The 108,085-nt window shown below is 30.6% G+C and carries 101 protein-coding genes and 1 tRNA gene (1 of these 102 only partly in view); 48 read left to right on the top strand and 54 right to left on the bottom strand.

Translation table 11 applies throughout. The features are described 5' to 3' along the window. Window positions 1-671 precede the first annotated feature (671 nt). The gene (locus BMY86_RS10300; protein WP_091468690.1) at window positions 672-1,964 is read left to right on the top strand and encodes a T9SS type A sorting domain-containing protein; all 1,293 of its coding nucleotides are present in this window, start codon (window positions 672-674) and stop codon (window positions 1,962-1,964) included. 43 nt (window positions 1,965-2,007) lie between these two features. Here BMY86_RS10300 and BMY86_RS10295 read toward each other — a convergent pair whose 3' ends face one another. Next, complete coding sequence (locus BMY86_RS10295) at window positions 2,008-2,523, bottom strand: hypothetical protein (protein ID WP_091468687.1); 516 nt, start codon at window positions 2,521-2,523, stop codon at window positions 2,008-2,010. 151 nt (window positions 2,524-2,674) lie between these two features. Here BMY86_RS10295 and rpmH point away from each other — a divergent pair, with 151 nt between their 5' ends. Together rpmH and carB are read left to right on the top strand one after the other, a co-directional pair. Continuing rightward, window positions 2,675-2,836, top strand: a complete 162-nt coding sequence (gene rpmH / locus BMY86_RS10290) for a 50S ribosomal protein L34 (RefSeq protein ID WP_007136275.1) — start codon at window positions 2,675-2,677, stop codon at window positions 2,834-2,836. A gap of 127 nt (window positions 2,837-2,963) precedes the next feature. Then, entirely contained in the window at window positions 2,964-5,819 is a 2,856-nt protein-coding gene (gene carB / locus BMY86_RS10285) for a carbamoyl-phosphate synthase large subunit (protein ID WP_091468684.1), read from the top strand. A 78-nt stretch (window positions 5,820-5,897) separates the two neighbouring features. On the opposite strand, the gene BMY86_RS10280 is transcribed toward carB, so the two are convergent. From BMY86_RS10280 to BMY86_RS10265, 4 genes are read right to left on the bottom strand one after another with little or no spacing between them, the layout of a single operon-like run. Next, window positions 5,898-6,215, bottom strand: coding sequence for a YbaB/EbfC family nucleoid-associated protein (locus BMY86_RS10280; RefSeq protein ID WP_091468680.1), 318 nt, complete (start codon window positions 6,213-6,215; stop codon window positions 5,898-5,900). A gap of 17 nt (window positions 6,216-6,232) precedes the next feature. Further along, window positions 6,233-6,679, bottom strand: a complete 447-nt coding sequence (locus BMY86_RS10275; RefSeq protein WP_143065641.1) for a hypothetical protein — start codon at window positions 6,677-6,679, stop codon at window positions 6,233-6,235. 35 nt (window positions 6,680-6,714) lie between these two features. Continuing rightward, a complete protein-coding gene (locus tag BMY86_RS10270) occupies window positions 6,715-7,833 on the bottom strand; it encodes a GTP cyclohydrolase (protein WP_091468675.1) in 1,119 nt (372 codons plus the stop codon). Continuing rightward, the gene (locus BMY86_RS10265) at window positions 7,830-8,798 is read right to left on the bottom strand and encodes a transporter (RefSeq protein WP_091468672.1); all 969 of its coding nucleotides are present in this window, start codon (window positions 8,796-8,798) and stop codon (window positions 7,830-7,832) included. The genes BMY86_RS10270 and BMY86_RS10265 overlap by 4 nt, the downstream gene beginning before the upstream one ends. A gap of 158 nt (window positions 8,799-8,956) precedes the next feature. Between BMY86_RS10265 and BMY86_RS10260 the strand changes: the two genes are divergently transcribed. The 4 genes from BMY86_RS10260 (at window position 8,957) to BMY86_RS10245 (ending at window position 14,619) form a co-directional block, all read left to right on the top strand. Then, the gene (locus BMY86_RS10260; RefSeq protein WP_091468735.1) at window positions 8,957-9,220 is read left to right on the top strand and encodes a hypothetical protein; all 264 of its coding nucleotides are present in this window, start codon (window positions 8,957-8,959) and stop codon (window positions 9,218-9,220) included. A 60-nt stretch (window positions 9,221-9,280) separates the two neighbouring features. Beyond that, window positions 9,281-11,716, top strand: coding sequence for a YfhO family protein (locus BMY86_RS10255; protein ID WP_091468669.1), 2,436 nt, complete (start codon window positions 9,281-9,283; stop codon window positions 11,714-11,716). 55 nt (window positions 11,717-11,771) lie between these two features. Next, complete coding sequence (locus BMY86_RS10250) at window positions 11,772-13,064, top strand: glycosyltransferase family 4 protein (protein WP_091468667.1); 1,293 nt, start codon at window positions 11,772-11,774, stop codon at window positions 13,062-13,064. A gap of 79 nt (window positions 13,065-13,143) precedes the next feature. Beyond that, the gene (locus tag BMY86_RS10245; protein ID WP_091468663.1) at window positions 13,144-14,619 is read left to right on the top strand and encodes a lipopolysaccharide biosynthesis protein; all 1,476 of its coding nucleotides are present in this window, start codon (window positions 13,144-13,146) and stop codon (window positions 14,617-14,619) included. Between the two features lie 56 nt (window positions 14,620-14,675). Here the strand turns inward: BMY86_RS10245 and BMY86_RS10240 are convergent, their stop codons facing one another. After that, window positions 14,676-15,410, bottom strand: coding sequence for a hypothetical protein (locus tag BMY86_RS10240; protein ID WP_091468660.1), 735 nt, complete (start codon window positions 15,408-15,410; stop codon window positions 14,676-14,678). A 275-nt stretch (window positions 15,411-15,685) separates the two neighbouring features. Between BMY86_RS10240 and BMY86_RS10235 the strand changes: the two genes are divergently transcribed. The 4 genes from BMY86_RS10235 to BMY86_RS10220 all read left to right on the top strand — a co-directional run bounded on the left by BMY86_RS10235 (window position 15,686) and on the right by BMY86_RS10220 (window position 21,051). Next, window positions 15,686-17,365: a M23 family metallopeptidase gene (locus BMY86_RS10235; RefSeq protein ID WP_091468657.1), complete on the top strand. Its 1,680-nt coding sequence runs from the start codon at window positions 15,686-15,688 to the stop codon at window positions 17,363-17,365. 5 nt (window positions 17,366-17,370) lie between these two features. Next, window positions 17,371-19,839: a TonB-dependent receptor gene (locus BMY86_RS10230; RefSeq protein WP_091468654.1), complete on the top strand. Its 2,469-nt coding sequence runs from the start codon at window positions 17,371-17,373 to the stop codon at window positions 19,837-19,839. 37 nt (window positions 19,840-19,876) lie between these two features. Continuing rightward, complete coding sequence (locus tag BMY86_RS10225) at window positions 19,877-20,572, top strand: hypothetical protein (RefSeq protein ID WP_091468650.1); 696 nt, start codon at window positions 19,877-19,879, stop codon at window positions 20,570-20,572. 131 nt (window positions 20,573-20,703) lie between these two features. After that, window positions 20,704-21,051, top strand: coding sequence for a hypothetical protein (locus BMY86_RS10220; RefSeq protein WP_143065640.1), 348 nt, complete (start codon window positions 20,704-20,706; stop codon window positions 21,049-21,051). Window positions 21,052-21,054: 3 nt separating this feature from the next. On the opposite strand, the gene BMY86_RS10215 is transcribed toward BMY86_RS10220, so the two are convergent. From BMY86_RS10215 to BMY86_RS10190, 6 genes are read right to left on the bottom strand one after another with little or no spacing between them, the layout of a single operon-like run. Continuing rightward, complete coding sequence (locus BMY86_RS10215) at window positions 21,055-21,756, bottom strand: hypothetical protein (protein ID WP_091468643.1); 702 nt, start codon at window positions 21,754-21,756, stop codon at window positions 21,055-21,057. Then, the gene (locus BMY86_RS10210; RefSeq protein WP_091468641.1) at window positions 21,756-23,579 is read right to left on the bottom strand and encodes an ABC transporter ATP-binding protein; all 1,824 of its coding nucleotides are present in this window, start codon (window positions 23,577-23,579) and stop codon (window positions 21,756-21,758) included. The genes BMY86_RS10215 and BMY86_RS10210 overlap by 1 nt, the downstream gene beginning before the upstream one ends. A gap of 5 nt (window positions 23,580-23,584) precedes the next feature. After that, entirely contained in the window at window positions 23,585-25,312 is a 1,728-nt protein-coding gene (locus tag BMY86_RS10205) for a phospho-sugar mutase (protein ID WP_091468638.1), read from the bottom strand. A gap of 19 nt (window positions 25,313-25,331) precedes the next feature. After that, window positions 25,332-26,273 carry a glycosyltransferase family 2 protein gene (locus BMY86_RS10200; RefSeq protein ID WP_091468635.1) on the bottom strand — a complete coding sequence of 314 codons (942 nt, stop codon included), beginning with the start codon at window positions 26,271-26,273 and terminating at the stop codon, window positions 25,332-25,334. Further along, a complete protein-coding gene (locus BMY86_RS10195) occupies window positions 26,274-26,804 on the bottom strand; it encodes a DUF4199 domain-containing protein (protein WP_091468633.1) in 531 nt (176 codons plus the stop codon). 55 nt (window positions 26,805-26,859) lie between these two features. Further along, a complete protein-coding gene (locus tag BMY86_RS10190; protein WP_091468630.1) occupies window positions 26,860-27,543 on the bottom strand; it encodes a cell division ATP-binding protein FtsE in 684 nt (227 codons plus the stop codon). Window positions 27,544-27,784: 241 nt separating this feature from the next. On the opposite strand from BMY86_RS10190, the gene BMY86_RS10185 reads away from it, so the two are divergent. The 8 genes from BMY86_RS10185 to BMY86_RS10150 all read left to right on the top strand — a co-directional run bounded on the left by BMY86_RS10185 (window position 27,785) and on the right by BMY86_RS10150 (window position 39,198). Then, window positions 27,785-30,796, top strand: coding sequence for a tetratricopeptide repeat protein (locus tag BMY86_RS10185; RefSeq protein ID WP_091468628.1), 3,012 nt, complete (start codon window positions 27,785-27,787; stop codon window positions 30,794-30,796). 139 nt (window positions 30,797-30,935) lie between these two features. Beyond that, window positions 30,936-32,681: a TonB-dependent receptor gene (locus tag BMY86_RS10180; protein WP_091468625.1), complete on the top strand. Its 1,746-nt coding sequence runs from the start codon at window positions 30,936-30,938 to the stop codon at window positions 32,679-32,681. Window positions 32,682-32,799: 118 nt separating this feature from the next. Further along, a complete protein-coding gene (locus BMY86_RS10175; RefSeq protein ID WP_143065639.1) occupies window positions 32,800-33,132 on the top strand; it encodes a carboxypeptidase-like regulatory domain-containing protein in 333 nt (110 codons plus the stop codon). 5 nt (window positions 33,133-33,137) lie between these two features. Further along, window positions 33,138-33,599 carry a hypothetical protein gene (locus tag BMY86_RS10170; RefSeq protein ID WP_091468620.1) on the top strand — a complete coding sequence of 154 codons (462 nt, stop codon included), beginning with the start codon at window positions 33,138-33,140 and terminating at the stop codon, window positions 33,597-33,599. Window positions 33,600-33,645: 46 nt separating this feature from the next. Beyond that, a complete protein-coding gene (locus BMY86_RS10165; protein ID WP_091468616.1) occupies window positions 33,646-34,098 on the top strand; it encodes a hypothetical protein in 453 nt (150 codons plus the stop codon). Window positions 34,099-34,253: 155 nt separating this feature from the next. Then, entirely contained in the window at window positions 34,254-35,870 is a 1,617-nt protein-coding gene (gene asnB, locus BMY86_RS10160; RefSeq protein WP_091468613.1) for an asparagine synthase B, read from the top strand. 352 nt (window positions 35,871-36,222) lie between these two features. After that, on the top strand, window positions 36,223-38,163 hold the full coding sequence (gyrB, locus tag BMY86_RS10155) for a DNA topoisomerase (ATP-hydrolyzing) subunit B (RefSeq protein ID WP_091468609.1): 1,941 nt from the start codon (window positions 36,223-36,225) through the stop codon (window positions 38,161-38,163). Window positions 38,164-38,190: 27 nt separating this feature from the next. Further along, complete coding sequence (locus tag BMY86_RS10150; protein WP_091468606.1) at window positions 38,191-39,198, top strand: DUF6588 family protein; 1,008 nt, start codon at window positions 38,191-38,193, stop codon at window positions 39,196-39,198. Window positions 39,199-39,269: 71 nt separating this feature from the next. Here BMY86_RS10150 and BMY86_RS10145 read toward each other — a convergent pair whose 3' ends face one another. The 8 genes from BMY86_RS10145 to BMY86_RS10110 form a co-directional block, all read right to left on the bottom strand. Further along, window positions 39,270-39,995 (bottom strand): LOG family protein, encoded by a 726-nt coding sequence (locus tag BMY86_RS10145; RefSeq protein ID WP_091468602.1) that lies wholly within the window; start codon window positions 39,993-39,995, stop codon window positions 39,270-39,272. A gap of 63 nt (window positions 39,996-40,058) precedes the next feature. After that, window positions 40,059-42,890: an excinuclease ABC subunit UvrA gene (gene uvrA, locus BMY86_RS10140; RefSeq protein WP_091468599.1), complete on the bottom strand. Its 2,832-nt coding sequence runs from the start codon at window positions 42,888-42,890 to the stop codon at window positions 40,059-40,061. 82 nt (window positions 42,891-42,972) lie between these two features. Next, entirely contained in the window at window positions 42,973-43,287 is a 315-nt protein-coding gene (locus BMY86_RS10135; RefSeq protein WP_091468596.1) for a DUF6787 family protein, read from the bottom strand. 1 nt (window position 43,288) lies between these two features. Then, window positions 43,289-43,705, bottom strand: coding sequence for a DUF6146 family protein (locus BMY86_RS10130; protein WP_317040099.1), 417 nt, complete (start codon window positions 43,703-43,705; stop codon window positions 43,289-43,291). Between the two features lie 83 nt (window positions 43,706-43,788). Next, a complete protein-coding gene (locus tag BMY86_RS10125; protein WP_091468593.1) occupies window positions 43,789-44,346 on the bottom strand; it encodes a hypothetical protein in 558 nt (185 codons plus the stop codon). Window positions 44,347-44,389: 43 nt separating this feature from the next. Next, window positions 44,390-45,343, bottom strand: coding sequence for a D-2-hydroxyacid dehydrogenase (locus tag BMY86_RS10120; RefSeq protein WP_091468589.1), 954 nt, complete (start codon window positions 45,341-45,343; stop codon window positions 44,390-44,392). Window positions 45,344-45,434: 91 nt separating this feature from the next. Next, window positions 45,435-46,508 (bottom strand): 3-phosphoserine/phosphohydroxythreonine transaminase, encoded by a 1,074-nt coding sequence (serC, locus tag BMY86_RS10115; RefSeq protein ID WP_091468728.1) that lies wholly within the window; start codon window positions 46,506-46,508, stop codon window positions 45,435-45,437. 120 nt (window positions 46,509-46,628) lie between these two features. Then, window positions 46,629-47,687, bottom strand: a complete 1,059-nt coding sequence (locus BMY86_RS10110; RefSeq protein WP_091468586.1) for an acyl-CoA reductase — start codon at window positions 47,685-47,687, stop codon at window positions 46,629-46,631. Window positions 47,688-47,811: 124 nt separating this feature from the next. Here BMY86_RS10110 and BMY86_RS10105 point away from each other — a divergent pair, with 124 nt between their 5' ends. The 6 genes from BMY86_RS10105 to BMY86_RS10080 all read left to right on the top strand — a co-directional run bounded on the left by BMY86_RS10105 (window position 47,812) and on the right by BMY86_RS10080 (window position 55,524). Next, window positions 47,812-48,162: a 4Fe-4S binding protein gene (locus tag BMY86_RS10105; RefSeq protein WP_091468583.1), complete on the top strand. Its 351-nt coding sequence runs from the start codon at window positions 47,812-47,814 to the stop codon at window positions 48,160-48,162. A 102-nt stretch (window positions 48,163-48,264) separates the two neighbouring features. Beyond that, window positions 48,265-49,359 carry a redox-regulated ATPase YchF gene (ychF, locus tag BMY86_RS10100; protein WP_091468579.1) on the top strand — a complete coding sequence of 365 codons (1,095 nt, stop codon included), beginning with the start codon at window positions 48,265-48,267 and terminating at the stop codon, window positions 49,357-49,359. Window positions 49,360-49,469: 110 nt separating this feature from the next. After that, window positions 49,470-50,120 (top strand): hypothetical protein, encoded by a 651-nt coding sequence (locus BMY86_RS10095; RefSeq protein WP_143065638.1) that lies wholly within the window; start codon window positions 49,470-49,472, stop codon window positions 50,118-50,120. Further along, window positions 50,117-50,794, top strand: a complete 678-nt coding sequence (locus BMY86_RS10090) for a TIGR02117 family protein (protein ID WP_091468572.1) — start codon at window positions 50,117-50,119, stop codon at window positions 50,792-50,794. The genes BMY86_RS10095 and BMY86_RS10090 overlap by 4 nt, the downstream gene beginning before the upstream one ends. A gap of 161 nt (window positions 50,795-50,955) precedes the next feature. Then, window positions 50,956-52,833: a DNA topoisomerase IV subunit B gene (locus tag BMY86_RS10085; protein ID WP_091468569.1), complete on the top strand. Its 1,878-nt coding sequence runs from the start codon at window positions 50,956-50,958 to the stop codon at window positions 52,831-52,833. A gap of 39 nt (window positions 52,834-52,872) precedes the next feature. Beyond that, window positions 52,873-55,524, top strand: a complete 2,652-nt coding sequence (locus BMY86_RS10080) for a DNA gyrase/topoisomerase IV subunit A (RefSeq protein WP_091468566.1) — start codon at window positions 52,873-52,875, stop codon at window positions 55,522-55,524. Window positions 55,525-55,569: 45 nt separating this feature from the next. On the opposite strand, the gene BMY86_RS10075 is transcribed toward BMY86_RS10080, so the two are convergent. Both BMY86_RS10075 and BMY86_RS10070 read right to left on the bottom strand, forming a co-directional pair. Then, window positions 55,570-58,062, bottom strand: a complete 2,493-nt coding sequence (locus BMY86_RS10075) for an Hsp70 family protein (protein ID WP_091468563.1) — start codon at window positions 58,060-58,062, stop codon at window positions 55,570-55,572. Window positions 58,063-58,068: 6 nt separating this feature from the next. Continuing rightward, window positions 58,069-58,356: a hypothetical protein gene (locus BMY86_RS10070; RefSeq protein WP_091468559.1), complete on the bottom strand. Its 288-nt coding sequence runs from the start codon at window positions 58,354-58,356 to the stop codon at window positions 58,069-58,071. 40 nt (window positions 58,357-58,396) lie between these two features. Between BMY86_RS10070 and BMY86_RS10065 the strand changes: the two genes are divergently transcribed. Further along, window positions 58,397-59,218, top strand: a complete 822-nt coding sequence (locus BMY86_RS10065; RefSeq protein WP_091468555.1) for a hypothetical protein — start codon at window positions 58,397-58,399, stop codon at window positions 59,216-59,218. 59 nt (window positions 59,219-59,277) lie between these two features. On the opposite strand, the gene BMY86_RS10060 is transcribed toward BMY86_RS10065, so the two are convergent. From BMY86_RS10060 to murQ, 5 genes are all read right to left on the bottom strand, one after another. Continuing rightward, the gene (locus BMY86_RS10060) at window positions 59,278-60,135 is read right to left on the bottom strand and encodes a TerC family protein (RefSeq protein ID WP_091468552.1); all 858 of its coding nucleotides are present in this window, start codon (window positions 60,133-60,135) and stop codon (window positions 59,278-59,280) included. Window positions 60,136-60,180: 45 nt separating this feature from the next. Next, complete coding sequence (locus BMY86_RS10055) at window positions 60,181-60,552, bottom strand: DNA topoisomerase IV (RefSeq protein ID WP_091468550.1); 372 nt, start codon at window positions 60,550-60,552, stop codon at window positions 60,181-60,183. A gap of 72 nt (window positions 60,553-60,624) precedes the next feature. Next, the gene (locus tag BMY86_RS10050) at window positions 60,625-60,846 is read right to left on the bottom strand and encodes a DUF6095 family protein (RefSeq protein WP_091468548.1); all 222 of its coding nucleotides are present in this window, start codon (window positions 60,844-60,846) and stop codon (window positions 60,625-60,627) included. Between the two features lie 2 nt (window positions 60,847-60,848). Then, window positions 60,849-61,346 carry a hypothetical protein gene (locus tag BMY86_RS10045; RefSeq protein ID WP_091468544.1) on the bottom strand — a complete coding sequence of 166 codons (498 nt, stop codon included), beginning with the start codon at window positions 61,344-61,346 and terminating at the stop codon, window positions 60,849-60,851. A gap of 44 nt (window positions 61,347-61,390) precedes the next feature. Further along, the gene (gene murQ, locus BMY86_RS10040; protein ID WP_091468541.1) at window positions 61,391-62,212 is read right to left on the bottom strand and encodes an N-acetylmuramic acid 6-phosphate etherase; all 822 of its coding nucleotides are present in this window, start codon (window positions 62,210-62,212) and stop codon (window positions 61,391-61,393) included. 106 nt (window positions 62,213-62,318) lie between these two features. On the opposite strand from murQ, the gene BMY86_RS10035 reads away from it, so the two are divergent. Both BMY86_RS10035 and BMY86_RS10030 read left to right on the top strand, forming a co-directional pair. Beyond that, entirely contained in the window at window positions 62,319-63,416 is a 1,098-nt protein-coding gene (locus BMY86_RS10035) for a glycosyltransferase (protein WP_091468538.1), read from the top strand. A gap of 48 nt (window positions 63,417-63,464) precedes the next feature. Beyond that, window positions 63,465-63,857: a sugar 3,4-ketoisomerase gene (locus BMY86_RS10030; RefSeq protein WP_091468534.1), complete on the top strand. Its 393-nt coding sequence runs from the start codon at window positions 63,465-63,467 to the stop codon at window positions 63,855-63,857. Here BMY86_RS10030 and BMY86_RS10025 read toward each other — a convergent pair whose 3' ends face one another. Then, the gene (locus tag BMY86_RS10025; RefSeq protein ID WP_091468531.1) at window positions 63,858-64,790 is read right to left on the bottom strand and encodes a glycosyltransferase family 2 protein; all 933 of its coding nucleotides are present in this window, start codon (window positions 64,788-64,790) and stop codon (window positions 63,858-63,860) included. It abuts the gene before it with no gap. An 88-nt stretch (window positions 64,791-64,878) separates the two neighbouring features. Beyond that, window positions 64,879-65,976 (bottom strand): glycosyltransferase, encoded by a 1,098-nt coding sequence (locus BMY86_RS10020; RefSeq protein ID WP_091468529.1) that lies wholly within the window; start codon window positions 65,974-65,976, stop codon window positions 64,879-64,881. A gap of 184 nt (window positions 65,977-66,160) precedes the next feature. Here BMY86_RS10020 and BMY86_RS10015 point away from each other — a divergent pair, with 184 nt between their 5' ends. Continuing rightward, window positions 66,161-66,853, top strand: a complete 693-nt coding sequence (locus BMY86_RS10015; protein ID WP_091468525.1) for a peroxiredoxin family protein — start codon at window positions 66,161-66,163, stop codon at window positions 66,851-66,853. Between the two features lie 56 nt (window positions 66,854-66,909). On the opposite strand, the gene BMY86_RS10010 is transcribed toward BMY86_RS10015, so the two are convergent. From BMY86_RS10010 to BMY86_RS10000, 3 genes are all read right to left on the bottom strand, one after another. Then, entirely contained in the window at window positions 66,910-67,278 is a 369-nt protein-coding gene (locus BMY86_RS10010) for a sulfite exporter TauE/SafE family protein (RefSeq protein ID WP_091468724.1), read from the bottom strand. A gap of 25 nt (window positions 67,279-67,303) precedes the next feature. Continuing rightward, window positions 67,304-68,191, bottom strand: a complete 888-nt coding sequence (locus BMY86_RS10005) for a lytic transglycosylase domain-containing protein (RefSeq protein WP_091468520.1) — start codon at window positions 68,189-68,191, stop codon at window positions 67,304-67,306. Between the two features lie 83 nt (window positions 68,192-68,274). After that, complete coding sequence (locus BMY86_RS10000; protein ID WP_091468517.1) at window positions 68,275-68,934, bottom strand: alpha/beta hydrolase family protein; 660 nt, start codon at window positions 68,932-68,934, stop codon at window positions 68,275-68,277. Window positions 68,935-69,138: 204 nt separating this feature from the next. Between BMY86_RS10000 and BMY86_RS09995 the strand changes: the two genes are divergently transcribed. Then, complete coding sequence (locus BMY86_RS09995) at window positions 69,139-69,429, top strand: N-acetyltransferase (protein WP_091468513.1); 291 nt, start codon at window positions 69,139-69,141, stop codon at window positions 69,427-69,429. 59 nt (window positions 69,430-69,488) lie between these two features. Here BMY86_RS09995 and BMY86_RS09990 read toward each other — a convergent pair whose 3' ends face one another. From BMY86_RS09990 to mtaB, 3 genes are all read right to left on the bottom strand, one after another. Next, on the bottom strand, window positions 69,489-71,024 hold the full coding sequence (locus BMY86_RS09990; protein WP_091468511.1) for a hypothetical protein: 1,536 nt from the start codon (window positions 71,022-71,024) through the stop codon (window positions 69,489-69,491). A gap of 49 nt (window positions 71,025-71,073) precedes the next feature. After that, window positions 71,074-71,823 carry a hypothetical protein gene (locus BMY86_RS09985; protein WP_245745650.1) on the bottom strand — a complete coding sequence of 250 codons (750 nt, stop codon included), beginning with the start codon at window positions 71,821-71,823 and terminating at the stop codon, window positions 71,074-71,076. A 174-nt stretch (window positions 71,824-71,997) separates the two neighbouring features. Further along, window positions 71,998-73,326 carry a tRNA (N(6)-L-threonylcarbamoyladenosine(37)-C(2))-methylthiotransferase MtaB gene (gene mtaB, locus BMY86_RS09980; protein WP_091468715.1) on the bottom strand — a complete coding sequence of 443 codons (1,329 nt, stop codon included), beginning with the start codon at window positions 73,324-73,326 and terminating at the stop codon, window positions 71,998-72,000. Between the two features lie 271 nt (window positions 73,327-73,597). Between mtaB and BMY86_RS09975 the strand changes: the two genes are divergently transcribed. The 4 genes from BMY86_RS09975 (at window position 73,598) to BMY86_RS09960 (ending at window position 75,788) form a co-directional block, all read left to right on the top strand. Next, entirely contained in the window at window positions 73,598-73,849 is a 252-nt protein-coding gene (locus BMY86_RS09975) for a type B 50S ribosomal protein L31 (protein WP_091468508.1), read from the top strand. Between the two features lie 105 nt (window positions 73,850-73,954). Continuing rightward, on the top strand, window positions 73,955-75,127 hold the full coding sequence (locus tag BMY86_RS09970; RefSeq protein ID WP_091468504.1) for a GlmU family protein: 1,173 nt from the start codon (window positions 73,955-73,957) through the stop codon (window positions 75,125-75,127). After that, complete coding sequence (locus BMY86_RS09965) at window positions 75,127-75,456, top strand: hypothetical protein (protein WP_091468502.1); 330 nt, start codon at window positions 75,127-75,129, stop codon at window positions 75,454-75,456. The genes BMY86_RS09970 and BMY86_RS09965 overlap by 1 nt, the downstream gene beginning before the upstream one ends. A gap of 2 nt (window positions 75,457-75,458) precedes the next feature. Then, on the top strand, window positions 75,459-75,788 hold the full coding sequence (locus BMY86_RS09960; protein ID WP_091468499.1) for a hypothetical protein: 330 nt from the start codon (window positions 75,459-75,461) through the stop codon (window positions 75,786-75,788). Between the two features lie 43 nt (window positions 75,789-75,831). Here BMY86_RS09960 and BMY86_RS09955 read toward each other — a convergent pair whose 3' ends face one another. The 3 genes from BMY86_RS09955 to BMY86_RS09945 all read right to left on the bottom strand — a co-directional run bounded on the left by BMY86_RS09955 (window position 75,832) and on the right by BMY86_RS09945 (window position 78,136). Further along, window positions 75,832-76,044 carry a hypothetical protein gene (locus BMY86_RS09955; protein ID WP_091468496.1) on the bottom strand — a complete coding sequence of 71 codons (213 nt, stop codon included), beginning with the start codon at window positions 76,042-76,044 and terminating at the stop codon, window positions 75,832-75,834. A gap of 1 nt (window position 76,045) precedes the next feature. Then, window positions 76,046-76,483 (bottom strand): SRPBCC family protein, encoded by a 438-nt coding sequence (locus BMY86_RS09950; RefSeq protein ID WP_091468492.1) that lies wholly within the window; start codon window positions 76,481-76,483, stop codon window positions 76,046-76,048. An 87-nt stretch (window positions 76,484-76,570) separates the two neighbouring features. Continuing rightward, window positions 76,571-78,136 carry a protein adenylyltransferase SelO gene (locus tag BMY86_RS09945; RefSeq protein ID WP_091468490.1) on the bottom strand — a complete coding sequence of 522 codons (1,566 nt, stop codon included), beginning with the start codon at window positions 78,134-78,136 and terminating at the stop codon, window positions 76,571-76,573. A gap of 111 nt (window positions 78,137-78,247) precedes the next feature. Here BMY86_RS09945 and BMY86_RS09940 point away from each other — a divergent pair, with 111 nt between their 5' ends. Further along, window positions 78,248-79,732, top strand: a complete 1,485-nt coding sequence (locus BMY86_RS09940) for an aminotransferase class V-fold PLP-dependent enzyme (RefSeq protein WP_091468487.1) — start codon at window positions 78,248-78,250, stop codon at window positions 79,730-79,732. 115 nt (window positions 79,733-79,847) lie between these two features. Here the strand turns inward: BMY86_RS09940 and BMY86_RS09935 are convergent, their stop codons facing one another. Beyond that, window positions 79,848-80,720 carry a lysophospholipid acyltransferase family protein gene (locus BMY86_RS09935; RefSeq protein WP_091468482.1) on the bottom strand — a complete coding sequence of 291 codons (873 nt, stop codon included), beginning with the start codon at window positions 80,718-80,720 and terminating at the stop codon, window positions 79,848-79,850. 72 nt (window positions 80,721-80,792) lie between these two features. Here BMY86_RS09935 and BMY86_RS09930 point away from each other — a divergent pair, with 72 nt between their 5' ends. Genes BMY86_RS09930 through BMY86_RS09920 form a run of 3 tightly spaced genes read left to right on the top strand, consistent with a single transcriptional unit; the run spans window position 80,793 to window position 83,176 of the window. Next, on the top strand, window positions 80,793-81,431 hold the full coding sequence (locus BMY86_RS09930) for a rhomboid family intramembrane serine protease (RefSeq protein WP_091468479.1): 639 nt from the start codon (window positions 80,793-80,795) through the stop codon (window positions 81,429-81,431). Between the two features lie 45 nt (window positions 81,432-81,476). Further along, the gene (locus BMY86_RS09925; protein WP_091468476.1) at window positions 81,477-82,172 is read left to right on the top strand and encodes an SIMPL domain-containing protein; all 696 of its coding nucleotides are present in this window, start codon (window positions 81,477-81,479) and stop codon (window positions 82,170-82,172) included. Next, the gene (locus tag BMY86_RS09920; RefSeq protein WP_091468473.1) at window positions 82,172-83,176 is read left to right on the top strand and encodes a tetratricopeptide repeat protein; all 1,005 of its coding nucleotides are present in this window, start codon (window positions 82,172-82,174) and stop codon (window positions 83,174-83,176) included. Before BMY86_RS09925 ends, BMY86_RS09920 begins: the two co-directional genes overlap by 1 nt. 240 nt (window positions 83,177-83,416) lie before the next feature. Here BMY86_RS09920 and BMY86_RS09915 read toward each other — a convergent pair. From BMY86_RS09915 to BMY86_RS09895, 5 genes are all read right to left on the bottom strand, one after another. Then, a tRNA-Tyr gene (locus BMY86_RS09915) sits at window positions 83,417-83,497 on the bottom strand. A 161-nt stretch (window positions 83,498-83,658) separates the two neighbouring features. Beyond that, a complete protein-coding gene (locus tag BMY86_RS09910; RefSeq protein WP_091468469.1) occupies window positions 83,659-84,765 on the bottom strand; it encodes a TlpA disulfide reductase family protein in 1,107 nt (368 codons plus the stop codon). A 66-nt stretch (window positions 84,766-84,831) separates the two neighbouring features. Next, the gene (locus tag BMY86_RS09905) at window positions 84,832-86,238 is read right to left on the bottom strand and encodes an MBL fold metallo-hydrolase (protein WP_091468466.1); all 1,407 of its coding nucleotides are present in this window, start codon (window positions 86,236-86,238) and stop codon (window positions 84,832-84,834) included. Between the two features lie 71 nt (window positions 86,239-86,309). Beyond that, window positions 86,310-86,942 carry a Crp/Fnr family transcriptional regulator gene (locus BMY86_RS09900; protein ID WP_091468463.1) on the bottom strand — a complete coding sequence of 211 codons (633 nt, stop codon included), beginning with the start codon at window positions 86,940-86,942 and terminating at the stop codon, window positions 86,310-86,312. 99 nt (window positions 86,943-87,041) lie between these two features. Then, window positions 87,042-88,058 (bottom strand): SIMPL domain-containing protein, encoded by a 1,017-nt coding sequence (locus tag BMY86_RS09895; RefSeq protein ID WP_091468459.1) that lies wholly within the window; start codon window positions 88,056-88,058, stop codon window positions 87,042-87,044. A gap of 160 nt (window positions 88,059-88,218) precedes the next feature. Here BMY86_RS09895 and BMY86_RS09890 point away from each other — a divergent pair, with 160 nt between their 5' ends. The 8 genes from BMY86_RS09890 (at window position 88,219) to hemN (ending at window position 94,568) form a co-directional block, all read left to right on the top strand. After that, a complete protein-coding gene (locus tag BMY86_RS09890) occupies window positions 88,219-89,148 on the top strand; it encodes a hypothetical protein (RefSeq protein ID WP_091468456.1) in 930 nt (309 codons plus the stop codon). Continuing rightward, complete coding sequence (locus BMY86_RS09885; protein WP_091468454.1) at window positions 89,149-89,727, top strand: hypothetical protein; 579 nt, start codon at window positions 89,149-89,151, stop codon at window positions 89,725-89,727. Then, window positions 89,727-90,257 carry a hypothetical protein gene (locus BMY86_RS09880; protein ID WP_091468451.1) on the top strand — a complete coding sequence of 177 codons (531 nt, stop codon included), beginning with the start codon at window positions 89,727-89,729 and terminating at the stop codon, window positions 90,255-90,257. Before BMY86_RS09885 ends, BMY86_RS09880 begins: the two co-directional genes overlap by 1 nt. Before the next feature lie 6 nt (window positions 90,258-90,263). Continuing rightward, the gene (locus BMY86_RS13080) at window positions 90,264-90,413 is read left to right on the top strand and encodes a hypothetical protein (RefSeq protein WP_177177164.1); all 150 of its coding nucleotides are present in this window, start codon (window positions 90,264-90,266) and stop codon (window positions 90,411-90,413) included. Between the two features lie 227 nt (window positions 90,414-90,640). Beyond that, window positions 90,641-92,245 carry a class I SAM-dependent methyltransferase gene (locus BMY86_RS09875; protein WP_091468449.1) on the top strand — a complete coding sequence of 535 codons (1,605 nt, stop codon included), beginning with the start codon at window positions 90,641-90,643 and terminating at the stop codon, window positions 92,243-92,245. A 291-nt stretch (window positions 92,246-92,536) separates the two neighbouring features. Further along, a complete protein-coding gene (locus BMY86_RS09870; protein WP_091468446.1) occupies window positions 92,537-92,761 on the top strand; it encodes a hypothetical protein in 225 nt (74 codons plus the stop codon). Beyond that, the gene (locus BMY86_RS09865) at window positions 92,748-93,128 is read left to right on the top strand and encodes a YchJ family protein (RefSeq protein WP_177177163.1); all 381 of its coding nucleotides are present in this window, start codon (window positions 92,748-92,750) and stop codon (window positions 93,126-93,128) included. Before BMY86_RS09870 ends, BMY86_RS09865 begins: the two co-directional genes overlap by 14 nt. A gap of 78 nt (window positions 93,129-93,206) precedes the next feature. Beyond that, a complete protein-coding gene (gene hemN, locus BMY86_RS09860; protein WP_091468440.1) occupies window positions 93,207-94,568 on the top strand; it encodes an oxygen-independent coproporphyrinogen III oxidase in 1,362 nt (453 codons plus the stop codon). Window positions 94,569-94,972: 404 nt separating this feature from the next. On the opposite strand, the gene BMY86_RS09855 is transcribed toward hemN, so the two are convergent. The 8 genes from BMY86_RS09855 to BMY86_RS09820 form a co-directional block, all read right to left on the bottom strand. Beyond that, window positions 94,973-95,674, bottom strand: coding sequence for a sulfite exporter TauE/SafE family protein (locus BMY86_RS09855; protein WP_091468438.1), 702 nt, complete (start codon window positions 95,672-95,674; stop codon window positions 94,973-94,975). A 186-nt stretch (window positions 95,675-95,860) separates the two neighbouring features. Next, a complete protein-coding gene (locus BMY86_RS09850) occupies window positions 95,861-96,307 on the bottom strand; it encodes a FixH family protein (protein ID WP_091468435.1) in 447 nt (148 codons plus the stop codon). Between the two features lie 12 nt (window positions 96,308-96,319). Further along, window positions 96,320-97,741 (bottom strand): cytochrome c oxidase accessory protein CcoG, encoded by a 1,422-nt coding sequence (gene ccoG / locus BMY86_RS09845; RefSeq protein ID WP_091468432.1) that lies wholly within the window; start codon window positions 97,739-97,741, stop codon window positions 96,320-96,322. A 60-nt stretch (window positions 97,742-97,801) separates the two neighbouring features. After that, window positions 97,802-98,728 carry a cbb3-type cytochrome c oxidase N-terminal domain-containing protein gene (locus BMY86_RS09840; RefSeq protein WP_091468429.1) on the bottom strand — a complete coding sequence of 309 codons (927 nt, stop codon included), beginning with the start codon at window positions 98,726-98,728 and terminating at the stop codon, window positions 97,802-97,804. Between the two features lie 12 nt (window positions 98,729-98,740). Next, on the bottom strand, window positions 98,741-98,911 hold the full coding sequence (locus BMY86_RS09835) for a CcoQ/FixQ family Cbb3-type cytochrome c oxidase assembly chaperone (protein WP_091468427.1): 171 nt from the start codon (window positions 98,909-98,911) through the stop codon (window positions 98,741-98,743). Between the two features lie 4 nt (window positions 98,912-98,915). Further along, window positions 98,916-101,093 carry a cytochrome-c oxidase, cbb3-type subunit I gene (ccoN, locus tag BMY86_RS09830; protein WP_091468424.1) on the bottom strand — a complete coding sequence of 726 codons (2,178 nt, stop codon included), beginning with the start codon at window positions 101,091-101,093 and terminating at the stop codon, window positions 98,916-98,918. A 9-nt stretch (window positions 101,094-101,102) separates the two neighbouring features. After that, entirely contained in the window at window positions 101,103-101,273 is a 171-nt protein-coding gene (gene ccoS / locus BMY86_RS09825; protein WP_091468421.1) for a cbb3-type cytochrome oxidase assembly protein CcoS, read from the bottom strand. 409 nt (window positions 101,274-101,682) lie between these two features. Then, the gene (locus BMY86_RS09820) at window positions 101,683-104,070 is read right to left on the bottom strand and encodes a heavy metal translocating P-type ATPase (protein ID WP_091468417.1); all 2,388 of its coding nucleotides are present in this window, start codon (window positions 104,068-104,070) and stop codon (window positions 101,683-101,685) included. 112 nt (window positions 104,071-104,182) lie between these two features. On the opposite strand from BMY86_RS09820, the gene BMY86_RS09815 reads away from it, so the two are divergent. Next, window positions 104,183-104,860, top strand: coding sequence for a Crp/Fnr family transcriptional regulator (locus BMY86_RS09815; protein ID WP_091468414.1), 678 nt, complete (start codon window positions 104,183-104,185; stop codon window positions 104,858-104,860). Between the two features lie 774 nt (window positions 104,861-105,634). After that, window positions 105,635-106,093, top strand: coding sequence for an RNA methyltransferase (locus BMY86_RS09810; protein ID WP_091468411.1), 459 nt, complete (start codon window positions 105,635-105,637; stop codon window positions 106,091-106,093). 264 nt (window positions 106,094-106,357) lie between these two features. Here the strand turns inward: BMY86_RS09810 and BMY86_RS09805 are convergent, their stop codons facing one another. Then, window positions 106,358-107,878, bottom strand: coding sequence for an ADP-ribosylglycohydrolase family protein (locus BMY86_RS09805; protein WP_091468408.1), 1,521 nt, complete (start codon window positions 107,876-107,878; stop codon window positions 106,358-106,360). Continuing rightward, window positions 107,878-108,085, bottom strand: the end of a protein-coding gene (locus BMY86_RS09800; RefSeq protein WP_091468405.1) for a DarT ssDNA thymidine ADP-ribosyltransferase family protein. It continues 473 nt past the right edge of the window; 208 of the gene's 681 nt are visible here — the last part of the coding sequence; the start codon falls outside the window, past its right edge — the gene reads right to left on this strand; its stop codon occupies window positions 107,878-107,880. The genes BMY86_RS09805 and BMY86_RS09800 overlap by 1 nt, the downstream gene beginning before the upstream one ends.

Here is a 108,085-nt window from a genome sequence, read left to right as displayed (position 1 = left end):
GCCTTCTTTTATTAAGTCCTTCAAGTTTTACTTGAAGGACTTTTTTTTGTTATTGGTACGGCGTGTTCACTTGTTTTTTAACAAGTTCGGTTCGCCGCCTTCTTTTATTATGTCCTTCAAGTAAAACTTGAAGGACTTTTTTTTACATTAAATCGTCTTATATAAACGATTTTTGTTTTTATAATTAAAAGTTCTTCTGGAAACCAACGCGTTAGTAGGTGAAGCGGCATCCTTTTTTATCTACAAGGAAGAAGGAAGGAATAAAAAAGATAGAGCAAACACACGACCTCGTTTAAAGCTAAACCTGTTTTGAAAATTATACCTCTGAAACGAGGGAACGCCCAAAAAAGAAAATTTAAAATCTCACTCAAAATGCTCTATAAATCAGTTATAAATCTTAAAAAAATGTTAAAAATGTTAAAATATAAAGTTTTAATTAACATAATTTTTTTTATACATTAACAAGTGATAACTTTAAGTATGGTTCAGCAATTTAACCCAATTGTTTCACTTAAAAATTACTCTTCAAAGTAATTGGATTTCAAAATACTTTTCTTTTAAAATTGCTGCATAAATTTTAGTCGTTTTCATTTTATACACCCAAAATTATGAAAAAGGGAGTTTTATTTTTGTGCAAAAATAGAATGGATTTTCTGTCGGCACTATTTTGTATGTTTTTTCAATTAACTCATAGCCAAGAATTAAAAGAAAATCAAGTTAATATTTCTAATTCCATTAGTACAGCTTTATTGGAAGTTACTTGTCCAGGTGATATAGTAGTTTCTTGTGATCAAGATGTACAGTCTGTTTTTAATAATTGGTTAAATGGTTTTGGTTATATAGGTGGTGGTAATGTTATCACTACAGATTTATCAAATTATGTTCCGCCTCAACCTGGAGAATTACTTGAAGTAATATATATGGCTTCGGATATTAATAATTTTGATTATTGCAAAGGTAGATTTCGTGTATTAAATTGTAATACTGCTTTTTGTACATATACACAGGGATTTTACGGCAATTGTAATGGAAAAGCTTGTACTGTTTATTTAGGTGAAGTAAATGCTCAGGAAATTATGAAATATGCAATTTTGAAACATGGTGGTGAATATAATTTTGGTAGTGTTGTAACTGGAAATTATTTTAAATTAACATCAAACGATATTTTTGGACATCCAAATAAATGCAGCAATGCTATTTTTAAATTATTACCAGGCGGGGGAGCTGCAAATTCATTATCTGGATTTTCTACTTTTAATAATTATTCCACTTGGTCTGATAGTAATCCTGTACAAGCTAATGGATTTAATGCAGGGAAAATTAATAATGTATTATTAAGTCAAACTATTACTTTGTTTTTTAATCTTTCAATGAGTCCTGAATTAAATGATTTTGAATTACAAACCCATTTTTCAACTGCTGCTACTACTTTTTGTGGATCAAATGTTCCGATTTTATCTTCTGTTCAAGAATTTGAAATACATTCTTCAATTATTAATTATTTAAATACTAATTGTGGTGGAGCTACAGTAAAAAACCTTTTTATTTTAGCTAATAAAGCATTAGGAAATGAAGCTATAGGTAATTTGTCGATTGCTAAAATCAATGAAGCAGTAGATGCTATAAATCGTGGTTTTGATAAATGCAGAATTAAAGTTAATGCACAAGGTCAAGAATCACTAAAAACAAGTTTAATAGAAGTTAAAACAACTGATTATATTGTTTCACCTATTCCTTTCAATGATTTTATTACTGTAAAGTATTTGTTAGAGGATAATTCAGATGTTACTTTCCAAATATATGATTATAAAGGAAATTCACTTTTTGAAATAGAAGATCATGAAGTTTTTCAAAATAAAGAATTTAAAATCGATCTTCCTTCAATATTTAAAAATAAAGATGTTTTGTATTTGCGAATTTCTTCAAAGAATGGCTCAGTAGTAAAACCAATTATCTCTAAATAAAAAGAATAAAAAAAGCGTCCTGATTTCGGGACGCTTTTTAAATTTAAATTCTTTTTAATTGTTGTTTTAACATCACAATTTGATCTTTCAGCATATTGTGTTTGTCAAGCTTTTTTGCTTCACCTAATAATTTTTCTGCTTCAATTTTTCTTCTTTTAGAAGCAGCAATCCCGGCTAATTGTAATTTAGCAAGAGCTAAATCTTGATCCATGCTTAAGCCTAATTCGATTGCCTTTTTAAAATATTTTTCAGCTTGAATTAAATTTGTTTGAGAAACCATTAATCCATTTAAGTAATTATAATACCCTTGTTGTTTTCTAACAAGAGCGCCTTCTGGATTAGTAATTTTGTCTAAATATTTTTTAGCACCTTCAAAATTTTGCTTTCTTAATTGTAAAAATGCTAAAATAATTAATTCATTTTTAAAGTAAAATAATACAAAAATGGCTGCTAAAAGTATAAGAAAAATCCCATTTCCTATGTTTCCTTCTGTAAATTGATAAACAGCGAAAGCTAAAATTCCTGCTGCTACTATTAATTTTATGTTTTTATTGAACATGTTTTTATAATTTAGGTTGCAAAGGTAATAAAATCTATTAAAAATATTTTTAAAAAAGTATTTGTAAATGAAAAAAGTCTTTGTATATTTGCACTCGGTTTTAGGAAAAACCAATTTGAAAAGAATAATATAGAATTTAAAAATACAAGCAATGAGTAAGAGAACATTTCAACCATCAAAGAGAAAAAGAAGAAATAAGCACGGTTTCATGGATAGAATGGCTTCTGCGAACGGAAGAAAAGTGCTTGCTCGTAGAAGAGCTAAAGGAAGACATAAATTAACTGTTTCTTGTGAACCAAGACACAAAAAATAATGTTTGTATTCTAGCAAAAATATCAGGTGTTACTATTTTTTTAGTAACACCTTTTTTTTAAATTTTTTTACACAACTAACACAAACTGAATGCTTAACATTCAGGAAATCATAAACAACACAACAACATGCCAAAAGACAATTCAATTAAATCGGTTTTAATTATTGGTTCAGGACCAATTGTAATCGGACAAGCGTGTGAATTTGACTATGCTGGTTCACAATCTGCTCGTTCTTTAAAAGAAGAAGGAATTGAAGTAATTCTTATCAATTCTAATCCTGCAACAATCATGACAGATCCTTCAATGGCTGATCATGTTTACTTAAAGCCTCTTACTACAAAATCTATCATTGAAATTCTTAAAGCTCATCCACAAATTGATGCGGTTTTGCCAACAATGGGTGGACAAACAGCGCTTAATTTAGCTATTGAAGCGGATGAAAAAGGAATTTGGAAAGATTTTGGTGTTCGTTTAATTGGTGTTGATATCAATGCGATCAATATCACAGAAGATAGAGAGCAATTTAAAAATTTATTAAACCAAATCGGTGTACCTCAAGCACCAGCAAAAACAGCAAATTCTTTCTTAAAAGGTAAAGAAATTGAACAAGAATTTGGTTTTCCATTAGTAATTCGTCCTTCGTTTACGTTAGGTGGAACAGGTGCTGCTATCATCTACAAGAAAGAAGATTTTGATGCGGCTTTAACATATGGTTTAGAAGCTTCTCCAATTCACGAAGTTTTAATTGATAAAGCTTTAATGGGATGGAAAGAATACGAATTAGAGTTATTACGTGATAGTAACGATAACGTAGTAATCATCTGTACAATCGAAAATATGGATCCAATGGGTATTCATACTGGAGATTCTATTACAGTAGCTCCTGCGATGACTTTATCGGATACAACATTCCAAAAAATGAGAGATATGGCCATCTTGATGATGCGTTCTATCGGTAACTTTGCAGGTGGTTGTAACGTTCAGTTCGCGGTTTCTCCTGATGATAAGGAAGATATTGTAGCAATCGAAATCAATCCTCGTGTTTCTCGTTCTTCGGCTTTAGCATCAAAAGCAACTGGTTATCCGATTGCAAAAATTGCTACAAAATTAGCCTTAGGATATAACTTAGATGAATTACAAAATCAAATTACAAAATCGACTTCAGCTTTATTCGAGCCAACATTAGATTATGTAATTGTAAAAATACCACGTTGGAATTTCGATAAATTTGAAGGATCAGACAGAACTTTAGGATTACAAATGAAATCGGTTGGTGAAGTAATGGGAATTGGACGTTCGTTCCAAGAAGCACTTCACAAAGCAACTCAATCTTTAGAAATTAAGAGAAATGGGTTAGGAGCTGATGGAAAAGGCTATACCAACTACGAGCAAATTATTGATAAATTAACACATGCAAGTTGGGATAGAGTATTTGTAATTTATGATGCTATTGCGATGGGAATTCCATTAAGCAGAATTCATGAAATTACAAAAATCGACATGTGGTTCTTAAAACAATACGAAGAATTATTCCACTTAGAGAAAGAAATTTCAAAATATAAAGTTGATTCACTTCCAAAAGAATTATTATTAGAAGCGAAACAAAAAGGATATGGTGATCGCCAAATTGCTCACATGATGGGTTGTTTAGAAAGTCAAGTTCACAAATTACGCGATGATATGAATATTCAACGTGTATACAAATTAGTTGATACTTGTGCGGCTGAATTTAAAGCGCAAACACCATATTATTACTCAACTTTCGAAGCGGAAATTGAAAAAGCAGACGGAACACGATATGTTCACAATGAAAGTACTGTAACTGATAGAAAGAAAGTTGTCGTTTTAGGTTCTGGACCAAATAGAATTGGACAAGGAATTGAGTTCGATTACTCATGTGTTCACGGAGTTTTAGCAGCTAAAGAATGTGGTTACGAAACAATCATGATTAACTGTAACCCAGAAACGGTTTCGACTGATTTTGATACGGCAGATAAATTATATTTCGAGCCTGTATTTTGGGAACACATTTACGACATCATCCAACATGAAAAACCTGAAGGTGTAATTGTTCAGTTAGGTGGTCAAACGGCTTTAAAATTAGCAGAAAAATTATCGAAATACGGAATTAAAATTTTAGGAACTTCTTTCGACGCTTTAGATTTAGCGGAAGATAGAGGAAGATTCTCTGATTTATTAACAGAATTACACATTCCATTCCCGAAATTTGGAATTGCTGAAAGCGCAGAAGAAGCTACTCAATTAGCAGATTCATTAGATTTCCCATTATTAGTTCGTCCTTCTTATGTATTAGGTGGACAAGGAATGAAAATCGTAATCAACAAACAAGAATTAGAAGAACATGTAATTGATTTATTAAAATCGATTCCTGGAAATAAATTATTATTAGACCATTATTTAGATGGTGCTATTGAAGCGGAAGCTGATGCAATTTGTGATGCAGATGGTAATGTGTACATCATCGGAATTATGGAGCATATTGAGCCTTGTGGAGTACACTCAGGTGATAGTAATGCTACATTACCACCATTTAATTTAGGTGAGTTTGTAATGCAACAAATTAAAGACCATACTCAAAAAATTGCGGTAGCTTTAAAAACAGTAGGTTTAATTAATATCCAGTTTGCTATTAAAGACGATACAGTTTACATTATTGAAGCGAATCCTAGGGCTTCTCGTACCGTACCATTTATCGCGAAAGCATACGGTGAGCCTTATGTAAACTATGCGACTAAAGTTATGTTAGGTCATAATAAAGTTACTGATTTCAACTTCCAACCGAAATTAAATGGATATGCGATTAAACAACCTGTTTTCTCTTTTAGTAAGTTCCCGAATGTAAATAAAGCATTAGGACCAGAGATGAAATCGACAGGTGAAAGTATTTTATTCATTGATGATTTAAAAGACGATCAATTCTACGATTTATATTCTAGAAGAAAAATGTATTTGACGAAGTAATTTCTAGAAATACTAAAATAAAAAATCCCAAATTCCAATGTAGGAGTTTGGGATTTTTGTTTTAGGAACAATATTAGTTTATCTAAACATATCCATTCCAGGAATATTTGGCATTCCCGATTTAGCCACTGCAGCCATTTCAGCTTCGTTTACATTTGTAGCTTTTTCAATGGCTTTGTTAATTGTATTCACTAAGTAATCTTCCAGCATTTCTTTATCTTGAAGTAAATCATCACTAATTGAAATGTTTTTAATTACTCTATTGGCAGTAATTGTAATATGTAATAAACCATCATTACTTTTTTCGTCAACTAAAACGCTGTTTAATCTGTTTTTAGTTTCTTCCATTTTTTGTTGGGTTTCTTTTAATTTACCCATCATTCCCATTAAGTCCATTTTTTTGTTTTATTTAATTATAACCATTTTTTTTCTGATTCTGTAGCATCTAAAATATCAATATCTAATGCTAATTTTAAATGATCAGCAATTTCAAAAGCTTCCTTTTTATTGGTAGTTTTCGATATAGTAAAATTTTTATTCCCTGAATAAAATAAATTTAACAATATAATATCACTTTTAAAAGATGCAATTTGAGCGCCTTTTGAACTCACATTTGTAGTTTCAGTAGTTTTAAAAACTGATACATAATCAAATTTCGGACAAGGTTCCCAAGTACCAAAATTTTTTCCAAAGATAGATTTCACTTTTCGATACGTTTTACTTTCTAAATCAATTTCTGTTCCTTCTGTTACTATAAAATTCAGACCTAATAAAAGAAGAAAAAGTCCAGCATAAATATTTTCAAAAATAAAAATTCCCATTCCAGCTAATATTAATGAAATGGCTAATATTTTTTTCATTAAAATTATTTCATTTAAGTAGATAATTGTCTTCATTATAGTTCTTTAATAAAAGTACAACGCTTTTTATGATACACAGGATTAAAATGTTTCCATAAATTATGTACGGCATGATTGTCTTCTAATTCAGGTGTTCGCATACAAGTTTGAATTCCTAATTTGGTAAATGTTTTGTGGTTTTCATTAAAAATAATTGCAGTAATTCCTTTACTTTGATATTCAGGTAATACACCAATTAGGTAAAAAACAGCTGTTTTACTTTTCTTTCTAGCTTGTAATAAATGATAAAATCCGAAAGGAAACAATTTACCTTTTGCCTTTTGTAAAGCATCTGCAAAGTCGGGCATAACGATACTAAAAGCTACCATTTTATCATTTTTATCCATGATGAATTTTATGTATTCCGGATTGATAAATGATATGTATTTTTTCTTAAAATATTCTATTTGAATATCATTAATCGGAACAAATGATTCTAAAGAAGCATAACTTGAGTTAAACAATTCAAACATTTTGTCTACATAAGGCATAATGTCTTTTGTTTTGGTAAAGTTCAAATGTGATAATTCGTATCTTTTTTCAATCATGTCACCAATTCGTTGAAAATTGGTAGCATCAATGTTTGAAAAAGGAAACTTACTTTCTAAATAAACCTTTTCTTTAGTATAGCCTAATTGTTCAAAATGTGTAGCATAATAAGGAAAATTATACCAAGTAATCATTAAACTTTTTTCTTCAAAACCATCAATTAAACAACCTACTTTGTCTAAGTTTGAAAATCCCATCGGACCTTCAATGTTTTCTAATTGATGTTCTTTTCCGAAAGCAATTACTTTGTCTAATAATGCTTTAGTAACTTCAATGTCGTCAATAACATCGAACCATCCAAAGCGAACTTTCTTTTTGCCTAAAATGTTTACTTCATCCCAATTGATGATAGCAACAACTCTTCCAACAATTTTATTGTTTTTATAAGCTAAATAAAAATGAGTATCTGCAGTTTTAAATACAGGATTTTTAGTTTTATCAAAAGATTCAAGTTCTTCCTGAATTAAAGGCGGAACCCAATATTTGTTATTTTTATATAATTCAAAAGGAAATGTTACAAATTCCTTCATTTCTTTTTTAGAGAATATCTCTTTAATTTCTATCATTCTTCAACTGCGTCTTTTCGTTTCTTTTTATCGGCTTTTTTATCCATTTTTTTATCCATTTTACTTCTAGTTCCTGGCTTGTCTAATTTTACTTCTTTGTAGTTTTTAGTAAAACGCCATGTGAAACCAAGTCCTCCATACATTAAATTTGGAGTTGATTTGATATTTGTTCCAAAAGAAACATCAAATTGCATGTCCTTTTTGTATAAATAAGCTGCTCCTAAACGAAAAATACCATCACTATAATATTTTCCATTATACCCTTGATTTTCAAGGAATACAGATAAATTTTGATTTACACCTCGAGTTAAAGTTATGATATAGTCGATACTTGCAAATTCAGTTCCAATTTTATTATACGCAATGTTTGTAACTAAAACGGTTCTACTACCAAAATGATTTTGTGCAATAATCATTGCTTTCGGACTAAAAGAAGGTTCAATAACATCAATTGGTGCATAATTAAATAAATTACCATCAACTAAATTGAAGTTGGCACCAGCATAACCCGCTAATGCAGGAATAAATTGTCTCCATTTAAAACGGTGGTTGGCTTTCCAACTATATAGATTTGGTTTTTCTTCGTAATTTTTAAATGGATCATAAAAAAGGTATTTTGCTCCTAAAATAGCTTGTCTTAAGCCACTTCTGTCAGTTTGAAATCCAAATTGATTATATGAATCTTTTTGATATTGTAATTCACCAATAATCTCTAGTTCTTCTTTGAAAAATCCCCAACGAATTGCCAAATCAGCATTAAAACCTTTTGCTTCATATTCTAATTTGTCGTGTTCTTCTTTTAGGTAGTTGATACCAGTTTCAGTCTGAATAACATTTTTTCCAACTGAAAATGCCATCATCGATTTTCCAGGTCTATTAGAGTTTACTTCATCTGTAAATTGAGCATAACCTAATGATGATGAAGCAAGTATTGACAATAGCAATAATTTCTTATTTAAATTCATATATGTAAAATTTAATTTTTAGTAGTCATATATGTTATCGCTATTTTATGAATAACGATTTCATAGGATTTGGATTAAAACCCAAATGTAAATATTTTATAATAATTTTAAGTATTCCATTTGGAATATTCCTTATTTTTGACAAAAAAAATAATATTATGGATACAGCAAGTGTGCCTGGATTAATTAAAACTTTATTCTATATTATATTGTTTTATTACCTATTCAAGTTTGCAATGCGTTTGTTAGCCCCGTATTTGATGCAACAAGTTGCTAAAAAAGCAGAAGAACAAATAAAAAAACAATTTGAATATCAACAACAACAATATCAATCACAACATCAATCGCAACCAACTACTGAAAAGGTTAAAAAAGAAGAGAAAAAAATTGGTGATTATATAGATTACGAAGAAATTGAATAAAATCTTTCCCCTTTCGGGGAATTTTTTATTTTTGTGTATTATTAAAAACAAACCATTAAAATGAAGAAATTAGAAAAGTTTGCACCTCATTTATACGCCATATTTGGATTTATTGTAATTGCTTTAATTTATTTTTATCCTGTACTTTCAGGAAAACAATTAGCTCAATCGGATATTGCTCAATATACGGGAATGGCTAAAGAGCAAATCGATTTTAGAAATGAATATCATGAAGAACCTTATTGGACGAATAGTGGTTTTGGTGGTATGCCAACGTATCAATTAGGAGCAAAATATCCTCATAATTATATTAAAAGTTTAGATAGTGTATTGCGTTTTTTACCGCGTCCTGCAGATTATCTTTTTTTATACTTCATTGGATTTTATTTGTTAATGCTGAGTTTGAGAGTAAAACCTCTTAAAGCTTTTTTTGGAGCTTTAGCGTTCGGTTTTTCAACTTATTTAATCATAATTTTAGGTGTTGGTCATAATGCAAAAGCTCATGCAATTGCTTATATACCAGTACTTTTAGCTGGTATTATTTATGTTTTTAGTAAACGCTATTTGATTGGAGGAATAATTACAGTTTTAGCAGCTGGATTAGAATTGCAAGCAAACCACTTCCAAATGACGTATTACTTTTTATTCTTAATTGCTTTTATTGCATTGTATTATGTGATTGAAATAATTAAAGAAAAAGATTTCCAACATTTATATAAATCTTTAGGAATTTTAGCTTTTGCCGCTATTTTAGGTGTTGGTATGAATGCTACTAACTTAATGGCTACTTCAGAATATGCTAAAAATTCTACACGAAGTACTACCGATTTAACATTTACTCCAGAAGGTAAAAAGAAGACGGATAATAATGCCATGAGTTATGATTATATTACAGAATATAGTTATGGTGTTGCTGAAAGTTTAAATTTAATTGCACCAAAATTATTTGGAGGTTCAAATACAGAAGATTTAGGGGAGAAATCTTCTATGTATCAGTTTATTATTTCTCAAAATGTTCCTGAACAAGACGCAAGAGATTTAGTAAAACACATGCCAACGTATTGGGGAGATCAACCAATTGTTGCTGCACCAGCCTATATCGGAATTGTAGTATTCTTTTTGGCTATTTTAGCTTTGTTTTTAGAAAAGAGAAAAATAAAATATGCATTAGTTATTGGTGTTGTTTTTTCATTATTGTTGTCTTTTGGAAAAAACTTTTCTCCTTTAACAGACTTTTTTATCAATTATGTGCCTTTATATAACAAGTTTAGAGCAGTTTCTTCTATTCAAGTTATTTTAGAATTATGTATGCCTGTTTTAGCGATTTTAGGATTATCTGCTTTTATTAATGCTGATGAAGAATCTCGTAAAAAACCTCTTTTAATTTCCGCTGGAATTGTAGCTGGAATTCTAATTTTACTGATTTTAGGTAATGGAGCCTTCGATTTTACAAGTGGAAACGATAAAATTTACGCTCAACAATATGGACCTGAGTTCATGAAAGTTTTACGAGAAGATAGAGAATCACTTTACTTTTCAACTTTATATCGTTCATTCGGATTTTTAGCGGTCGCTTTTGGTTTAATGTTTTTATTTACTAAAAAAGTATTTTCACAATTTACAACGGTTATTTTAATCGGATTAGTAATGGTGTTAGACTTGTTTGTTGTAGCTAAAAACTATGTAAAAGCAGAAGATTTTGTTTCTAAAAGTCAAATTGAAAGACCTTTTGGTGAACCAACTGAAGCGGATGCCAGAATTTTAGAAGATACTACTCATTTTAGAGTTTTTGAAATTGATGGTAACATGAATAGTGCTCGTGCATCGTATTTTCATCAATCTATTGGTGGTTATAATGCTGTTAAACCTAGAAAATATCAAGAATTATTTGACTATCAAATCGCCAATAATAATATTGAGATATTAAATATGTTGAATACAAAATACATCATTAAATCCGATCAAGAAGGTAGACCTCAAGCATTAGAAAACCCTGAGGCAAATGGAAACGCTTGGTTTGTTTCAAAAGTTAAAGTTGTAAATTCTGCTGACGAAGAAATGAAAGCGTTGAATACTCTTAAAACGAAAGAAGAAGCAACGTTTTTAAAACCTGAATTATCTAAAGGATTGTTCAACTTTGAAACAGGTAAAGATTCAACTTCTACAATTGAGTTAATTTCATACAAACCAAATCATTTGAAATATGTTTCAAACAATTCTAAAAATGGATTTGGAGTGTTTTCTGAAATGTATTATAAAGATGGTTGGAAAGCTACTATCGATGGTAAAGATGCTGAAATTTACAATGTTGACTATGTTTTACGCGGTTTAAATATTCCAGCGGGTAAACATACCATCGAATTTAAATTTGAACCAGAAGTTATTAAAACGGGTAGCATGATTGCTTTAACTTCAACGGTTTTAGTGTTTTTAATCATTGTGTTTAGTATTTACTACTGGAGAAAACAGAATAAGAAATTAGCAGAATTAAAATAATTTATCAAATCTGGCAGATTTAATTAACTGTCAGATTTATTTTTACCATACAATTTTGAATCAGAAAAAAGTTTTAATCATAACGTATTATTGGCCTCCAGCTGGTGGTCCAGGTGTACAACGTTGGTTGAAGTTTGTTAAATATTTACCCGATTTTGGAATTGAACCGATTGTTTATATTCCAGAAAACCCGAGTTACCCGTTATTAGATGAAAAATTACTTGCTGATGTTTCGGATACAACGATAATTTTGAAAAATAAAATATTTGAACCGTATGCCTTAGCTTCTTTTTTATCGAAAAACAAAACGAAGAAATTAGGTGCTGGAATCATTACTCAAAAGAAAAAACAATCGTTTGTTGAAAAAGCCATGCTTTGGGTTCGAGGGAATTTATTCATTCCGGATGCTCGCGTATTTTGGGTAAAACCTTCGGTAAAATATTTGAAAAAATATATTCAAGAACACAATATTGAAACGATAATTACTACCGGTCCACCACATAGTTTACATTTGATTGGTTTGGATTTGAAGAAACAATTAAATATCAATTGGATTGCCGATTTTCGTGATCCGTGGACAACCATTGGTTATCATAAAGAATTGAAATTATCGAAGTGGGCGAGTGCGAAACACAAATCTTTGGAAAAAGAAGTAATGAATACTTGTGATACGATTTTAGTAACATCTCCAACTACGAAAACAGAATTTGAAAGTATTACGAATAAGCCAATTGAAGTTATTACGAACGGTTATGATGTAGAGAAAATTGAACGCAAACCTTTAGATGAAAACTTTACATTAGCACATATTGGATCGTTTTTATCAGAAAGAAATCCGCAAATTTTATGGGAATCGTTATCGGAATTGATTTTAGAAAATGAAAATTTCGCCAAACATTTCAAATTGAAATTAATTGGAGCCGTTAGTAAAGAAGTGTTACTATCGATTTCTGAATATAAACTGAATGATTTTGTACAAAATTTAGGCTATGTTTCTCATGATGAAGCATTAGTTCATCAAAGAAGTTCGCAAGTTTTATTGCTAATAGAAATTGATTCGGAAGATACCAAATGCATCATTCCAGGAAAACTATTCGAGTACATGGTTTCTGAACGTCCAATTTTAGCAATCGGACCAAAAGATTCTGATTTTGAAAACATCATTCGACAAACAAATACTGGTGTTTTTTATCAATATCACGAGAAAAACGAGCTAAAAAATCAAATTTTGACCTATTTTAATCACTATTTGGATAAAAATCTGAAAGTTCATGCTGTAGGATTACAACAATTTAGTAGAAAAAGTTTGACTGAAAAGTTGGCGGGAGTTTTGATACAAAAGGGATAAGTCAAAAGGTAAAAAGCATCAAGTAAAAAGCAAAAAGTAAAATACTGAACACTAACAACTGAAAACTGAACACTAAAACATGGGCATCGTAATTAAACAATCTATTAAAAACACCATTATTACCTTTTTAGGTTTCGGAATTGGTGCTGCCAATACGTTGTTTATGTATCCGTATTTTTTGGGTAAAGATTTCTTTGGTTTAACGGGTTACGTTCTATCTGCAGCGAATATTCTGTATCCGATTATGTCTTTCGGAATTCAAAATACTTTAATAAAATTCTTCAATGAAAATAATAAAACTGAAAAAGAATTAAACAGTTATATAACCTATATGCTTTTAGTTCCGCTGTTTTTTATCATTCCATTAATGCTTTTGTTTTACGTTTTTTACGATCCAATTGCACAATATGAATCAGAAAAAAATAGTATTGTTTACGATTACGTATGGACGATTCCAATCATCGGAATTTTCATGGGATATTTTGAAATTTTTTATGCCTGGCTTCGCGCACATATGAAATCTGTTTTCGGAAGTTTTGTAAAAGAAGTTTTTGTTCGAATATTAATTACGATTTTACTTTTCGGAGTTTATTTTAATTATATCACACCATCAGATTTTATTTATTCGTTGGTTTTAGTGTATGGAATAGGTTTGATTATGATTGTTTTCTACGCAAATAAAGTCAAGAAAATTCGTTTGCATTTCAAAACGCCAAAAAATAGCAAAGGCATTTTAACGTTTACTGTATTTATTATTTTATCTGCAAGTATCGCAAATATGTTGTTAGATATTGATAAATATATGATTAAGCATTATATGAAGATTGATAATATTGCTTTTTATTCTGTAGCGATTTTCATTGCAATGGTAATTTCTGTTCCGAGTAGAGCGATGCATCAAATTACTTATCCGATAACAGCTAAGTTGATGAGTGAAAACAAATGGGAAGAATTGAACGAATTGTATAAAAAATCTTCTATTAGTTTACAAGTCATCGGTGGTTTAATTATGTTAGGTATTTTTGTAAATATCAATCAGTTATACTTAATGCTTCCTAAAGAATATGCGCAAGGATTATTGGTTGTATTTACTATCGGATTTTCTAAATATTTCGATTTAATTTTAGGTAATAATAACGCCATCATTTTCAATTCAAAATATTACCGTGCCGTATTGTTTTTAGGTGTCATGTTGGTAATTTTAATCGTTTTACTAAACATGTATTTTATACCTAATTTCGGATTAAACGGAGCAGCTTTTGCGACTTTAATCTCAATAGGAATGTACAGTTTAGCTAAATTATTATTTGTAGTAATTAAAATGAAATTATTTCCGTTTACCAAGAATAATATCATCTCATTTGTAATTACATTAGCTTTATTTTTTGGGTTTTACTTTTGGGAATTCTCTTTTCATCCTATAATCAATATTGGATTGAAATCGGTTTTAATTTCGATTCTGTATTTATCGTTGCATTATTATTTCAAAGTTTCGAGCGATATTAATTACGTGATTAGGAATACAATTAATAAGTTGTTGAAAATAAAACCATAAAAAAAACTCGCTTCGTTTGCACTCCGCGAGATTTTCAATCAATCAACCAACTTTAACTATTTTTTTCTCTCTGCTTTATCGCGTTTGATAGCTTCGATGTCTTCTGTTTTCATTTTTTCTTTAGTACCATCTTTTTTGTAGTAGTAAAAATCATCTTCGTCATCGTATCCGTAATCGTCATCGTATCCATGTCCACCACCTGTATATCCAGAAGGGCAAGGGTTGTATGTATAACCATAGTTGTATCCGTTTACATATCCGCTAACTCCAACAATTTCTCCATGATAGTTGTAGAAAATTCTCATTCCACCAATTCTAGTTAAGGCAAAACCGTTGTATGTCATGTACACGCTACCAATTCTTTTTACTCTTCCGTAGTAATCGTAGTTGATAAACACATTACCAATTCTTCTTACTCTTCCATAAGCATCGTGTTCAATTCTTATACCTCTCGGACCTCTGTCTTCAATTCTGTTTGGCGCTCCATAAGTAGTGTTTATGCCACCACGTCTAGGAATATAGCTGTTTGCTGCTGTGTTGAAATCGAATTCACCATTAGGGAATACAAAAAATTCAACATTTCTTTCTTTAAAAACTATAGGTTCTGCATCTCTATAATCAATCGCATATGAGTTATAATATCCATTGTTATGACCATATCCATGTCCGTTTCCATAATATCCGTGTCCGTTTCCGTTTCCACGTCTGTCTGTTTCTGTTCTAGCATCTTGTGCATAGGTTGCGTTTAACATAACTAAAAAGCTTGCAACTAAAAAAGTAATTTTTCTCATGATTTCTAAAAATTAATTGTTAAACATTTTTTCGAAATTTCTTTCTTGATTAGCTATTTCCAATTGCTGTGCCAAAGCCAAACTTTTGAGTGATAACGAGTTGATAACGATTTGTTAATGATTTCTAACATGCAGAAAATCAAATATGTATGGAGATGTTTGACTTTATTGCATTCAAAAACCTTAATTAATTGGTTTAATTTTTTTTACACTTTATACTTTTTACTTGGCTCTTCTTTATGAATTTATTATTTTAGCAAAAATCAAAAACCAAAATGAAAAAATTTATCGCCATTTTATTAGTATCAGCCAGCCAATTTATTGTTGCTCAGTATCCAAAAGATTATTTTCGTTCCCCTTTGGATATTCCTATTAATTTATCCGGAACTTTCGGAGAATTACGACCTAATCACTTTCACTCCGGATTAGATATTCGAACCAATAATCAAGAAGGATTACCCGTTTATGCTGCTGCAGATGGGATCATCGTTCGAATTAAAGTTTCCACATTCGGTTACGGAAAAGCCCTATACATTGCGCATCCGAATGGTTATACAACGGTATACGGACACCTTCAAAAGTTTAGTGATAAAATTGAAGCGTATGTAAAAGCTGAACAATACCGTCAAAAAAGTTTTGAAGTAGAATTGTATCCAAGTACTTTGAAAGTTACGCAATCTGAAATCATTGCTTTATCAGGTAATTCAGGAGGAAGTGGAGGTCCGCATTTGCATTTTGAATTTAGAGATACCGCTTCTGAAAAAATTATCAATCCGATGGCATTCGGAATGAATAAATTAATAAAAGATACGTATGCGCCAATAGTTTCAAGTATTATGGTGTATCCAGTAAACGATTCTACGTATGTAAATAAAGGTAATGTACCGGTTAGTTTATCTTTACAAAAACAAGTTGATGGAACGTTTTTAGCTTCCAAAGTTTTTGCAAATGGTAAAATTGGATTTGCTATTAATAGTGTCGATTTATCAACGAATAGTTATAATAAAAACGGAATTTATAAAGTTGCGACATATGTTAATGGTTCGCCAAATTTCGGTTACGAGTTTGATACTTTTGCTTTTGACGAATCGAAGCACATCAATTATTTCATAGATTTTAATAGATATAAAAAATTGAAACAACGATTTCAAAAATTGTTTAAAAAAGAATATTATCCTTTATCTATAGTAAATCACAATACAAAAGATGGAATTTTAGATATTAAATCAGGTTCAAATTATACGTATAAAATTGAGGTTTTCGATTTCCATGGAAATAAAACGGTAGTTAACATTCCTATTTCTTTTGAAAATGCACCTGCAAATAAACTTATTACAACTTCTAACGCAAATTATTACATCAAAGCTAAATCGGATTATAATTTTGAGTTTGAAAAAACGGCTGTTTATTTACCCGTGAATGCTTTGTATGAAAATGCATATTTGAACATAAGTGAAAAAGATGGTGTTTTGGATATTGATAATAATTACGAAGCCATTCAGAATGGATTAACGGTAAGTTTAGATATTTCACATCTTTCAGAAGAAGATCAGAAAAAAGCATTTGTTGCTAATGTTTATGGACTGAAATTAGACTATAACAGTTCATTTCGAAAAGGAACAAAGGTTTCTGCCAAAATAAAATCATTCGGAAAATTTAAAGTAGGAATAGACAATGTTCCACCACGAATTTACAATCCAAACTTTATTGAAGGAAGCAATATTTCTAAATTATCTACGTTAAGTGTTTCTATTAGTGATGCATTATCAGGAATTGATTCGTATAATGCTTATTTAAATGGAGAATGGATTTTGATGGAATACGATTATAAAACCAAGAAATTAGTCCATAATTTAAAAGATGGAAAAGTTATTCCGGGTAAAAATGAGATTAAAATTGTGGTTACAGATGAATTGGATAATGTAACTACATTTACTTCAAACTTTATATATTAATTTTTATGAATTTTAGCGTTAAGCAAATTAAATATACTTTCTTATTTGTATTGTTCACTTGTTTTTCTTTTGCTCAAAAAGCCAGAGTGAAAGGTGTAATTTTAAACGAAAATAAAGAGCCTATTGAAAATGTAGTTGTTGTTTCTCCAACTTCAAATACTACTACAAATGCTACTGGTTTTTACGAGTTAGAAATTGATGCTAACGTTGAAGTAACCCTAGTTTATTCACATTCAACTTATAAGAAGTCGACTTATAAAGTCAAACTAAAACCAAACGAAGATTTCGAATGGAATCCAATTTTGGGTACTAAAAATGAAGTAATTGAAGAAGTCGTTATTACGGGAAAGAAAAGAAAAATTGATGGAGCTACAGCACTTTCTCCTGCAGTAATTAGAAGAATTCCTGGTGCCAATGCTGGAGTAGAGAACTTAATTAAATCATTGCCTGGAGTTTATTCCAATAATGAGTTAAGTACTTCTTACGCAGTTCGTGGTGGAAATTACGATGAAAACTTAGTTTATGTGAATGAAATTGAGGTGTATCGTCCGTTTTTAATTCGTTCAGGTCAACAAGAAGGTTTGAGTTTTACCAATACCGATTTAGTTCAAAATATCGATTTCTATGCCGGTGGTTTCCAAGCAAAATATGGTGATAAACTTTCTTCAGTTTTAGATATTGCGTATAGAAATCCGAAAACCTTTCATGCAGGATTAGAAGCAAGTTTATTAGGTGGAAGTATTTTTGCTGAAGGTGTTTCTAAAAACCAAAAATGGAGCAATATTACAGGTGTTCGCTACAGAAACAACTCGTTATTAGTTAAAAGTCAAGAAACAGAAACGAATTATCGACCATCATTTTTAGATGTGCAAACGATGTTGAATTATGCTCACAATACGAAATGGAGTTTTAGCTTTTTAGGAAATATTTCTCAAAATAATTATAAATACCAACCAACTACGCGTCAAACTAATTTTGGAACAGTTAGTGAGCCAATAGCTTTATTAATTCAATACGAAGGACAAGAAAAAGATAAATATACTACGGTTTTTGGAGCAATTAAGTCGGTTTATGAACCTAATAAAAGCAATACGTATAAGTTTATTACGTCAGCCTATCATACAGTAGAAGAAGAATATTACGATATTTTAGCGCAATATCGTTTAGGAGAAGTTGATGCCAATATTGGTTCGGAAACTTTTGGTGATGTGGTATTTTCTCGTGGAATAGGTTCGCAATTAAATCATGCTAGAAACAATTTAGATGCCTTAATTATTACTAATGAAATTAAAGGAAATCATAAAATAAATCCAAGAAATACAATCGAATGGAGTTTTAAACATAATTTAGAAGACATTCGTGATAGAGTAGTAGAGTGGGAAGTGATTGACTCTGCTGGGTTTTCATTACCTAATCCTTTATTAGGTTATGTAAATGATCAGCCTTATAATCCATATTACGGACCATTAGCACCGTATCAAAATGTTAGAGCTAAAAACAATACAACTATCAATCGTTTTTCTTCATATTTAAATTGGAATCACGAAGGAAAAATAGGTTCGCACACTTATTACATCAATGCAGGTGTTCGCGGACAAAGTTGGTCGGTTCAAAATTTTAATGTTTCAGGAGATAATCAAATTACTTTTTCACCAAGAGCGCAGTTTATTTTAAAACCAGACTGGGAAAAAGAAATGATTTTCAGATTTTCTGTCGGAATGTATAATCAACCACCATTTTATAGAGAATTACGTGCCAATGATGGAAGTTTGAATTTAAATGTAAAAGATCAAAAATCGATACATTTTGTATTAGGTCACGATTATAGTTTTAGAATGTGGGATAGACCTTTTAAATTAGTGAGTGAAGCATATTATAAAACGATGACGGATGTAAATACGTATACAATTGATAACGTAAGAATTCGCTATAGAGCTAATAATGATGCTACTGCTTATGTTTACGGAATCGATGGGCGTTTAAATGGAGAATTCGTTCCAGGAGTTGAATCTTGGTTTACTTTTGGGTATTTAAAAACAGAAGAAAATCAAAGCGGAAGAGGAAATATCGCTCGTCCAACTGATCAACGTTTAAAATTTGCAATCTTGTTTCAAGATTATATGCCAAACATTCCAAGTTTAAAAATGTACTTGAATTTAGTGTATAATACGGGGTTACCTGGTGGTTCGCCAGCGTATGCTGATCCTTATCAATATCAAATGCGGTTAAATGATTATCGTAGAGCAGACGCAGGGTTTTCATATGTGTTTAAAGATGCCAAATTAGGTCACCACAGAAAATGGTTGAATAATTTTTCTGAAATGACTTTAGGATTTGAAATTTTTAATTTGTTCAATAATCAAAATGCCATCACAAATACTTGGGTTAGAGATGTGTATACAAAAACACAATACGGTGTGCCGAACTATTTAACAACTAGAACGTTTAATTTGAAGTTGAGCATGAGAATTTAATTTCTAATTGCTATATTTGATATACAAACTGCAGCATATGAAAAATTATATTTATATCCTTTTCGTTTCTAGTGTGATGATTTTTTCTTGTCAGCAAGAAAAGCCAAAACCTAAAGTGAAATATAACAATACGAAAGAAACTAAATCACCTCAAAGAGACACTAGTAAGTTGGAAGTTGCTGATTTACCTATTCAATTTGAAGGTTCAAATGTGTTGATTTATACTATTGGTAATTTAACTTTAGGAGATATCAATAAAAAAGGAACTTATGAAAGTACTTCTTACGAAGGTGTGGCTGGATTTAATGTTTCTAATTCGATGGATAATGAAATTACGGGATATTTACAGAACATGAAATTTCAAGCCATTGGTTCCGATTCATTGCATGTTTTAACAGATAAAGTAATGCTTATAGAGCGAGTTTCTTTTGTGAAAAACAATAAAATGTTAATTTATATTTTAGCAGATTCAGATACCAATCAAGATGGCGTTATAGATTCTAATGATATTAAATCCTTATATATAAGTTCAGAATTAGGTGAAAACTTCACTAAAATTTCAACTGATTTACAAGAATTATTAGATTGGAAACATATTGAAGCTGCTAATAAAATCTTCTTTAGAACCGTTGAAGACGCTAATAAAAACGGTGAATTTGACAAAAATGACAAAATTCATTATCATTTCTTAAACTTAAAAGATAATAAGGTTTCTGAATATTTTCCGTTGTAATTTTGAAAAATAAAATGAATATGTTTATTAAACACAAGCAAAAATTGGTTGGGTTTATATTCATATTAGTAACTTTCTATTTAATAAAATCATATTGTTTTTCTAAAACTGAGTTTGTAGTTCTTAAACAAATGACCAGAATTGATACTCTGGAAAATCGTATTAATGAAGTAGTTTTAGTCAAAAATCCACCCAAAACAGCAAAAGAATTGGAAAAACTTATCGTTTTATATAATTCTGAGCGAATATTTAAATATCCAAACATCAAGCAATTATTCATAAAAGAACGTAATTATATTCTTTTTCCTGCTTTAGGTTTACAAGAAAATTACAAATATGAAGATTTCGAAACTAAAACGGATAAACTAGATAATGCCGATTTTCTGGGAGTAAGAAACAGATCGTTTAGTATAGAAAGAAGCAAGGTTTTTGATACAACAGAATGTTTTGTAGGTGAATATGATTATTATAAAGAGTAAAACTTAAATCAAAATATCACTTTCCAAATCTGATTTTTCAATTTCGATATCAAAACCTAATTTTGAAACCAATTCGATAACCAATTTTTTATACCAGTTTTCCGATTTCGGATGAATATAAATCTTTTCAATTAATTGGTTAATATCAACATCTATTTTCAAACCGTCGTTTATTTTTAAATCGGTATCAGAAACGTCTGAAATTATTCTAACTTCTCTTTCATATTGGAAACTCTTACGTTTAAACATAAAAGGGAAGAACATATTGTCAAATGGGATGTATTCCTTTTTGTAGTCTATATAATTAACTTCACCAATATATTGCTTAAAGTTTTGTTCAGGCACTAAAGCTTCTTGCAGTCTGCCAATAGTGCTTTGAATCGCTAAACCTTCACTATTTTGAGTAAATATTTGCCACATAGCATACGATTCATATTCATTGATATGCCAACTGCTTACTAATACTTTTTCGCGATGTGATTTATAATATGCTAAGAATTCTGGATTGTTTTCAGATAGCTTTTTAATTTCTTCGTAAGTGGGTTCTGAAAAAGTGCCTTCATATTGATCCTCAAACTTATCAGATCGCGACATGAATAACTGTTTCGATAATAATAAGTCTAAAAATTTCGACAAGTCTAAGTATTTCCAAACAATCGTATCTGGATTTTCGGGTAACTTAATATTGTCGTTTATAATGTACATTACTCAAACGATTGAAGGGCTACTAATTTCGCATACGTTCCGTTTTTAGCTAATAAATCATTGTGATTTCCTTGCTCTACAATTTTTCCTTTTTGCATTACGATGATATTATCTGCTTTTTGAATCGTAGATAAACGATGCGCTATTACGATAGAAGTTCGGTTTTGCATCATTTTTTCAATGGCATCTTGAACTAATTTTTCACTTTCCGTATCTAAGGCTGAAGTTGCTTCATCTAAAATCATAATTGGGGGATTTTTCAATACTGCACGAGCAATTGAAATACGTTGTTTTTGTCCGCCTGATAATTTTCCACCGCCATCACCAATATTGGTTTCTATTCCGTTTGGTAAATCTTTTACGAAATCGTATGCATTAGCAATTTTCAACGCTTCAATAATTTCTTCGTCTGTTGCGTCTTGTTTTCCAATTAAAAGGTTGTTTTTAATCGAATCATTAAACAAAATCGAATCTTGTGTTACCAATCCGATTAAAGCTCTTAAAGAATGCATATCCCAATCTCTAATTTCAACATCATCAATTTTTATACTTCCTTCTTGAATATCATAAAAACGTGTCAATAAATTGGCAATGGTACTTTTTCCTGAACCCGATTGTCCAACCAAAGCAATGGTTTTCCCTTTTGGGACTTCGATAGAAAAATCTTTTAAAACTTTTTCTTTTTCGTAAGCGAAATTGATATTGTTGATAGAAATACCTTTGTCGAAAGTATCTTTTACAAATGCATTTTCTTTATTGGTAATCGTATTTTCTTGATCTAAAACTTCCAATACTCTTTCTGCAGCCGCTAAAGCTGATTTTAATGTATAAGACGCTTTAGAAATAGCTTTTGCCGGTTGTAATATTCCATATGCTAATAACATAAATCCAATGAATTTTTCACCATTCAACGTGTTTTCTACTAAAACCATATTTCCACCAAACCATAAAAGAATGGCAATAACTACAATTCCTAAAAATTCACTGACTGGATTTGCAAGGTTATTTCTATTTAATAAACTATTAGAAAAAGTATATAATCTATCGGCTGAAGCATTAAATTTACCAAAAAAGTTACCTTCAGAATTATAACTTTTAATGACTTTTAACCCAGAAAGAGTTTCTTCCAAAATAGAAACAAATACTCCTGATTCTTGTTGAACACGACCCGATTTTCTTTTTAAGCCCTTTCCAATCCTTGATATCATTAATCCTGATAATGGAATGAAAATCAGTACAAATAACGTTAGTTTTGCGTTGATAAAAAGCATCGTAAAAAGCATACCAATAATAGTTAATGGTTCTTTAAATATTACTTCTAAAATAGATAAGAATGCAAACTGAACTTCACCCACATCATTTGTTAATCGAACCATAACATCACCTTTTCGCTTTTCTGAATAGAATGATAAAGGCAAATGAATCACTTTGTTGTATAAAGCAATTCGTAAATCACGTAACGTGCCATTACGTAAAAAAGTTACGTTGTACATTGCAAAGTAATTACTAACATTCTTTAATAAAAACATTGAAATTACTAAAGAAATCATAATTAGTAAGGCATGTTGTGGACCATGCTCATCTTTTGCTGTTGTTAATATATAGTTTAAATAAGCTTCTCCATATTTGTTTAACTCACCATCATATTTTGGAATTTCTGTAACACGTTCAGTTTTTCCAAACATAACTCCAAGCATTGGAATAAGCATTAACATTGACAACGCATTAAAAATGGCGTATAAAATGTTGAAAAAGATGTTGTAAAAGGCAAACCTTTTATAAGGTAATGCGTATTTTACTATTTTATAAAATGAACTATTCATTTAAATTAGTTTAATTTCATTTCTGAAATGATATTCTGAATTTTGGTATCTAAATAAGCATTGGCTGCTTCTAAATCGTCTTTACTTTCTAAAATAGCGTTCACACTAAAATAGAATTTAATTTTTGGCTCCGTACCACTTGGTCTGGCGCAGATTTTACTTCCGTCTTCTAAATAATAAATCAATACATTCGATTTTGGAATATCTAAATGGAAAGTTTCATTATTAATTAAATCGCGAGCCGTTGTGTTTTGATAATCTTCAATACAAACTACACGTTGACCGTTGATTGATTCCATTGGGTTTTCACGTAAATCAATCATCATTTGATTGATTTCTGCCAAACCTTCTTTACCTTTTTTAGTTAAAGATATTAAATGTTCTTTGTAAAATGAGAAATCTAAATACAAGTTAATCAGTTCGTTATATAAACTACTTCCTGAAGCTTTCGCTTGAGCGGCAATTTCACAAACTAACAAACAAGCTGCAACGGCATCTTTATCTCTAACAGCATCACCAACCATAAATCCGAAACTTTCTTCACCACCGCCAATAAATTTTTGATCTGGAAAATCTTTAATGAATTTTGCAATCCATTTGAAACCAGTTAATCCCACTTTGCATTCAATTCCGTAGGCTTCCGCTAAATCTAACATCATCGGAGTAGAAACAATTGTAGAACCAATAAATTCTGTTCCAGTGATTTTATCTGCACGTTTCCATTGTTCTAATAAAAAGGCAGTCATGATAACCATAGTTTGATTACCATTTAATAAAATCATTTTTCCATTAGTATCTCTAACCGCAACCCCTAATCGGTCCGAATCAGGATCCGTTCCAATAACGATATCAGCATTTACTTTATCTGCTAATGCTAAAGCCATTGTTAATGCTTCTGGTTCTTCAGGATTTGGAGATTTTACAGTTGGGAATGTTCCGTCTGGAATTTCTTGTTCTTTTACAATATTTACATTCGTGTAACCAGCTTTACTTAATACTGCTGGAATCGATTTAATAGAAGTTCCATGTAAAGAAGTAAAGACAATATTTAAGTTTTCTTTTGCTTCTTTTGGTGTATTGAAACTAGCATTTTCAATGGTTGATTTGATAAACGCTTCGTCAATTTCAGTATCGATATATTCGATTAAATTTTCATTTGCAGTAAAATTGATATCGTTGTATTTTAAAGCTTCAATTTCAGCAATAATTTCTCCATCTTGAGGAGGAACTATTTGTCCGCCATCTTGCCAATATACTTTGTACCCATTGTATTCTGGTGGATTGTGAGAAGCTGTTAATACAATTCCTGCGTGACAGTTTAAATATTTTAAAGCAAAAGATAATTCTGGAGTAGGGCGTAATTCTGAAAATAAATACACTTTTATTCCATTTGCTGAAAAGATATCAGCCACTACTTTTGCTAACGTATCACTGTTTTTTCTACAATCGTATGCAATTGCTACTTTTAAGTCTTCGTTTGGAAAACATTTTTTTAAATAATTAGACAATCCTTGTGTGTTTTTACCCAACGTATATTTGTTGATACGATTGGTTCCAACTCCCATAACACCACGCATTCCGCCTGTACCAAATTCCAAGTTTTTATAAAAAGCATCTTCTAAACCTTTTGGGTCAGATGTCATTAATGCAGTTATTTCATCTTGTGTGTTTTGGTCGAAAGTAGGCGTTAGCCATTCGTTAACTTGATCTAATATATTTTGTTCGATGTGCATATTCTATTGTAAAAATGTATTATAATGTTTCTGCTATTTTATAGCGTTCTTCGTTGCTTTTGGTACGTAAAATGATTTCACCTAAAAATCCTGCTAAGAATAATTGAGTACCTATAATCATTGTAGTTAAAGCAATGTAAAATTCAGGTCTATTGGTTATTAGTCTTGCAGTGGTATGGAAAAATAATTTGTCAATTCCCATGTATAAAGCTAATGTGAATCCGATGAAAAACATTAAGCTTCCTAATAATCCGAAAAAGTGCATAGGGCGTTTTCCGAATTTTGAAATGAACCAAATTGTAATTAAATCTAAAAATCCGTTTACAAATCTGTCCATTCCGAATTTAGAACTTCCGTATTTTCTTGCTTGATGAATAACCACTTTTTCTCCAATTTTAGAAAAACCTGCATTTTTAGCTAAAACTGGAATGTAACGGTGCATTTCACCTGAAACTTCAATGTTTTTTATGACAACATTTTTATAAGCTTTTAAACCACAATTGAAATCATTTAGTTTTACACCAGAAATTTTTCTTGCAGCCCAGTTGAATAATTTTGATGGTAAATTTTTAGCTACCACAGAATCGTAGCGTTTTTTCTTCCATCCTGAAATTAAATCATATCCTTGATTATATACTAAATCGTATAATTCTGGGATTTCATCTGGACTATCTTGTAAGTCGGCATCCATAGTAATTACTACGTCTCCCTGAGCTTTTGCAAAACCGGCATGCAGTCCTTGACTCTTGCCATAATTGCGTAAAAATCTAATCCCTTTAATGTTAGGATTAGATTTTGAAAGGTTTTGTATTGTTTCCCAAGACTCGTCATTACTACCATCATCTACAAATAGTACTTCATAAGAAAAGTTATGACTAGTCATAACTTTCTCAATCCATTTTGATAATTCTGGTAACGATTCTTGTTCGTTTAATAAGGGAATTACAAGTGAAATATTCATTTATTCGTTATATGTTGTTTTGGTTTTCATTACTGCAGCTACAATCAATCCTACAATTGAAGAAAAAATGATTGAAAATGCACTTCCTTTTATAATATTGCCAATAGAATATTGGTCGTTTTCTTTTAATTCAATAACAGCTTTTTTAATGGCTTCTTTTGGAGTATCAAATTTTTCCATAAACTCTACTGTTTTATTGATTGTAATTTCTAAAATTTGATCTTTAGCAGCCGGATCAATGAAGTTGAACAAAATGTAATTAAAAACATTTGCAATTACAATTCCGATAGAGCAATAAATTAAAAAGGCAGTAAAAGCATCTTTAAAATTAATAGTTCCACCCATTTCTTTTTTGCAAATAGATACTACATAAATTCCTAATCCGATGTAAAATACAATCATTCCAATCCCAATTAATGAATTGGCAAATAAATTGATGTCTACAGCATACATAGTAGAAGTTACTACAATACCAACAATTCCTGAGATAATTCCAAATTTAATTCCGTTTTTCTTGATAATTTCGTTCATAATAGTAATAGTTTTTAGTTAGTTTAAAGAATTAGTATACTTAATGTATAATTCGTTACACTGATTTTTGAACAACTTCAAAAACTTTACCATCTTCGAACTTCAAGGTTTTTGATGGATATTTTAATAACAACGCATAATCATGAGTCGCCATGATTATTGTTTTTCCATTTGCATTAATTTTTTTCAAAACTTCCATAATTTCAATACTCGTTTGAGGATCTAAATTTCCAGATGGTTCGTCAGCTAAAATTAATTCTGGGTCATTCAATAACGCTCTAGCAATAGCTACACGTTGTTGTTCTCCACCCGAAATTTGATGCGGCATTTTATGAGCAAAATTTGCCATTCCTACTTTTTCTAGCACTTCCTGGATTTTATTATCCATTTCAATAGGATCAACCCATCCAGTTGCTTTTAAAACAAAAATTAAATTGTCTTTAATGCTTCTGTCCGATAAAAGTTTGAAATCTTGAAACACAATTCCGATTTTTCTTCTCAAATACGGAATGTCTTTTTCTTTTAAAGTATTTAAATTATAATCTACAATAGTTCCTTCGCCTTCTTTTAAAGGTAAATCGGCATAAAGAACTTTCATAATGCTACTTTTTCCTGATCCTGTTTTTCCAATAAAATATAAAAATTCTCCTTTTTGAACTTCTAAATTAATATCGGATAATATTAGATTGTTTTCTTGATATATAGAAACGTTTTTTAAGGATAAAATCGTTTGGCTCATAGTTCGAATTGAATTAATGTGTAAAAATAGAAACATTTCACCGCTAAACAAAATTATTCATCTAAATAATTTCATTTGCAATATTTAAGATAACTTTTGCGTTTATAATCATATCGATTTAATATATTTGAATTCGAAATAATCAAATTGTTTGCCTAGCAAACACCAATAAAACAAAACGATTCATATGTTTCAATTACAATAAATTGTTAAACATATAAATTCTAAAAACATCAACAATATGAAGAAATTTTCAAGAATATTCTTTCTTATTTTAAGTATTTCACAATTCAGTTTTGCACAGCAATCTGCTATTTATGTAGATGATAATCAGGATTATAATAAAGCAGTTTTATTGTATAAAGAAAAGCAATTTCAAGCCGCTCAAATTTTATTCGATAAAGTAAAAAATACATCAACTTCAGAAGAAATTATTTCTGATTGTGATTATTATATTGCTAATTGTGCGATCAAAACAAATCAATCTGGTGCAGATGCTTTAATGGAGTCATTTATTGAAAATCATCCAACTAGTACAAAAAGAAATTCAGCATATACTGAAGTTGCGCAATATTATTTTGCAGAAGGAAATTATTCTCAATCATTAAAATGGTATGAAAATATTCATGAACCGGATTTATCTGCATCTGATATGGAAAAAGCGAATTTTCAACGTGGATATGCCAATTTCGCAACCAAAAACAACAAAGAAGCTTCTAAATATTTAAATAAAGTTGCCAATTCTAAAGAATACGGAAATCAAGCGAAATATTATTTAGGTTATTTGGCTTATGAAGGTGATAACTATCAAGAAGCGAATGAGTTATTCGGACAAGTTTCTGACCAAGATAAGTACAAAGAAAAAATGGGCTACTTTCAGGCAGATATGAATTTCAAATTAGGAAATTTTCAAAAAGCCATCGATTTAGGAGAGCCTCAATTGAAAAAATCAAACGCTTTAGAGAAAAGCGAACTTTCTAAAATTATAGGTGAAAGTTATTTTAACTTAAAAAAATACGATAAAGCTTTACCTTATTTACAAGCATATAGAGGTAAAAACGGAAAATGGACCAATACAGATTATTACCAATTAGGTTATGTTTTTTACCAACAAAAAGATTATGAAAATGCAATAACACAATTCAATAAAATTATTGAAGGAAACGATTTCGTAGCTCAAAATGCCTATTATCATTTAGCGGAAAGTTATTTGAATACGGATAGAAAACAACAAGCTTTAAATGCTTTTAAAACGGCTTCTGAAATGACTTTTGATGCTAAAATTCAAGAAGATGCAGCGTTGAATTATACCAAATTGAGTTATGAAATTGGTAATCCATATGTTTCAACTCCAGAAATTCTAAAATCATTTATGGATAAATATCCATCGAATCCAAATAATCAAGAATTGAAAAGTTTATTGATTAATTCATATATCACCTCTAAAAATTATACTGAAGCTTTGGTTTTATTAGAAAAAAATAAAACCCCTGAAAACAAAGCAGCCTATCAAAAAGTGTCTTTTTATAGAGGTTTAGAAGTGTATACCGATGGAAAATACCAAGAAGCTTATGCGCTTTTCAAAAAATCGTTATCAGAAAATAAAGATCCAAAAATTACAGCTCGTGCAACTTTTTGGAAAGGAGAATGTGAGTACAGTTTAGATCAGTTTTCAGAAGCAGTTTTAACGTATAAACAGTTTTTAAATAATGGTTCTGCAAATGAAACTCCAGAAATGAAAACGGTTAACTATAACTTAGGATATGCGTATTTTAAAGTTAAAGAATACGAAAACGCTATTCCATTTTTCCAAGCTCAAATTAACGCTAATAAAGAAGATAAAACTCGTTTGTCTGATGCTTATTTAAGAATGGCTGATTGTAATTATATCTCTTCAAAATATTGGCCTGCTATGGATGCGTATAATAAAGCTATCGAATTAAAATGTGTGGATGCCGATTATGCTGCGTTTCAAAAAGGGATGAGTTACGGATTTGTGAATAAAAACGACAAGAAAATTGAAGATTTAAACAAGTTTGTTTCAACATATAAAACATCTCAATATTTAGATGATGCTTTGTATGAATTAGCGAATACTTATACTGCTGAAGAGCAAAATGATAAAGCAATTGCTACGTTTGATGTTATTGTAAATAATCACAAAACTAGTTCTTATGTTGCAAAATCAATCTTAAAACAAGGTCTGATTTATTATAACACAGACAAAGACGATCCAGCAATTGTAAAATTTAAAAAAGTTGTAGCTGAGTTTCCTAATTCTCCAGAATCGTTAGAAGCGGTTTCTACTGCTAAAAACATTTACAAAGCAAATGGTAAAATGGTGGAATATGCGGCTTGGGTAAAAACACTTTCATTTGTTGAGGTAACAGATGCCGAGTTAGATGATGATACCTATGAATATGCTGAAAAACAATATTTAGCTAATAATCCGAAAAAAGCTATTGAAGGATTTACAGGTTATTTAGCACAATTTCCAAATGGTTTACATGCTTTGAAAGTTCACTTTTATTTAGCTCAATTATATTTTGCAGATAAATTAGAGAAGAATGCAGTGCCTCATTACGAATATGTTATTTCAAAACCAAGAAGTGAATTTACAGAACAAGCTTTGGTTCGTTTATCTGAAATTCATTTAAAAGATAAAAATTGTGATGCAGCTATACCTGTATTAAAACGATTAGAAACAGAAGCTGAATATCCACAAAATACTACATTCGCTCAAGCTAATTTGATGAAATGTTATTATGAAAAATTGGATTATGCTAATTCTGAAATCTATTCTGATAAAGTATTGAAAAATCCGAAAATGGATGATAAAATCAAAAGTGATGCACAAATCATCATAGCTCGTTCGGCAATTAAAACGAATAATGATGCCAAAGCAAAAGAAGCTTATGCGAAATTATTGAAAATAGCTAAAGGTGAATTAGCTGCTGAAGCCTTGTATTACGATGCGTATTTCAAAAATAAAGAAGGGAAATTTGAAGCATCTAATAAAGCTGTTGAAAAATATTCAAGTACGTATTCTGGTTATAAATATTTCGGAGCGAAATCGTTAGTCTTAATGGCGAAAAACTATTACGGATTAAAAGATAGTTTCCAAGCCACTGAAATTTTACAAAGTATCATCGACAATTTTGATGAATTCCCGGATGTTGTTACAGAATGTCAAACGGAATTAGATAAAATTAAAGCAGAAGAAGCTAAAACGAATTCGTCTGTAACGAAATAAGTTTAAGAGTTTATTGAGGTTTAAAAGTTTAAAAGTTTTTGCGGAAATCTGTTACGTGAAATTTTAATTAAAATATAAAAATAATTTTTGTGAAGCTTTGTGATTTCTCTGTGAAGCTCTGCGGAATAATTCAAAATATATGAAGAAAGTAATTTTTAGTATCATCGCCATTGCAGCTACTCAATTTGGTTTTTCTCAAAAGGAAGACGAAAACATTGGTAGTGAAATTGTCAATATTGTTAAACCATATACACCAACTATTTCTGATGCTTTTAAAGTAAAGCAAATGCCAGCTGTGGAAGAGGAAGTGGTAGAACCTAAAATTCCAATTAAATATCAAATCTTTTCTTTTCCGGTAGCCTCAACTTTCGTACCGTCAAAAGGGAGAGCGGCTGATGTAGATAAAGAAGAATTGGAAAAAGGATTTGCAAACTATGTTTCGCTTGGTGCTGGAAATTACGGTACTGTAAACGGAGAAGTTTTCTTAGCGCATCAATTGAGTAAAACCGATTATGTTGGCGGATTGCTACGTCATTTGTCTTCTCAAGGCGGAATTAAAGACGTGGCTTTAGATGATAAATACTATAATACTGGTTTAGATTTCACTTACGGAAGTCGCACAAAAGACATGAATTGGAATGTCGATTTGGGTGTGAAAAACCAAATTGTAAATTGGTATGGTTTGCCTACTGAAAACATTGTTTTTGATGAAACAACCATTAATTTGATTGAAGAAATGCAGAGTTATAACACGATTTCTTTAGGTGGAAGAATGGAGTTTAACGATGGATTATTTAATGATGCTTCTATGCAATTCAAACGTTTTTCGGATAAATTTGGTTCTGGTGAAAACAGATTTTTCGTAAAACCTTCATTCGATTTTGAAGTGATGGATAGCAAAATTAAAGCTTCTTTTATTGTTGATTATGTGGGTGGAAATTTCGAAAAAGATTATAATAATGTAGGCGAAATGAAATACAGTAATGTAATTTTCGGAACAAAACCTAGCTTTTTATACCAACAAGATGATTTTTCAGTGCATTTAGGTGCGGGTTTATTTTATACTACTAATAAGTTTAATGAAACTTCTGATGGGAAATTCTTTGTGTATCCAAATATTAAAGCATCATATCGTTTAGTGGGCGATTTAATGATTGCTTACGCAGGTGCAGAAGGGAATTTAAATCAAAATTCTTATGCTGATTTCGTAGATGGAAATCCTTTTGTTTCGCCAACTTTATTCGTAGCTCCAACTGATAATTCGTATGATTTATATGTGGGATTGAAAGGAAAATTAGCCAATGCGGTTTCGTTTAACGTTCGTGGTGGATTAAACAATGAGAAAAACAAACCATTTTTTGTATCAAATACTTATGATGAAACCATCCTAGATAAAAAAGGATATCATTACGGAAATTCGTTTAATGTGGTGTACGACGATTTAACAACTGTGACTGTTTTCGGAGAAATTAAAGCCGATTTTTCAAAAAGTACTACTTTCGGAATTAGCGGAACATACAATTTATTTAAAGTTTCAAACATGCAAGAAGCATGGAATATGCCACAATTGAAAGTAGAATCTTCTTTAGATATCGATTTTACTCAAAAATGGTACGGTGGTGTGCAATTATTCTTTGTTGGAGAGCGTTTAGATTTAGTTACAAAACAAGAATTGATTTTCCCATTAGCATCTTATATACAAGAAAAAGTAACATTAGACAGCTATTTCGATTTAAATGCACATGTGGGTTACAAATTCAATAAGCGTTTAACATTCTTTTTAAAAGGAAACAACTTAGCGAATCAACAATACAACCGTTGGGCAAATTTCCCAGTGCAAGGTGTTCAGGTATTAGGTGGTGCGAGTTACAAGTTTGATTTTTAATAAAGAGGTACACAGATTGAACAGATTGAACGGATTTACACAAAGTTTAAAAGTAGTGTTTGTCATGCTGAAATCGAAGATACAACGTAGTTAATGCATCTCAAAAAATCACTAATCGATGAAAAACCATTTTAAAATAATCGTTTTAGTATTATCTATATCGATGTTTATTTCCTGCGATGGTTTTCAAGCTGTTGATGGAATGATTATAGGTTCTGAAACGCATTTGCCAATTTCTAATGTTGTGATTAAAGAATTAAAAAAAGGAGATACTTTAGCAACTACTGATGAACAAGGTTATTTTGAAATCAATCAAATTAAAGGTTTTCCAATTGGAGAAAAAGAACTAACTATTATTGTTTCTAAAAAGGAATATATTCAAGATACAATTACATTTATAAATAATGAATCGAAATTGATAAAATTGACTTTATCAAAGAATAAACCTTAAAAAATATGAGACTTAAATTTCTAGTTATAATTGTTTCAGTTTTAGTATTGATAAGTTGTGGTGTTTCTGAGAATTATTCATTTCAAGAAAAAAATGTATCATTTAAATTGAAATTTAAAGATAATCATTGGGTAGATAAAATGGTTTATGATGATAAACGATATCATTATGATATTATTTTTTTAGGAAATAGAAAAGACGAATTGATTAGTGTATATATAGAAGATAAGTCAATTAAAGAAATGTATTCAAATAGAGATTGTAAAGTTGTTTTTGAAAAAGAAAGAAATCTTTATTTTGTTGAGTGTGGTGAAAGCGGTACTGGTAATTATTTTGAAAGTTTTTATATTGAGAAGAAGATTAAAAATAAATATATAGTTTTTAGGCCTTATAAGGATAATATAAATTCAGAAAACATAGAATTTTTATTAAAGAAAATAGACCAAATCGTAATCATCGAAAAATAAAATCTAAGTAAATCAGCAAAATCCATTTAATCTGTGTACCTATAAAATGCCAAACTTCAAACAAAAAATACTTTCTCAATACCAAACCTTACTTCAAGATAAAATCGATATTTATCAAGATTTAATCGATTCGTTAACAGAAGATGCGCAAAACGATGCGAAATCTTCTGCTGGCGATAAACACGAAACAACACTTTCTAAATTACACATCGAACAAGAAAAAATTGCCAACAAACTTAAAGAAGCACTAGAACAACAAGTTATTTTATCTAAATTAGATAGCGAACAGGTTTCAGATAATGTTGTGCTAGGAAGTTTGGTTAAAACCAATCATTTAACCGTTTTGGTGGCTACTGCTTTACCTAAAATTACTGTTGATAATCAAACTATTTTTGCCATTTCTCCACAATCGCCATTAGGTGTGCAAATGATGCATAAAACTATAAATTCTGAATTTATGGTTAACAATGTGGCGTACAAAATCCTCGAAATTTTATAATTGTAAGTAAAACGTAATTATAAGTCGCTTTTAGTTTTTTATTTATATAAAAATTCATTTTTTGGTTAAAAATTTTAACCATATTTATGTTTTTAGTTTTATTGCGAAACTTTATAACCCATTTTTGTTTCAGAATAAAATTAATATATAAAACTATGTGCGGAATATTAGCCATTATCGGGAAAGGAAAAGATGAAGAGTTAGTAAAAGAAATGTCTAAACGAATGAGTCATCGTGGACCAGATGAAAGTGATATGTTTATTACAGAAAACGGTCACATTTTGACGCATGAACGTTTGTCAATTATCGATTTACATACAGGAAAACAACCTATTCAAGGAACTTCAACAGCTTGGATGGTACATAATGGTGAAATTTATAATCACGAAAAATTACGTAAAACTATTTTAAAAGACCATACATTTCGTACAAATTCAGATTCTGAAGTCATTGTTCATTTATATGAAGCATTCGGATACGATTTTTGTAATATGTTAGACGGAATGTTTGCTTTTGTAGTTATTGATGGTGACGATTTTATCGCGGCTCGTGATCCACTAGGAATTAAACCGCTTTATTACGGAATTGACGAACGCGGTAGAATGTATTTTGCTTCTGAAATGAAAGTAATTGCCGATCAGTGTATTACTTTCTCAACATTTCCTCCAGGACATATTTATACAGAAAAAACAGGTTTTGTAAAATATTATCAACCTGAATGGGAAGATGCATCTAAAGCTGTTCACGATGTTGATTACAAAGCCATTAGAAAAACATTGAAAAAAGCCGTAAAAAAAAGGTTAATGTCTGATGTTCCTTTTGGTGTGTTGCTTTCAGGAGGTTTAGATTCTTCGTTAACTTCATCAATTGCATGCAGATTAATGAAAAAATCGGGTCAAAAAATACATTCCTTTTCAATTGGTTTAGATGCAGATTCTCCAGATACAATTGCTGCAAGAAAAGTAGCTGAATTTATTGGTACAGAACATCATGAAGTGCATTTTACTATTGAACAAGGTATCGATATTTTAGAACAATTAATTTGGCATTTAGAAACGTATGATGTAACCTCAATTCGTGCGAGTACACCAATGTATTTCTTGTCTAAAGCCATTAGAGAAAAAGGTATTAAAATGGTGCTTTCTGGAGAAGGAGCAGATGAGGTTTTTGGAGGATATTTATATTTTAGAAATGCGCCAACTGCGGAAGATTTTCAAAAAGAAACCATTGAAAGAGTTCAGAAATTATCGACTGCCGATTTATTACGCGCCGATAAATCGACAATGGCTCATGGTTTAGAAGCTAGAGTTCCTTTTTTAGATAAAGAATTTTTAGAGTTAGCTATTAAGATTAAACCTGAAGAAAAACAACCCAAAACGTATGATGGTATTGAGAAATATATCTTACGAAAAGCGTTTGACAGACCTAAGAAACCGTATTTACCAAATGAAGTTTTATGGCGTCAAAAAGAGCAATTTTCAGATGGTGTAGGGTACAACTGGATTGATACTTTAATTGAGTATTGTACTTCTCAAGTATGCGATTCAGAATTTGAAAAAGCGGCTGAGTTGTTTCCTTACAATACGCCAACAACTAAGGAAGCTTTCTTTTACAGAAGTGTGTTCCATAAATTTTATCCACAAGTTAGTGCAGCTCAAACTGTACGAAAATGGATACCAAAATGGCAAGAAAACCAAGATCCAAGCGGAAGAGCAAATTCAGCACATGTGCAAGCTGATGTTATGATTGCTTCCGAACTAATCAAAGTATAATTTTTTATTGTGTGTTGTTAACTAAAAGGAGCGTTTAGAATTTTTTCTATTCGCTCTTTTTTAATTCTAAAATGAAGGTTTTGAGAAGAAAAATCATCAAATTCAAAATTTTATTAATTTTTACAACTCATTTATTTTCGATTTAAGAGACTTTTTTAAAATTCACATTTTTATTCAATTGAAAAACAATTCAAAATTCATTTTAAGGTCGTTTTTATGACTTTTAAGCAACGATTGTAGAAATTAACAAATGTTGATAACTTAAGAGGTTCAGTAGTAGTTTTTCTTCCTTTTTTTTAACCATTTAATTATATTTGTTTATAGTAATAAAAGATTATTTAGCACAAATATTATGAGCGAAGAAAATAAAAAGAGTAATTATTCGGCAGATAGTATTCAGGCATTAGAAGGAATGGAGCACGTAAGAATGCGTCCTTCGATGTATATTGGAGATACTGGAGTAAGAGGATTACATCATTTAGTTTATGAGGTTGTAGATAACTCTATTGATGAGGCTTTAGCAGGTCATTGTGATACCATTCATGTTATCATTAATGAAGATAATTCTATTTCTGTTGAAGATAATGGTCGTGGTATTCCTGTAGACATTCACAAAAAAGAAGGTGTTTCTGCATTAGAGGTTGTAATGACTAAAATTGGAGCAGGAGGTAAGTTCGATAAAGATTCATATAAAGTATCTGGAGGTCTTCACGGAGTTGGGGTATCGTGTGTTAACGCACTTTCTGACCATTTACGAGCAACAGTTCATAGAGAAGGAAAAATTTACGAGCAAGAATACGAAAGAGGTAAAAGTTTATATCCTGTAAAACAAATTGGTACTACAGATAAAAGAGGTACAATCGTAACTTTTAAACCTGATGGAACAATATTTACACAAACATTAGAATATTCGTATGATACTTTAGCGGCTCGTTTACGTGAATTATCGTTCTTAAATAAAGGAATTACAATTACTTTAGTTGATAAAAGAGATATTGACGATAAAGGTGAAGCAAGAAAAGAAACATTCCATTCTCAGGAAGGTTTAAAGGAATTTGTTAAGTTTTTAGATGGAAACCGTGTGCCAATTATTACGCACGTAATTTCTATGGAGAACGACAAAGGAGAAATTCCAGTTGAGGTTGCTTTAATTTATAATGAAAGTTATACCGAGAATATTTTCTCTTATGTAAATAATATTAATACTCACGAAGGAGGAACGCATTTACAAGGTTTCCGTATGGGATTAACACGTACGTTGAAAAAATATGCGGATGCTTCTGGTTTATTAGATAAATTAAAATTTGAAATTTCGGGAGACGATTTCCGTGAAGGTTTAACAGCTATTATTTCTGTTAAAGTTGCAGAACCTCAATTCGAAGGTCAAACGAAAACAAAATTAGGAAATAGAGAAGTAGTTTCACCCGTTTCTCAAGCGGTAGCTGAAATGTTAGAAAACTACTTAGAAGAAAATCCTGCAGATGCTAAAACAATTGTACAAAAGGTAATTTTGGCTGCTCAAGCACGTCATGCTGCTAAAAAAGCACGTGAAATGGTACAACGTAAAACCGTTATGGGCGGTGGTGGTTTACCAGGTAAATTATCAGATTGTTCTGAGCAAGATCCAGCAAAATGTGAAATTTTCCTTGTAGAGGGAGATTCGGCGGGTGGTACTGCAAAACAAGGTCGTGATAGATTTTTCCAAGCGATTTTACCTTTAAGAGGTAAGATTTTAAATGTGGAAAAAGCGATGCAACATAAAGTTTTTGAAAACGAAGAGATTAGAAATATTTTTACAGCTTTAGGGGTAACTGTTGGAACAGAAGAAGATAGTAAAGCCTTAAACTTATCTAAATTAAGATATCATAAAGTTGTAATTATGTGTGATGCCGATGTCGATGGTTCTCACATTTCAACTCTTATTTTAACGTTCTTCTTCCGTTATATGAAAGAATTAATTGAAGGAGGTCACGTTTACATTGCTCAACCACCATTATATCAAGTTAAAAAAGGTAATAAAAAAGCCTATGCTTGGAATGATGACCAACGTGATAGATTATCAATGGAAATGGGTGGAGGAACAAGTATCCAACGTTATAAAGGTCTTGGAGAGATGAATGCAGAACAACTTTGGGAAACTACATTAAATCCAGAGTACAGAACATTCCGTCAAGTAACTATTGAAAATTTAGGTGAAGCAGATAGAGTATTCTCAATGTTAATGGGGGATGAGGTTCCACCACGTAGAGAATTCATTGAGAAAAACGCAGCTTACGCTAAAATCGACGTATAATCACGCATTTAAAATATATTCACATATATGAAATGTAAACTAATAGTAGGTCTTTTGTTCTTAGGATTTTCGAATTCAATTAAAGCGCAAACAGCCACACAGTTAGAACAATTAGGGTATCTTTTAGAAGATGCCCTTTTGTATTCGAAGCAATATTTAATTCCAGCAACAGATGGTGCCGTTTATCAAGCATCTTCTGCATGGATAACTTCTGCAAAAAAGAAAAAAGCTTGGGAAATTTCTCTTGGAATTCATGCTAATATGTTTAAGGTTCCGAATGCCGATAGAAGCTTTATGATTCATAACTCTGATTTTAAGTTTTTCACTATCGAAAACGGAGCATCAGAATTAGAAGTGCCAACAGCATTAGGAAATGGAGATACGTATTATTTAGTGGGCGATTTAGATGGTGAACAAATTCGTTTGAAAACACCAAAAGGAGTAAACCAAGAATACATTACGTATCCTTATTTAGATGCTTCTGTTGCCTTACCTTATGGAACTGAAGTAATTGGTCGTTTTTCAAATAAAACGAATCTAAAAAGAGGATATTATCAAGTGTATGGTTTTGGTGTCAAACATAATTTGAGTCAGTATTTCCCAAAATTAGAGGCTAAAAAAATCAATATTGCTGCCATGACGTTTTATTCTAACGAAGATATTAGTTTTGATTTCTTAGATGTGAATACTTCATATGGGAATTTAGGAATTAACAATTTAAATGGATTGGTAGATTCTTATCATTATCAATTATCCGTTTCAAAAGAAATTAAAAACTTTGAAATATTGGGTAGCTTTATAGTGAATTCTAGTAATTTCAATTATGTAGTAAGCGGACAAAAAGGTGAAATTGAAAATCTTTTACCCGCTCAAGAAATTGTTAATCAGCTTTTGAATACCATTGAAAAAAGAAAAACAAATTATATAGGTGAAGTGGGTGTAAACTATAGTTTGAAAGATTTTAATTTCATGACTGCTTTTGCATTCGGGAAATTTATCAATTTAAATTTTGGAACGTCTTATAAGTTTAATTAAAAACAAAAAAAAATATACTAAAAAAGCAAAAAGTCCCAATTTTGGGACTTTTTTTATATCTAAATTTAAGATTAGAAGTTTGGAGATAATTCGTATTTTTTATAGAAATTGTCTAACACTTCAACAACTTCATCTTCGTTATCAACTATTTTAAATAAATTTAAATCTTCAGGAGAAGCATTTTTGAATTTATCAATAATTACTTCTTTAACCCAATCAATTAAACCTGTCCAAAATTCAGTACCTACTAAAATAATAGGGAATTTTGCAATCTTTTTAGTTTGTATTAATGTAATCGCTTCAAACATTTCGTCTAACGTTCCAAAACCACCAGGCATTACTACAAATCCTTGAGAATATTTTACAAACATTACTTTTCTTACGAAGAAATAATCGAAGTTTAAGTTTTTATCTCTATCGATATAAGGGTTAAAGTGTTGCTCGAAAGGTAGTTCAATATTTAAACCTACTGAAGTTCCACCACCTAAGTGTGCGCCTTTGTTACCAGCTTCCATGATACCTGGCCCACCACCTGTAATAACACCATATCCTGCTTTAGAGATTTTATAAGCAATTTTCTCTGCTAAAAGATAATATTTGTCTTCTGGTTTTGTTCTTGCTGATCCAAAAATAGATACACACGGTCCGATACGTCCCATAGTTTCATATCCATTTACGAATTCAGACATAATTTTAAAAATTGCCCAAGAATCGTTCGCTCTAATTTCGTTCCAAGTTTTTTGTTTTAATTTTTCTTGGATTCTTTCATCATCATTTTGATATTGATCTGCTGCCATACTATTATTAATAATAAGTTTAAAATTAATTTTAAGCAGTGTTGTTGTGGAAGTAGTTGGGTGCTAAGATAATTCTTTTTTCAAAAACTGAGCCGTATAACTTTTTTTATTTTTCACAATTTCTTCTGGAGTTCCAGTACATAATACTTCTCCGCCGCCTTTTCCGCCTTCTAAACCAATATCAATAATATAATCGGCCAATTTAATAACGTCTAAATTATGTTCAATAATTAAAACGGTATTGCCTTTATCTACTAATTTATTGATAACATCCATCAAAATACGAATGTCTTCAAAATGCAGTCCAGTTGTGGGTTCATCTAAAATATAAAAGGTGTTTCCTGTATCTTTTTTAGATAATTCACCCGCTAATTTAATACGTTGTGCTTCACCACCAGAAAGAGTCGTACTTTGTTGTCCTAATGTAATATAACCTAAACCAACATCTTGAATGGTTTTTACTTTTCTGTAAATTTTAGGAATATTTTCAAAGAATTCAACTGCTTCATCTACAGTCATATTCAATACATCAGAAATTGATTTTCCTTTGTAACGAATTTCCAACGTTTCTCTATTGAAGCGTTTTCCTTGACACGTTTCACATTCTACATAAACATCCGGTAAGAAACTCATTTCAATTGTTCTTACTCCAGAACCTTCACAGGTTTCGCATCTTCCGCCTTTTACATTAAAACTGAATCGACCTGGCTTATATCCACGAATCATAGATTCTGGTGTCATTGTAAATAAAGTTCTAATTTCAGAAAACACATCAGTATATGTCGCTGGATTACTTCTAGGAGTTCTTCCAATTGGACTTTGGTCGATATCAATAACCTTGTCAATATGCTCTAAACCTTCAATTTTCTTATAAGGCTGAGGTTTTTTTACTGCATTATAAAAATGCGCATTTAATATAGGATACAACGTTTCGTTAATTAAAGTCGATTTTCCACTTCCAGAAACTCCAGAAACGCAAATCATTTTTCCTAACGGAATGTCAATCGAAACATTTTTTAAGTTATTTCCTGTCGCTCCTTTCAATTTTAGGAATTTTCCGTTTCCTTCTCTTCTTGTTTTAGGAACTTCAATTTGCATTTTTCCATTTAGGAATTGTGCCGTAATTGTTTTTTCTTTTAATAATTCAGCTGGTGTACCTTGACTGATAATTTGCCCGCCATGTTTTCCGGCTTTCGGACCAATATCAATAACATGATCGGCACGAACAATCATGTCTTTATCGTGTTCTACAACTAAAACGGAGTTGCCAATATCACGTAAACTTTCTAACGATTTGATTAATCTTTCGTTGTCACGTTGATGTAAACCAATACTAGGTTCATCTAAAATATATAAAACGCCAACTAATTGCGATCCAATTTGAGTAGCTAAACGAATTCGTTGCGCTTCTCCACCAGAAAGTGTTTTCGAACTTCTATTCAAACATAAATAATCTAAACCAACATCTAATAAAAAGTTGATTCTTGCATTTATTTCTTTTAGAATTTCTGCAGCAATAGTTTGTTGTTTATCAGATAAGTGCTGTGGTAATTCTGAAAACCATTTGCTTAATTCCACAATATCCATGTGTACTAAATCGCCAATACTTTTATCGTTGATTTTAAAGTACAATACTTCTTTTCTTAAACGTGTTCCTTCACATTCTGAACAATTATTTTCGTCCATGAATTCTTTAGCCCAACGTCTGATACTTTGAGTTTCCGATTGTTCGAATTGATTTTTGATAAAGTTTGAAATTCCTTCAAAGTCAATTTTATAATCTTTGGTAATTCCCATGACTTTAGAAACCACAGAAAATTTCTCGTTTCCACCATATAAAATCATTTCCATTGCTTCTGCAGGAATTGCTTCTATTGGATCGGTTAATTTGAATCCGAATTTTTCGCCAATAAATTCCAATTGTTTAAAAATCCATGAACTTTTATATTCACCTAACGGTGCAAAACCTCCAGATTTTATTGAAACTTTTGGGTTTGGAATGATTTTCTGTAGATTGATTTCATTTACAACACCTAAACCATTACAAGTTGGACAAGCGCCTTTTGGTGAATTAAATGAAAAGTTATTGGGTTCGGGATTTGGATATGAAATACCTGAAGTCGGGCACATTAAACTTCTACTGTAAAAGCGTGGTTCTTCCGTGTCTTGTTCGATTACCATCATGATATCATCACCATGATGCATGGCAACTTTAATACTTTCGGTTAATCTTTTATCGGTGTCTTCGTCATTTTTAACCGCAATTCTATCGATTACTATTTCGATATCGTGTGTTTTATAACGATCGACTTTCATGCCGTATTCTAAATCTTTAATCACGCCATCAATTCGAACTTTTAAAAAGCCTTGTTTGGCAATTTGTTCGAATAATTCGCGATAATGACCTTTACGAGAACGAATAACTGGCGCTAAAATATTAATACGTTTACCATCGAATTCTTCTAAAATTAATTCTTTAATTTGATCATCAGAATACGAAACCATTTTTTCACCCGTGTTATAACTATACGCATCTGAAGCTCTAGCATATAAAAGACGAAGGAAATCGTAAATTTCAGTGATGGTTCCAACAGTAGAACGTGGACTTTTATTGGTCGTTTTTTGTTCAATGGCAATAACTGGTGAAAGTCCGTCTATTTTATCAACATCTGGTCTTTCTAAACCACCTAAAAACTGACGTGCATAAGCAGAAAATGTTTCAATATAACGACGTTGTCCTTCAGCATAAATGGTATCAAATGCCAAAGAAGATTTTCCTGAACCTGATAAGCCAGTAATAACAACTAGTTTTTCACGAGGAATCGTAACGTCAATATTTTTTAAATTATGAGCGCGAGCACCAATAATTTCGATAGTTTCTTCTGAGTGTTGCATAGTTTTTTGAGCAAAATGCAAAATTACAATAAAGTTGGGAGTTAGGAGTTAGGAGTTAGAAGTATTTTTGAAAATTTATGATTTACTTCTCAAAAATTTTATGAATGAATCCTAATTTCATACGGTCTAGCATTTTTTTGATGAAATTCCAAAAGAACACCCTTTGTCCGAATAATGTTCCGAACATAAAAAGTAAAATTTTATAAAAAGGTAAAATAACAATAATGTAAAGTGGATAATACAACCACAAACTCACGCTTTCTTTGGTAATTCCAATAGAGCTTAAAATAGGTTTCGCAATATATGCTGAAGTGGAACCAGTAATGGCAAATACTAAAATAATTATAAAAAACTGAAAATTACTTGTAATATTCCAGCGTTCTTTAAGCTTGTTCATGTTATATTCTGGCTGTAAAACCGCCTAATTGTTGTTTGTTGGTTAATTGAAAATATACTAAATAGTAATAAAGCATGTAATTTACTTCGTATCCGTAATTAATATCAAATTGATAATCAATTGGTAGTTGATATAAGTCAGAATATTGTGGATTTCTACTTCTTGCATTCCATTCTGTAACCCAAATTCTATTTCTTGATTCTAAATACGATTGAGAATAATATCCTCTTGGTTTTGCATAAGCATTATACCAAGATGTAAAACCTGCATCTATAATTACTACTTCATATTCTAATTCTTCATTAGCAATTCTAATAGTATCACTAGTCATCTTTTCTGGATTTTCTGTAGCCATTTTTTTATTTGACTGACAAGAAACCAAAAAGCACATCAAAATTACTATGTAAAATTGTTTCATCATAACTTGAATGTTAGAAAGCATAAAGATAAAAAAAAGTCCCGAATATTCGGGACTAATTTATATTGATTTTAAATAAATAATTATTTACCAAATAGTTTTCCTAATAAACCGCCTAAACCGCCAGATTTTTTTGTAACTGCAGCTACAGCATCACTCATGCCAACTTGCCCGTCACCATCTTGGTCTAATCCGAACTGACCACCATATTTAGTAACCATATCCATTAAGCCACCACCTTGACCACCACCAATTGAATTAACAATATCTTGAACATTGAAACCTGGTTGGTTTGGATCTTGCGCTTTACTAACTAATCCGCCTAATACTTGTGGAATTAATCCACCAGCAACACCACCAGCAGCTTCAGGAGATAATCCGAATTTCTCTCCTAAATTACCTGTTACTTTACCAGCTAATTCTTTAACAACAGGATTATTCATGTCTATAGCTTCTTTACCTGATAGCATTCCTGCTAAATCACCAATATTTCCACCAGCAACCATATCTTTTAAGCCCGATAGGATAGAACCACTAGCTTCTTCCATTACGGCTTCGTTATGTTCATTCGGTACGGCTGGATTGTTTACAACCGCATCACCACCAAATTGTTTTACTAATTCTGTTAATTGATCAAACATAGTTTTATAATTTATTAGTTTTTATAAAGATATAAAAAAAATGTTAGTTTTTTAACAAACTAATGATTTGCTCTGCAAGCTCAGTTCCAATACGATCTTGAGCTTCTAAAGTAGCTGCACCAATATGAGGCGTTAATGAAATTTTTGGATGCATTAAGATTTGAATTTCCGGTGTTGGTTCATTTTCAAAAACATCTAATCCAGCAAATAATACTTTTTCAGCATCTAACGCTTCCACTAATGCTACTTCATTGATTACACCACCACGAGAACAATTTACAATTCCAACTTCATCTTTCATTAAATCGAATTCAGCTTTATCAATTACATAACCTTCCTGTGCAGGAACGTGAAGTGTAATAAAATCTGAATGTTTAAATAAATCTTCCATAGATTCCGTGACGATTTCAACATTGATAAATTGTCCGTTATAGAAATCTACACGTACTACAGCTTCATTTACGTATTTATCAACAGCAATTACTTTCATTCCTAATCCTAAAGCCATTTTAGCTACAGCTTGACCAATTCGTCCGAAACCAATAATTCCTAATGTTTTACCACGAAGTTCTAATCCGTTAGCGTATGCTTTTTTCAAACCATTGAAATTTGTGTCACCTTCTAAAGGCATGTTTCTATTGGCATCATGTAAAAATCGAACACCTGAAAATAAATGTGCGAATACTAATTCCGCCACACTTTCTGAAGATGCTGCTGGTGTATTAATTACATGAATTCCTTTTGAGCGTGCATAATCTACATCGATATTGTCCATTCCAACACCACCACGACCGATGATTTTTAATCCCGGACAAGCATCTATAATATCTTGTTTAATTTTTGTTGCACTTCTTACTAGAACCACTTGAACATTATTGGTATTGATGTAATTGGCAACTTGCTCTTGGGCAACTTTTGTTGTTATTACTTCAAATCCAGCTTTTTCTAAGGCTTTTATACCACTTTTTGATATTCCGTCGTTGGCTAATATTTTCATTCTTATGTTTATTTGTTTAACCGGTTATTTGTTTATTTGAAAAACATGTAACCCAATATTTTAATTTTATTTACTGAATACTTGAAACTAATTACTGAACACTTGTCTCTAATTCTTGCATCACATCTACTAAAACCTGAACACTTTCAATTGGAAGTGCATTGTACATAGAAGCTCTATAGCCTCCAACTGATCGATGTCCGGTTAATCCAGAGATGCCTGCTGCTTTCCACATAGCATCAAATTTTTCTGTTAACGATTCGTCAGTTAAAACGAATGTAGCATTCATATTACTTCGATCTTCTACAACAGCAGTTCCTTTAAACAATGGATTTCTGTCGATTTCTGTGTAAAGTAATTGTGCTTTTTGTTCGTTGATTTTTTCGATAGCTGAAATTCCACCATTTGCTTTTAACCATTGTAACGTCAATAATGAAGTGTAAATAGCAAAAACCGGTGGTGTGTTATACATACTTTCTTTAGCAATATGTTGTTGGAAATTTAGCATGTTTGGAATTTCTCTTCCAGTTTTACCTAAAATTTCTTCCTTCACTACAACTAATGTTACACCAGCTGGACCCATATTTTTTTGAGCTCCGGCATATATTAAATCAAATTGAGAAAAATCGATGCTTCTTGAAAAAATATCTGAACTCATATCGCAAACCATTGGAATATTGGTTTTTGGGAATGATTTCATTTGTGTTCCGAAGATGGTATTGTTACTTGTACAATGTAAATAATCTGCATCAGCAGGTACAATATAATCTTTTGGAATAAAATTATAATTTTCTGATTTTGAAGAGGCTAATACTAAAGTTTCTCCAAAATGTTTAGCTTCTTTAATAGCGCCACTTGCCCAAGTACCAGTGTCTAAATAGGCAGCTTTACCATCAACTTTCATTAAATTGTAAGGAACCATTAAAAATTCTAAACTAGCACCACCATGTAAAAATAATGCTTGATAGCCTTTGTTTTCCAATCCTAAAAGCTCTAATGCTAAAGCGCGAGCTTCTTCCATAACCGCTACAAAATCTTTGCTACGGTGTGAAATTTCTAGAATAGATAAACCAGAATAATTAAAGTTAAGAACGGCTTGTGCTGCCTTTTCAAATACCTCTTTAGGTAAAATGCAAGGTCCAGCACTAAAATTGTGTTTTGTCATGTTGTTTTTTGTTGTGTTGTTGCGACCAGAATTTACTCTGGCTTCTAGGTTAAAGTTAGGTTTATGTATATGTATTTCTTTCTTTTTTTGATTTTGAATTAATTTGGAGATATCCATAACTTATAAATTATTTAAAAACAAAATAGTATCAACATTGTCTGCATAATCCCAAAGTTTTGGTTTTTGAGTTTCACCAAATTTTACAGAATCTTCAATTATTCCGTTGGAAACAATGCATTGAATTTGCTCAGAATCGTTTTTGAAACGCGTTTTTAAATCTTCAACATCCTCATAATATTCATAAAATAAAGATGAAATAGGTGAGGAGTAGCTCGTATCTTCTTTAATGGTTAAAAATTCGTTGTCTAATAATTCGAAATTACTCATTAAAAATACCGCTTTATTATAATCGTAATTATTAGCATATTTTTCGTAGAAAATTACGTCTTTTTGTGCATACATTCCTTTGAAAAATAGCTCGAAATCGTAATTTTTTGGAACAAATATTTTAGAAACATTTCGGCAACCTAAACCAAAATATCTGAAAACATCTTCACTTAGTAATTCCATATCTTCCAATGTTTCATTACCTGATAAAACAGCCACAGAATTTCTACTTTTGCGAATAATATTTGGAACAGAAGCAAAATAATATTCAAAATAACGAGAAGTATTATTACTTCCAGTAGCAATAACCGCATCAAAGTTTTCTAATTTACCTTCAACAAATGTTATTTTATTTTTTAATTGATCGTCTAACGAAATTAAATAATTGGCTAAAAATTTTATTAAATGATCGTCTTTACTAGATGTTTTGATAATTACATTGTTTCCAGAAATTAAAACCGAAAGAAAATCATGAAAACCTACTAGAGGAATATTACCAGCTAAAATTAAACCTACATTTTTAGGATCTTTTTCTTTGAAAGTATAATGTGATAGCCACTGATTTAAATTGTCTTCCGTTAAAGCTTCGGCCCAATTTGTAATACTATAATGTACATTTTCAGGTGTAAACCAATTGTTGTGAGATTGTGATAATTCAATCAAATCTATGAACGAATGGAAAAATAAATCATTGTTTTTAACCTCACTTTTTTGCTGATTATTGTCTAAAGAAAACTGACTTAAAAATTTTCCTAATTCAACAAAACAATTTTTTATTTCAGATTGTAACATTCGATATTTGTTTATAATGGGTTTACGTTGTATTTTTGCACAAAATTAAGCAAATAAGTTGTAAATGTTTAGAGGAAATTAAAATTCTTCTAACTTCCAACTTCTAACTTCTAACTTAAAAAAAATGGCAATTATAATAACAGACGAATGTATTAATTGTGGGGCTTGCGAACCAGAATGTCCAAATACAGCAATATATGAAGGAGCAGATGATTGGAGATGGAAAGATGGAACTAAACTTTCAGGAAAAATCATTTTACCAGACGGAACAGAAGTTGATTCTGATGCGGCTCAAACACCTTTATCAGACGATTTATATTATATTGTTCCAGGTAAATGTACAGAATGTAAAGGTTTCCATGAAGAACCTCAATGTGCTGCTGTTTGTCCGGTTGATTGTTGTGTACCAGACGATAATCATGTTGAAAGTGAAGAAACACTTTTAAACAGACAATCATTTTTACATAATGAATAAATTTTAAGTAAAAAGTTTTTTTGAAAAACTACTTTTAAAAAATATAAAATAATTTAAACAACCCGTGGAAAAGTCCCCTTCGGGGATTTAGGGCTCAAAAATATGAAAGCAGGAATTGTAGGCTTACCAAACGTAGGAAAATCGACATTATTTAATTGTTTATCAAACGCAAAAGCGCAAAGTGCAAACTTCCCGTTTTGTACTATCGAACCAAATATTGGAGTAGTAAACGTACCAGATCCAAGAATCGCTAGATTAGAGGAATTGGTTAAACCAGAGCGTGTTCAAATGGCAACAGTTGATATTGTTGATATTGCAGGTTTAGTAAAAGGTGCGAGTAAAGGTGAAGGTTTAGGAAATCAATTCTTAGGAAATATTAGAGAATGTAACGCTATTATTCACGTTTTACGTTGTTTTGATAACGATAATATCGTACACGTTGATGGAAATGTAAACCCAATTCGTGATAAAGAAACTATCGATATCGAATTACAATTAAAAGACTTAGAAACAGTTGAAAAACGTTTAGAAAAAGCGAATAAAGGTGCTAAAACAGGTAATGCTGAAGCAAAAATTGAAAAAGCTATCTTAGATAGAATTAAAGAAGCTTTATTACAAGGAAAATCAGCTAGAACGGTAGTTCCTAATGGTAATGAAGAAGAAGCTTTATACGATGCTTTTCAATTAATTACTGCAAAACCAGTTTTATATGTTTGTAATGTTGACGAAGCTTCTGCTGTAAACGGAAATAAATATGTAGATCAAGTTCGCGAATTAGTAAAAGACGAGCATGCTGAGGTTATTGTACTTTCAGTTGGTGCTGAAGCGGATATTAATGAATTAGAAAGTTACGAAGAACGTCAAGTTTTCTTAGAAGATATGGGATTAACAGAACCAGGTTCAGCAGTTTTAATTCGTGCAGCTTATAAATTATTAAACTTACAAACGTATTTCACAGCTGGAGTTAAAGAAGTAAGAGCTTGGACTATCGGAATTGGTGATACAGCACCTCAAGCAGCTGGAGTTATTCACTCAGATTTCGAAAAAGGATTTATCCGTGCAGAAGTTATTGCTTTTGAAGATTATTCAAACTTTGGATCAGAAGCAAAAGTAAAAGAAGCTGGAAAATTACGTGTTGAAGGTAAAGAGTATATCGTAAAAGATGGTGATGTAATGCATTTCCGTTTTAACGTATAGTCATTGCGAGGTACGAAGCAATCTATTAAATATAAAATCTGCTAATTTGTTTTAGCAGATTTTTTTTTGTGGCATAGCATTTGTTAAGTTCTTCTTAAAATCGTTTAGCCATGAAAAAATCTGTTTTAATCTTTGGTTTAATACTACTCTTTATGTCATGTCGTAGAAGAGTGGAGAATTATGTTGAGTTTAGTGAAAATCAACCTGTAGATGTTGAAGAAATTCAAAATGTACCAGAAAATTGGTTTGGAAATTATAGGTCAATCGATTCGTCCTTAATTTCTATAGAAAAAGATAAAATCATTGAGAAATGGTTTAGCGATTGGAAAATCTCAATCAAAGAAAAAGATTCCTTTCCAAATTTGACTTTTCAGAAAAATTTCGTGATTGACAATACAACCAATGAAAAAACAAAGTTAATTTCTAAAAATGATTCGTTATTTTGGAAAGAACAATATTCAGATACTATCTTTATAAAAGATAAAATTTTAAAATTATATAAAGATGCTTTGATTTTGAATACAAATGATGAAGGAAGAATTTATATTGATGTTTTAAAGAAAGAAAATAATCAAATTAGAAAATTCTCCATCGATAGTAAAGAAGATTTTGAAAAATTGAAAAGAGAAATTAAAGTCGATTTTGAATATAAATATTCTAATAATGATACTACTGTTATTGTAAAACCTACAAAATCAGATTTTAGAAAAATTTTACGTAAAAAAGGATATACAAACGAAATGATTTATACAAAAATATGAGAATAGTAATTAAAACTTTAAAATACATTGGCTTTTTCTTAATAGCCTTATTGTCATATGGTTTACTAGTAACGTTGTTGTCCTATATTCCAGTAAATACCAATCAATTTGCTACAGATGAACCTAAAGTAGATATTTTTATTCTTTCCAACGGAGTACATACAGATATCGTTGTTCCGGTTAAAAATGAATTTTGCGATTGGACCAAAGATGTAAAATTCGAACATACAATTGCTAAAGATTCAACAGTGAAATATTTAGCAATGGGTTGGGGTGATAGAGGTTTTTATTTAGAAACTCCAACTTGGGCCGATTTGAAAGTCAGTACGGCGCTAAAAGCAGCTTCTGGATTAAGTACAAGTGCTTTACATACTACTTTTTATAAATCAATGAAAGAAGACAACTATTGTAAGAAGATTAGAATATCTACTTTAGAATACGAAAACTTAGTTGCTTTTATTAAAGAATCTTTTGAAGTTAATTCTGGCGAAATCATCAAAATAGATACCGATGCCGTTTACGGAAAAAACGATATTTTTTATGAAGCAAAAGGAAGTTATTCGATGTTTTATACTTGTAATTCTTGGGCTAATCAAGCCTTAAAAGCTGCAGGGCAAAAAGCGGCTTTACATACTTTAACTGATACTGGAATTTTTAGGCATTATGCTAATTAGTAAAAAACGAATAGTAATTGGTAAATAGCATTTTTTGTTGGTAAAAACTAATTACTTTTCACTAATCACTATTCACCAAAAAATGTTCAAAACTTCTTTGCATTCCGCTTTTAAAATTAGGTCAATTCAACTATATTAGCACATTATCCATTTTTGTGTCTATGTTAGAAGAATTAAATCAAACCCAATATACCGAAGATAATATTCGTTCGCTTGATTGGCAAGAACATATCCGAATTCGTCCGGGAATGTACATTGGAAAATTAGGTGATGGTTCTACGCCAGATGATGGTATTTACATTCTAGTAAAAGAGGTTATCGATAACTGTATCGATGAATTTGCTATGGGTGCTGGTAAAACAATTGAAGTAACCATCAAAGACCGATTAGTAACGGTTCGCGATTACGGTCGTGGTATTCCGTTAGGAAAAGTGGTTGATGTTGTTTCAAAAATGAATACCGGTGGTAAGTACGATTCGAAAGCATTTAAAAAATCTATCGGATTAAATGGAGTCGGAACGAAAGCGGTAAACGCCTTATCAAATTATTTCCGTGTTGAATCGGTTCGAGATAACCAACAAAAAGCCGCAGAATTTTCAGCAGGATTGTTAACATCTGAAGAAGAAATTGTAGAAACTACTAAACGTCGTGGTACAAAAGTTTCTTTTATTGCAGATGAAAGCATCTTTAAAAACTACAAATATCGTAATGAGTATGTAGAGAAAATGTTGCGTAATTACACGTATTTGAATAGAGGCTTAACCTTGTATTACAATGGCGATAAGTTTTATTCAGAATACGGATTAAAAGATTTATTGGAAGACAATATTTTGGAAGAAGATATGGTGTATCCAGTAATTCATTTGGAGGGTGAAGATATTGAAATCGCGTTAACACATAGTAAATCACAATACTCTGAAGAATACTATTCTTTCGTAAACGGACAAAACACCACGCAAGGTGGAACGCATTTAGGTGCTTTCCGAGAAGGTGTGGTGCGTACGTTAAAAGAATTTTACAATAAAAACTTTGAAGCTTCAGATATTCGTAAATCGATTGTAGCTTCTATTGCGGTTCGTGTAGAAGAACCCGTTTTTGAATCGCAAACTAAAACCAAGTTAGGTTCAACAGATATGGGACCAAAAGGACCATCTGTTCGTACGTTCGTAAACGATTTTATCAAAACGAAATTAGATAACTTCTTACATAAAAATCCAGAAATTGCTGATCTATTGCTTCGTAAAATTTTACAAGCAGAACGCGAGCGTAAAGAATTGTCTGGTATTCGTAAATTAGCGAAAGAACGTGCTAAAAAAGCAAGTTTGCATAATAAAAAATTACGCGATTGTCGTGTGCATTTAACAGATGTAAAAAACCCAAGATATTTAGAAAGTACGCTTTTTATTACGGAGGGAGATTCGGCTTCGGGTTCGATTACCAAATCTCGAGATGTAAATACACAAGCGGTTTTCTCTTTACGTGGTAAACCTTTGAATTCTTACGGAATGACGAAGAAAATCGTATATGAAAACGAAGAATTCAACTTATTGCAAGCGGCTTTAGATATTGAAGAAGATTACGAAAACTTAAGATATAACAATATCGTTATTGCTACCGATGCCGATGTCGATGGTATGCACATTCGATTACTGTTAATTACGTTTTTCTTGCAGTTTTTCCCAGAATTAATCAAGGAAGGTCATTTATACATTTTACAAACACCGTTATTCCGTGTGCGTAATAAGAAAGAAACGATTTATTGTTATTCTGATGAAGAACGAATTAATGCAATTGAAAAACTAAAACCAAAGCCAGAAATCACACGATTCAAAGGATTGGGAGAGATTTCTCCAGATGAGTTCAAACATTTTATTGGTCAAGATATTCGTTTAGATCCTGTTATGTTAGACAAACTAATGTCCATTGAAAAACTATTAGAATTCTATATGGGTAAAAACACACCAGACCGACAAGAGTTTATCATCAATAACTTGAAAGTGGAGTTGGATACGGCTGAGGAACTTTTGGGATCGAATTAAAAACTGAAAACTGTCAACCTAAAAACTGACAATTAAAATATGAACGAAGAAAATCAAAATTTAAACCCAGACGAAAGTCAAGATTTTATACCTGAAAACCAAGAGCAATTGGAACATTCCGATTCTATTACTAAGGTTACAGGAATGTATAAAGATTGGTTTTTAGATTACGCCTCTTATGTAATTCTAGAGCGTGCAGTTCCGGCTATTGAAGATGGTTTTAAACCAGTTCAGCGTCGTATCATGCACTCGATGAAAGAATTAGACGATGGTCGTTATAATAAAGTGGCGAATATTATCGGACACACTATGCAGTATCATCCTCACGGAGATGCAAGTATTGGTGATGCGATGGTAAATATCGGTCAGAAAGATTTATTAATCGATTGTCAAGGAAACTGGGGAAATATTTTTACAGGAGATGGTGCTGCGGCGCCTCGTTATATTGAAGCACGTTTGAGTAAGTTTGCTGGTGATGTAGTTTTCTCACCAAAAGTTACCGAATGGCAGCTGAGTTATGATGGTCGTAAAAACGAACCTATTCATTTACCCGTAAAATTCCCATTATTGTTAGCACAAGGTGGTGAAGGTATTGCCGTAGGTTTATCTACCAAATTATTGCCTCATAATTTCAATGAGTTAATTGACGCTTCGGTTAAAATTTTAAAAGGAAAACCATTTACTTTATTCCCAGATTTTCCAACAGCTGGTATTGCGGATGTATCCAATTATAATGATGGAATGCGTGGCGGACGTGTGCGTGTACGTGCGAAAATAGCTCCATTAGATAAGAATACCTTGGTTGTGACACAAATTCCTTTTTCTACAGATACAACCAAATTGATTGACAGTATCTTAAAAGCTAATGAAAAAGGGAAAATCAAGATTAAAAAGATTGAAGATAATACAGCGGCTGAGGTTGAAATTCTAATCCATTTACAACCAGGAACTTCTCCTGATAAAATGATTGATGCTTTATATGCGTTCACCGATTGTGAAGTGTCTATTGCTCCGTTAGGATGTGTTATCGAAAATTGTAATAAGCCATTGTTTATTGGTGTTTCAGATATGTTGAAAATTTCAACAAATCGAACGGTAAACATCTTAAAACGTGAGTTGGAAATTCAATTAGAAGAATTAGAAACAAAATGGCATTTTGCAAACTTAGAAAAGATCTTTATTCGTGAAGAAATGTATATCGACTTCAAATTGTATGGCGATAGAGAATCACTTTACGAGTATTTATATAAGAGTTTCGAGCCGTTTAAGAAGATTTTAATTCGTGATATAATTGACGAAGATTTACAGAAATTAACACAAATTCCGATGATTCGTATTACACGTTTCGATTCGGATAAAGCGGATGAAAATATTGCAAAATTAGAAGCTGAAATGGAAGAAGTGAAACACCATTTGGCTAATATTATAGATTTTGCAATCGATTACTTTGTAAAATTAAAAGAGAAATACGGAAAAGGTCGTGAACGTTTAACAGAGTTAAGAAATTTCGACAATATTCAGGCAACGAAAGTAGTTTTACGTAACCAAAAATTCTATGTAAATAGAGAAGAAGGTTTCGTAGGAATGGGCTTAAGAAAGGACGAATATGTAGGCGAATGTTCAGATATTGATGATGTTATTGTTTTCATGCGAGATGGAAAAATGATGATTTCTAAAATTGACGATAAAAAGTTCTTTGGAAAAGACATTATTCATGCTGCCGTTTTCGATAAAAATGATAAACGTACCATTTACAATATGATTTATCGTGATGGTAAAAATGGTTCGACATTTATCAAACGTTTCAATGTTTCTGGAGTAACTAGAGATAAGGTGTACGATTTAACACAGGAAAAACCAGGTTCGCAAGTCTTGTATTTTTCTGCCAATCCGAATGGAGAAGCTGAGGTAGTAACGGTTTTATTACGTCAAGTAGGAAGTATTAAGAAACTGAAATGGGATCAAGATTTTTCGGAAATTGCAATTAAAGGTCGTGCAAGTAAAGGAAATACCGTTACGAAATATTCCATCAAGAAAATTGAACTAAAAGAAAAAGGTATTTCTACACTTCGACCAAGAAAAATTTGGTTTGATGAGGTGGTGAACCGTTTAAATGTAGATGGAAGAGGAGAGTTACTTGGTGAATTTAAACCAAACGATAGATTACTTATCGCAAATCAATCAGGGAAAATTAAAACCATTATTCCAGAATTATCAACTCATTTTGATGAAGACATGATTGTGATGGAAAAATGGCATCCTAAAAAACCAATTTCTGCTATTTATTACGATGGTGAAAAAGAACGTTACTTTGTAAAACGATTCTTGATTGAAAACGAAAATAAGGAAGAAATTTTCATTACTGAACACGAGAAATCCCAATTAGAAATTGTTTCAACCGATTGGCGACCAATGGCAGAAGTTGTTTTTGCTAAAGTGAAAGGTGTTCAGAAAGAAAATCAGTTGGTTAATTTTGAAGAATTCATCGCAGTTAAAGGAATAAAAGCATTAGGAAATCAACTTACGGCAGAAAAGCTTAAACAAGTTAATTTATTAGATCCTTTGCCATATGAAGAAGTTTTAGATGAGCCTGAAGCAGAAGTTTCTGAAGACAATGAAATCTCTAACGATATTCAAGATTTCAATATTGAATTGGATGATGATGGACAAATCACATTAAGTTTAGATTAGATTATAATTAGCATAAAAAAAGCCTCATTTTCATGAGGCTTTTTTTTATTTCAATCCTAAATTTCCATCAAAGTTTTCTTCTTCGCTTCTCGTTTTAGGTTTTACAATTAATAAATTATACAATTGATTAATAAGTGCTCTAAGTTCTTGAATGTTGTTCTTTTCAGCAGCTTTATCACCAAGTTTTATCAACTGTTTGAATTTGTTTTTGTCTTTATACTCATTTTCTTCTTTAAATTTGAAAAAGTAATATGAACTATAAACAGCATCATCTTGTTTATAATAAATATCATCTAAAATATTTTCTAACTCTTTCGCTTTAGTTTTAATGATGTATTTGTTATTAGAATTTAAAAAGTGTTTTTCTTCATTAAATATCTTATTGATACTACTTTTTTGCAATTCGTTAGCCTTATCTTCATAATTGCTAAATAAACTTTTTATGTTTTTATAATTTGTTATTTCATCAAAAACATAACGGTGTTTTAATAGTAAATCTAAATCTTGAAGGATAATTCTTTTTAATTCATCTAATCGGTATTTATTATCAGTAGAAACGTCGTTAACTAGTTTTTCACTTTCTTCTTGAATATTAATTAAATCAGTTTTCAAATTATTCAATTGAGCTAAAAACGCATAATTTTCTTCATATTGTTCTCTTTCAATGATTTCGTTGATTTCGGCAATTGATTCTGAAATATCATTTGAGAATTTATGAAATGAAAAGTTTCTTTGATGCGGATTAAATACTTGTTTCAATTCGAAATTAATCGAATCAATATATAGTTCAATTATTAAATCTCTTGATTCAGAAATCTTAAAATTTAATTCGATATCAGTTCCTTTAATGATGTCATTTTCAATTTGTTCGCCACCAATTTCAATATTTCCAATAATTAGATTACTTCCTGGAGAATTTCCAGCATCACCTTCTAAAACATTTATAATCAGTTTGTCATCAGAATTTTTTAAAATACTCTTTGAAACTGTTTTGTAAAGTGTTTTCTTAATGGGTAATAAATCATTCTTTTTAAAGATGCGTTCTAATTGTGTTTTTCCACTAATATCATCAATTTCTAAGGCAATATCATTCGGTAAAGGTTGTCCGTTGATATTGTATAAACCATTCGTAATTTGAATGCTTTCGTTAGTATAAATGCTATTTTTTACACTATCAAATAATTGAATTTTGAAACTATTTTTATGATTTTCAATTAACGGAACAAATTCTTGAATTTTAGCATTAAACGGATTTATTCCGGTATCAAAACCACCATCAAGACGAGTAATTCTATAAAAACCATCTGAAAGTGAAGAGCAAGAAATTTGAATTAATTCCTCTTTGTCTTTAGTGGAATTTTCATAATAAATATCGGCTTCAATTGAAGATTTTGCTTCATTTTCAGTTACAATTTCTTCCGATTCCGTTTTAGTTATGGTACTAATTTTATTTCCAGCATAAAAAGCGGCACCTGCAATTATAGCGGTTGTAGGATCAATATTATTGTCAATTAATACATTCGTTCTACGGTTTAATTCTTCTTTGATGTAAGGAATGTAAGTTGTACCACCAACTAAAATAATTCTTTCAATATCAGAAAATTCTAGATTGTTTTTAACTAATAACTTTTCTAATAAATGAAACGATTCATTAAATTTTAATTCTACAATTTTTTCAAACTCCGATTTAGTAAAATCGAATTCTAAATATAAATCAAGTGGATCAAAATCAATTTCAATTGAAATGTCGTTTTTTAATGATAATGTTTTTTTCGCTTCTTCGGCTTTAAACAATAATTCATTGAATAACTTTTTATAATCACTATTCTCATTTGAAATTAAGGAGTGCCAAACATTATTAATATTTAATGCTTCTTCAATTTTCGGACAAAATATTTTCTCAATAACTAAATAATCTAAATCAACACCACCTAAAAAGTTATTTCCTTGATGATCTATAATATTTAATTCTGAATCGTTTATGTCAATTAAAGCCACATCAAACGTTCCACCACCAAAATCGTAAACAATCCATTTTTTCTTTTCATTTAAATCTAAATTCTGAAAATTAGAATAGGCTAAACAAGCAGCAATAGGTTCTTGTAACAATACAACTTCTTTTAAACCTGCTAAATAACCTGCTTTTTTTGTAGCATTTGATTGAATCGTATCAAAAGAAGCAGGAATTGTAATTACAGAAGTTTGAATCGTTTTATTCGTTTCAAAACTTAATATTTCTTTTAATACGTAAGAAGATAAATCGATTGGAGTTAATGGTTCTTCTATGCTTTCAATATTAAAAACTTCATCGGTTCCCATTTTTCTTTTAAAAGAAGTAAATATTTCACCACTTCCTGTCGCTAATAAATCCCTAGCTTTTTCACCAATAAGTAATCTTCCTTTTTTGAAAGAAACAACAGATGGAGTAGTGTCTTTAAATCCGATTGGGTTTTTAAAAATGGTTACTTTGCCATTTTCAAATTTTGCAATACCAGAATTTGTTGTTCCTAAATCAATACCGTAATTTATTGTATTCATATATGTTTATTCTACTATAACTATACCTTTTTGAACAATTTTTAATTGCCCGTCATTATTGGTATAAATAATTGGCTTTAATACTTTAGTAATCAGAGTTGAATTTTCATTCATTATTTTAGCTTCAATAGAAGTATCTCGTTCATCAAATTTTTTATGAATCGGATTTTCAATGATATATCCTAATTGTTCAAATTCATATTTGATTCTTGTTAGGTTTCTTTCAAGTATATGAATTTCGTTTTCTATTGATTTTCTTTCTATTTCAAAAAGTTGATTAATTATATCTATCATTTTTCTGTATTAATTACATTTGTACAAATTTATAAAAGCCATGAATATAGTAAGCTTATTTTTTCAATTAAATGGAGACCTTAAAAGTATTAATGATTTAAGTGAAAACGAAATTTTTCAGATTGAAAAAAAGATAAAGTTAGAAAAAAAAATTAATCCAGATGCAATTGACAATACAACAGCTGTAAACTTAATTCATGTGTTGAAAAATTATAAATCTAGTTTCTATGTTATTTGTAATACTAGATTACTATTTAATTTTTTAACAGGCGATTATCATTTACGTTCTTTATTTGCGGATACGATTGAAAATCAAAATTTTGATGAAATTCATTTTGTAATTGAAGAATATTTATTAGAAGATTTAAAAAACAATTTGAGAAAAAAATTAGCAGATTATGAATTTGAAGATATTGAGCAATTAATAGAGCATAAAGAGTTATTTCCTTTTTCTTTTATGGCTTTTGTGAAAGTGAAATTGTTTGAAAAGACAAGCTTAATGATTAATCGTTATTCGAACAATACTTATTCAACTAAAGATTTACAAGCGTTATACAATCCAAATTTATATCAATCTTTAAATCATTTTAGCTCTCCTGAATCTGATGATGTTATGAATGATTTAATTAATGTTACTTCGAATTTTTATAACGCAAATAATTTTCAAAAGAATAATAAATTAATTATGAAGTGCATGGTGAATTATCATTCTTTTTCACCACAAGTTAGCGAGATCATTAACCAGAATGCTAAAATTGCTTCTAAAGAAGTAAAAAAAGAAAGTTCAAGTAGTTTTCATTGGGGTTATATTTGGTTTGCAATTATGCTAATAAGAGCAATTATTAAATGTAGCAATACTTAATAATAAGCATAAAAAAAAGCCTCATTTTAATGAGGCTTTTTTTAAGTTATGTGAATGAATTAATTCATTAAATCGTCATCCGTTAATTTTTCATCAATAATTTTATTGTTGTGTAATTTAACTGGTTTCTTGCTGTTTTTCTTCATTCTCAAGTTTAAGAATTCAACAAATAAGGAGAAGAATATTGCAAAGTATAAATAACCTTTAGGAATACTATGAACTTCAGTTCCACCAAAGAATTTAATACTTGCTAAATGTGAACCTTCAGCTAATAGCATTACTCCAATTAATATTAAGAACGATAATCCTAAAATTTGAATAGTAGGATGTTGGTTTACGAATTTAGAAACTGGTCCGGCGAAAATTAACATGATAATAATCGATATAACAATTGCTCCAATCATAATTTCTAAAGCGCCTGCAGGTCCGAAACCAACTGGTGGTTCTGCAGCACTTACTAATCCAACTGCAGTTAAGATACTATCAAAAGAGAAAACAATGTTTAATAATGCAATTTGAATAATTGCTGAAGCTAATGAATTGCTCGCTTTTCCTGCTGTTGCTTCTTCTTCACCTTCTAATTTATGATGTATTTCAGAAACAGATTTGTATAATAAAAACAAACCACCTCCAAAAACGATGATACTTTGACCAGAAATTCCACCAGTAACAAATCCTAAATCGAAATCACAGAACGAATCTTTTAAACTCATTACCCAAGTAATACCAAATAAAAGGATAATACGAAACGCCATAGCCAATAAAAGTCCAATTCTTCTGGCTTTTGGTTGATCTTCTTCTTTTAATTTTCCAGATACGATTGATAAGAATACGATGTTATCAATTCCTAAAATGATTTCTAAAAAAGTTAGGGTTAATAATGCTACCCAAGCATTTGGATTAGATAAAACTTCCATTTTATTTATTTAGTTTTTAATTTAATTACAAAGGTTTTACGCAGATTAGTCCACTTTTGTTACAGAACCAAACTGTTTTTTTGCATCGCCTACAAAAGAATATTCGAAATTGTATTTTAAGTCTTTGGTATTTAGTATTTTAACATGAATAGCTTTTTCTTCTTCTCTATTCTTAGGTTTTACATTTTCTAATATGTATTCGCAATCATTAATCCAACGAACGGTAAACGTATCAATCACATTATTATAGTTTTCTATCTGAATAGAATCATTTCTTTCAAAAGTACTTGTGAATTTTTTTCCTTCTACGGTAGTTTCTGATGTAAATTTTCCAGTTTTGAAATCTTTACAGTTTCGCTCTTGATTATAACAAGAAAATAATAAAAAGACTGATAAGATGTAAATGTATTTTTTCAATTGATTGTATTTTATTGCTTTTGATTAGTAATTCAAACTTCGAAAATCTAAATTCATAAATCAAAAATAGAATTATTTTTCAAACATACTTTTCATTATGGTATTGATACCTTTAAACATCAGAAATACGGCATAACCACATATTAATACTGATACAATCAATACATAAATAAACAAAGGATGTTTTTGATTTTTAAAACTGCTATTCAATATAAAAACTCCGATAAAAAGCGTTGGTAAGGAACCAGCTAAATATCGAAGTCCTTTATTTAAAATTTCTTTGTTTACAGACATGATTAGAATGTTAATCGTAACCCAACTCCATTGTTATTAGCTACAAAATCAATAGTTGTTTCAGTTTGACTAGTAGTTTTTAAACCGTTATTGTACGTATCAATTGCATCACGCATTTTTTGTTTTTTTCCTTTTAAAACAAAAATAGAAGTTCCAACTAGTCCACCACCAATGTAAGACATAGCAGTAGGATAATCAACATCAGAAACGGCAGCTTTTACTGCGTCTCCAATAATTAAAGCAGAACCCAATCCTAAAAAGAAACCTCCTAAAACGCTTTTGTTTTTCGACTTATTAAATAAAGAATACGCTTTAAAATCATTCGCTTTTAAGTAATTTTTAATTTCGTATGATGGAATTTGTTCGTTATTGATGTAAAATTTATTGTCTTTTAATTCAATTTCTTGACCAGCAGGAATAACTCTTGGTTCAACACCTCTTCTTTGTGCAAAGGATGCAACAGAAATTAAAAATAAACCGATTACGAATAACTTTTTCATATTTTACTTTTTAAGTTTTTACTAATTTTTAATTGATATAAGTACTATTGTCTATTTCCATTAAAATAGTCAACCGCTTTTCTAACACTTCCGTGTTTTTTTAATAATTCTTCACCTAATTCGTATGTAACATTAATTTCATCCATAATCATTCTCACACCTCTATCAATTAATTTTACATTACTTAATTGCATGTCAACCATTTTGTTTCCTTTTACACGACCTAATTGAATCATCGTAGCAGTTGAAATCATATTTAAAACTAATTTCTGTGCTGTTCCGGCTTTCATTCGGCTACTTCCAGTTACGAATTCTGGTCCAACTATAACTTCAATTGGAAATTTTGCTGTTTTCGAAAGCGGACTTCCAGCATTACAACTAATACTTCCAGTAATGATATTATTTTCATTGCATTTTTCTAATCCACCAATAACATAAGGTGTAGTTCCTGATGCTGCAATTCCAATAACCACATCATTTTCATTAATATTCCATTCTTGTAAATCAATCCAAGCTTGGTTTTTATCATCTTCAGCAAATTCAACAGCTTTTCGAATGGCTGTATCTCCACCAGCTATAATTCCAATAACCATATCAAAAGGAACTCCAAAAGTTGGCGGACATTCACTGGCATCTACAATCCCTAATCTACCAGAAGTTCCTGCACCAATATAAAACAAACGACCACCATTTTTCATTTTAGCTACAATTTGAGAAATTAAAGCTTCAATTTGTGGTAAAGCCTTTTCAACAGCTAATGGTACCAGTTTGTCTTCATTATTAATGTTTGAAAGCAATTCTTGAACAGACATTTTTTCTAAATGCTCATATTTCGAAGATTGCTCTGTTGTTCTTGTAAACGACATTTGATTTTTAAATTATTGTTGACCAAATATACAAAGTATTTATAAATTTATCGAATCGCTAATATAGTTTATTGAATATTTTTATATTTGTTTAAAACTCTAACTTTTGGATAAGAAAACTTCAGTATTAAAAATATGTTTGGTTACTGTTACACTTTCAGATGGTGGTGCTGAACGTTGTGCTGCTTTGTTATCTCAATATTTCGATCAACAAGATTTTGAAGTTTATCATGTGGTTTTTGCTGGAAAAGTGGAATACGATTTTGCCGGTAAAATTTTTCATCTAGAACATTTAAAAGATAAAAGAAATAGCTGGTGGAGTAGGAGTAAGCGCTTTTTTGCTTTAAAAGATTTTTTTGCCAATAATCAATTTGATTATGTAATAGATTTTAGAACCAAGCAATACTTTTGGCAAGAAGTAATCATTCATAATTTCGTTTATCCCAAATTTATTCAAACGATACATAGCTTTAAGTTAAAATCGTATATTCCTAAAAATACATTTCTTGCTAAAATACTCTATAGAAATTGCCAACAATTTATAACTGTTTCTCAAGGAATTAAAGAGAAAGTAAGTTCGAAATATGATTTTATTCCAACACAATTAATTTATAATCCTTTAGATTTTGAATCGATTGCAGTTAAGTCTGAAGAATTAATTTCAGATGAATATCAATATGTTTTATCTGCAGGAAGTATGAATAAGAACGTAAAGCAATTTGATAAATTAATTGAATGTTATGCAAAATCGGTCTTGCCATCTCAAAATATTAAATTGATGATTCTTGGTGAAGGAAAACTTAAAAGTAAATGGATAAAATTAGCTGAAAGCCTGAATTTACAAGATTTGGTTGTTTTTAAAGGCAATGTAAAAAATCCATTTCGCTTTTATAAAAAGGCGCTATTTACCATCTCAACTAGTAAATATGAAGGAATGCCAATGGTTTTATTGGAATCTTTAGCCTGTGAAACACCAATAATTTCTTGGAATTATGAATCTGGACCGAATGAAATTATAGTTGATAATAACAACGGATTATTAGTTGAAAATCAAAATTCGGAAAAATTAATTGAAGCAATTAATTTATTTGTTTCTGATAAAGTTTTATATTTACAATGTAAACACAACGCTTTAAGCAGTGTGAAACGTTTTAGTTTGGAAACTATTGGTGCAGAATGGTTAGCGTTTTTTGAAAGAAATTAAACATAAAGTTAAAAATAAAGAGATTGCCTCGTGCCTCGTAATGACAAAATGAATTATAAAATTATCGAAATTCCTAAAATAAATAATACTCGTGGAAACATTGGTGTAATTGAAAATTCTACCATTCCTTTTGATGTAAAACGAGTGTATTATTTATTTGATATTCCAAGTGGTGCCAAGCGTGGCGGACATGCACATAAAAAACTAAAACAAGTTTTAATTGCCATTTCTGGAAGTTTTGATGTTGTTTTAAAAGACGGTAAATCTAAAGAAGTCATCACTTTAAATCGTCCGGATAGAGGATTACTTATTGAAAATAATATGTGGCGCGAATTAGAGAATTTTTCTTCGGGTTCCGTATGTTTGGTTTTAGCTTCTGAAGAGTTTTCAGAAGACGATTACATCAGAAATTATAAAGAATATTTGAGTACAATCAAATAACTAATACGTACTCGGTTTTACTCCAACTTTTAAAAGTAATAACTTTATTTTATCGACTAAATTCAAAGCTGAACTTGGCAGTTTTAATAATACATTTTGTTTCCAATTTAAATTCTTAGCTTCAATTGGCGCAATCATATCTTTCCAACGTGAATCGTTATTTTTCTTTAATCGCTTTCCTAATACATAGCGTTCAAAATCGATGTATTTCTTTAAATCTGGATTCGATTTTGCCCATTCTTCATAAGCATCATAATTAGGAATGGTTTTGTTTACAATAGAACTTCTCGTTAGTTGATTGTCTGTTTGCATAAAATAGCTCATTTGCACAGAAGCATCATATGCTAATTTAAAATGATAATTGGCACGAATATTAAAATCTAAATCTTGTGATAATTGAATATTTTCATTGTAATAACCTGCTTTTTCAAACACTTCTTTGTGGATGCAAACCGATCCATGATTGTATATTCCTTGTTTAATATTAATTTTGAAAAAATTTAAATAGCCAACAAAGTCTTTAGGCAAACTATCAGAATTGTTATGCGGCATTTTAACTGTTTCATCCCAAATTTCTTCATAATTTGTACCGAAAATTCGAGCTTCTGAAAAGTTTTGAATCAAATTGAAAATCTTTTCCAAGAAATGAGGTTTCCACAAATCATCCGCATCTAAAAAAGCAACATAATTGGCTTTGGCATTTTTAATTCCCGTATTTCTAGTGGCTGCTAATCCTTTGTTTTTTTCGTGATGAATAATTCGAATTTTTTCAGATTCGAATTCAGTTGCAATTTTGATACTATTATCCGTTGAACAATCATTTACAATCAATACTTCAAAATCAGTAAAAGTTTGATTCAGAATACTTTTTATGGCATTTGAAATGTATTTTTCTTTGTTGTATAATGGTATGATAACGGTAAAAAACGGCATGAATTAATGTTTGTAGTTTATGTTTTTTTTTTTTATGGTTTATGGTTTATTGTTGAAATGATTGTTGTTAAGTTAATCTTTAAATCATTTAATCTCCAATCATATAATCAAACAATTCTTTCCAGCTGTGTAATTCTTCTTTATAATTTATTTCAATCTTATTTCCATGAAAAACATGTTTTTGTTCCACAATTTCAATAATCATTTGAGCTAAATCACCAGGATTTTCAATATCAAAAAAGGAAACCTTTTCATAATTACCACAAGTTTCTTTAGCATATGGCAAGTTAGCTAAAAGCATGTTGTTATGATGTGCTTTTGTTTCTGAAATGGGTAAACCCCAAGTTTCTATTTTTGAAGGAAATATTAAATAATCAATTGAATTATAGTATTTTAACATTGTATTTTTGTCTAATAATTCCAAACGATTAACGTTACTGTTTAGGTATTTAGTATTTAAATAGGAAACATATTTACTATTGTTGTTTTTCAAACCTGTAATGTGAAATTCACACTGACTTTTTATAGATTCTGGTAACAATTGAATCGCTTCAAAAATGTATTCTATATTTTTGAAACTTTTGGGAAAACTCGGGTAGAAAAAATGAATTTTATTTGAATCTAAATCTATTTTTTCAGTTGAAAAATCTTCTACAAATTCAGGTATTGCAACTTTTACATTATCAATTTTAAATCGTTTTTGAAAAATATCTTTAATCCAATGTTGTTGAACAAAAACCGTATGATTACTTCTAATATTAAATTTAAAAATATAGTCGTAAACTAAAGAAAACACGCCGATTTTATAATCAAATTTCCAATCGTTCCATGTTGGTTTGAAAAAAGTAGTTGGATGATGACAATAGGTAAATTGTTTTTTTGCGACTACAATTGGGGAAGTATCATGAAGAGAAAACCAAATGTCTGGTTGTATTTTTTCGGATAATTTTTTAAAGAAATAATATTCATAATACAAACGTAAAAACCAAGATGATTTCGCTTTTGGAAATTCAATAAATTGAATAGTAGGAAAATTAAATTTTGAAGCGTCGTGTACTAAAGCAATAACTTCAATATTTTTATTTTGAATATATTCCGACAATTCTTGTAGCACATTGTGAAGAATAGTAAAGATACCACCTTCAACCATATTTATTCCTGAAACTACAATTTTTTGCTTATTCAAAGTATTTGTTTTTTGTAAAAATACAAGTTATTCTTTTAAATAAAATAATTTCTTTGCAGTTTACCGATGTATTTTACATATCTGTTTGATAATGTGTAATTTATCGTTTTTTTAATGTTAGTATCGAATAATTTTCTAGGTGCGCATATTATGAGGTAATTTTAACAAATCAAAATTTCCTACTATGAAGAAATTTTACTTATTGTTCTTAATGTTCTCTATTACAGCTAGTGCAAATGTAGATACCATTGCTGTGTTTTCAGAGTCGGTTAAGGCAAACTTTAAGAAATATGTAAGTTTGTCTAACAAAGCATACAATAAAAAGAATTATCAAAAAGCGGAACGATTATTTGATTCACTAGTTAATAATTCTTTAAAAGGGACTCATTTTGATGATTTTTCTTTTAAAAGATTAGGTAAAAGTAGAATTCAATTATCGAAAATCGAAAAACCAATTTTGTTAATTACTTATTCGTCTTGGTGTATTATGGGAAAAGGGGAAATTCCTGCATTAAACCAATTGGCCAATGAGTATCGCGAAAAGATGAAGATTGTGGTTGTTTTTTGGAATAAAAAACGCGACATGAAAAAGTTAGCTAAGAAATTTGACAAAGACATTATCGTTTGTTATGCTCATGATTCTGAGTATAAAGACTTGAAAACAATTTCTTATCTAAAGAAAACATTTGGTTTTCCTACTTCTTATTTAATTGATGAAAATATGGAGTTGGTTGATATTCAAAAAAACTTTGTAAAACCTGAAAACAAAATGAACATGAAGAATTCTTTAGATTTTTATTATCACAAGTTCAATTCCGGGCTGACTTCTCTTATAGTAAACGACGGATTTGACAACACAAGAATGGTAGGCAATTAAGGATGATAAAAATCTAAATATTAAACTCGAAACAGGATTTTTTTGTTTCGAGTTTTTTATTTATCCAAAAGCATTTTCCCTGCAATAATAATTAAAACGACAGCAAATATCTTTTTTAATACTTTTTGGTCAATACCAATGGCTAATTTACTTCCAAAGAAACTTCCAACAATAAAAAATACGGCTATAATTAGTGCAAATTTGATGTTGAGTTGGCCTTCTTTATAATAGGTGAAAGCTGCTAAGGCGGTTACAGGAATGGATAAAACCGCCAAACTAGTGCCTTGAGCTTCGTGTTGACTTAAGCTAAAGAAAAGCACTAATAAAGGTACCATTATGATTCCACCACCAACACCTACTAAACCGCTCAATATTCCTGCTAATAATCCGATTAGGATTAGCATCATGATCGTTTGTACTGTCATTTTGTATTTATTTTTTTGATTCATCTTACTTGCTATAACCTTCAGTAGGAATTTCTATTTCGTATACTTTTTTAGTAGGATTGTCTAATTTTTTATCTCTTAACCATTGATTATGCAATTTCAAAATTTTAAAATTGATTCCCTGACCAATAGCAAAAGTTGAAAGGTTAGTAATGGTTGAGTCAACCGTTATTTTTTTAGTTTTAATTAATGGATATAAAGCTTCGTTTGGAATTGCATATCCGTATTTTTCAGGATTTTTCATGATTTCCTTTAAAGCTAAAATTCTGAAAACATAACGAGCTGTTTCATCCGTTAACCATAAGTTATAATAATCTGCAGATTGTTGAAAATCAATATGTTTTTGTAAACCTGACATTCCTCCATTGTACGAAGCAGCTGCAACTGTCCAATTTCCAAATTTGTTTTTGGCTTTGTTTAAATAATCACAAGCAGCTTGCGTTGATTTTTCAATGCTATAACGTTCATCAACTTGTTCAGTAACTTCTAATTTACTTTCTTTTGCTGTTGCAGGCATAAATTGCCAAACACCTTTAGCTCCTGATGGAGAAACAGCATTTATCAATCCACTTTCAATAACAGCTAAATATTTAAAATCATCTGGAATACCATTTTTAGCTAAAATAGGTTCAATTATTGGGAAAACTTTATTGGCTCTTTTAATTAAAATAGCGGTTGAAGCATTTAAATGAATGTTAACCAACATTTCTCTATCTAAACGTTCTTTAACATCAGCTAAATGTGTGGGAACTTTTTCACCACAAAAATCCATATCTAAAGGATATGTAACGTGATTTTCTCTAGAAGTGAAACTAACTGATTTTGAAAATATTAATAAGCCACAAATGGCAAATAACGAGGTTAACAATACTAATTTTGGAAGTGTTTTCATAATCTTTTAATTTCAATGTTTTTATTCTGATTGTAAAAATACCTTAAATATACTAATTAAGTGTAATGAAAGTTGCACAAGAACTATTCCAAAATCAATTTAGGCAAGTTTTCATTAAACCATTTGTGTCTGTTAACAATCATAATATGTGTACCGCCTTCTAAAACAATACAATTTTTTATTTTACTGATTGGAAACACCATATCGTCATTGCCATGTATATGAATAACCTTTTCATCAGGAACACTTCTTTGCCATAATAAAACATTTTCAATGGCCCAATCGAGGTATTTGGTTTGTTTCATGTACAAATATTTATTGTATAATTGCACGCGTTTAGCAAGTAAGCCTCTGCCTTTAACATATCTTGATAAATAATTAACTTTTCCGAGTAGGCTAGTAGGTAAAACTTTGTAAAATTTTGTTGCTTTGGCTAATTTCATATGAATCGGTAATTCTTGATTACTTTTTACACTTGAAATAATTATTACTTTTTGTGTTTTTACAAAAGCTGCCATTTCTTGAACCATAATTCCGCCAAAAGAAACACCAATTAGAACAATGTTTTCATGATTAATTTTTTCACACATACGTTTTGCATATTCTTGAATGGATTCATTGTGTTTGGGTAAAATCCATTCTAAAAAATAAACTTCAAATTGATCTTCGGGTAATTTTATGTATTCAAATATTTCAACACTTGCTGCTAAGCCTGGAACAAAATATACGGGAATTTTCGACATGTGCGTATTGGTTTTATGCTTTAAAATTATGATATAAATTTAATTTTGTGTAATTTTTATCGGTTAAAAATTCATTTTTTGTTAAATTTTTTCTATTATGATGATATTCATTCAATTAGTACTTGACAATCTTGTTTATTATTCGTAAATTTGCAAAATATTTAACAGACCATTAAGATTTGTTAGGAAAAAAATCGAAAATCTATGCTAGTTGAGGAAATTAAAGACAACGAATTGTTAAGACAATTTGAAACAAAAACGGATAACGGACTATTAACAATTGAGTACGCTATTCAAGAGCGAAAAATATTTTTAACTAAACTTTGTGCCAGCGAAAATGAAGAAGAAGAAAGAGTAAATGATTTTATTATTTCTGTTTTAGATATTGCACAAGAACGTAAATTTAAAGTGGTACCAACCAATACTAAAATTGTTTCTTTTTTTAGAAAAAATAAAAGATTTCAAGAATTACTTCCTCCTGGAATTAAAATATAATGTTTTGAAGTAGATAAACAAAAAACGCCCAATGAAAATTGGGCGTTTTTTTATTTAGTTTATGTTGTTACAAACTCTATTTGTTTTTTGTGTTGTTCAATTTGAAATTTATTGAAATTATCCCATCGTGTAAAAGTTGCTCTTTTTTGTTGACTCATCGCATCGATACAAGTGTTTTTATCTTTATAAATATCGTGTAAAACGTCTAAAATTTTAAAGAAAAAAGCATCTAATAAAACTATAGAATTAAATTCTGATTTTAATGATTCATTTGCATTTATATGATTCGTAAGTTGCAATAAATCTAAAACTTCTGCTTTTTCATCAGTAGTCATTTCAGTAGTATATCCGTGCTTTAACGATTTGAAAATTAAGTCGTTCCATGCCTTACTGTCGTGTCCCCACATTACATTGTCAACATGCAAAGAATGTTCGCAAATTAACAACAAAGAATACAATACATCTTCTAAATAGGAGATAGGGAACTCGTCAAAGCTTCTAAATTCGAAACCACTTTGGTACATTTTTTCTTGATTGAAATCTAATCCAACTTCCGAAAGTAAATTGTACTCCATGTCGTTTTCTATTTGATCGCGCCACCAAATATTTTCTTCTTGTGTAAACTTTAATAATTTTCTAAAATCTTCAACTTTATAGGTTAAGATTTTACCTTTTGACATGGCTTTGTTGTAAGTTCCCACACCAATATAACGCGACATAGCATTTCGCATCGAACCTAACGCGTAATTTTTGTTTAGATTAAACTTTTCGCTAATTACACCCATTATATCTGGACTACCTAAAGTAGCAATATAAAGAGGTTGAAACCATTGTAATAAATACATGGCATTTCCATGAATTTTATCAAAGGCATCGTAATCTACAATTCGACTATGTTCGGTTAGAGTAGGTAAGGTGATGTGAAAATGATAGGTACCATTATTAAATAAAACGATGTTTTCTCTGTTAGATAAAAACATGTTTAATCCACTGTTGTATTTAGGAAAATCAAGTTTTTCGCTTAGAACTTTTGATTCATTGATTTTATTAATGAATATATTTTTGGTATTGATCAATTCATTACAAGATTCTTCAATGGTTCTGTTTTCAAAATATTTAGTTACAAACTCAATAGAATCACCATCAAAACAAACCGAACCCATTGGATTGGTTTTAGTAGTAACCATGCTACTAATATTAAAGGGTTGTTTTTCTAAAAAATTTTCTAATATACTTTTCCCTAAATAATCTGGATTTTCAATCGTTTCTACACTAACACTACCATTATCTGGAGCTTCTACAGCTATTTTTCGGGCTATTGTTTTGTGATTGAAATTTGAATCTAATTTCTCTAAAGAATGACTATTAACCATTCTGCTGATGAAATAATTTTTATCTTTTTCAAAAGCAGTTTCTAAAGCTAACGATAAGCTTCCTGGCTTGTAATAAGTCGTATAATCTAAACTATAGCGTTCTCGTCCTACTTTATTATGTATAAAATCACCTGACACTATTTGAGGTTCTTGAAATTGTAAGTAGGTTTCGTTTTCTAATCCAATTCCCCAGTAAATTTTTTTAGTCAGATTTTCTTTCATTTATACGTTGATTTTTTATAGTTTATTAATGTGTGTGTTTTAGATTTTTTTATTCGTGATAGTAGAAAACATGCGAAGAATAACGCTCATGATTCCACCAATCTTTTCGTGCTCTAGCAAAATAATTATAGTTTATTTTACCCGCTTGAGATTGTAAAGGGTATTTTACAACACCATTTTCTCGAAATGCTTTTTTAGTTTTTGTTTCTGGAACAATCGGTACAATATGTCCAGATAACCCAACTTTTCTTCTTTTAGCGCAAATGATTCCTACGCCGCCTTCGTTGTTTACTTTATTTTGGATTTCGTCTAAATCGGTCATTCTTTTCCATCCAAAACTGGCTCCCCAAGTTAAAAACCAATCGTGTATAGCACTTGAATAAATGTTGTCAACTGTTTCTCCAAATATTGGTTCTACTTCTTCACCATTTAAAACACGTTGAAGTGCTTCTTCCGTCCACCAGATAGTTGGTAAATATACTTTTGAAAAATAACAATAATCAAATGAATAAACATTACAATACGTATCTTCAATCGTTCTTTGGTATCGAGTGTTTTTTGTAACGTTTAACGTATCGATTAATTGACGTAAACTTTCTTTTTTTGTTTCTAAATTCGTTAAATCCCTATAAGGAATACCTTCATCACTAAGTGGATGAATTTTCATTAAATAAGAATCTAATCTTGAATCAGGATGTGGTAATAATTCTGCTTTTTTTATTCTATTGTCAGCTTTTGTTACTTCTACAAGAGTTTTTATTTCTGATGATGTAATCGTATTTTTCATTACTGCTTTCATTTTTTATTCCATTTTCTATAAAGAAAAAAGGCAATTTTATTGTTTTGAAATATACTAGTTTTTTTTAATTCTTGTGAAATAAATTAACTAATGTTTCAAAATCTTTGAAAAAAATAACATTTAAAAAAATGTAAGCGAACTAAAATTCTTTCTAATAGATTAAAAATAAATAATTTACGCTAATTGATTAACGAATTCCATTCTAACACTGCCATCTTCATCAATTCTTGTAAGATTGATTTCATGAAGCGTGTTTACCAATTCTGGGTTCCAAGGCGTTTTTACTTTAACATAGTTTTCCGTAAAACCGTGAATGTAACCTTCTTTATTTTCACTTTCAAATAAAACCGTTCTTGCTGTTCCAATCTGACTTTCATAAAAAGCACGACGTTTTTTTACTGAAAGTCCACGTAACATTTTACTTCTTTTACTTCGAACATTTGGAGGAACAACACCTTCCATATTAGCAGCTTCCGTATTGTCTCGTTCACTATATGTAAAAACGTGTAAATATGAAATATCTAATTGATTTAAGTAATTGTATGTTTCTAAAAAGTGTTCATCTGTTTCACCAGGAAAACCAACTATAACATCAACCCCAATACAAGCGTGTGGCATTACTTCTCGAATTTTGTTAACTCGTTCAGTATATACTTCACGTTGGTAACGACGTTTCATTTTACCTAAAATTTCATTGCTACCACTTTGTAAAGGTATATGAAAATGCGGTACAAAAGTTCTGCTTTTACTTACGAATTCAATTGTTTCGTTTTTCAATAGATTTGGTTCAATACTTGAAATACGTAATCGTTCGATACCTTCAACTTCGTCTAAAGCTTGAACTAATTCTAAAAAAGTATGTTCGTGTTTTTTGTTTCCAAATTCACCTTTACCGTAATCACCAATGTTTACACCGGTTAGAACGATTTCTTTAATGTCTTGTTGAGAAATTTCTTTAGCGTTTTTCAATACATTTTCCAATGCATCACTTCTAGAAATTCCACGCGCTAACGGAATGGTACAATAGGTACATTTATAATCGCAACCATCTTGAACTTTAAGAAAAGCACGCGTTCTGTCGCCAATTGAATAACTGCCTACATAAAAATCGGCTTCTTCAATTTCACAACTGTGTACTTCGCCCATATCATTTTTAGATAGGTCGTTAATATAATCGGTAATTTTAAATTTTTCGGTAGCACCCAAAACTAAGTCAACGCCATCAACAGCGGCCAATTCTTCAGGTTTTAATTGCGCATAACAACCTACGGCAGCAACAAATGCTTTGTCGTTAAGTTTCATCGCTTTTTTCACAATTTGTTTAAATTGTTTATCAGCATTTTCGGTTACCGAACAGGTGTTTATTACATAAATATCGGCAACTTCTTCAAAATCAACTCTATCAAAACCTTCATTTTGAAAATCTCTAGCAATTGTAGAAGTTTCAGAGAAGTTTAATTTGCACCCTAACGTGTAGAATGCGACTTTCTTTTTATTTTCCATAAGTAAACTCAATCAATGAAATCGTTGTCAAAAAATTGAGGTTGCAAAATTACACATATTTTTAAAATTGTAAATAGTTTAGAATCATATTTTTAAGTTTTTTTGAAAATCAAAATAAAAATAATCTCAATAAGTTTGCAGTATTGTGGAATATTACTATATTTGCACTCTGAAATAAAAAATAAATTAACAAAAGGTTATAAGGCGTTTACACCTTTTTTAAGTAAAAGCCGCGAAACAAATTATAATCATACCTTAAAAGATTTACAAAATGAGAAAAGGAATTCACCCAGAAAATTACAGATTAGTCGCTTTTAAAGACATGTCTAACGATGATATCTTCATCACAAAATCAACAGTTGAAACTAAAGAAACGATCACTCACGAAGGTGTTGAGTACCCAGTTTTCAAAATGGAGATTTCTAGAACTTCTCACCCGTTTTATACAGGTAAATCTAAACTTATCGATACTGCAGGACGTATTGATAAATTCAAAAATAAATACGCTAAATTCCAAAAATAATAGGAATTTCAAATTATATCTAAAGCCTCGATTTTTTCGAGGCTTTTTTATTTTTATCTATCGGAAAACTTTTGTTTCTTTGATAAATATTAAATACGACTAAAAATGAACTATATACTTTTTGATGGTCCTCATCGTAACGCTTTATTACCTTTTACATTTACTAGACCTGTTGCCGATATTCGTGTTGGGATATTAACTATTCGTGAAAAATGGGAAAAATATCTAGGGTATACCACTACAACCATTACGGAAGAATATTTATCGGATAAATGGCCAATGGTTGAAATGGAAACTAATGTGATGATTAATGCTTCGTTTTTACCTAATGAAGTATTGGTTGAAATGGTTAAGAATTTAGAATTGAATCAAGCTATTTTTCATGAAGATGAAGTTGTTGCTTTTTTTGCTAATGAAGGTGAAGAAGTAGATTTTGATAGCTTTGATGTGATTGAATATACTGATGAATGCATCAAAATAGAGAATACATGGGATATTTTCCAGAAAAATGATGCTGCTATTCGTGAAGATTTTGAATTATTAACCGAAGATCGTTTCTCGCAACCGATTCCGAAAAGTGTAAATGTAATTGCGCCAGAGAATATTTTTATTGAAGAAGGAGCACAATTAGAATTTGTAACCTTAAATGCTTCAACTGGGCCAATTTATATTGGTAAAAATTCAGAAATAATGGAAGGTTCTGTTATTCGTGGACCGTTTGCTTTATGTGAATCAGGAAGAGTGAAATTAGCAACTAAAGTATATGGTGCTACTACCGTCGGACCACATTCTGTAATTGGTGGAGAAGTAAATAATTCTGTTCTAATTGGATATTCAAATAAAGGTCATGATGGTTTTTTAGGAAATTCTGTATTAGGAGAATGGTGTAATATAGGTGCCGATAGTAATAATTCTAATTTAAAAAACAACTACGAAGAAGTGAAACTTTGGAGTTATGAAACAGAAAACTTTGCCAAAACAGGATTACAATTTTGTGGTTTAATGATGGGCGATCACAGTAAATGCGGAATTAATACTATGTTTAATACAGGAACTGTAGTAGGAGTAAGTGCAAACATATTTGGAGCTGGTTTCCCAAGAAATTTTGTACCTAGTTTTAGTTGGGGTGGTGCCAGTGGATTTATGACATACATCACTAAGAAAGCATTCGAAACGGCTAAAATTGTAATGGCTAGACGTAATGTAGAATTTTCTGAACAAGACGCTAAAATTTTAGAACACGTTTTTGAAGAAACTAAAAAATATAGAAAAGAGTAGTGGATGGTTTAATAATAAATGTTGCAATTTTATTCATTTTTGCAATTTATATTTATAAAATATCCTATTATTACGATTATAGGTATATTGGAAATGTAATCCGATTTGTTGTTTTTTATTTAATAATTTCAAGTATAGTTGATTATTTATTATGTTTTACTTTTGATGAAACTTATAATACAACAACTATATTTTTCCTAATAATTTTTAGTATTTGTTTAATAACAACATTATTATATAGAAGTTTTTTAGTGAATAAATTTGGAACAGAAGAACGATTTGCAAGCTCAGAAGAAATTGAAGATATAGGAACAAACAACGACGAATAATTATGTTTGGAATTTTATTATTATACTGGATAGGAAAATATTTTTACGATTTAGCTAAAGAATACAATAAACACAAATGGGGACATGCAATTTTAGCCATAGCAACCTATTATGGAGTAATGCTTTTAGTAGTGGTAATTTTTACCTTAATAATTTTGATTTTTGGAATTGATTTTGATATTGAAAGAAACGAAACGACAGTAAGTTATTCCGCAATTCCATTTGGATTGCTTGGTGCTTATGGTTTGTACAAGTTTTTAGAACAAAAATGGAAACGAGAATATGTTAATCCAGCTGCTGAAATTGATTCAATTGGAACAATAGAAGAATAAAATAAAAAACCTCAAATTTTATTAGAATTTGAGGTTTTTTGTTTTAATCTTCATGTCCGCATAGTGAATAGCCTAATTCAATGGCTTCAGATTTTGAGACTGATTTTATTTCGTGTTTGCAGTTTTTTAATGCTCCACAACCTCTGTCTAAATGATATTTACTAGCTGTTTTACTCACACAAATATAAACAGTAATGCTGCTTTCGGATTGAAATCCTAAAGAAAGAATTGCACAAAGAATTATTAGTTTTTTCATCTTAGTTCTCGCTTAAGTTTTTAACCAATTCCATTGCTTTAGGCATTGTTGAATTGAAAAACGAAACATATTGTTCTAAAGCATCTATTGAAACAGTTACAATTGTTTTTCCGTTTTTTTCGCTTAATTCGTAATTTTCAAAAGAATCTGTCCAATTTTTTGTTTCTTCATCTATAGGCATTTCTTTATAGTCTTTTATGTTTCCAATGTGATTGAACGACATGAATTTATTATCAATTTTTTTATGAATCTTACTATACATGCCATCACCACTAGGAGATAAAAAATGAATGGTGTCACCTTCATTCCAATTACTTACAGCATAACTTCCTTCACAAAAAGCAGTTGTCCATTTTCTATAAGTAGCATCCTCCCACAAAACGTTCCAAACTTTATTTGCTGGCGCATTGATTTCTATTTTGAATTCTAATTTTTCCATACTTCTTGAAGAATTTTTCTTATTTATAAATGTAAATATTTTATTAATTCCAAAAGTCTAATTTTCTAAAAATCTAAGTTATCAATATTAAGAACTACAACTTAGCATTGAACTTCCAATTTTTTCTCTTGCCCAATCTGGTCGTTTGTTGTACCATTTTTCAAATTCAGGCTGTTCATTGTACGGATTTAATACTAAATTATACAACTCATCCACTAAAGAATAATCTTCTTTATCGGCTAATTCAATAGCCATTTGAGCCATGTAATTTCGTAAAACATACTTTGGATTCACAGAGTTTATCAATGTTTTTCGATCTTCATCAGAAAGAGTTTCTTCTTTCAAAACGTTCAAATAGTTTTCAAACCAAAATTTCCATGTTTCTTCAATCAATCCTCTAACTTCTAGTGGGAAATAGAATGAAAAACTTATTTTTTCCAAACATTCTTCTACTGAATCTGTTTTCTTAATTAGATTCAGATTTCTGAAAAATATTGTAAAATCGGTTTCTGTTTGTTCTAAATTATGCAATAATTGTTGAATAAGTTGCTCCGTTTGTTCGTTTTTTGAAGTAATCCCAATTTTTTTCAACATCATTTCGTAAAAATCTGCATCGTATTGTTTGGCGAAATTATTCAAAATCGTTTCTAAAGGTTCTGCTTCTTCAATTAAAGGATATAAGGCATTTGCTAATTGGTATAAATTCCACAATGCAATATTAGCCTGATTTCCAAAACGATATCTTCTTCCTTCAGCATCTGTTGTATTTGGCGTCCAATTCGGGTCAAATCCTTCTAACCAACCATAAGGTCCGTAATCTATTGTAATACCATGAATACTCATATTGTCTGTATTCATTACACCATGAACAAATCCAACTCGTTGCCAATGCACAATCATTTTTCTTGTATTTTCAGCAACTTGCTTGAAAAAAGCTATGTATTTTTCTTTTCCATTTTCCTGAATTTCAGAATAATAATTGGAAATTGTATAATCGGCCAGTAATTTTAAATTTTCGATATCATTTTGTGAAGAGAACAATTCGAAACTTCCAAAACGGATGAAACTAGGTGCAACTCGACAAACGATTGCCCCTTTTTCCATGGCTGGATTTCCGTTATACATCACATCTCGTAACACTTCATCACCTGTTAAAATCAACGATAACGAACGTGTTGTAGGTACGCCTAAATGAAACATCGCCTCACTACATAAATGTTCACGAATAGAAGATCGTAAAACAGCTAAACCATCTGCTCGACGCGAATAGGGAGTAGCTCCAGCGCCTTTTAATTGTAAAGTGAAGGTTTGATTGTTGTGTTCAATTTCTCCTAAAACGATTGCTCTTCCATCGCCTAATTGTCCGGCCCAATTTCCAAATTGATGTCCAGCATAATTCATGGCAAAAGGTTTAGAATTTGAAATTATTTCAGCACCAGAAACCAATTTTAAAAAGGTGTCTGATTGAATAAATTCATCTGAAAAGCCTAATAATTGCTGTACTTCTTTAGAACTATGTATTAATTTAGGTTGACCTGGAATTCTTGGAGTAACAAATGAAAAAGCCGCTTTTGGAACTTGACGGGTATAGTTTTCTGAAATTTCGTCAGCTGGGAGATTATTTGTAAATTTATGTAAAAATTGAATCGACATTTTATAGAAATATCTAACAAAGTTAAATAATTTAGTTAGTATAACATTGAAATTGATTTTTGAAATTGATTTTTGGAATGGAAACTGTATATTTGCAGCAAATTACACAACATGAATGCAACAGAAACGAAATCGAAATTAGAGCTTTACTTTCAACAGTTTAGAGAAAATATTATTGGAATTAATCAATCTTTTGTTTCGCCTTTTGGAGAAAAAAATATTGTTTATACTGATTGGACTGCAAGTGGGAGATTGTATCAACCTATTGAAGAAAGAATGATGCATACTTTCGGACCTTTTGTTGCTAATACACATACTGAAACTTCTATTACCGGTACGGCTATGACAATGGCGTATCATGAAGCGCGACATATCATTAAACATCACGTAAATGCTAATGATAATGATGTTCTTATTACTGATGGAACAGGTATGACAGGTGTTGTGAATAAATTACAACGTATTTTAGGTTTAAGAATTACTGAAAACTTAAAGGAATTTACTTCAATTCCAAAAGAAATTAAACCAATTGTATTCATTTCTCATATGGAACACCATTCTAATCAAACTTCTTGGTTAGAAACTATTGCAGATGTTGTAGTAATTCCAGCAAATGAAGAAGGTTTATTTTGTTTAGAAACTTTTAAAGAATTAGTCAATCAATATAAAGACAGAAGTTTTAAAATTGCTTCAATTACTTCATGTTCAAATGTAACGGGTATTAAAACCCCTTATCATGAAGTAGCAAAAATTATGCATCAAAATAATGGTGTGTGTTTTGTAGATTTCGCTTGTTCTGGACCTTATGTAGAAATAAACATGCATCCAGAAGATAAAGAAGCGTATTTAGATGCTATTTTCTTTTCTCCACATAAATTTTTAGGCGGACCTGGTACTTGTGGTGTTTTGGTTTTCAATAAGGAATTATACAAAAACAATGTGCCTGATTGCCCTGGTGGCGGAACGGTAAGTTGGACAAATCCTTGGGGAGAACATCAATACATCGATAATATCGAAGATAGAGAAGACGGTGGTACACCTGGATTCTTACAAGTTATTAAAACGGCTTTAGCTATTCAGTTAAAGGAAAAAATGGGTGTTCAAAATATTTTAGATAGAGAACACGAATTAGTGGATTATATTTTTGAACGATTATCGCCTGTTGAAAATATTACAATTTTAGCCGGACAACATAAAGATAGATTAGGTGTAATTTCTTTTTATATTGATGATTTACACTTCAATTTAGGGGTAAAATTATTAAATGATAAATTCGGAATTCAAGTTCGTGGAGGATGCAGTTGTGCTGGAACTTACGGACATTATTTACTTCATGTAGATCAGGAAACTTCAAATTCTATTACTTGCAGTATTAATGAAGGTGATTTAACCAATAAACCAGGTTGGATTCGTATGTCGATTCATCCAACAACAACTACTGAAGAAATTCAATTAGTTTGTGATGCAATTATAGAATTAGCTGAAAAATTCCCAACTTGGAAAGAAGATTATATTTACAATCCAGCTAAAAATGACTTCAGTCATAAAAACGACACTAAGCCAGAAGTAGCAATGGTTAAGAGTTGGTTTAATTAATGTTTGCAGTCTCAGTTTTCAGTAAAGTCTACATAGTTTAAACTGAACACTGAGACTGAACACTGAGACTGAACACTGAGACTGAACACTGAGACTGAACACTGAGACTGATTACTTATCTCTGATGTTTCCATCGTTTATGTGTCCATAAGTAATATTCAGGAGCATCATAAATCTGTTGTTCTACTAGTTTTAAAAACTTGTCTGTTAAATCGTAATTTGGAAATTCTTTAGTGTTTCCATCTGCTAAAACTTCAAAACTAGCTTTATAATAACCACGTTTAAGTTTAGTTGTTTTTAGGAAAATTACATTCATGTCGTATTTTTTGGCAAGCATTTCTCCACCAGTATGTACTGGAACTTCAACACCCATGAATTTTTGCCAATGATGTGTGGCATTTAATTTTGGTGATTGATCACTAACTAAACCATAAATACTAAGTCTTTTAGATCTAAAATTATCAGCCATAGTTGGAATAGTTTGTTTGGTATCAATCAATTCAGCATTAAATTTTGAACGTATTTTACGAACTAATTTATCAAAATACGGATTAGCTACTTGTTTGTAAACACCATACGCCTTGTGGTTTACATAGTAATTCATAGATACGGCCCATTCATAACTGGCATAATGTGCGCAAAGTAAAGCAATGCTTTTTCCTTTCTTTTCTAAATCGTGATACACTTCCATATTTTCGAAAGTATAGCGTTTTTCAATTTCTTTTTTCGAAATAGTTAGTGTTTTTACCATTTCTAAGAACATATCACACATATGCGAATAAAACTTTTTCTCAACTTTTAATTGCTCTTCTTTAGACAAATGCGGTAAAGCTAAGGCAATGTTATTTCGAACTACTTTTTTTCGATAACCAATTACATTATAAACCACAAAGTATACAAAATCGGAAAACAAATAAAGAATTGGGAAAGGTAAAATTGAAATTAACCAAATGATTGGATAAACCAGTATATATATTAGAAATTGCATGTATCTTTTTTTACAAATATACACTTTTGTTATTTTAATAAATATCATATCTTTATATAAATTAATAATTTTATGTTTTCAATATCTACAATAATTATTGCTGTTACAGCAATTTTAACCTATCAAGGTTTTTCTAATCCTGATTTTTTTAATAAGTATAAATTCAATATTTCAGCTGTCCGAAGTGGAGAACAATATAGAATGCTAACATCTGGTTTTTTACATGCCGATTGGTTTCATTTTGCTTTTAATATGTTCAGTTTTTGGAGTTTTACTAATGTTTTGGAAATTTATTTTAATAGTATTCAAATACTAATCATTTATATTGGGAGTATGTTTTTGGGTAGTTTTTTATCTTTAAGATTGCATCAAAATGAACCTCATTATTCGGCTATTGGAGCTTCTGGAGCGGTTTCTGGAGTGATTTATAGTGCGATATTATTACATCCGGAAAGTTCTGTTTATCTTTTTGGAGCTCTTAAAATTCCAGGATTTTTATTTGCCATTTTATATTTAAGTTATTCAATTTTTGGGATGAAAGGAAGGTTTGATAATATTGGTCATACTGCTCATTTTGGTGGAGCAGTTGGTGGTTTATTTTTCACATTAATGCTAAAACCAATTTTATTAAATGAAAGATTAATGTTTATTGGACTGATGCTCATACCAATAGTAGTTTTGTATTTTATTGTTAGAAAAGATAAGTTGTAATTGGCACGTTATTTGAATTCAAATCGGAAACTAAATAAATAGATTATGAGAAAAATAATTTTAGTATTAACATTAATTACAACAATGAGTGTTATGAGTCAGGAAGCGCAAAAACAAGTTCCGCAAATTTCTATTTCTGGAGAAGGAAAGGTTAAAATTACGCCAGATATTGCAGTAATTCAATTGGGAGTTCAAAATAATGGGAAAGATGCTAAAGAAGTAAAGACTTTAAATGATGTAACAATTGATAAAGTTATTAAGTATATCAAAAAGTTCGGTATTCCAACTGCAGATTATCAAACCACACAAATGAGTTTATATAAAAACTACGATTACGATAAGAAAAAATATTCTTATCAAGCCAATCAAACAATTTGTGTTACATTAAAAGATATTTCTAAATACGATGCATTTATGATGGATGTAATGGATACCGGAATTAACGTTATTAATGGCGTTGAATTTAAATCTTCTAAAATGGAGACCTATGAAACAGAAGCAAGAAAAAAAGCCATTTTAAACGCTAAGAAAAAGGCAGACGATTATGTTTCAGTATTACCAGGTCAAAAAGTAGGTAAAGCGATATTAATTTCTGATAATTCGTATACTAACTACCCAAGACCAGTTTATATGGCAAAAGGAATGATGGCTGAAGCATCTGCAGATATGCCAAGAGAAACGTTAGCAGTTGGAGAAATTGAAATTATTTGTAATGTAAGTGTAAGTTTTGTTTTGGAGTAATGATTAGAATAGGTTTTATATTATTAATTGCAAGTTTTGGATTTGCACAACAGTCAAAAGAAGAACTATTCAATGAATCAATTAGATTTTGTAAATTAGATGATCATAAAAATGTAATTTTAAATCTTGATAAATATATAGTTTTAGATAGCACTAATTTTGATATTTACTATAGAAGGGGCTATTCAAAACTTATGATAAAAGAGTATGAAAGTTCCATTGTTGATTTTAATAAAGCGTTATTTTTAAATCAAAATCATCAAGGCTCTTTATATAATAAAGCTGTAGCATTAAAAGAAATAAATAAAAGAGATGAAGCTGTTGATTGCTTAAATAAATTAATTGAATTAAATCCTAATGAGTTTAATGTTTATTTAAGAAGAGGTGAGATTTTTTTTGATAAGGAATTATTTGATAAAGCATTATCTGATTTTTTAATTGCTGATAAATTAAATCCAAATTATAATCATACTGTAAATTTGCTGGCGTTAACACATTATTTTAAAAAAAATTATAAGGAAGCATTAATTGGATTTAATAAAGTTGTAGAAAAAGATGAACTTTTTTATAAAGTATATGAAAATAGAGCGAATGTGTATTGTGCTTTAGGTGAATATTTAAAAGCTATTAAAGATTATGATAAAGCGATAGAATTAAATCCAAGTGGTGATGTATATAATAATAGAGCTTATAGTAAATATCTTGCAAATGATTTAAATGGAGCTTTGAAGGATTATGAAAATGCAATTTTATTAAATCCAAAGAATGAAAAATATTTTCACGATAGAGGAATGATATATAATAAATTGGGAAAGTTGAACGAAGCTTTAGAAGATTATACAAAAGCAATATCAATTAATCCAAAATTAAAAGAAGCATATATAAATAGAGCAGTTGTTAAGTATAAATTAAAAGATTTGGACGGTGCTTGTAAAGATGCTAAAATGGCAAAAGAATTAGGATTTGATACAAGTAAATTTTATAGTTTTGTTTCATGTAAATAATATTAAAAAGCACTTCAAATGAAGTGCTTTTTTTGTAGAGAGCTGGATTACTCCACTTTGTTCCGTGATCCTGAGTAAGGTGAACCTTACTCAAACTAAATGAAACAAAAAAAGCACTCAAGTAAACTTGGTGCTTTTTCTTTATCCATTTATTTTGTGGGGAGAGTAGTCCCGAAATTTCGGGAGAATCTACGATATTTTCTAAATAAAAAAAGCACTTCAAATGAAGTGCTTAATTTGTGGGGAGAGCAGGATTCGAACCTGCGAAGGTTTCCCAACGGATTTACAGTCCGTCCTCGTTGGCCGCTTGAGTATCTCCCCAACTCGCTTTTTTAGAGTGGTGCAAATATATAATTGTTTTTCTTAGTTGCAAACATATTTTACAACATTTTTTTAAATATTTTGTAAAACGTTGATTATGAAATATAAAAAAATCCGTCTCAATTTACTTGAAACGGATTTTTTATTTGTTTTGGTGTTTTTTATTTTAAAAGCTCAGCAATTTTTGCTTTTAATTCATCACCATGTAAGTTTTTAGCAATGATAATTCCTTGTGCATCTAACAAAAATGTAGCTGGAATTTCTTCAACTTGATACATTTTAGCAATTGGATCTTCCCATTTTTTTAGATTAGAAACATGTGTCCATGTTAATTTATCTTTTTCAATAGCTTTTTTCCAAGAGTCAATATTATCATCTAAGGAAACACCTATAATGTTTAATCCTTTTGCATGAAATTCGTTATATAAAGCTACTATATTTGGATTTTCAGCTCTACAAGGAGGACACCAAGAAGCCCAAAAATCGATGATGGTTACTTTTCCTAAACTTTCCTTTAAAGAAACTAATTTTCCGTCTGGTGTTTTAGCTGAAAAGTCTGCTGCTTTATTTACTTTTTTTTTTCCAGTATTTGGATTTAATACTTTATTAATTCTAATACCTGACTTAGTATTTTTTAATTCTTCTGAAAACTTATTATAATGCGTTTTTGCTTCATTTGCGGGCATATTACCTCTTATAGCAAAATTTTCTAGAACAATTAAAGCAATAAAATTTTTGTTGTTTTTAATATAGTTTGGAGTGAAATCAATTAAATTTTGACGAATTTTTTTAATTTCAGTTGTCAATTTCTCTATTGTTACTTGGTCATTTTTTGCAGTAGCTTCATTATAAGCTGATTGATTTTTCATAGCAAAATCATTCATTTCTTTATTCAATTTAATGATGTCATTGTTGAATTTTTGTAAATCATCATTATTTTCAGTACCAGAAATTTTTGGAGCAAAAATAGAATCTTTGTTTATTTTTATATCTATTGAACCATTTTCTAAAACAAACGGAAATATACATTGAATTGCAGGAATTTTAATAAATGCGATATCTAATGAATCTGCTTTTCCTTTAAATTCAAATTTTCCATCTTTAATTTTAACAGAGTCAATAACTTTTGGTTTGTCACCATTTTGAATTTCTATATAAACATAATCTGCTCCTTTATGATTTTTAATGTCTCCTGAAATTGTATAATCTTCTTTTTTGCATGATACTAAAAATGTAGCAGCGATTAATGTAATTAGAATTTTCTTCATTTTAAATTGAAATTTTTAAATTTTGGGCAAATGTATTAAATTATTATGTATTTGATCTTTTGTTTTTTATAAAGTAGATGGACAAACAAATTTTGTTAGTTTAACACTAGTATTTCTTATACCAGCCATTCCTTTTTCTATGTTGATTAAGTTGTGATATCCTTTAGCTTTCATAATTGAAGCCCAAATTACCGAACGATATCCACCTGCACAATGTACATAGAAAGTTTCTTCTTTAGGAACTTCGGCAAAGCTATCATGTAAATAATCTAATGGAATGTTTTTAGCGTTTTCAATATGCTCAGCATTAAATTCACCTGGTCTTCTAGCGTCAATTACTATAGCATTTTCAACATTTTCAGCAAATGTTTCAGGAGTAACTGATTGTAAAGAATCTGTTTCAAATCCGGCATTTTTCCAAGATGCAATTCCACCTTTTAAATAACCTAGAGTATTATCAAAACCAACACGAGATAAACGAGTAATTGTTTCTTCTTCTTTACCTTCAGGAGTAACTAGTAAAATGGGTTGTTTTACGTCTTTAATAACGGCACCAACCCAAGGAGCAAATTGTCCGTTTAATCCAATAAATATAGATGCAGGAATATGTTCTTCAATGAAGTCGTATTCGTTTCTAACATCTAAAATAATAGCTTCATTTTGTTCGGCTACTAATCTAAAAGCTGAAGGATCTAAAGCAGTGTTTCCTTTATTTACAACTGTTTCTAAACTTTCATATCCTTGAATGTTCATCATTACATTCTGAGGGAAATAGGCTGGAGGAGGAGCTAAACCATCTAATAATTCTGCTTTAAACTCTTCTTTAGTCATATCAGCACGTAAAGCATAATTCGTTTTTTTCTGATTCCCTAAAGTATCAGTAGTTTCTTTACTCATGTTTTTTCCACAAGCACTTCCAGCACCATGACTAGGATATACAATTAAATTATCAGCTAAAGGCATGATTTTATTTCGTAAAGAATCGAATAAATAACCTGCTAAAACATCCTGATTTAAATCTTTTACTAAAGCCTGTGCTAAATCAGGTCGGCCAACATCTCCAATAAATAAAGTGTCACCTGTAATTATTCCATGTTCTTTACCATTTTCATCAATTAATAAATAACAGGTACTTTCTAAAGTATGACCTGGTGTATGAATAACTCTTATAGTATAATTTCCAAGTTTAAATTCTTGGTTATCAGTAGCGCTAATAAAATCGAAATTAGGTTTAGCAGTTGGTCCATATACTATTTGCGCTCCCGTTTTTTTAGCTAAATCTAAATGTCCAGAAACGAAATCAGCATGAAAATGTGTTTCAAAAATGTATTTTATTTTAGCGTTGTCTTTTTCCGCTCTATCAATGTATGGTTGTACTTCTCTTAACGGGTCAAAAATGGCAACTTCACCATTACTTTCTAAATAATAAGCAGCTTGAGCGATACAGCTCGTATATATTTGTTCGATTTTCATTTGATTAATTTTTTAGCAAATTTAGTGGTTTTGAATTTTAAAAAAACTGATTTATATCAGTATTAACATTTTTAAAATTTTAGGACTTCAATTTTATTACGATGTAATTTTATCTTACCATCAATTTCCAATCCTTTTAATAATCGAGAAACTACAACTCTAGAAGTATGCATTTCCGAAGCAATTTCTTGATGTGTATTCGCAATTTCTGTGTTTCCTAAAACTTTTACTTTGTCAACAAGATATTTATAGATACGTTCATCTAAATTTTTAAAAGCTAAAGTATCAATGGCTTCAAGCATTTCATTGAAACGAATGTTATAACTTTCTAAAACATAATTTCTCCATGTTTTGTATTTGGTTAGCCAAGTTTCCATATATTCAACTGGAATCATTAACATTTCGCCATCCGTTTCAGCAACAGCTCTAATTTTACTTTTGCTTTTACCCATACAACAATTCATGGTCATGGCACAAGTATCACCTCTTTCTAAAAAGTATAGTAAAAATTCATCTCCTTTTTCATCTTCACGCAATATCTTAATAGCACCACTTAATAATAAAGGCATGAATAAAATGGCATCACCAATTTCAATTAAATAATCATCCGATTTGAATTTTCTATATTGTGCTACTTTGATTATTTCTTCAATTAATTCATCTTCAAACAAATAACCATAAGCGTTTTCTAGAAGTTCTCTCATCTTTTTCTTTATTTTTTTGTAAAGATACTCTATAAAATATAAATAAAAAAACACCAATAAATTGCTCTATTGGTGTTCTAAATGTTATCGAATTAATTCCTATAATATTAAAGGTTTTATATCTCCTGTGGCTGTTATAATGTAATATCTGTTGTTTCTAATGATGGTATTTTTGGGTAACTGATCTTCTTTTAATTTAATTCGAATTGTTAAATCGTAAAATATCTGAATGGTTGGTTCTGTTATATCTGCATTCACAACAAAAGTATGTGATTTTGCTAAAGCAGCATCGTAAAATTGTGTGGAGTTTTTACGAATATTATTGACTTGACTATCTGGTGAAAAATTGATGGCAGCCTGACTATAAGCGGTATAGGCTTTGTAACTTTCCATCGGATATAGAGTTGAATAACCTTCCACTAACGTTTTTTCTTTTTTGAATAAATCGGTATTCATAATAGCAGAATAATTTGTAAGCATTTGCTTGTATTCTTCAGATGCTTTCAATTGTAAAACATCTCTAATATGATCTAAATTACTCGTAACATAATCCACTTTAGCTAAATCATAAATTTCTTGTTTGGCGCAAATACTCATAATTTTATTCAAATCATTAGTGTTTTTAAATTTGATGATTAAATTCTTTTTCAATTCAAATCCGCTTGGTTTTTCATTATAGGTTTTCGGATTGAAAATTTTCTTTGTCACTTCATAATCATACATCGGAACAAAAGAAATCATATCTGTAATCACTTCAATTTCGGCATTAAACGATTTCATTTCATTCATTACTGTATTTAGTCTGTTATCCATTAAGTCGGTAACTTCTTCAGCTGTTTTCCCTACTTGTAACACGCTAAAAACTGCTTTTTGTGCGGTAGCTTTCTCGTTATAAATTCCTTTAATAGAAATAACCATTTCGTTTTCATTACTATAAGTTGTTTGAATAGTTGGTACATCTCGATTGTGATACTGATTCGGGTTTTGATAATTGTAATTACCGCTGGCTTCTTTTCTTAAGGCATCCTCACTGTTTACATTTCCAGAATGTTGTGCGAATAAAGATGAAGAAGTAACTACGAATAAAGTTGCTAAAATTGGGTTTAAATTTTTCATAATAATTTGTTTTTAAAGTTTAACAAGGCAAACTTAGTCCAACACCAAAATTTTTATTTGGTAAAACCGCTGTTTACTGAATGTAAAGTATTTTCAGTACATTTACAGCAGTTTTACAGTAATAAAAAAACAAGTAAAAACTACTTTTGATTATTCATTTATGACAGAATTAGAAATCTTTTATCAACTTAAGAAAAGTGTTTTGGAGCAATACCAAAATAGCTATCCGTATTTTAACGGAAGTTGGAAAAGTTTTAGTTCTCAAGATATTTTGAATTTAATTGATGATATTCAGTTAAAAACAAAACAATCGGTAAGTGAAAAATGGATTTACACGCATTTAAAACCAGAAACTAACGAGAAATTACCACGAAAAGATATGTTGGATATTTTAAGTGTGTATGTTGGAAAATCGGGTTGGGATGAGTTTAAATTTGTTGATAATGCTGTTGTAGAAAAAGAAGAAATAAAGGATGTTTCTAATGAAAATTCAAAAAAGAAATTAGGAATTTGGCCCTTCAACAAGCAATGGATGACGATTTTGATAGTTGGAATTGTTTTAATTGGCTTTTTAGTATGGAAATTCACTTCTAATGAACATCAGAAAATTGAATTGCAAAATAGTTTTACAAAAGATTCAATTTCTAAAGAAGAAGTAAAGGCTTTTATTGTAGAAGATTCAGTTGAAAAACCAATTGATATTCAAACGTCAACTTTAAAGCTGGAAAAAGAAACAAAAGTGGTAATTAAAAGTCCGTTTTACAAACAAAAAGAAGTTACCCTTTCGCCAAATGAACCACTTTCAAGAATTGAACTGAATCCGAATGATTATGCGATGATGTTGAAAGCCTTTATGAAAAGCGATATTAAAGATTGGCAAACCAGAAAGGAACAATTGAATAAAATTTTGTCTGATAATTTGGAAGTCATGGTAATGTTACAAGATAATTTAGGTGCTGAATATTTTAATAAATCCGAATTTTCACAAAAAGTTATCATTCCATCCGCTTCGTTGAAAAAATTAAAAATTGTAGAATTAAAACAAGAAAAGGATAATAAAATATCTTTTTTAAGATTAACAGAAGAATAAATGAAAAACTTAATTCACATATTGCTGTTTTTTCCAATACTGTTAATTGGACAAAGTTCGGGTAACAACAATTCTGTAAAAGAAGAGGCTGTTACAGCGAAAGAATTGTCTAAAAAAACAGTTCCTGTAAATTCAATTGCAGCTCAATTTAATGCTAAAGTCATCGCCGCTTATTCCAATCAAAGCGAACAATTCATTTCAGATTTCTATAACTATTTAACTTTATATAACCAATCGGAAAGTGCTGATTTACAGCAAGAAATAGACAAGTCAATACTTCAAATGTATCTATCAGAAAACATGTTGGTAAATGATTTTATTACTGGTTCAGATAAGAAAATTACATTACTGCAATTACTTCAATTATGTAAAGAAAATAAGTTTGTAGTTACACTTTCAAATATTCAAAATACAGCTTTAAATGCTAATAATTTCGAAATGAAATACCAATTATTAGTAACTAATAAATCGGTTACTAAAACCTATAATTTGGTTCAAAAAGTGTATTTGTTTCCAGTTTTAAAATCATTTGGGACAACTCAAAAAACAGTTTGGGAATTAAAATTAGGTGAGTTTTAATGTACAATCGCAACAATTTTCATAAGCATACTTTTTGTTTGTTTCAACAAGTAGATAATTCAGAACTCAGTAATTTGAAGTTGAGTTATAAAAGTAATTCAGGTAGCGAATATTACTTCACAGAAGTAGGTGTTTTCCGAAAATCGAATCATTGGGGAAGAGCGGCAAATTGCAGGTGGCGATTAATTCCAAATTCGGAATATAAAAATCAAAAAGAAATTATCGGTTTTGCCAATTGGACAGATTTTTATCCTAATAACGAAACCGAAAAGCTATTTTATATTGAAATTGATTGGGATAAGGAAGAAGTGCATTTCAATCATAAAAATAATCCAAACTATAACAATCAAGTAGTGCGTAATGCGGCAGATACAGCCAAACGTATCAAAGAAATAAAAGAAGTTTTACAAAGTAATTCTTGGGCCAAATACTTAAATTTAGACGATTTTGAAGCAAAAAAGCGTAAAATACTATCAGATTTGATGAATACCACTGAAACTTTCGTAAATTTGAAATCGAAATTAAAGTAAATGATAATGGGAAGAAACAATAAAGTAAATAGAGATAAGCATAAAAAGCAGATTGATAATCATATGAAGAAAATTCAACAAACTAAAGAAACTTCTGCAGCTAAAAAAGCCTCTATTCTAGAGCAATACAAGCAATCTTTGAAAAAAGAACAATAATATACAGTTTACGATTTGAGATTTACGCATTTTGATTTCTTAAACATTTAGATCAAAAGATCTGTTTATTTTATGCGATTTCTCAAATCTTTCAAGTAAAAAAAAATCTACATTTTTTCGATTTTATAGTAAAACTTACATGAATTGTATGGTTTTATAAATTCGCAAATCCAAAATTGTACATCGTAAATAAAAATTATTATATTTGGTTAAACCAGTTTTTATTTATGACTACTACAACCAATTTTAGACAAAGAATTTTTCAACATTTAGACGGATTAGTAACTGCACCAGTTGTTTATTCATTATTTCAAAAAGGAATTTTACAATATTTATTAGAGCATAAAGAAGTTACTTTGTCACAATTAACTTCCGAATTCAAAGCCAATGAAGGGTATTTAAACATTGCTTTGCGTGTTTTGGCATCACAAGGCATGTTAGATTATAATTTAGACAATACAACTAATACAGTTGTTGTAAAAACCAATTCAAAATCAAGCTTATCTTTTTCATTAGCACCTGTATATGAAGAGGTTGTTGATGTTTTAAAAGAAAAAGATTGGTTTACTTCAGTACAAATTCAACCAGAATCATATCACGATTTAAATATGTTATTTGAATGGTATAAAAACAATTGTCACATTCAATTGTCGGATACTACAGAAGAAAGAGCCATTCAAGAGCAATTTTTAGCACATATTGAAGGATATTTAGTCGGACCAATTATAGTAAGTTTAGGAATGACAGGTATGTTTCATAAGTATTTTATGGAAACATCGTTTAGTCCGGAAGAGTTTCATAAACATCCAGATGTTTTTAAAATTATATTAGACTTTTTCACGCATTTGGGTTGGTTCACACGCAAAAACAACAACTATCAATTTACCGAATTAGGCTTGTCATTTGCCAAACGTGCTTCTGCATATGGTGTAACGGTTTCTTATTTACCAATGTTTAAAAATGTTGACACACTTTTATTCGGAAATCCGAATTTACTTCGTGATACAGCAGTTGGTGAAGACGAAATACACGTGAACAGAGAAATGAATGTGTGGGGAAGTGGTGGAGCTCATACCACATATTTCAAAGTAATTGATGAAATCATCATCGAATTATTTAACAAGCCAATAAACGAACAACCTAAAGGGATTTTAGATATGGGTTGTGGTAATGGTGCATTCTTACAACATATTTTTGAAGTTATTGAACGTCAAACCATCCGTGGTAAAATGTTAGATGAATATCCGTTGTTTTTAGTTGGAGCCGATTATAATCAAGCAGCTTTAAAAGTAACTAGAGCCAATTTAATTAAAGCAGATATTTGGGCTAAAGTAATTTGGGGAGATATTGGAAATCCAGAATTATTGGCTTCTGATTTACAAGAAAATTATAATATCGATTTAAAAGATTTACTAAACGTTCGTACGTTTTTAGATCATAATCGTATTTGGGAACAACCAAAAAATCCTTCTAAAGATAGAATTAGTACCTCTAGCGGAGCTTTTGCACATAGAGGAGCTTGGATCAAAAATAATGAAGTAGAAGATAATTTGTTTGAACATTTAGAAAAATGGTCGAAATACGTTCATAAATTCGGATTACTAATCATTGAATTGCATACTATTCCACCGCAAATTACAGCAGCAAATTTAGGAAATACAGCTGCAACTGCTTATGATGCAACACACGGATTTTCAGACCAATACATAGTGGAAATTGATGTATTACATAAAATAGCTGCAGAAGTAGGTTTATTCCCAGATCCGTTATATTACAAGAAATTCCCGAATACAAATTATGCTACAGTAAGCATCAACTTACTTAGAGGCTAGGGATTTACGATTTACGATTTACGAATTAGGATTTTTGATTTTTGTTTATTCTATTTTTCTTATAAAAGTTGGTCATAAGAATCTGGAGACGTTGTCAAATCGACGAAGAATGCGTAAAAATAAAATCTGTTTGAGGCTTGCCGAGTTATTTAATTTTGAATTTGAGGAATAATTTGACCGTTGAAGATTCTAAGACTTGATTTTTTGTTTCTTTTGTATCAAGACAAAAGAAAAGATAGTAACTTGGTACCTCAAAAGAGCTTCATTAATTGAAGAATAAAAAAGAATCCAATGAACAACACACCAATAACAAACCTAAAACCCAAAATTCAAGCAATAATCGATTGTATTGTAGCCAAAAACAATGTAAAAGCCTCAATTTTATTATCAGAAGTAAATGATGAAATTGAAGATTTAATCGATTTAACTTCAGACAACAATGAATTAATTGAACTGAGTAAATATCAAATGTTATTAAAGCATTTACAAAATAAAATGAAAAATGAGCAACAATAAACTTTGCCCTTGTGGCAGTGAAAATGAAATGGATAAATGTTGTTTGCCTTTTATTTTAGAAGGAAATGCACCAACAGCCGAAAAATTAATGCGATCTCGATATACTGCATACACTATTGGCGATGCAGAATATTTATACAATACTACTCACGTTTCTCAAAGAAAATACGCTAATAAATCTGATATTTTAGCTTGGTCTAAGCAAAACACTTGGGTCAAATTAGAAATCATTCATGTAGCTGAAAATACAGTTGAATTCAAAGCGTTTTATTTCGATCAATTAGGTAAACCACAAGAACATCATGAAAAGTCGACTTTTATCAAATTTCAAGAGCATTGGTATTACGTTGACGGAAAATTTTATTAGTAGATAATTGGTAAGTATGACAAATGTCATAATTTAAACCCTGCATAACGGCTACTTTTGGAGTAAATTCTAAAAGTTATGCTGTCACTTATTCAAAAATATAACGTTCCTGGTCCGAGATACACAAGTTATCCAACTGTTCCTTTTTGGGAAGAAGATGCTTTTACGGAACAACAATGGATTCAAAATTTAAAAGAAACCTTCAAAATTTCGAATCATACTGAAGGAATAAGTTTATACATTCATTTACCTTTTTGCGAAAGTTTATGCACTTTTTGTGGCTGTAACAAACGAATTACGAAACGACATGAAGTAGAATCACCTTACATTAAAGCGGTTATCAAAGAATGGCGTATGTATTGCGATTTGTTTTCAAGAAAGCCAAACATCAAAGAAATTCATTTAGGTGGTGGAACGCCAACTTTCTTTTCTACAGAAAATTTAACGTTGTTGATGAATGGAATTTTCGAAACGGCTAACAAAGCAGATGATTACATTTTTAGTTTTGAAGGTCATCCTAATAATACTACTAAAGAACACTTACAAACATTATACAATTTAGGATTCAGAAGGGTAAGTTTCGGAGTACAAGATTATAGTCCAACCGTACAACAAGCTATCCATCGCGTACAACCATTCCAAAATGTAGCAAAAGTTACGCTTTGGGCCAAGGAAATAGGGTACACGTCTATTGGTCACGATTTAATTTACGGATTACCTTTTCAGAATTTAAAAGATGTGGTAGATACAATTTTAAAAACCAAATCGTTAATGCCCGACAGAATTTCTTTCTATAGTTATGCTCATGTGCCTTGGCTAAAAGGAAACGGACAAAGAGGATTTAAAGACGAAGACATTCCGCAAAGTGATGCCAAACGACAATTATATGAAATTGGAAAGAAAATGCTTTTAGAAATTGGCTATTTAGAAATCGGAATGGACCATTTTGCCTTGCCAACAGACGAAATGTATCAAGCTTTTGAAAACAAGAATCTGCATCGAAATTTTATGGGTTATACAGCTTCTAAAACAGAGGTGATGATCGGATTGGGAGTTTCTTCTATAAGCGACAGTTGGAATAGTTTTGCTCAAAACGAAAAATCATTAGAAGATTATTACACAAAAATTGAAGCAAATAAATTACCCGTTTTTAGAGGACATCATTTATCTCAAGAAGATTTAATTATCAGAAAACATATTTTGAATTTAATGTGCCATTTTGAAACATCATGGAAAGAGGAAGCTTTGTTTTTCCCAGATATTTATGGAGTTTTAGAAAACTTAGAAGAAATGGAACAAGATGGTTTATTAATAATTGAAGATGATTCTATTAAAGTCACCGATTTAGGAAAAGCATTTGTTAGAAACATTTGTATGGCTTTTGATTTACGATTACGTAGAAAAGCACCACAAACAGAATTGTTTTCAATGACGATATAAAATTAGAATTGAAGTTTCAAAGTTTTAAAGAGATTAAGTTTCAAAGAGACAAAGTTTCAAAGATTCAAAGAGGGTAGGAGATAAAGTTTCAAAGAGACAAAGGGACAAAGGGAGAAAGTTTCAAAGAGACAAAGGGACAAAGTTTCAAAGATGAAGTTTCAAAGTTTCAAAGAGGTAAGTAGGTTAAGTTTCATAGAGACAAAGGGACAATGATTCAAAGATTCAAAGAGCCATAGTTTTATGGAGAAAAAGATATAAGAAATTCCACTTTGCTACTCTGCAACTCTGTAACTCTGCCACTCTGTAACTCTGCTACTCTGTAACTCTGCCACTTTGCCACTTTGCCACTTTGCTACTCAGTAACTCAGTAACTCAGTAACTCAGTAACTCTGCCACTAAAAAAACTAATGACAATTAACTTCAGGTTGAATATGTAAATGCATGATACTAGGAGAGATATAAGGGATATTTAACCCAAATCCTCTAAGAATAAATAGAATTCCAATACAAATGATCAGTATTGGAATTATTTTTTGAAATTTAGAATAATATGAAAACTGAGTGGTTTTCAAGAAGTTCACTAAAACCATCATTAAAGGAATGGTTCCTAATCCGAATAAAGTCATGTATAAACTTCCCATAAATACATTATTCATGGCCATAGCACCAAATAGTGCTACATACACCATTCCGCATGGCAAATAGCCGTTAAATAAGCCAATTAAAAACAACGATTTATAACTCTTCTTTTTAAATTGTAAGCCTAATTGGGTTTTAACCCCACTAATTAAATGATAAATAGGTTTTGAAAAGTTGTATTGAGCCAATTTTTTTTCAGGAATAATGGCAACTAAAATCATTAAAACTCCAACAATAATAGATAATTGCTGCTGAAAACCAGCCAGGAAAAAACCAGCACCTAACATTCCGAAAAGTAAACCTAAAGAAGTATAAGCTGTAACTCTTCCAATTTGATAGGTGCTAATTTGTAACCATTTTTGTAAAACATTATTTCGATCTACAGGAATCATTAAAGCAATCGGACCACACATACCTATGCAGTGCAAACTACTTATAAATCCGAATATTAGAGCAGAATAAAGCATTTTTTTAGTAATTAGTAATTAGTGAAAAGTGAATGGTTTATCATAAAATCTAATTTGTCACCCTTTCCCGAAACTTCGGGAGTCGAAGGACCAATTCGTAAATCTCAATTCGTAATTCCCAAATTGTAACTCGTAAATCGTAACTCGTAATTTACAATTCGTAAATCCCAAATCGTAACTCGTAAATCAAAAATAAACCGTTTCTTTATTTAAATAAGACAATTCATCAACCTTCCAATCAACAGATACTTCCCATAGACCGCCAACCAATTTATGATTAGGTATGAGCATTATTGGACTTGAAAGAGTAATCTTTGTTTCAAAATCCAATTTTTGATTAGACGGTCTGTATAGGGAAATAGTTCCTTTTATTTTTTGATAATCAATATCAGACGGAAAAACTATTTGCAATCCATCTTTCGTTTTTTCAATTTTTAATTTTGTTTTTAAAGCATTAGAAAGTTGTTGACTCTCAATTTCTTGTTGCACTACACTTTCTTGTTTGTAGTAATCATCTGCCACTAATTCGTTATCGTATTTTGAATTAGACTGCACTAAAAACACAAATGATAATATAAAGACCATAAAGCTTCCAAAGCCAATGATTATTCCTGTACCCCAATTTATTTTCATAATATGAATTTTTTAATTAAACGTTCTCGGACCAAGAAAATTAGTGGTTATGGTTTGAATCACTTTATTTCCTTGATGTACTTCTATATTAATTTTGGTATTATCGGTTTCTAATAAAACGGTCGGAATTTCCACAAACAAAGTACCTGTTGTAGCACTTGCTTTATTTACATGAAGCGTTGAATTTCCTACCAATTTCAATTTTCCTTGTTTCGGATTGGTAATCTTAAAAGTGATGTTTTTTAAGTTGTCATTGGTTTTATTAATGATTCGATACGTGTACACATTACTAATGTTTGAACCTTTTTCCTCATATAATTGTCCTGATAATCGTAAAATCTTAGTATCTACTTCTGTTCGTAAAACAATCATCGAAACCATAATGGTTGAAAGAATCGCTAATACCGCAATATAACCTTTCATTCTTGTGGTAAGTTTGAACTTTTCTTTCTTAGAAATTTCAACTTCACTAGCAAAGCGAATTAACCCTTTTTGTAAATTCACCTTTTCCATCATCAAGTCACATTCATCCATACAAGCGGTGCAATTCGTACATTCTAATTGCGTACCATTACGGATGTCAATTCCAGTCGGACAAACATTCACACATTGATGACAATCGATACAATCTCCAAATTTTAAAGTGTTTCGATCTTCATTTTTTTTGAATTTAGCTCTACCGTTTTCACCTTCACCACGAACATAATCATAGGCAACAACAATAGATTTATTATCCAATAAAACGCCTTGTAATCTTCCGTACGGACAAGCAATAATGCATACTTGTTCTCTAAACCAGGTAAATACAAAGTAAAAGATGAACGTAAAAATGATTAATACCACTAAGGTTTTTACATTACTCAAAGGACCTTCTTTAACCATTGCAAACAACGTATCACTTCCTACTAAATAGGCTAAAAACACATTTGCAATACCAAACGAAATGACAAAAAACACAAACCATTTAAAGCCACGCTTTCTAATTTTTTCAGCATTCCATTCCTGGTTTTCCAATTTAATTTGAGCACCTCTGTCGCCATCAATCCAATATTCAATGCGGCGAAAAACCATTTCCATAAATATTGTTTGCGGACAAAACCATCCACAAAACACACGACCAAAGGCGACTGTAAATAGCGTTAAACCTACAACGCCAATGATCATTAACACAACAACTAAATAAAAGTCTTGTGGCCAAAAAGGCATCCCGAAAATATTGAATCTTCTGTCTAAAACATTAAATAATAAGAACTGATTGCCATTAATTTTTATAAACGGGCTCGATAATAAAAAGGCTAACAAAACGTAACTCAGTAATTTTCTTCTGTTGTAAAATTTACCTTGTGGCTTTTTAGGAAAAATAAATTTCCTTTTCCCTTTTTCGTTAATAGTTCCAATTCTGTCTCTAAAACTTTCCTCTTCAATATTCGACATCATCTTTTATTTAGTTGTGTTGGATGTATATTTCAGAATGTTTTCACATTCCAATTGTTTTTATTTTTCAGCTATTAATTCAGGCTTTTCAGCTGCAGGTTTATCACTTCCAGCTTCTGTCCATACTTCACCTTCAGGAGCTTTTCCGCCAGCAGGCTTTGTTCCGTGTAACGACATAACATAACTCGCTACTTTCTGAATTTCTGTTGGCTTTAAGCTTTCTTTCCAAGCAACCATTCCTTTTCCAGGACGACCACCTTCAGAAATAGTAGTAAACAAGTTTTTAATTCCACCACCATTAATCCAATTGTCATCGGTTAAGTTCGGACCAATAGCACCACCACCATCAGCTTTATGACACAATACACAGTTGGTTTCAAAAATAGCTTTTCCTTGTGCAACAGCTGCAGCATCAGTAAGTTGAGTTACTTTATCTACATTCATTAAATCTGGTGCCGTTTTATTGTATTCTTCTACTTTTTTCTCTGCAATAGTATTTTCAATTACGTATTCTTCCGCTTGAGTATAATCACCCACAACATGGAAACGTACTAAATACACTAAAGCAAATAGGATAGTAGCATAAAACAATCCTGAGAACCATGGTGGTAAACCGTTGTCTAATTCTTTAATACCATCATATTCATGATCTAATTCAATATTTTTTTCTTCTTCAATTGGTTTCAAATCGGAAATTTTGTGCATCCATTTTTTGTAGAAAGCCGATTGCATGAAAGGTTTTTCATATTCAATATCGAATTCTTTTTTAGCCTCATCCGTTAATAATTCGTAAGTAACTTTATCAACCGCATTTAAAATAAGTTCAATAGCAATGAAAATGAATATCAAAATCAAATGTACGATAGGAATTACAGGGTATTTTAAAAACGCTGGACGATCTCCAGAATCAATAAAATATTCTGTTAATGCAAATACGAGTAAATAGAAAAAAGGAAATCTAATATAAACTGGAATATATTTTCTCATAATCTTAAAAATTTAGTTTTCGTTAAAGGGTAATTCACTCATAAATTTTACTTTTTCTTTACTATACGTCAAAGCGTAAACCATGTAAGAAATAAAAATGGTAAAGAATAGAACTAGAGATATAATTGGAAATATTTCTACTCCGTTTATACTTTCCAAATTGTGTTTGATGAACTTTAACATATGCTTATTTTTTAACTTTAATATCTGTTCCTAAACGTTGTAAGTAAGCAATTAAGGCTACAATTTCACGATCTCTCATTTGAACAAATTTCTCACCTGTTAGTTTTGCTTTTTCTTTACTTGCGGCATACGATTTAGAGAAATTCGGATCTGTTTCTAATCCTTTTTCAATATCAATAGATTGTTTTTCAATGCTTTCAAAAGCAGTCGCAATATCTTTGTCGGTATATGGAACTCCTAAGTTTTTCATAACCGCCATTTTTTTCTGAATGTCGTCGTGTTTCATTTTCTTATTATCAAACATCCATTTATACGCAGGCATAATAGAACCTGTTGTAGTTGCTTGTGGATTCCACATGTGACTAAAGTGCCAACTGTGAGGATATTTACCACCAACTCTCATTAAATCGGGTCCAGTTCTTTTAGAACCCCATAAATGTGGATGATCATATACATATTCACCCGATTTAGAATATTCACCGTAACGTTTTACCTCACTTCTAAACGGACGAACCATTTGCGAGTGACAGTTGTTACAACCTTCACGGATGTATAAATCTCTTCCTTCTAATTCTAATGGTGTATACGGTTTTACGCTTGTAATTGTGGCAATATTCGATTTTACAATTAACATCGGTACAATTTGAATTAATCCTCCAATAGAAACCGCTACTACTGTTAAAATGGTGAATTGAACTGGTTTACGTTCTAACCAAGCGTGAACTTTTTCATTTCTTAATCGGCTAGAAGCAATTGATGGCAATGCAGCCGCTTCAGCTTCTTCATCGGTTACTGCAGAACCTGCTTTTACGGTTTTAATAACATTATACACACCAACTAAAACTCCTGTTAAGTATAAAACACCTCCAATAGAACGCATCGCATACATTGGCATAATTTCAACAACAGTGTCCATAAATTGTCCGTACACCAACGTTCCATCTTCGTTAAATTGTTTCCACATTAACGATTGAACAAATCCAGCAACATACATTGGTAAAGCATATAAAATGATACCTAATGTTCCAATCCAGAAATGGAAGTTGGCTAATTTTTGAGAATATAATTGTGTTTTCGTAATTCTTGGGATAATCCAATAAATCATACCGAATGTCATAAAACCATTCCAAGCTAAAGCTCCAACGTGAACGTGAGCTACAATCCAATCAGTAAAGTGCGCAATAGCATTTACGTTTTTAAATGATAACATCGGACCTTCAAAAGTGGCCATACCATAACCGGTAACACCAACTACGAAGAATTTTAAAACCGCATCGGTTCTTACTTTATCCCAAGCACCTCTTAATGTTAATAATCCATTAATCATACCTCCCCAAGATGGCGCAATAAGCATGATTGAGAAAACAACACCTAAGTTTTGAGCCCAATCGGGTAAAGTTGAGTATAATAAGTGATGAGGTCCAGCCCAGATGTATAAGAAAATTAACGACCAAAAGTGAATGATAGATAATCTATAAGAATAAACCGGGCGATTAGCAGCTTTTGGTAAGAAATAATACATCAATCCTAAGAAAGGAGTCGTTAAGAAAAACGCAACAGCATTATGTCCGTACCACCATTGCACTAAAGCATCTTGAACTCCAGCATATACCGCATAAGATTTAGTTAAAGAAACCGGAATAGCAATACTATTTACAATATGTAATAAAGCAACAGCAACGAATGTCGCAATGTAAAACCAAATAGCCACATAAATATGACGTTCTCTTCGTTTAATAATGGTTCCAATCATGTTGATACCAAAAGCTACCCAAATTAAGGCAATTGCAATATCAAAAGGCCATTCTAATTCGGCGTATTCTTTAGAAGTTGTAATACCCATTGGTAAAGTAATGGCAGCACCCACAATAATAAGTTGCCATCCCCAGAAGTTAACCTGACTTAAAAAGTCGCTATACATTCTGGCTTTAAGTAAACGTTGTAACGAATAGTACACACCTGCAAAAACGGCATTTCCAACGAAAGCAAAAATTACAGCATTTGTGTGTAAAGGTCTAAGTCTTCCATAACTTAACCACGAAATTCCGTCAGTTAAATTTGGAAAAAGATAAAAGAACGCTACCAGTAATCCTACCAACATTCCTACCACTCCAAACAGCAGTGAGGCATAAATAAAATTACGAACGATTTTATTATCATAACGAAATTGTTGCATTTCCATAATTATTGATTATTTATTTAGATTTGATTTAGTTTTTTTTAATTCATCGTCGAATAGCATACGTACTGATGGCGTATAATCGTCATCAAACTGTCCGTTTTTTACCGCCAAAATAAATGTGATTAGAAACACAATGGCAATTAATATGCTAATGGTTATAAGAAAATAGATAATACCCATACCTCTATAAGTTTTAAACAAAATTAGATTAGTGCTGTTGGAATAAATATGACATTTGTCATGTATTGGATTTTTATTTACGATTTACGATTTTTGATTTGAGATTTAATTATTATTCGTCAGTTCGAGTGTTCCAATGAAGCATGAATTGGAATGTATCGAGAACTACATCTCAACACTTTTTTTACACCCCTAAAGTCCCCTCAAGGGGACAATACCAACTATCAACTTTCATTTTAAAATAGAATTTTTCTTATTTATACAAAATTCACTTAGATGGATTGTCCCCTTGAGGGGACTTTAGGGGTGTTTTACGATTATGATTTTTTAATTATGACACATAACAATCAACCACCAACAATCAACCACCAACAATTAACAATAAACCAAAACAACAAACCCTCAGCACCTAAATCCTAACCTTCTTCCCATAAACCTTACTCAAAACAGTAACAAAACTCACAATCGTAATGGCACTCATCGGCATAATAATCGCAGCAAATAGAGGAGAAAGCTTACCCGTTAAAGCAAAAGCCAATCCAACTGCGTTATACAATAAGGATAATCCAAAACTCATGTAAATAATTTTCATCGCATTTTTCGAGTAGTGAATGAAATGAAACAGCTTTTGAAATTGAGTAGCATCCATAATCCCATCACACGCAGGCGAAAACACATTTACATTTTCAGAAATGGCAATACCAATATTACTTTGCGCCAAAGCTCCAGCATCATTTAAACCATCGCCCACCATCATTACATTTTTACCTTGTTTCTGTAAACGTTCAATAAATTGAAGCTTTTGTTCGGGTTTCTGATTAAAAATTAAGTTTGTGTTTTTAGGCAAAATGCTTTTCAAATATTCTTTTTCCCCATCATTATCACCCGAAAGGATTATTGTTTCATATTGATTCGAATGCAGCTGCTGAAACAATTCATGCAATCCTTCACGGTATTGATGATTAAATTCAAAATATCCTTTATAAACCGAATTCATTTCAACATGTACCTTAGTCGTTTTGTTTTCTTCAGAACCTTCAGGTTTATCCAATAACGCTAACGAACCAATTTTAAAAGTATCCTTACCAATTGTAGCAATCATTCCTTTACCAATGATCTCTTCGTAATGAAATACTTCGGTTAAGGAAGATTCCGGTAAAAAATCATAAAGTTTTCTGCTCAAAGGGTGATTAGAGTTTCGGATGATGCTTTTAATTCTCATCACCTCATCATCTAACAAATCATCACCAATAAATTCAATATTCGATTTTAAAGAAGAAGTAATCGTACCCGTTTTATCAAAAACAATCGTATCTACTTTTGCCATTTGCTCAATAACCTGGGCATTTTTCAAATACAATTTATTATTTCCCATAATACGCAACACATTTCCTAACGTAAAAGGAGCAGTTAAGGCTAACGCACACGGACAAGCCACAATTAATACTGCCGTAAATACATTAAAAGCCATATACGCATTAATAAACAACCAGAAAATAAGCGAGCCAAAAGCCAATAATAATAGAGCAGGAGTGAAGTACTGACTCATCATATCGGTAATCGATTTATGTTTTTGATCTACTTTCTTCTGAAAAACATCATTACTCCACAATTGCGTTAAGTAACTTTGAGAAACCGAAAACAATACTTCCATTTCTATGACACCACCTATTTGTTTTCCTCCGGCAAAGACCTTATCGCCCGATTTTTTTTCAATAGGAACCGCTTCACCCGTTACGAAACTATAATCTAACGACGTTTTTGGCGAAATCAGAATACCATCAACCGGAATTAATTCTTGGTTTCTAATCAGTAATCGGTCGCCTTTTTCAATCTTATAAATCTGACACGGTTCTTCTTGTCCGTTCGGATTAATTTTAGTCACTGCAATAGGGAAATACGACTTATAATCGCGTTCAAAAGACAAGAAATCATACGTTTTTTGTTGGAATAACTTTCCAAGCAACATAAAAAACACCAATCCCGTTAAACTATCAAAAAAGCCTTGTCCGAAATCGAAAACTATATCAATCACACTTCGTACAAACATTACAATAATCCCTAAAGCAATAGGAATATCAATGTTTAGCATTTTCGATTTGATGCTTTTATAAGCTGAAACATAATAACCACTAGCCGAGTAGAAAAAAGAAGGTAACGATAAGAAGAAAATCAGCCAACGGAAGAACGGCTTGTATTTCTCTATCCAAAATTCATCCACTTCAAAATATTCGGGAAACGATAATAACATAATGTTTCCAAAACAGAAAAAGGCAATACCTAGTTTATAAATTAAACTTCTGTCGACTACTTTTTTACCCGTTTCATAGTTTTCTAAACTAATGTAAGGCTCATAACCAATAGAAGAAATTAGATATACAATTTCCTTTAGCGAAGTAATCTCCGAATTGTACGTAATTCTAACTTTCTTTTGCGTAAAATTTACTTGCGAGGTACTGATACCTTTTTGAAGCTTTTGTAAATTTTCCAAAATCCAAATACACGAACTACAGTGAATATGTGGTATGTATAAGGAAACAATATGTGTGTTATTTTCTTGAAATTCCAATAATTTGGATAGAATTTTTTCATCATCTAAAAAATCATATTTACCTTTAATTTCTTGCGGAGTAGCTCCTGGAGCCGATTGAAAATCGTAGTAACACGTTAAATCATTTCGACTAAAAATCTCATAAACTGTCTGACATCCTACACAACAGAATGATTTTTCGTCAAATTGTATCTCTTCCTTTGCAGTATATTCCTTACCACAATGAAAACAATTTTTATTGTCCATAATAATGCTCATTTTACCTTCAACAAAGGTCAAATTTTGCCTAAAAGAAAAATATGATAATTATCATACTATTCGTATTTTTGCAAACACAACCATTTTTATACGGTAAACCATGAGTAAATGCGAACAATGTATAGTAAGAGAGTTTAGTGCTCTTAAAGCCCTTAATAAAGAAGAATTATTAAGAATGGCAGATTGTAAATCTTCTTATACCGTTAAAAAAGGAGAAACCATTTTTGACGAAGGAGATTTATTAAACGGCATTTACTGTATAAAAACCGGAGTTTGTAAATTATCGAAGTTAAGCGATAATGGAAAAGACCAAATTGTAAAACTGGTTAAAAAAGGCGAATTGTTAGGGCAACGTTCCTTAATTAGTGACGAAACTACCAATTTAAGTGCAGTGGCGGTAGAAGACATGCAAGTATGTTTCATACCCAAACAAGAAATCTTAAAGTTCTTCAACGAGAACAATCAGTTTTCTTTAAACATGATGCGTTCGGTTTGTGGCGATTTAAAAGATGCCGATGACGGAATGGTAAATTTGGCTCAAAAAACCGTTAAACAACGCCTTGCAGAAACCTTATTGAAATTAGAAAACGATTTCGGCGTACTACCAGACGGAAGTTTAAAACTCCAATTATCGCGCGAAGAAATTGCCGGTATGATAGGAACCGCTACAGAAAGCTGCATCCGATTACTATCCGAATTCAACAAAGAAGGCTGGATTACCCTACAAGGAAAAAAGATTTCCATCACCAACAAAAAGGAATTACAGAGAATGGTGTAAGTTGGAATTTGGAATTTGGAATTTGGAATTTTTAAAGCATATAAGTCATATAAGTCATGTCATTACGAATAGCCTGTGCTGAGCTTGTCGAAGTAAAGTAATCTAACCACATAGGCACATAGTTTTTTAAGCGTTGTAAATAGAGTCGCTTCGCTTAAAATAGTTCACATAAGTTGAACGTTCAATTTGTCTCCCGAAGCTTCGGAACTGTCAAGCATCTCACACAATCCTATTTCATATCATTTGTCACTCTGTCCCGAAACTTCTGGAGTCGAAGTGTAAATCCAAAATCGTAAATCGTAAATCGTAAATCGAATTCCCCTTATGAAAACCTCGTCCTAAGAATCTGGAAACGACGTCAAATCGACGAAAAATGCGTAAAAATAAAATCTGTTTGAGGCTTGCCGAGTTATTTTATTTTAGCATTCGAGGAATAATTTGACCGTTGAAGATTCTAAGACTTGATCTTTTGTTTCTTTTGTATCAAGACAAAAGAAAAACAAATAAAAGAAGCTTTTACTATTTTAATATCTAATGACTTGATCTTTTGTTTCTTTTAACTCACAATTTAATATTTTTTATTTGTGTTCGTTGAACCTAAAGGTTTGTATCAAGACAAAAGAAAAAAAAATAATAAAAAAATCTAACCACACCGTTTGTCACGCTGCAAAGCGTCTCTTTTAATTTGTTGTATAAGCCCATTTAAATTCGTTGAACCTAAAGGTTTGTATCAAGACAAAAGAAAATAAAAATTACTTTTCGTAATTTCGCACTATGAACGACAACTTTATAAACGAATTCTTCGGAATCGGCATACAAAACGGTAAAACCCCAGAAAACCTAGGAATGTTATGGCGTTCCGCACAAAACTTTGGAGCCAGTTTTATTTTTACTATTGGAAAACGATACGCCAAACAAGCTTGCGACACCCATAATGCAGTAAAAGCAATACCGTATTTTCATTACGATACCTTTGAAGCCTTCTACGAAAACCTACCTAAAGGAGCCAGATTAGTAGGAGTGGAGCTAGACGATTCCGCTACCGATTTAGAAACTTTTCACCACCCACAACGTTGCGTGTATTTATTAGGCGCCGAAGACCACGGACTTACCAAAAAAGCCATGGAAAAATGCCACAGCTTAGTCAAATTCAATACCGAAAAAAGCCTAAATGTTTCGGTTGCGGGTAGTATCGTGTTGTATGATAGAAGTTTGAATAAACGTAGGAGTTAAGTAAAAAATATAAGTCATATATGTAGAACCTTGTTACTCTGAGCAAGCCTGTCCTGAACTAGTCGAAGGATCGAATTAATAAATACTAAATCCTTGAACGTTTTTTCTACGTATACTTCGGGACTGTATTGAGTATCACACAAAATTCTTTTTTCTATTTTAAGTATCAATAATATTTTTTAACAACAAATAAGTCAGAATAAGTTTTATATTAAAATATTCAATCATAATCTATTGATAAATTTTATTGTATTCAATAATTTATTAATTATTTTTTATAATTTCTAATAAAAGATTATATAAATCATCTGTAATTTCATTTTTATTTATATACTTTTTCAATAATGTAATTACTTCTGGTTTCAATTTATTACTTGCTAAATTCAAAAGTGTATCTTTAAAGCTAGTAATTTCTATTTTGATATCTTCATTCTTATTATTAAATATTTTAGATACTAAAATACTTTGACCATTTTCAAATTGAGCATTAATTAGTAAATTATATTTGCCTTTAGTTAAAGTTGGTTGACGCTCAATAGCTGTTATTTTACCAATTCCTAAAGGAATAAATTCAATTATTTCTTCATTTCTAAAGTCATCATTTGAAGGATTATTTAACAATTTATTATTTGTATAAGCTGTCTTTTTTTGTTCTACATACCTATTCTCAGAAATTGCTAATAAATCTTCTGCTATTTTTTCTAAATATTCGTTGTCTTGAACCAATTTCCATTTTTCAGGAATTATGTTTTGACCATGTAAACCACCGATTAAACCACCTGCAAAAGCTGCAATGCTATCAGTATCAGAACCTATTGCATTTACTGCCTCAATTACTGCATCTAATGGTTTTTCCTTGAATTTTGCAGCTAAGTAAATACCTGCAACAACTGTAGCAATACCAGAACCTTTAGTTTCATTGTTGAAACAGCCTAGTTTTGATAGTGTTTCTTTAACAGTTAAATCTTGTTTTATACTCTGAAAAATAAAACGTAACTGATTTTGAGTTTCAACTAATGTTCCTTCATACACCTCTTGAAATGGCTTATCATTAGATTTATTCCATTCTTTTAGCCATTCTCTAATTTCGATTTTATCAAGGAATGACAATTTGAATTTATTTTGAAAATCCGTACCAATTTGAGTAATGTATTTATCCCAATTAAAATCTTCAGGTCTATACATTATAATCTGATTTATTGCATAGCCATAAAGCATTGCTCCTAATATTGCTCTAGGATGACCATGCGTAATTATACTATTACAGAATATCTCTTCCTTAATTTTTTCTTCATCACCTATATTTGCCAAAGCAATAGGTAAAACTCTCATTGCTGCACCATTAGCTCCACTATTTTTATAATCGTAATTGATGCCATTTACTTTGAAATTATAAAAGTTATTGTACCATTTTACAGATTTTCTAGAAATTTTATCAGCAGCTGTTTTTACTGTTCTGCCACCACCTCTTGCATAATCTAACCAATTAGGGAGCTCAATCTTGGCAAAATAATTATGATCTAAACTTCCATCATTTTTTATACTTCTAGCTACAGCTAAAAGTAATTGCGTATCATCTGAATATGAACCTGCATTGATATTGTCAATAAAACCATAAAATCTACCACCTACAGACTTTTTCCATGAATAAAACTTATCTATTCTTTCAGTACCAAATTTTTCTTTTAGTGATAAAGTGTTTTTTTCAAATTCAGTAATCCAACCTAGCGCATCTCCTATAGCTGATAATTTGATGCTTCCTTTATATTTTGTTTCTGGTTTCATTATACTCTAGAATTAGTGAATAAATTGGCGTCTACTACAAAATTATTTGTATTGTAATCAGATAAAGCTGCTTTTGCAGAAGCTAAATCGTTGATATTTTTAAAACAGACTTGGATTATTTCAGATAATGGTATTTCATTTTTAACCAAAACTTCTGCTTGCTCATCAGTTGGATATTTATCACTTATGTTATTTCTTGTAATTACT

The organism is Flavobacterium urocaniciphilum (assembly GCF_900110615.1).
GTDB lineage: Bacteria > Bacteroidota > Bacteroidia > Flavobacteriales > Flavobacteriaceae > Flavobacterium > Flavobacterium urocaniciphilum.
Note: the sequence above shows the minus strand (reverse complement) of the source record. Positions and strands in the feature narration are given on the sequence as shown.

Excerpts from the sequence above, each read along its gene's own strand:
- BMY86_RS10045 (WP_091468544.1), bottom strand. The coding sequence starts at position 61,346 with ATGAAAAAGTTATTCGTAATCGGTTTATTTTTAATTTCTGTTGCATCC.
- BMY86_RS09895 (WP_091468459.1), bottom strand. The coding sequence starts at position 88,058 with ATGAAAAATTTAAACCCAATTTTAGCAACTTTATTCGTAGTTACTTCT.
- BMY86_RS13080 (WP_177177164.1), top strand. The coding sequence starts at position 90,264 with ATGGGAAGAAACAATAAAGTAAATAGAGATAAGCATAAAAAGCAGATT.
- BMY86_RS10135 (WP_091468596.1), bottom strand. The coding sequence starts at position 43,287 with ATGAACAAGCTTAAAGAACGCTGGAATATTACAAGTAATTTTCAGTTT.
- mtaB (WP_091468715.1), bottom strand. The coding sequence starts at position 73,326 with ATGGAAAATAAAAAGAAAGTCGCATTCTACACGTTAGGGTGCAAATTA.
- BMY86_RS10075 (WP_091468563.1), bottom strand. The coding sequence starts at position 58,062 with ATGAATACAATAAATTACGGTATTGATTTAGGAACAACAAATTCTGGT.
- BMY86_RS10065 (WP_091468555.1), top strand. The coding sequence starts at position 58,397 with ATGAATATAGTAAGCTTATTTTTTCAATTAAATGGAGACCTTAAAAGT.
- murQ (WP_091468541.1), bottom strand. The coding sequence starts at position 62,212 with ATGTCGTTTACAAGAACAACAGAGCAATCTTCGAAATATGAGCATTTA.
- asnB (WP_091468613.1), top strand. The coding sequence starts at position 34,254 with ATGTGCGGAATATTAGCCATTATCGGGAAAGGAAAAGATGAAGAGTTA.
- BMY86_RS10150 (WP_091468606.1), top strand. The coding sequence starts at position 38,191 with ATGAAATGTAAACTAATAGTAGGTCTTTTGTTCTTAGGATTTTCGAAT.
- BMY86_RS10265 (WP_091468672.1), bottom strand. The coding sequence starts at position 8,798 with ATGAATTTAAATAAGAAATTATTGCTATTGTCAATACTTGCTTCATCA.
- uvrA (WP_091468599.1), bottom strand. The coding sequence starts at position 42,890 with ATGCAACACTCAGAAGAAACTATCGAAATTATTGGTGCTCGCGCTCAT.
- BMY86_RS10225 (WP_091468650.1), top strand. The coding sequence starts at position 19,877 with ATGAAAAATTATATTTATATCCTTTTCGTTTCTAGTGTGATGATTTTT.
- BMY86_RS10090 (WP_091468572.1), top strand. The coding sequence starts at position 50,117 with ATGAGAATAGTAATTAAAACTTTAAAATACATTGGCTTTTTCTTAATA.
- BMY86_RS10025 (WP_091468531.1), bottom strand. The coding sequence starts at position 64,790 with ATGCCGTTTTTTACCGTTATCATACCATTATACAACAAAGAAAAATAC.
- BMY86_RS10195 (WP_091468633.1), bottom strand. The coding sequence starts at position 26,804 with ATGAACGAAATTATCAAGAAAAACGGAATTAAATTTGGAATTATCTCA.
- BMY86_RS09950 (WP_091468492.1), bottom strand. The coding sequence starts at position 76,483 with ATGGAAAAATTAGAATTCAAAATAGAAATCAATGCGCCAGCAAATAAA.
- BMY86_RS10125 (WP_091468593.1), bottom strand. The coding sequence starts at position 44,346 with ATGTTTGATCAATTAACAGAATTAGTAAAACAATTTGGTGGTGATGCG.
- BMY86_RS09990 (WP_091468511.1), bottom strand. The coding sequence starts at position 71,024 with ATGAAAGAAAATCTGACTAAAAAAATTTACTGGGGAATTGGATTAGAA.
- BMY86_RS10245 (WP_091468663.1), top strand. The coding sequence starts at position 13,144 with ATGGGCATCGTAATTAAACAATCTATTAAAAACACCATTATTACCTTT.
- BMY86_RS09885 (WP_091468454.1), top strand. The coding sequence starts at position 89,149 with ATGAAAAACTTAATTCACATATTGCTGTTTTTTCCAATACTGTTAATT.
- BMY86_RS10180 (WP_091468625.1), top strand. The coding sequence starts at position 30,936 with ATGAAGAAAGTAATTTTTAGTATCATCGCCATTGCAGCTACTCAATTT.
- BMY86_RS09810 (WP_091468411.1), top strand. The coding sequence starts at position 105,635 with ATGAACGACAACTTTATAAACGAATTCTTCGGAATCGGCATACAAAAC.
- BMY86_RS10190 (WP_091468630.1), bottom strand. The coding sequence starts at position 27,543 with ATGAGCCAAACGATTTTATCCTTAAAAAACGTTTCTATATATCAAGAA.
- BMY86_RS10280 (WP_091468680.1), bottom strand. The coding sequence starts at position 6,215 with ATGGACTTAATGGGAATGATGGGTAAATTAAAAGAAACCCAACAAAAA.
- BMY86_RS10230 (WP_091468654.1), top strand. The coding sequence starts at position 17,371 with ATGAATTTTAGCGTTAAGCAAATTAAATATACTTTCTTATTTGTATTG.
- BMY86_RS10235 (WP_091468657.1), top strand. The coding sequence starts at position 15,686 with ATGAAAAAATTTATCGCCATTTTATTAGTATCAGCCAGCCAATTTATT.
- BMY86_RS09940 (WP_091468487.1), top strand. The coding sequence starts at position 78,248 with ATGAATGCAACAGAAACGAAATCGAAATTAGAGCTTTACTTTCAACAG.
- BMY86_RS09865 (WP_177177163.1), top strand. The coding sequence starts at position 92,748 with ATGAGCAACAATAAACTTTGCCCTTGTGGCAGTGAAAATGAAATGGAT.
- BMY86_RS10050 (WP_091468548.1), bottom strand. The coding sequence starts at position 60,846 with ATGTCTGTAAACAAAGAAATTTTAAATAAAGGACTTCGATATTTAGCT.
- BMY86_RS09960 (WP_091468499.1), top strand. The coding sequence starts at position 75,459 with ATGTTTGGAATTTTATTATTATACTGGATAGGAAAATATTTTTACGAT.
- rpmH (WP_007136275.1), top strand. The coding sequence starts at position 2,675 with ATGAGTAAGAGAACATTTCAACCATCAAAGAGAAAAAGAAGAAATAAG.
- BMY86_RS09805 (WP_091468408.1), bottom strand. The coding sequence starts at position 107,878 with ATGAAACCAGAAACAAAATATAAAGGAAGCATCAAATTATCAGCTATA.
- gyrB (WP_091468609.1), top strand. The coding sequence starts at position 36,223 with ATGAGCGAAGAAAATAAAAAGAGTAATTATTCGGCAGATAGTATTCAG.
- BMY86_RS10295 (WP_091468687.1), bottom strand. The coding sequence starts at position 2,523 with ATGTTCAATAAAAACATAAAATTAATAGTAGCAGCAGGAATTTTAGCT.
- BMY86_RS09870 (WP_091468446.1), top strand. The coding sequence starts at position 92,537 with ATGAACAACACACCAATAACAAACCTAAAACCCAAAATTCAAGCAATA.
- BMY86_RS09945 (WP_091468490.1), bottom strand. The coding sequence starts at position 78,136 with ATGTCGATTCAATTTTTACATAAATTTACAAATAATCTCCCAGCTGAC.
- BMY86_RS09820 (WP_091468417.1), bottom strand. The coding sequence starts at position 104,070 with ATGGACAATAAAAATTGTTTTCATTGTGGTAAGGAATATACTGCAAAG.
- BMY86_RS09920 (WP_091468473.1), top strand. The coding sequence starts at position 82,172 with ATGATTAGAATAGGTTTTATATTATTAATTGCAAGTTTTGGATTTGCA.
- BMY86_RS10300 (WP_091468690.1), top strand. The coding sequence starts at position 672 with ATGTTTTTTCAATTAACTCATAGCCAAGAATTAAAAGAAAATCAAGTT.
- BMY86_RS10165 (WP_091468616.1), top strand. The coding sequence starts at position 33,646 with ATGCCAAACTTCAAACAAAAAATACTTTCTCAATACCAAACCTTACTT.
- BMY86_RS09995 (WP_091468513.1), top strand. The coding sequence starts at position 69,139 with ATGCTAGTTGAGGAAATTAAAGACAACGAATTGTTAAGACAATTTGAA.
- BMY86_RS09855 (WP_091468438.1), bottom strand. The coding sequence starts at position 95,674 with ATGCTTTATTCTGCTCTAATATTCGGATTTATAAGTAGTTTGCACTGC.
- BMY86_RS10105 (WP_091468583.1), top strand. The coding sequence starts at position 47,812 with ATGGCAATTATAATAACAGACGAATGTATTAATTGTGGGGCTTGCGAA.
- BMY86_RS10215 (WP_091468643.1), bottom strand. The coding sequence starts at position 21,756 with ATGTACATTATAAACGACAATATTAAGTTACCCGAAAATCCAGATACG.
- BMY86_RS10205 (WP_091468638.1), bottom strand. The coding sequence starts at position 25,312 with ATGCACATCGAACAAAATATATTAGATCAAGTTAACGAATGGCTAACG.
- BMY86_RS10270 (WP_091468675.1), bottom strand. The coding sequence starts at position 7,833 with ATGATAGAAATTAAAGAGATATTCTCTAAAAAAGAAATGAAGGAATTT.
- BMY86_RS09910 (WP_091468469.1), bottom strand. The coding sequence starts at position 84,765 with ATGAAGAAAATTCTAATTACATTAATCGCTGCTACATTTTTAGTATCA.
- BMY86_RS09930 (WP_091468479.1), top strand. The coding sequence starts at position 80,793 with ATGTTTTCAATATCTACAATAATTATTGCTGTTACAGCAATTTTAACC.
- BMY86_RS09880 (WP_091468451.1), top strand. The coding sequence starts at position 89,727 with ATGTACAATCGCAACAATTTTCATAAGCATACTTTTTGTTTGTTTCAA.
- BMY86_RS10080 (WP_091468566.1), top strand. The coding sequence starts at position 52,873 with ATGAACGAAGAAAATCAAAATTTAAACCCAGACGAAAGTCAAGATTTT.
- ychF (WP_091468579.1), top strand. The coding sequence starts at position 48,265 with ATGAAAGCAGGAATTGTAGGCTTACCAAACGTAGGAAAATCGACATTA.
- serC (WP_091468728.1), bottom strand. The coding sequence starts at position 46,508 with ATGACAAAACACAATTTTAGTGCTGGACCTTGCATTTTACCTAAAGAG.
- BMY86_RS09900 (WP_091468463.1), bottom strand. The coding sequence starts at position 86,942 with ATGAGAGAACTTCTAGAAAACGCTTATGGTTATTTGTTTGAAGATGAA.
- BMY86_RS10010 (WP_091468724.1), bottom strand. The coding sequence starts at position 67,278 with ATGACAGTACAAACGATCATGATGCTAATCCTAATCGGATTATTAGCA.
- BMY86_RS10005 (WP_091468520.1), bottom strand. The coding sequence starts at position 68,191 with ATGAAAACACTTCCAAAATTAGTATTGTTAACCTCGTTATTTGCCATT.
- BMY86_RS09905 (WP_091468466.1), bottom strand. The coding sequence starts at position 86,238 with ATGAAAATCGAACAAATATATACGAGCTGTATCGCTCAAGCTGCTTAT.
- hemN (WP_091468440.1), top strand. The coding sequence starts at position 93,207 with ATGCTGTCACTTATTCAAAAATATAACGTTCCTGGTCCGAGATACACA.
- BMY86_RS09955 (WP_091468496.1), bottom strand. The coding sequence starts at position 76,044 with ATGAAAAAACTAATAATTCTTTGTGCAATTCTTTCTTTAGGATTTCAA.
- BMY86_RS09850 (WP_091468435.1), bottom strand. The coding sequence starts at position 96,307 with ATGAAAATAAATTGGGGTACAGGAATAATCATTGGCTTTGGAAGCTTT.
- BMY86_RS09875 (WP_091468449.1), top strand. The coding sequence starts at position 90,641 with ATGACTACTACAACCAATTTTAGACAAAGAATTTTTCAACATTTAGAC.
- BMY86_RS10145 (WP_091468602.1), bottom strand. The coding sequence starts at position 39,995 with ATGGCAGCAGATCAATATCAAAATGATGATGAAAGAATCCAAGAAAAA.
- BMY86_RS09925 (WP_091468476.1), top strand. The coding sequence starts at position 81,477 with ATGAGAAAAATAATTTTAGTATTAACATTAATTACAACAATGAGTGTT.
- BMY86_RS10170 (WP_091468620.1), top strand. The coding sequence starts at position 33,138 with ATGAGACTTAAATTTCTAGTTATAATTGTTTCAGTTTTAGTATTGATA.
- BMY86_RS09835 (WP_091468427.1), bottom strand. The coding sequence starts at position 98,911 with ATGTTAAAGTTCATCAAACACAATTTGGAAAGTATAAACGGAGTAGAA.
- BMY86_RS10110 (WP_091468586.1), bottom strand. The coding sequence starts at position 47,687 with ATGTTACAATCTGAAATAAAAAATTGTTTTGTTGAATTAGGAAAATTT.
- BMY86_RS10095 (WP_143065638.1), top strand. The coding sequence starts at position 49,470 with ATGAAAAAATCTGTTTTAATCTTTGGTTTAATACTACTCTTTATGTCA.
- carB (WP_091468684.1), top strand. The coding sequence starts at position 2,964 with ATGCCAAAAGACAATTCAATTAAATCGGTTTTAATTATTGGTTCAGGA.
- BMY86_RS09985 (WP_245745650.1), bottom strand. The coding sequence starts at position 71,823 with ATGAAAGCAGTAATGAAAAATACGATTACATCATCAGAAATAAAAACT.
- BMY86_RS09890 (WP_091468456.1), top strand. The coding sequence starts at position 88,219 with ATGACAGAATTAGAAATCTTTTATCAACTTAAGAAAAGTGTTTTGGAG.
- ccoN (WP_091468424.1), bottom strand. The coding sequence starts at position 101,093 with ATGGAAATGCAACAATTTCGTTATGATAATAAAATCGTTCGTAATTTT.
- BMY86_RS10210 (WP_091468641.1), bottom strand. The coding sequence starts at position 23,579 with ATGAATAGTTCATTTTATAAAATAGTAAAATACGCATTACCTTATAAA.
- BMY86_RS10130 (WP_317040099.1), bottom strand. The coding sequence starts at position 43,705 with ATGAAACAATTTTACATAGTAATTTTGATGTGCTTTTTGGTTTCTTGT.
- BMY86_RS10185 (WP_091468628.1), top strand. The coding sequence starts at position 27,785 with ATGAAGAAATTTTCAAGAATATTCTTTCTTATTTTAAGTATTTCACAA.
- BMY86_RS10200 (WP_091468635.1), bottom strand. The coding sequence starts at position 26,273 with ATGAATATTTCACTTGTAATTCCCTTATTAAACGAACAAGAATCGTTA.
- BMY86_RS10120 (WP_091468589.1), bottom strand. The coding sequence starts at position 45,343 with ATGAAAATATTAGCCAACGACGGAATATCAAAAAGTGGTATAAAAGCC.
- BMY86_RS10175 (WP_143065639.1), top strand. The coding sequence starts at position 32,800 with ATGAAAAACCATTTTAAAATAATCGTTTTAGTATTATCTATATCGATG.
- BMY86_RS09840 (WP_091468429.1), bottom strand. The coding sequence starts at position 98,728 with ATGAGAAAATATATTCCAGTTTATATTAGATTTCCTTTTTTCTATTTA.
- BMY86_RS10015 (WP_091468525.1), top strand. The coding sequence starts at position 66,161 with ATGAAGAAATTTTACTTATTGTTCTTAATGTTCTCTATTACAGCTAGT.
- BMY86_RS10070 (WP_091468559.1), bottom strand. The coding sequence starts at position 58,356 with ATGATAGATATAATTAATCAACTTTTTGAAATAGAAAGAAAATCAATA.
- BMY86_RS10060 (WP_091468552.1), bottom strand. The coding sequence starts at position 60,135 with ATGGAAGTTTTATCTAATCCAAATGCTTGGGTAGCATTATTAACCCTA.
- BMY86_RS09970 (WP_091468504.1), top strand. The coding sequence starts at position 73,955 with ATGAACTATATACTTTTTGATGGTCCTCATCGTAACGCTTTATTACCT.
- BMY86_RS09935 (WP_091468482.1), bottom strand. The coding sequence starts at position 80,720 with ATGCAATTTCTAATATATATACTGGTTTATCCAATCATTTGGTTAATT.
- BMY86_RS10085 (WP_091468569.1), top strand. The coding sequence starts at position 50,956 with ATGTTAGAAGAATTAAATCAAACCCAATATACCGAAGATAATATTCGT.
- BMY86_RS10000 (WP_091468517.1), bottom strand. The coding sequence starts at position 68,934 with ATGTCGAAAATTCCCGTATATTTTGTTCCAGGCTTAGCAGCAAGTGTT.
- ccoS (WP_091468421.1), bottom strand. The coding sequence starts at position 101,273 with ATGGGTATTATCTATTTTCTTATAACCATTAGCATATTAATTGCCATT.
- ccoG (WP_091468432.1), bottom strand. The coding sequence starts at position 97,741 with ATGTCGAATATTGAAGAGGAAAGTTTTAGAGACAGAATTGGAACTATT.
- BMY86_RS09815 (WP_091468414.1), top strand. The coding sequence starts at position 104,183 with ATGAGTAAATGCGAACAATGTATAGTAAGAGAGTTTAGTGCTCTTAAA.
- BMY86_RS10275 (WP_143065641.1), bottom strand. The coding sequence starts at position 6,679 with ATGAAAAAAATATTAGCCATTTCATTAATATTAGCTGGAATGGGAATT.
- BMY86_RS10220 (WP_143065640.1), top strand. The coding sequence starts at position 20,704 with ATGACCAGAATTGATACTCTGGAAAATCGTATTAATGAAGTAGTTTTA.
- BMY86_RS10255 (WP_091468669.1), top strand. The coding sequence starts at position 9,281 with ATGAAGAAATTAGAAAAGTTTGCACCTCATTTATACGCCATATTTGGA.
- BMY86_RS10260 (WP_091468735.1), top strand. The coding sequence starts at position 8,957 with ATGGATACAGCAAGTGTGCCTGGATTAATTAAAACTTTATTCTATATT.
- BMY86_RS09975 (WP_091468508.1), top strand. The coding sequence starts at position 73,598 with ATGAGAAAAGGAATTCACCCAGAAAATTACAGATTAGTCGCTTTTAAA.
- BMY86_RS10240 (WP_091468660.1), bottom strand. The coding sequence starts at position 15,410 with ATGAGAAAAATTACTTTTTTAGTTGCAAGCTTTTTAGTTATGTTAAAC.
- BMY86_RS10030 (WP_091468534.1), top strand. The coding sequence starts at position 63,465 with ATGAATTATAAAATTATCGAAATTCCTAAAATAAATAATACTCGTGGA.